The organism is Persicitalea jodogahamensis (assembly GCF_014651615.1).
In the GTDB taxonomy this organism is placed as follows: Bacteria; Bacteroidota; Bacteroidia; order Cytophagales; family Spirosomataceae; genus Persicitalea; species Persicitalea jodogahamensis.
The window spans coordinates 852,971-968,313 of sequence record NZ_BMXF01000002.1 but is presented as its reverse complement, the minus strand read 5'-3'; the positions used below and the strand labels follow the sequence as shown (position 1 = coordinate 968,313).

The window sequence follows — 115,343 nt, the reverse complement described above, 5'->3', positions numbered from 1 at the left end:
CCAGCCCGACAGATAAGTATTGACAAAAGACACCAGCCCCTGCACGACAAGCACTCCAATCATCAGGGCCATCATCAAAGCCAACTGACTGTAATCGCCGTTGGCAATGGGGGTATCGATGGTATACTTGATGAGAAGCGGAAGCAGGGGGGATAGCACCGCGCTCAGCATAATGATGCCGATAAGTCCGAAAAACTGCTTTTTGTAGGGTCCAACGAAGGTGTAAAGCCTTCGCAGAGTAGGAAGGTCAAAAATCTGACCGCTTTTTTGTTCTTGATTCACGCGTAGGTACAGTAAAGGTTTTGAGGGCTAACAAGGAAAAAGCGTGGAAAGTTGGCTTTGGGTTATGAACATTTCTTTTGCAAAGTATTTATGGAGCTTCTTCTTAGCATCGCCCTGGGCATTGGGCTGAGCGCCAGTACGGGTTTTCGCATTTTCGTTCCAGCGCTGCTGGCCAATGTGGCTTGTATGAATGGCTGGATTACACCCGCAGAAAGCTTTGCCTGGCTGGGTACCTGGACCGCTTTCTTTGCGCTGCTGAGTGCAACGGTGGTGGAAATCGGTGCCTACTACATTCCGTTCGTGGACAATCTGCTGGATACTATTGCCGCGCCGCTTTCGGTGGTAGCGGGTACTTTGCTAACTACCTCCTTTGTAGAAATTGATAATCCCGTTTTACAATGGGGTCTGGGCTTGATTGTTGGCGGAGGCACCGCCGGACTCGTGCAGGCGGGTACGAGCCTGTTGAGGGTGGGCTCGACTACCGCCACGGGCGGACTGGGTAATCCTGTATTGTCAACAGTGGAGAATGTTGCTTCGTTTGGCCTCTCGGGGCTGGCTATTTTTCTTCCCGTTCTTTCACTTGTGGCAGTAGCAAGCCTGATATGGTGGCTGTGGAGAAGGGTAAAGCGTTACAGGAAAAGGAGAGCATAATAAATTATAACTCGTCGATATTATCCGGACAGGGCTTGTCAGCAATCGTACAGCCGCTCTTTTTTATTAATAAACAACCAAAAGAATCAGATTCACATGACGCGCTGAATTTTCCCGGAGTGTCGTAGTAAATACACTTCAGGTGGACGATCTCTCCGTTGCCATTTCTCTTTAAAACTTTGATCTCCACTTTTTGAGAAAAAGATTTCAAAGCATCTTGCTCGGCTTTGGTTATTTGTTCATCGGTAAAATCCGGTGTCACCTTGATTTTTTCGGCAGTAAAACCGAAATACAAACCTGAAAATAACACTAGCAATATAACAGCAGGGCTTTTCATAATCAGAGGGATTTGAGTGTTGGAAAGTAAAAGCCGGGAGATTCTCCAATTATAAACTAGTAATAATCAAATATCTACCGAATAGACTTCGAATTCAACGTATTGACAAAAAGTACGTTGCCAATTTTGTTGTATTCCTCGAAAAATTCAATACCACGGTCCGCTTTGATGATGCTTTCGTGAAAGCCGATCAGCGTCAGGTCGGCGTCGATAGAATGCTCGTTGATTAGGTCGGAACGGCGCCGCCCCTCTTCCAGCGGCAGGACTCGGATATTTTTGGCTGAAATGGGCAGCCGGCCCGTTGAAGTGAGATCAATGAGGTTGCGATGTTCCGCTTTCAGGTTTTCTTCCTTAAAAGCTGCAAAGATTTTAATCTCTCCCTGTTCCCACTCCTTGTGGCCCAGAATGATATAGGAAAGCAGAATCATGAGGTTGGCGTTATCGATGTCCTGCCTGCCAATCCAGATGTGGATGTCCTTCCGGTAGCCAAATCCTTTGTCAGAACTACCAAGAATACATAGATCATAGCCGGCCGTTTTTAACACGCTGTAATTATCCACGATGTCGCACAGCCACTCCCGCTCTCCTTTTTTGTATTCGAACAGCATGGTGTTATTTGACTGGCCCGAAATGCCCGGTTGCTGAATGGCCTGCACGATAGCGGCTGTATTGGAAGGAGAAATCAACGTTTCCAAAAAAACATTGGACTTGCTGGCCGACGAAATTTTGATCAGTTTTTTGAGCTTGGTATCAGCCAAAGCCTTTGATTCGGTAGAGAAGTAGGCTTTTTCAAAATGGATGTACGTGCCGAATCCGTAGCGCTCCGACAACCATTTCATCATTTCCAGGGCTGAGTATCGTTCAAAAGTATCCTGCGACAGACACAGTACTGCAGGACGCCAGTCCTCTTCCCGCAGATCTTTATCCGTTTTTTGCAGAAAAACCTGAATCCTGCGACTAAATTGATGAATCACCCCCTGAAAAATACTCGCCATCCCCTTCTTCGCCTGGCTGTTACTCCCGATGTAGAAGTACAGAGCCACCATCATACCGATGGAGGCAATGGCGTACCCCGTGTTGATTTTGAACATCAGAAACACGCACATCATTGCTCCTAACAGTGATAAGAACCATTTGGATTTGAATGAGGGCCGGTAGGAAGGGTCAGCGGCGAAATGCTGCATGAAGGAGATCAGGCACAGCGAGCCATAAGTGACCATAAAAAACATCGAAATTACCTCGGCAACGGCATTCACGTCGCCCACCAGCACAAAGGCCAGGGCAATAAAACTGGTAAAAATGGTGGCATTGCGAGGCTCGTTGTTTTTCTTGCTGCCCCGTCCCAGCCAAAAGTTCACGTAGCGATTGGGAAACACTTTGTCGCCCGCAATAGCCTGAATGGTGCGTGGGGCTACCATAAAGGAACCCAGCGCTGACGAAATAGTCGCAGCGGCTAGGCCAATGGGGATGATTGGTCCCCAAAGGGCAATATCACTCATTACAAGTTGGTTACCGACCAAATCCGTAGGACTTGCCGAGGAGATCAGCTTGTAGGCAATGAATACATAGATGATCATCCCAATAACGGTAGCCGAAAGCGTTCCCAGCGGAATAGAACGCTTGGGATCGCGCAGATCTCCCGACAGGCCGACGCCCGCGGTCATGCCGGTAAAGGCGGGAAAAATGATGGCAAAAACGAAGAAAAATCCGTTTTCAGAGGTAATGTTGGTAAATAGGAACTCATTGCTGTCGAAGGTTTCGGAGTAAGGCGTACTACCCATGAAGAACAGCACGAGTGAAACGGCCAGAATGGCCACGACGACGTACAGCGCCTTCATGCCAAGCGCCGCGCCTTTGGTCACCATCAAAAGAATGAGCAACAACAGCGCTGGAATACTGAACAGGCGATTGTCATAAATGATATAGCCGAACTCCGACTCAATCCATGGTTTCACGGCTTCGAAAGATTCGGCGAAAGCGATCACGTAAAATGCTACGCTGATGGCCTGGGACAGGTATAGCGCTATGCCTATGGCTGCTCCGATATTCAGCCCAAACGACCGGGAAATAATGAAATATTCACCGCCGCCTTCGACCTTCTGGTTGGTGGCGATTTCGGCCAGAGCCATCGCGGTGGGAATCGTAACGAGGTGACCGATGAAAATGATCATAAGCGTCCCCACAAAGCCCACTGAACCCACAGCATAGCCAAAGCGCAGAAACATTACAGCTCCCAGAATGGTAGAAATGGCAGTAAGAAAAACGGGTAGTGTGCCGAAGTTTGGCTTATTAGCGGGCAAGGAGGTATTCATAGTGTAGGGCAAGACTGAATAAAGAACGAATAAATATTCGCGTTCAGTCGTTAAAAACTTTAATTTACGAATAAATTCTGCGACATATTCCCATTGCAGGCTATTTACCCTATTTTTGGCTTATGGTTTCTGTGCGGCGAGGACTTTTGATTTGCTTACTTCTTTGTGGTTGTTTTTTAATTAAAACCAATGCTCAGAAGGTATATACTTACGATTTCAGCGACGGTCTGAAAAGCTACTCCGATAGCGCCCCGGAACTCCATATTCTTGGGACTGAAGGCAAGTACATCGAAGAAGTATTGCCCGAACTAGGCAAGCAGAAGCGAACGGTGTATCAGTTCGAGGCCAATTCGGGTTTGCAGTTCAACAACCAGGAGGGCTTCAACCTGATGAGCGGCTCCTACACCGTGGAGATTTATTTTCGTCTGGACGAACTTGAAAGCTGGAAGCGGGTACTTGACTTCAAGAACCGCAAGTCGGACAATGGCTGCTACATATACGAAGGACGCCTCAATTTCTTCAATTTCGCCACCGGCGAGAAAGCCCCTGTAAAACCCAAAGAATACGTGCACTACGTTTTTTCACGCGACGCCGAGACCCACCTTATCAAGATGTACGTGGATGGCGAATCGAAGGTGGAATTCATTGATCCCGGCGATGAGGCCGTGCTGGGGCAGGAGCAGGTACTCAACTTTTTCCAGGATGATTTGGTCGCAAAGAATGAGGCCAGTCCGGGGGCCGTGGCCCTTATCCGCCTTTACGACCGGGTAATGACGCCCATATTCGTGCAACAGAGCTTTAAGCGGCTGGCCCGGACAATTTCGGAGAAGCCTCGTGTATCACAGCCGCGCGAAGTACCACCTCCCAAACCCGAAGGCAATATGCTGGAAAGGGTCGTGGTGAAAGCAATGCCTGCGGTTGAACCCGTGGAAGTCTCGGGCAAAGTGTTCAATGGTCGTACCCTGGATCGCCTTGCGGACGTGGATGTACTTGTGCGCCGCTCTACCAGCGACTCGATTATCGCCCGTTCCAAAGCCATCGACGGTAGTTATCGGTTCCAGCTGCGACCGCTCGAGACTTACCGGATCACCGCTTTGAGCCCGGGCTTCGAGGCAAAGAGCATCGTGGTGACTCCGCAAGCCGGCGGTGGCGAAACCAAAACGCTCATGAATTTGCGGGAGGAGAATTTTGATAAACCAATTTCGACACTGCCTTTTTCCCAAAGCGACTCCAGCCTTACCAGTGAAGCCCGTTCGGCTTTGGATACGCTGACAAATTTCATCAGAGAGCGTACTGATTTAAAATTCAGACTATTGGGCCATACCGATAATGTGGGAGATTTTGATAAAAACATAAGCCTCTCACAGCAGCGGGCAGTAATAGCCCGGGATTATCTGATCGGTAAAGGCATTGACGTTGATCGGGTGGAAACTAAGGGCTACGGACCGACGCGCCCGCTGGCTAGTAATAACTCAGAAGTATCCCGCCGCCAGAACCGGCGGGTAGAAGTATGGGCGGAACCTGTAAAAAGATAGAGCCACTCCAATTGGAGTGGCTCTATGCTGACTATTCCTAAACCCTTAACCTTTATTATCTTTCAGTACTTCAGTACTTTTTATTTTAGATGGCTGACTTTACATCGGCCGGAGCCACGTAAAGCGGCGTTTCAATTGCTTTTGGTGTCAGACTGTCAAGGTCAAAATTCCAGATAACCTGAATATTGTTGACCGTCTTGGTCAGATTGCGAGACCACTGTTCGGCTTTCTCGTCTTTCTGACGGTTGAGTTTTTTGGCCAGTGTCTTTGCAGCAACCGTAAAGGCTTGTTGGTCTGCAACGGACGAACTGAGTAGCTTAGACGGTGACTGACTGTATGTGGTCACAATTTTTTCTACTGTTTTCCACTCATCCTTCTTGCTAAACCGTGTCAGGTTCTCCTGAATGTACGACGAAAACTGGACTTCGGTTCCTTTGTGCAACAATTGTGCCTTGGCGCTGGTATCAGCATTCGTATTGTATGAGAAACTATCAACTGGACTTGCGCTGAGTATTACTCCCAATACTCCGGCAAAGATAAAACTAATTTTTGAACTATTCATTGTTTTGTGCTATTTTTATTTTCATGTTGTGAACGCACAAAGGTCCTTGTATAGTTCGATATTACCAAATTAGATGTAGGTACATCACAAAATATTATTTGGTATGTTATTTCTCATCTAGCCCTCAAAACCTAATTTTTGACTTGTTTTAGTTAAAATCCCAAATAACATAAAATTATCTTCTGAATTATGGCCTATTTGATACTGTCTTCAAAAAATGCAAAATTCTTTATATAGTACAATCATTGGTTGAATATATTCATGGTTTGTTGTAGCCCCAAAGTGCAAAAAGACAAAACCATATCGCCCGCCCGATCCAGAATCGCCGGAAGTTCGTCCATTTCGGGATTGGAAAACGGGGCAAGGACGTAGTCTACCTGCCGTCCACGTGGGAAATCGTTACCTACTCCAAAACGGAGGCGCGGATACTGTGCGGTCCCCAGTACCTCCTCGATGTTGCGTAATCCGTTGTGTCCACCGTGCGATCCCTTAGGCTTAAGTCGCAGTGTACCGAAGTCAAGTTGCAGTTCATCTACCACAACCAGTACGTTTTCAACCGGAATTTTGTGAGCATCCATGTAATAGCGGATCGCTTTACCACTCAGATTCATGTAAGTGGTCGGCTTGATAAAATGGATGTGCCGCCCTTTGTGTTTCCATTCGGCTGTGTAGGCGAGCCGCTCGAATGAAAACTTGAAATCATGCTGTGCAGCCAGCCGATCCAATACCATGAATCCAATGTTGTGACGAGTGAGCGCATACTCAGGGCCTATGTTTCCCAGCCCGGCAATAAGGTATTTCATAAAATGTTTCGGAAAGTCGTGGTTAAGACTTTAATTTAGCCACAAACTTAATTGAATTGATAGTTGGTAGTGGATAATGGATAATGAAAAACCCGCATTACCCATTATCCACTATCCGTTATCCACTAAATCAATGTCCCAAAAACGCCTCATTCTCAGCAGCCCTTTGCTTGAAATCATGGTTAGCCGGCTTTGTCAGCAACTAATCGAAAACCACCGCGACTTTTCACGTTCGGTGGTACTCGGACTGCAGCCTCGCGGCATTCATCTGGCCGAGCGCGTGACGGCCGAGTTACGCGAGCGTACAGGTGAAGTGATTCCGTTAGGCTACATCGATGCCAGTTTTTACCGCGACGATTTCCGGCGGCGCGACTCTCCCATCGTCCCCAGTAAAACACAGGTACCGTTTTTGATCGAGAACAAGAATGTGATTCTAATTGACGATGTGGTAGCTACTGGCCGCATGGTGCGCGCTGCCCTCGACGCCATGACCGCCTTTGGCCGTCCCGAATGCGTGGAGTTGCTGGTGCTCATAGACCGACGCTACAACCGCGATTTACCAATTGATCCTGACTATGTAGGCATGAAGGTCAACACCCTTGACAGTCAGCGGGTATTGGTGGAATGGAAAGAGCAGGGCTTTGAGGCCGACCGCATTTGGCTCGTGGATTGAGCTTTTTCTGAGTGGCAAAACATAGTAAAATACAATGACCTCCTCGACCGGTAAATACATCATCGTACTAGGCATGGCCATCGTCTTCATCGGCATTGCGATCTACTTCCTGCATGACAAGCTGCACTGGATCGGGCGACTGCCGGGTGATATCCGTATTGAGAGGGAAAACTCCCGCTTCTATTTTCCCATTACCACCATGATTCTATTCAGCCTTTTGTTGAATGTCATCATTATCTTGATCCGAAAGTTTTTTGGGTAGTTTGGTAACGGCATGCTGCTAATTCGTGATGTCCTGTACAGGGCATTGTTTTATCATTCGCTTTTCCAAAAGGACTTTATTTTTTGCATTCCCCTTTATAGGGTACATCTACTCCATAACCCATAGCATGCGCTGCTATACATTTTGTTGTCGCATCTTCTGTCGCTGCCCTTTTTCGTCAGAATGAGAGCAGCCAGAAAAAAGGAAATGAAAATTCCGATGGTATAAATCATACCGCAAAGTTAGGTTCTGAACTCATTTAAAATTTAATAAATGACCAGTGGTAAAATAATGAGAGATGTCTGATTGCTCAATTCTCTGCCAGACTTACCACACACTAACTTCTGCCCCTTCTCCCTTGTCTTTGTAGTCCATCAGCCCTATTTTGCCGGTAAATTCCAGTAAAGCCCCTCTCCGCCATGAAAAGATTACTCTCCCTATTCCTTTCCTTCTTTGTCATCCTGAGCGTAGTTGAAGGACTTCAAAGTTGTAAGTCTGCAAAAAAATCCCTGAAACGCGGTGATTACGATCAGTCGGTGCTGCTAGCCATACCCAAGGTAGATGACAATGCCAGGTCGTCTTCGGCTGAAATATTGAAAGAGGCCTACCCCCTGGCCGTTCAGCAGCACCAGGATGATTTGCGACGGAACGAAAACTCCTCTGACCCTTTCCGCCACGAACGCGCCGCGGCGACTTACACGAAGCTGAACACCCTCTACAACGCCATTCAGAATTGCGCCGCCTGCGCCCGCCTGGTCACGGCACGAAGCTACTTCGACCAGGAGCGCAATGCCCGCGACATGGCCGCCTCCGCCCGCTACGAAGCCGGGCAAAGCGCTCTTAGTAAAGGCGGACGCGAAAACGCACGAATTGCTTTTGAAAACTTTGAAATAGCCAACGAAATGGTACCCAACTACCAGGGCGCGACGCAAAAGTTGGATGAGGCCTACGAAGCAGCATCTTTCAAGGTAGTTGTGGAGCAGGTGTTGGTGACATCCCGCGCCTACCAGTTGAGCAATGCATATTTTCAGGAGCGCATCAACGAATTTCTGCAAACCAACCGGCGTCTGAACAAGTTTGTGCGTTTTTATACGCCTCAGGAAGCTACGGCTGACCAGGTGAAACCCGATCATGTTGTCACCTTACAGTTCGACGACTTTGTAGTAGGCCAGACGCTCGTGGAAAGGAACACTGAGGAAGTCACCAGCAAGGATAGCGTAAAGACAGGTGAGGTGACCGTAGATGGCAAAAAAGTACCGGTATACGGCAAGGTGAAAGCCAAGTTGAGCCGCAACCGCAAGACGGTCGTATCGCGCGGCCTCCTGGATATGCAGATTCAGGATTTCAACACGAAGAAAATCGTATTTCAGGACAAATTTCCGGGCGAGTACACCTGGGTTTCGGAATGGGGTAGCTACAACGGCGATGAGCGCGCGCTCGATGCGGCTCAACTACGTATGACTAAATCGCGCGAAACCAATCCGCCGCAGCCACAAGACCTTTTCGTGGAGTTCAGCAAGCCCATTTATAACCGACTGACGAGTAAGCTTCGGAGCTTTTATGAAAAGTATTAAGACTGGCGGTCGGCTTTCGGCGGTCGGCCGCCACAGGACACCCCGATCGACTTTGAGATGCGATTCGCTACTGGGGATTTTCGGATCAGTACTTGATTTTGCCAAACTGCCGACGATGATTTCAATGCCAAAAAGTCGGTAGCCGATAGCTAATTCGCTGCGGTACTTTTGGCTTCCTGATTCCGCAGGTAAAAATTAAAGAAATCGTCCAGCTGCTCGATGGGCATCTTGCGGGCAATGATCTTTTTGTTTTTATCCAAAACGTAAATCGTGGGCGTTGTATAGACATCGTATTCCGTGCGAAAGTCGTGTTTATACGTATAATCAAAGCCGTTCGACAGTTCCTCGAGCTTGTAGTCCTTAATGAACTTCTTCCAGTCTTCGGGGCTTTGGTCGGTTGCAATGGTCAGCACCTTGGCTCCTTTCGCCTTATTGGTGTCATAAAACTCCTTCAACTTCGGGGCTGCGTCCTTACAATGGCCACAGGTGGGGGAGTAAAAGAACAGAACCGTGTAATCTGCCTTGATGCCATGAATACTGACCGGCTTTTTGTCGGGATCCGACAGCGTCAGGTTAGGAATGACCTGATTCACCAACAGGGGCTTCATGCTGGCAACCCGCTCACCAATGCGCTTTACGGCATCTTCCGATACCTCCATTTGACCAGAGAGGTAGTATTTTTCGGCCATATGAACGAAAACCCCCTCGGTTCCCACCACTTTGGGATTTTCGTATTCACTCGTAATGTAGTAGACGATCTGCGATTTCAGCTCTTTGTTTCCCGCTTTAGCGGCTTTCTGAATCAGCGCGTCGGCGTCTTTATTGACCGAGTCGGGGACCTGCACGATCAGCTCTTTTACGTAGCGCTCCAACTTGGGCTGCAGAAACGGCGTCCGTAACAGGCGCTCGTCGGCGAAGTCGAAATTATCCCAGAAATGATTTTTGTAGTAGTTAAAAACCCACACCGAATCTTTACGACCATTGGCCAGCAGAGGCGCAGGCGGAACTTCGGGTTCCATCGTCACCTTGAAAAGCTTAGCAGTGAAAGTGTCGGCGTGATCCTCAAAGAACTTCTTCTGGTAGTCGGTAAATTTCTGCTGCAGATCATTGAGCTTCTTATTGACCAATGCAGCACTCACTTGGTCAGATTTTAGCTTTTTTTCAAGATTAAGCGCATTGCTTTCTTCCATGATTTTGCCAAGCTCCTGTTGGTATTCATAGAATATTTGGTTTTCCTCAGAACCTTTAACAACCATGCTTTTTACAATGCTGCTGGTGTCGGTTTGCAAGGAAAAATCAGTTTCCTTACCGGAATACACCAGTTGCACGAGCTTTTGCTGGCCCGGGAGCAGGATGAGGTACAAGCCACCCGGCAGGTTTTCTTTTCCTTCGAACACCATGAGCCCGTTGGCATCAGAGCGAGCCGTGTCTTTGGCTATGAACTGCTGACCATTGTACTTGTAGTGTCCAAGAATGGCCGTCGTATCCTGTAGTCCTTTTAGGTTGGCTTCGATCCGGTAGCCCTGCGCTATGGCCGACTCTCCGGAAAAGAAAGTCAACAGCACTGCGCCCATCACTGCTAATAGTCCTTTTTTCATACTTTTATCCTTTCGGTCAATCTTGTTTTTGGCAAATCTACTTTCAAAACGATACAAACCTTCCCCTCGTACCCGAATGTTCTTCTTTCTGTCCAAGACTATTGATTTCATCCTAATGCCCGTAGGCATTCTGTTTTTCCTGCTGGTTTATGCCTACCTGACCAAAAACCGAACCAACTCCCGCCGCACCATCCTTTTCGTCCTGCTTTCATTCTTTGTCCTTTGCAATACATACCTGGTCACCAAGGCTTTCCAATGGTGGGAATATCCACCCAAGGACCTCACCGAAGTACCACCGGGCTACGAGGTGGGCGTCGTCCTGACGGGGGGGATGGTTCGCATGGCCAATGCGAGTATCGACCATCCAGGCCTGGGCAAACACGCCGATCGGCTTCTGCAGGCTTTTCTGCTGTACAAAGCAGGTAAAATAAAAAAAATTCTCATCAGCGGCGGCGGTACTCAAGCAGTGATGATCAAGCGCGACGACGGTTATCAGTCAGCCCTGCTCCTGAAGAAGTGGGGCATACCGGAGAATGACATTATTCTGGAAAACAAGTCACTAAATACCAGACAAAATGCCCTTTTCTCCGCAGAGGTGCTGCAAAGTCGGTTTCCTGATGGAAAGTACCTGCTTATTACCTCCTCATTCCACTTGCGGCGGGCTGTTGGCTGCTTTACCAAAGTCGGGCTGAAAGTTGACACCTTCCCTACCGATATCTACGGCATCGAACTGCTGCCCCGCCTGCGCGACATCATCCGGCCCGACCCCGAGGTATTCGGTTACGCTCACCTGCTATGGCGCGAATGGGTCGGGTACGTTACTTATAGGATGATGGGATACTGTTAGATACTCAATATCTTCACCATCCTGAGCATATCTTCGTTGATGGGCTTAGGTAGCCGGATCGTGTCTTCAAAAGGCGTGTATACCAGATCGTCATTGATGATTCCAGCCATCACGTTTTTCTGTCCGGCCATTAAGCCTTCCAAAGCGCCGAGTCCCAAGCGGCTCGCCAGGATGCGGTCGCGGGCCGAAGGCGAACCGCCGCGCTGAATGTGCCCGAGCGTCGTAACCCTGATATCTACATCCACATTGACCTGCGCCTTGATTTTATTGGCTATTTCGGTGGCGTTCCCCTCTTCTTCGCCCTCGGAAACCACCACAATGGATGAAGATTTGGAGCGACTCCAGCCCTGCCGAAGGGTGTCCACAACGGTTGAGAGCGGCGTAAGTACTTCCGGGACCATCACAACCTCAGCCCCACCTGCTATGCCTGACTGGATGGCGATGTAGCCCGAGTCGCGGCCCATCACTTCAATAAAAAACACCCGGTCGTGTGAGCTTGCCGTATCCCGGATTCGGTCGATGGCATCCAAAGCGGTATTGACTGCGGTATCAAATCCTATGGTGTAATCGGTGCCGTAAAGATCATTATCGATTGTGCCGGGTGCCCCTACCGTAGGGATTCCGAACTCCCGCTCAAAAATCATGGCTCCGGTGAATGTACCGTTCCCACCAATTGCCACCAGACCTTCTATGCCATTTTCCACGAGCGCCTTGTGGGCTTTCTCCCGGCCTTCAATGGTCATAAACTCCTTACTGCGGGCAGATTTGAGGATAGTACCCCCTCGTTGAACTATATTACTGACTGAGTGCGAAGACATTTCGTACATATCTCCGGCAATCATGCCACTATATCCTTTTCTTATGCCAAAAACTTCAATTCCGTGGTAAACGGCTCCCCGTACGACGGCCCTGATGCACGCGTTCATGCCAGGTGCGTCGCCACCGGAGGTAAATACTGCAATTCTTTTCATGTAGGTTGATCGGGTTGTTGCTATTGTATGATGTGTGTGAGGAGTGGTGAAAAATTCTTCACTTTCGATCGAAAGCCGCAAATTTATTGGGTAATTTATATAAATGGCTCAAGAATTAAGCCTTTTCAGATTAAAAAGTTCAACGGCCGTTCCGCCGATGGTAGTTCAAACATACACCATTCCTTCTATATTTGTGGACAGTTAATCAAAATTTAACGTACCCAGTTAGCTTTGGCAGCCGCTTGGTGGCTGTCCGGCAGAATCCAATAATCGATGAAAAAAACCTTCACCTGGCAGCGTATCTGGCCGCATCTGGCAGTCATTGTTGGCTTTGCCATTTTATCCCTGAGCTACTCCTCTCCCGTTCTGAATGGCAAGCGCCTGAATCAATATGACGACGTGCAGGCGAGCGGTGCAGCCCGCGAAGTTTTTGAATACGAGAAAAAAACGGGTGAATGGTCTTCGTGGACCAACAGCATGTTCGGGGGGATGCCCACCTATCTGATTGCCGGCAATTATCCTACCAGTATTTCCACGACTCTGGGCCGTCTGGCCAATCAAATACTTCCGGCCCCAGCCAATTACTTCCTGATTACGATGGTTTCCGCCTACCTGCTTTTACTGGTGTTGGGAGCCAATTTGTGGCTGGCGGCTTTTGGGGCCATTGCCTACGCATTCGGCTCTTACCTTACTACGAGTCTGGAAGCGGGCCACGTCTCCAAAATTCTGGCGCTTGCCTACGCACCGGGTGTCATCGCAGGCGTATTGTTGGCTTTCCGCAAAAACTGGCTGGTCGGGTCGGCGGTCATGGCACTATTTCTGGGACTTGAACTCTACGCCAACCATATACAGATCACCTACTACCTGGGCATTGGCTTAGTCGTCCTGGTAGTTTTGGAAAGTGTCTCCTACTTTAAAGCTGGGCGCATTCCGCAGCTGGTACTTATACTGGCGGGCTTAGGAATCGGCGGGCTCGTAGCACTGGGTACACACTCTACCCGCCTTTGGAATGCCTACGACTACACGAAGGAAACCATTCGCGGGAAGTCGGAACTCAGTCCGTTAGCAGAAACGAATGCTGCGGCATCCCCCGAGCAGGATGGTCTGGACAAAGAATATGCCTTTCAATACAGCTACGGTGTCGTCGAAACGCTCACACTACTTATTCCGAACCTCTACGGTGGCCCTTCACAAGGCGCGCTCGACAGCAAATCCGAAACCTACAAAATCCTGGTGAACCGTGGCGTAGACGCGGCCAATGCGGCCAACTTTGTGCAGGCACTGCCGCTATATTGGGGAACGCAGTACAGCACGGGGGGGCCAGCTTATGCAGGGGCCATTGTTTTCTTTCTCTTTATTCTGGGGTTATTTATTGTCAAAGGCCCAATAAAATGGTGGGTAGCGGGGGTAACAGTCCTTTACATCGTATGGGCGTGGGGAAAAAACTTTGCGGGGCTCAACTACCTGTTTTTCGACTATTTCCCGATGTTTAACAAGTTCCGGGCGGTCACGATGGTGTTGTCACTGGCGCACTTGCTCATTATTGTGCTGGCGGTAGCTGCCCTGAGGAATATTGTGCAACGCAAGTACACTTTTGAGGAAATTTCCCGGCCATTCCTCATTACCCTGGGGCTGACGGCGGGGCTTTGCCTGGTTCTGGCGGTCATGCCCACTTTGTTTTTTAGTTTTCGCGGAGAAAACGACCCACAGTTTGTCGAGAGTCTGGCGCAAAGCAGTCAGAATCCGGCATTTGCGCAGGATATTATGAATGCAATTGTGCAGGACCGCGCCGGCATGATGCGGGGCGACGCTCTGCGCTCTGCGCTCTTCATTCTCCTGGCCGCCGGACTAATCTGGCTCTGGATGAAAGAAAAAATTAAAGCCGCCGTGCTATATCCGTCCCTGCTGCTATTGGTCATCATCGATATGTTCGGCATCAGCAAGCGCTACCTCAACAACGACGACTTCGTGAGTAAACAGGCTGCGCAGGCTCAGCTTTCGCCTTCGCCCGCCGACCAGCAAATCCTGCAAGACCCCGACCCTAACTACCGGGTACTTGATGTGGTACGTAACACATTCAACAACGCCGAGGCCTCGTATTTTCACAAATCCATCGGTGGTTATCACGGAGCCAAGTTGCGCCGCTATCAGGAACTCATTGAGCGGCAGATCGCCAAGGCGAACCCCAACCCCGGTATCCTGAATATGCTTAACACCAAGTACATTCTTACGCGCGACCAGCAAGGCAACCCCGCCGTACAGCAGAATCCTGACGCCCTGGGCCATGCCTGGTTCGTAGACGATTACAAGATCGTCCCTGACGCCGACGCCGAGATGAGTGCTTTGGATACCATTCAACCGCGTCGTACTGCGGTTGTGGACAAGCGTTTCGCCACAGCGTTGGAAGGACTGACTATCCGGCCTGACAGCGCCAACGCCATTACACTCACCAGCTACAAACCAAATGAACTGGTGTACGAAAGCAACGCCAAGGGCGAGCAACTGGCCGTTTTTTCTGAAATTTATTATAACGTCCGCGATGATTGGAAAGTAACCATTGACGATCAACCCGCACCACTCCTTCGGGCCAACTACGTTCTCCGAGCCCTGCGTGTCCCGGCGGGCAAGCACACGATCACGTTCAAATTTGATCCGGTTTCAGTTAGTTCAGGGCGGACAATCGATCTGATCAGTTCGATTTTATTGGTTGCATTGTTTATCGGGGCGGTTTTCGTTACGGTAAGGAAGGATGGGTAAAGGCCTGTGTCGCGCTTTCTGTTGCGCTGAGTGCTGCCTCTATTTTTTCGTATCCCCTTCCCTTGCCGGGACATAATACAGCACCAGGTTCATCATCTCGCTCGTAGAATCCCAACCGTACGTCACCTCACGGGCGGGTTGGTTGGGATTCTCGGGATTTTGCGAGGTATTGTCATAGGTGGCTTCGGCAATAATGGTAGAGCCCCTGGGCAAGTGCAGCAGTTCTCTGAACTGGTAGGTCATCTGCCAGTTGTAGTCCCATTCATCTATTTTCACGAGCGGAATCAGCTCTCCGCCCGCAGTAATCGCAAATGCCCGGAATGTCTTGCCCAGGAAGTGCATATGGGGAAGAACAGAAATCAGCGAAACATCCTGTTGCGTGGGACCATAGCTCATATAAAAAGTCGGCTTAGTTTCGGCAGGAAGTACAAAAGGCTGATTCGTTATGTCGCTCTCGGTTAATGTCAACGTGCGTACCTCCCGCTCTACGGAAGCGGAATCCGTGAGGTAGAAGCGGACGCCCGATCGGTCCTGCTCGTCAATGGAAGACGGCGCATAGTGCATATTCAGCAACAGGTCGGTACCTGCGCGTATGCGCTTGGCCGTACCGCGTGGAAAGTCGATGCGGTCATTTCCCGGTACCCAGCCGTAAAGAAATTGTTCTTCTAACGGCGTTTTCTGAAATTCAGCTACCCGTGGATCGGCTTCGGCCATGCCGTCGATCCCACGCATGGTACGGGTGGTATCAGTCATCAGACGACTGTGATGCAACACTTTACGGTTCCCCACCTTAAACTCGATAGCTTTGACATAAACGTCTTTTTCAAGATGAGTCGGGAGATTAAAATACCTGAAATCTTCCTTTCCAGTACCTTTTACCTCATAAGAATTAGCCATATCGAATTCCAGCCAAGAAGTACCGACCAGTGTGGGTTCCAATTTGCCGGCCCGCTTCTCTGCTATCGATTTTTTTGAAACTTTCCCTGGCTTGGCTCCCTGCTTAACCCATTCCCCAATGGTGTTTATCTCTTCCGCGGTCAGTCCACGTTCGTTGGCATAGCGCTGGAAGCTGAGGTCGGCGCGGAAGGGTGGCATGTAGCGGCTGTCAGTTACCTTGGCGATGAACTTGGCGCGTTTGGCTACGTTTTCATAAGTCGTGAGCGGAAAAGGTCCAATTCCGCCCACATGATGACATTCGACGCAGTTGTTTTGCAGGATAGGTGCCACATCAGCGTAGTAAGTGATTTTCTTTTGGGAAAAACACCAAGATGAAATCAGCAAGAAAATTCCGAGTAAACGCAAATTCATAGCCGGGCTTTCGAGTCAGATTTTGTTTCCAATAAAAATACAAAAAAGAGCGAGCCTTATGGCCCGCTCTTGCAAAATGTGCGATAGTGAAGAGCAACCAGCGGCTAGCGCACTCTGGTTACGATACGACAGTTGGCACCCACGAATTCTTCGCAAACAGAAGGACTCCAGCTTTTGTACACCAGGCCATTCTCACCGTATAGTTTCCAGGTGACTTCGATATCGTCGCCCGTAACCGCGATGACCCGGTTACGGAATGGAATGTCACGGTCGCCCAAAAAGGGAGATGCGGTGGTTCTTTTGGGGTTAGAGGTAAAAACACTTACCTCGCCCTTGCCATCCCCGTAATCGAACTTCGAGTCTTTCAGTAGATCATACACTTTCGAAGCATCGACCGTAAAATTGTTCGACTCATACATGCCTGCCGGGGTGATGGTGGTGAGTAATTTGCCCTCGCCACCATGCTTGGCAACAACCTTGTTACCGTCCTTGTCCACGTAGTTTTCGGCCAACTTTACATAAAGTTCGATCTTGTTGACCACTACCTTTTTGTCAAATGAGGACCAGGAAATGGTAGCTGGAACGCTTGTGAAGCCGGGCTTCACGGTCAGAAAATCGGTTCCCAGTTTCTGGGTCTGGCCCTTTGTCAGATCGAAGGGATCTTTCTGAGGCTTTCCGCCCACCAGGAAGGTACCGAAACCATTGGCATTCCCTTCGGGAGTCAGGTTGGGGCTCAGGTCAGGATCTTCGCAGGACATCATCACGCCTACGCCCAACAGGAGCGAAAGCGCAGCTATTCTGTTTAATTTTTTCATAATTTATGTGTTAAAAAAGTCTTTTGTCTCGATTAAAACTTGAACTTCAGCATGTCCCAGAAAATGGCGCCCGCCGGGCTGTCAAAAGCAGGAACGGCGTTACCCTGTGGCGCATTCTGATTCAGAGAGGTCTCCTGCTGGGGCTGTGGCAGCCGCAGTGGGAAATTGCGAATACGTTGGATCGGGATCTGTAAGTCATTAGGGTAACCCGTACGGCGGAAAGCATTATAAATTTCGTAGCCGTTGCCCAAATTCGAGAACCAGGCCTGTTTCAAGGCCACGTTAAGTTTTTGGCTGGCGTTGGGCGCCTCATCAAATTTATCAAGGTACAGCTTGACGTACTTGTCAATGGCAGCCGCAGTGGGAGCAACGGCAGCGGGGTCTGAAGCCATGCCGAGAGCCACAACTTTGGCAATCTGCTCACGCATTGCTTTCTCGAAAGCGGCTTTCGCATCCCCTGCAACACCCAGCATCAGGATCGCCTCGATTTGGTAGTACTTTGTCATCCAGCTGGTAATGATGGGCTGAATTCCGTCACCTGCAAATCGAGCACCCGTCCCCCCCGTCTTGGAGGCAGTTGGCACATCGTAGGAACCAGCCGCAGGATACGCACCCGGCGAGAGTCTAAAGTCCACATCGGCCGGAACCCCAGAAATATCACCCCGGTCACGACCGAAGAAACCAGCCAGGTAGGCGCGGTCAGCCGCTGTGAATGTTTTGCCCTTATCAGTATAAAGTGTTTTGATAACTTGCGGGTTTGCTATCAGATAGGCGTAAGTACAACCCGCAATCTGCGAACAAGGAATCGTGGAAGCATCGGTGGGATCCTCAGGGTTGAAAATCTTACTCGTTTGCCGTTTAAAATAAAACGGCGTACGGGGATCATCGTCGCGCAACATTTCCACAACAGGCTGGTGCAGGAAATACGTGAAGGCGCTATTGGACGCTACGTAAGCATTCCGATACCAGGGGTGACGTCCATCGGGGGCCGCGATTTTATTGTATTTGAATACAAAGTCATCTGCGGCAGAGGTGATGTAATCGCCCTCGTCCAAGATGGCCTTGATCTGCGCTGTCTTAGCGGCAGGATCGACTAAACGGGAGTTGATCAACAACCGAAGTTTCACCGTTTTGGCCAATTTGCGCCAGCGCGTGACGTTGCCAGCATAAAAAAGGTCACCGTTCAGAGATACCGAAGTTGGCTTGGCCAGATTAACTACGGCATTATCACACAACTTAATCAGATCGGTGTAGATGGCCTGATCATCGTCGAACTTCGGGTTGATAATCGATGCTTCATATCCGCCTGCAAAAGCTTCGGAGTAGGGTACATCGCCAAACATATCCACGAAGTTGCCGAAGAAATAGGCTTTCATCACCTGAGCCACGCCCAGATAATTCGTAACCTGGTCCCGCTCGGCACTCACAATCATTTCTTCCAGATCCTTCATGGGTCCGGAATAGAAACTATTCCAGGTTCCATTGTAAGAAGTGAAAGTCAGATCGTAGGTATCTCCACTCGCCAACCAGCCCATGAAACCGTGGGTATTATTGTTGAGTGCTTCAAAATAGCCCACAGCCCCAAGCTGTGCAGAAGGCAGCAGCAGCGCGTAATCGGCGCTGGTAGGGTTATTGGGGTCGGTATTGACGTCCAGATCGAAGAGGCTGCAACTGCCCAAGGACACAAGCAGTCCCAGAGTCAGCAGCCATTTGTATGTATTTTTAAGTATGTTCATTTTTCTTAAAATCAGATTTTGATTATTAGAACTGGTTTCCTTAGAACGTCAGTACCAGGTTAGCACCCAAGCGACGCGTGGTGGGTTGAGCACCCAGATCAAAGCCCTGTACATTGGAATCCGGGAAGGAGGCCAGCGTCTCGGGGTCGAAGTTAAGACCGGGCAACATGTTTGGTGCTTTCCACAGCAGATTGCGCCCCGATACAGTAAAGCGGGCACTACCGAAGGGTAGTTTGCTCAGGAAACGCTTAGGCACGGCATAGCCAACCGATACTTCACGCAGACGGATCGTCGTGGCGTCGTAAATGTTAACCTCATCCTGACCATACGCCCCGAATCCGTTGGAGAAGTGGTAGTCGAAGGAAGTGATCCCCGTAGTGTTTTTGATCGTTTGTCCATCCGCACCCAAAATCGGCTTATAATCGGTTGGGCTACCATAAACACCGGGAATCACACGCAGACCTTCGCGGTCAATGGAGTTAGCCAACTGGCCGCGCAGTAGTAGTGAAGCTGCGGTAGATGACCAAATGTCGCCCCCCTGACGCCAGTCGATTAATGCGTTTACCGTAAATCCTTTCCACGAGAACGTGTTTGTCCAGCCCAGGGTAAAGTCGGGGTTGGGGTTACCGATGATGTCCGCCGAAGGCAGGGCAAAAGGCAGCCCCGTCAGCTCATTGATCAGCAGGTTCCCCTCATCATCACGCGCATTCTGAGTACCATAAATCTGGCCGTAAGGCTGCCCCGTACGGTGAATGGTGCCCAACGCCGTAAGACCCGTGCCGCCCAGGAAAATTTCCCCCTGCGGCCCAGCATCCGTTACAGTAGATCTGATTCGGGTGAAAGCGAAATAGCTGGTCCAGCGAAAGCCGTTGCTTAGCTCTACAGGAACCAGATTGAGCCCGACTTCCCATCCTTTGTTATTGATGCTGCCCGCGTTCACAACCTTGAAATCGTAGCCCGAAGAGGAGGGGATTCGCTGCGAAACGATTTGATCCTTAGCGTCGGAATTAAAGAAAGTCAAATCCAGGCCAACGCGGTTTTTGAAGAGTTGAACCTCCACGCCTGCCTCAAATTCACTCTTGAACTCAGGACGAAGTTCAGCATTGTTGAGCGTATTGCTGGCCGTAGCGTTGTAGACGATCTGGCCGTTGGCGGCGCGATAGGCAATGCCCAGCGGATAGACGTTCTGGATACGATAAGGATCGGTATCTGATCCTACTTTACCGTAGGCGGCGCGTACCTTAAGTAAGTCCACCATAGCGGGCATTTTCAGCGCGTCTGAGATTACCAGAGAGAAAGTAGCTGCCGGATAAAAGTAGGTGCGATTATTCACGGGCAACGTTGACGACCAGTCCTTGCGGCCCGTCAAACCCACAAAAATATAATTCTTGAAGCCCAGTTGCATATCAGCATACACGCCATACAGTCGACGCAATGAACGCGAATCTTCGGCAGCTATCTGGGTTGCCGTGGCGTCCAGATTATTCAGCCCCCGCGATATGATATCCGTTCCGGTCAATACCTGCCGGGTGCGGGTACGCTGGTTGGCATTACCGCCCATCAGCAAACGAAAGGAAAAATCTTCAGAAAAATCCTTATTAATCGTTACGATGGCGTTGTAGTCCTGCTCGGTAAAGCCTAGGTTATCACGACGAACAAATCCCAGCGGTGCAGAAACCCCACCTTTGGCCTGATAGCGTTGGCGGGCATCGGTATAGGTGTTAATACCACCTTTGACCAGCACGCTAATCCAGGGAGCAATGTCATAATTCAGAGCCATGTTTCCATAGGCTCGGTTCACAGTGCTGGTCGAACGATTGTATTTTACAGACCAGAGCGGATTGTCCAAAGGACGATAGAACAGGTTTGCGCCAGTCTGTGGATTTTCGAACGGATATTCGTTCAGGTTGAAGTTACGTGGCAGGTAGAACAAGCGTCCGAAGATAGAGCCCTCGTTACCAAACCCACCGTAGTCGGTATAAAATCCGGCCCCCAGTGGAGGATTGTCGGTGGTTGTGTTCACGTAGTTGACGTTGCCACTCACCGTAATACCATTGGCCAGCAATGCATTACCGCCAAAACTAATGTTGGTACGGGAGCTTTCCTGCGTAGGTACAATACCTTTGTTTGTCATACGGGAGACAGTAGCATTCAAACTAGTCTTGTCGCCTGTCGAGCTGATATTCAGCCCGTTCTCAATAAGGCTACCCTTACGAAAGAAGCCACCTACAATGTCGTGAGGCACTAATGGAACAGCTACGCCGTTGCCGTATTCGTCACAAAGATCAGGATAGATAGCACACAAATTACTGTTATTAATACGTAGCGGGTGTGCTGCGAAACCGGCTGGATACGGCTTTCCGGCGTTAGGCCCGGCGGCATAAAAGGAAACGTCCTTCGTGTAGCGCGTCCGGCCACCGTATACTTCCTGGTTAATTTTGTCAACCTCGGCAGGAAAGGGCGAACCCCAGTTACCAATAAAGCCACCATTGTAGTTCTGGTTAGAACCCTGCATATAAACATCCTGGTAGTCAGGCAAAGCCGAAATAGATTCCTGGTTGTAGGAGGAATTCAATGTGATTTCCATTCCCTTGCGTGCTTTCTTGCTGCCCGCCTTGGTGGTAATCAGAATTACCCCGTTTACGGCCCGCGATCCGTAAAGTGCCGCTGCGGCAGCGCCTTTAAGTACCGATACTGACTCGATATTGTTAGGGTCGATGTCATAGGCCCGGTTGGAGGCACCCGTGTTGGAAGCGAAGCTGCCCGAACCACCGGCGTTTACCGAGTTGTCGAACGGAATACCGTCCACCACGAAAAGTGGCTGAGTAGAGCCCGTCAAAGAGTTGAAGCCACGAATGTTGATTTTTGTGGCCTGGCCGGGTGCTCCACCACCGCCAGTGACGTTGACGCCAGGCATCTTAGCCGATAGGGCGCGCAGTGGATCCGGCTCGGAGCGTTGTGCCATTTCGTCGCCATCCAGACCTGACACGGCATAGCCCAACCCTTTCTTTTCGCGCTGAATACCAATGGCCGTTACAACCACTTCCTGTAGGTTTTTGGTATCGGAAGCTAATTGCACATTCAATACGGAACGGTTTCCGACAACAATTTCCTGGGTGACAGTTCCGACAAAACTATAAACCAGTGTAGCATTAGACGAAGGCACATTGATGGAATAACTACCATCGGCATCGGTGTTAGTACCCGTATTGCTGCCTTTCACAACCACGGATACGCCGGGAAGTCCACTGCCGTCCTCGGCGGCAGTTATCTTACCCGTCACTTTTCTGTCTTGGGCGAACGAAGCCACCCAAGTCGAGCACACCAATACGAGGCTCAAAAGTAAATTTTTCCTCATTTACGAAATAGTTTAGGTTAAAAAATGGTAATTGTTAATGCAAATGTAGCAGTTGGAATACACAAACCAAATACTCAATAACAAATTATTTTGCCGAATATTTCATAATACACTATGCTATTCGGTAGAATATTCTTTGGAATTAAAGTGCTTTTCGTAAGTTACAAATTATTATTGTACCTTCTCATAGCTCACAAGCATAGTTTTTCTTGACATTCTCTTATTTTTTTAAGAATATCCTTTGATAAGACAACAGTATGGCTGCCGTGTATTTTTTATTGGAAATGTGCAAAAGCCGAAATCAGACGATCGCAAAAAATCAAAGAAAGGAGATTGTGGAAAAGAGATCAGGGCAATGCCAGCGCAGAGGCATCCCTAAGTACCTGACGGGCATAGCGGTAGCCCGAAACGAATAGTTCACGCGCTTTTCGAAGATCGTACACGCTATAATCACCAAGTTGCGGCGCTTCAAGCAGTAAGTTGCACTTTTCGAAACGCTCCTTTGTCTTGGCGTGAACAGCCAAAATGAGGCTGCGATATACCACTTCACGGGTATTGCGGGGCGGATGCTGTAATTTGAATGGATTACAATGTATGCCGATTATATAGTCGACCACTCCTTCCAGTGGCTCCACAGGCATGTTGCTCAGAACACCCCCATCCACCAGATGCCGCCCTTGGTATTCCATTGGGGCAAACAGCCCCGGCAGGCAACTCGACGCCAATACAGGACGCGCCAGTTCACCTTCACGGAAGTAGACTGTCTCGCCGGCAAAGATATCGGTCGCCGATACGATGAGAGGTATTTTTAAAGACTCGAACGTGTTTTCGGGAATGTATTTCCGGTATATCTCTTCCAGGCGATCCATCCGCAGCAGGCCGCTACCCGCAAAGGTGGGACGAACGTATCGAACAAAGCTGGTGCTGATGATCATTTCCAGGATTTCGTCGGGTGCATACCCGTAGGCCAGCAGCCCCCCCGTAATAGCCCCGGCGCTGGTACCACTGATAATATCAGGCCGAATGCCCTGTTCGTGCAATGCCTTCACTGCGCCCAGGTGCGAAATCCCCCGTGCGCCCCCTCCGGATAATACGAGCCCTATTTTCATAGCGGTATGTAGTTGCCTATTGGCCGATTAGTAGTAAAGTCTGGCAGCCAAATCTGAGCAATGGATATAAAAACCAACGGATACTAAACGAGGTTATGGGTCGATTGGTTATGATTGACCCGCAACTCAGCCATCCAATGCACGATGTATTTAGGATTTAAACATTTAATAAAAAATCTTCGAGCGCTCCCCTTTCCTTGATTCTGATGCCCTTCTCGTTTTTTTCTAAAATGGCTGCTTCGTATACGGGATCGTGTTCAAATATCAGAATCGCATTTTCGTCTAGTGCCCGGTTTAGTACCCGATCTTTTTCCTCCATCGTGAGCAGGGGCCTCACATCGTAAGCCATCACCCAGGGCAAGGGCACGTGCGCCGTAGATGGTATCAAATCAGCGGCGTAGATGAGCGTTTTCTCCTTATAATGAATAACGGGTAGCATCATTTGCTCCGTGTGGCCCTTTACTTTTATAAAGTCAATATGGAGAAAAGGCGAGCTATCCTCAATAAATTTTAATTGCCCCGATTCCTGAATGGGTAGAATATTTTCTTTCAAAAAAGAAGCCCTCTCGCGCGGATTGGGATCCAATGCCCATTGCCAATGATCCGCCTCAGACCAGTACGTGGCATTCGGAAAAGTGAGCTTCAACTGTTCGTCGCGTCGCACCACGGCCCCGCCCACGTGGTCGAAGTGAAGGTGCGTGAGGATCACATCCGTCACGTCTTCTGGCCGGAAGCCCGCTTCTCCGATGGATTTCGGAAGCGTTGCGTAGCCGTGCGGCTCGTAATAACTGAAAAACTTCTCACTCTGCTTGTCGCCCATGCCCGTATCGATCAGGATCAACCGGTCGCCGTCCTCGATTAACAGGCATCGCATGGCCCAGGTGCAAAGGTTGTTGGCATCGGCGGAATGCTGCTTCTGCCAAAGTACCTTTGGCACAACGCCGAACATGGCCCCGCCGTCGAGTTTAAAAAGACCGGTGTTTATTACGTGTATTTTCAAAATAGTTCGGAGTTGGGGTTTCTAGTTCGACAATAGCTTACTTGTCCTTTCTTTGCTTCAGAATACAGTTGTTAATATAGGCAACTGCTTCGCTAAAAAAGTATAATCCGTTAATCTAATCTTTCTTCTTTCAGTAAATAAGCAATTTCACAAAATCGCCATTCAATCTTTCAACGCCAAAAAATACTAGTTGTTCCCCATGCAGAAACGCACGCACCTACTTTTCGCACTCCTTTTCCTCGCTGCAATAGAAATTCACGCCCAAACTACCCCTGTTTCTTACGTCAACACGCTGATCGGTACCGAACCTGCCTCGGCGGGCAGCGCCCAGCGGCACAGCACCAGCGGTGGAGAGTTGAAGGGGCAAACCATGCCTGCTGTCAGCACGCCGTACGCCATGACGCAGTGGACACCCCAGACTCAGGCGACCGAAACCAAATGCGTAGCCCCTTACTATTTTAAAGACACCAAAATACAGGGCTTTCGGGGAACGCACTGGCTCAACGGTTCCTGCGTGCAGGATTACGGCTCGGCTACCATCATGGCCATATCGGGCGACCTGAAAACCCGCCCCCAGCAGCGGGCTTCGCGATTTAGCCACGACCAGGAAACCGCAACTCCTTCCTACTACTCCGTAGATTTGGTTGATCATAATATTAAAGCCGAAATGACTTCCACGGCCCGTTGCGGGCTGCTAAGGTTCAACTTCCAGAGCAGCGACGACCACACGATTCTGCTGGAACCTAACAGCGACGAAGGGGAAGGATTCGTGGAAATCTTGCCGGAAAAGGGCGAAATCGTGGGCTACAACCCAGTGCACCGCATTTACCAGGGGTCGGGTGAATCCGCGGGATTCAGCGGGTACTTTGTTGTGCAGTTCGACGTTCCCTTCGACAAGTACGGTACCTGGCGCGACGATGCCGTGAATGCCAACACCAACGCAGCCATCGGTAGCCAAAAGCGTGGCGAGAGCTTGGGTGCGTATGTGTCTTTTGGTAATAAGATCCAATCCGTGACCGTACGGGTTGGTACTTCTTTTACCAGCCTGGAAGCGGCCCGCCAAAATCTGGAAGCTGAAATTCCTGATTTTGATTTTGAAAAAACCAGAAAGCAGAACGAAGCCATCTGGAACCACGAGTTGGGCAAAATGGCTGCGCAAGGTACTAACGAAGAAAAAACCCTTTTTTATAGTGCGCTTTACCGCAGCAAACTCTCGCCCCGGCTTTTCTCCGACGCAGACGGTAGTTACCCGTCGTTCGCTGGCGGGACGCCCATTCGCAAAACCAATGGTACGGACTATTACTGTGATTTCAGCCTCTGGGACACTTTCCGCAGCGCCATGCCGCTACACATTCTGCTGGAACCAAAAAAAGCCGCTGATATGATGCAATCGCTGACTGTCAAGGCCGAGCAAGGCGGCTGGATGCCGATTTTTCCCTGTTGGAATAGCTATACCGCCGCCATGGTTGGCGACCATGTACTTAGTACCATGGCCGATGCCTACGCCAAAGGCGTACGAAATTTCGATGTCGAAACGGCATACAAGTACTTGCGAAAAAACGCCTTTGAGCCAAATACCGACCCGAAGAGTTACGCCGCCGGACAAGGCCGCCGGGCGTTGGACAGCTACTTAAAGTACGGCTATGTACCCCTCGAAGACAGCGTGTGGCAGGCCTTTCACAAGCGCGAACAAACGTCCCGTACGTTGGAGTATGCTTACGACGATTTCTGTCTATCTACTTTGGCGCAATCACTCGGCCAAACAAGCGACGCAGCGCTGCTCAGGAAAAGAGCGTTGAATTACAAGAATGTCATCGACCCCGGCACGGGCTACGCGCGTGGCCGCCATGCTGATGGCCGCTGGAGTGCCAACTTCGATCCTTTTGTGAACCGCGCCAGCTTCATTACCGAAGGTTCGCCGGCGCAGTACACCTTTTTTGTGCCACAAGACGTGGCCGGACTTATGCAGCACGTGGGCGGGCGCCAGGCTTTTATCAATAAACTGGATACGCTCTTCCAGCAGAATTATTACTGGCACGGTAACGAGCCCAATCACCAGATTGCCTACCTCTACCCTTACGCGGGTGAAGCCTGGAAAACGCAGCAGCAGATTCGTAAGATAATCCGGGAAGAGTATGGTCTTACACCTAACGGACTGAGTGGTAACGAGGATGGCGGACAGATGTCGGCGTGGCTGGTATTCAGCATGGCGGGGCTGTATCCGGTCTGTCCTGGTACTCCTTACTATGTGTTGGGCAGTCCGGCATTTACCGAAATGGCCCTTAATCTCGATAACGGTAAGTCTTTTAAGATTATCGCAAAAAACAACTCCCGCGACACGCCTTACATCCAGTCGGCGAAGCTGAACGGTAAGACTTTCACGAAAACCTACCTCAGCCATGAGCAGCTCACGACGGGTGGCGAACTGGTTTTGGTTATGGGAAGAACGCCGAATAAGAAATGGGGCACGGGGAAAGACGATATGCCGCCATCCTTATAGGGGCCAACTCATGTTGTCCGCCTTACTGGACGATAAGCTTTCGGGAGTATTCCGAACGCGTAGTTTGTAATTTGACTACATAGTGCGTTCGCTGGACACGGCGCAAATCCAGTACCAGTTTGTTGCTTTCCAGCAACTGCACAGGTACGGTTTGAACCCGACCCGAAAGGTCCACCAGTTCTATATTTTTCAACTCCTCTCCCACCGGCCACACCAGGCGGGCTTCGGTCGTGGCGGGATTGGGGTAGAGCGCGACTAGTTCAGAGAGGGGTTCTGCGGCGGTAATGGTTTCGCGGAAGATGGGGACCACTTCGTAGTCGCCCCCCAACATGACGCGGCGCACCGTGGCTTCGTCGACCTCAAACCAGTCACGCAGTAGGCTGGCGTACACCTGCCGAAAATCGTGCTCGATCGCGATGTTATTTTTGACCAGGTTATTCAAATCGGGGCTATTGCCGATGAACTGGGTCTTGATACCGTGCCCGAACACGAACTGCGGGGAGGCCCAGCCGTGGTCCGTGCCCGCGCTGCCATTGGAGTAGGCGCGGCGGCCAAACTCCGAAAACGTCATCCCTACCACACGGTTGTCGAGCTTACTGGTTTTAAGATCATCCAGAAACGCCTTGGTGGCTTCGCCCAACTGCGTGAGCAGATTGTTGTGCAGGATCAGTTGGTTTGCGTGGGTATCAAATCCGCCAAGGGTTACGTAATATACCTTGGTGCGCAAACCACCCTTGATCAGCCGGGAGACTACTTTGAGTTGATCAGCCAGTCGATTCCCCGCCGGGTAGTTAGCCCCGGTACTTCCTTTGGTCGCGGCAGCTTTGAGCTGGTCGGCGTAGGCTACCGACAGCGTTTGCTGGCTGCGGACAAAGTCCACGTAATCGCTGGCCAGGGCGTTGAGGTTGGCGGAAGATGGCGCGGCGGGTTTCTCCCCAATGAGCCGGGCGAAGGTATCGACGTCCTGAATCGCCAATGCCACCGACTGCTTCGGCCCCAGCAAAGCCGTGGAGGCTACGGCACTGATCTGAATTGCCAAAGGGTCCGGCATCTGAGCATTGGGATAGCCTTCGGGATAGCCCGCGTAGCGCTCTTCCAGGTACCGCCCCAGCCAACCCGAAGTGGTATCGTTGGGGGTACTATCGCCCTTGAACCAAATGTCGTTGGCCTGGAAGTGTGAGAAGCTTGGGTTTTCGTAGCCTACGTTCTCGATGATCGACAATCGGCCATCATTATACAGGTCCTGAAACCCTTTGAGCGAAGGGTGCAGTCCGGCCTGCTCACGGTAGCGGAGTTTCAGCACCTTAGCCTCTTCAATAGCGATGTTGGCCCTGATTTTTTGGTACATCCCCATTTGGTCCAACGGAATAACGGTATTCAGACCGTCGTTCCCACCGTTGAGTTGGATAACTACCAACACGCGGTCACTGGCGTCAGCGGTGGTGCCGAGGGCATTGAGGAAGGCAGACGAATCCTGACCGAAGGCCCGCGCTCCCAGCCCATTCAGGGTCCAGGGCAGCAGCGCAGTGAGCGACGAGGTTTTTAAGAATGAGCGACGTTTCATTTCTTTAATGGATAATGGAATTTTGACAATAGACAATTAACCCTATCGCTTAAAAACCAATTGCTTATTAAATATTTTATAAATAAATAGGAGCAGGAAATTTTAAGGGTTCTTGATCAACACATTGTCAATTATCCCTTATCCGTTTTCCATTAATTAAGCTGATATTCAGCCAGGCGAAGCATGTATGTCACAAACGGATTGAGGCGATTGCGGGCATCGTCTTCCAGGCCTTTGTCCTTGTATTTATTCCAAATTTCGGTCCACTCGTAGCGCGGAATTCCGTCCAGCAGAGCGTCGTCGACCAGGTTGTCGAGTTGGGCCTGTGTGGGTTCCACGGCCATGAGTAGCCCCCACATTTCGCGGACAAGTACCATCGGGTCACCGGGATTGCTACCAAAGGAAGTAACCCAGCTCAAAGTATCCACTTGCACACCGAATTGACGGGCCCCTTTTACCAAAACGTCCGTAAGGTCGCCCCGCAGACCCAATGTGGTGCCACTGATCCAGATTTTGTAATATCCTGTATCATAATACGGCCGCCAGCCGAAAACCGTCGGCTGCTCAAGTACCTCCATTTCCATAAGACGGGTACGATTCAGCAGGTTGTTGGTGAGGGCATCGTACTTGCCCCGTTCTTTCTCATGGGAGGGTGCCGGATTTTCCAAAGCGATGAAACTACCCATGATAAAATCGAGCGGCGAGCGGAGTTGGCCGCCGCGCAGCGCCGGGTCGAAGAAGTGGTCGCTGGTAAGCATCCGGCGGATGAGCGGCTTGATTTCGCGATCTTTCCGAAAACTGACGGCCATGGGTTCGATGAAATTCTTCTCGACTTCATCGCTGATTTCACCCGTAAAATACCAGCGGTAGAGCTTACGGACGAGGAAGCGGGCCGACTCGGGGTGGGTGAATAGCATATCCACCAACTCGCCCAGCTCCAATGCTCCGCCTTGGTCGCCGGAGCGGCCTTCGATGGTTGTATCCTGGAAATTCTCTGAAAAAACCTTTTTCTCCTGATCGTGAAGATTAGGATTGAAGCGCGACGAAATCACTTCGGTAAAGGCATTCCGGTAGTTTATTGCTTGCCAGCCCGTCAGTACCCGGGCGGCTTCCACCACATCGGACTCGGTGTAATAGCCGCGGCCCAGCGTGAAAAGCTCCATCAGCTCGCGCCCGTAGTTTTCGTTGGGTTTCTCCTTGGTATTTTCGGTGCCATTGAGGTAGCGGAGCATCGCCGGATCCTTAGTGATGTCGATCACGAACGTCCGGAAGTTACCCAGCGCATTCCGACGGATGGTTTCCAGATAGCGGTGCAGAAAGCGCACGTCCTGTATCGTATCGGACTCGATCACAAAATGGTTTTGCCAGAACAACGTGAGTTTTTCAGCAAAGCCGCGCGAAGGGTCCAGCATCAACCCCAACCACCATTTTTTGACTTGCGCCCGTCGTTGATTATCGAGCTGATTGCGCTTTTGCTGTTCAGTCTCGGGTGCGCCCCAGCCCAGATCGTGAAAGGTTTTGCCATCCGAATCGGTGGGTAATGGCGGAGCCGGGGCCTTCGCCAATAAGTCGAAAATTTCGGTAGCTGTTCGTCCCTTGTTCGCCTTTAATTGCGCGGGAGATGGCCCGAAAGAAGCCCGCCGCAGCAGGTGGGCAAGATCCGCCGAAGCGAGGGGTCGGGTATAGGTAGCGGTCCAGGCCATAGTCAACCTTTTGGATTACTTAACGAAATTCTGACGGCTGTTCGGATGGAAAACGCAATGCAAAGTTTAACCGGGTTTTGAAAAAAATTGCCGGACAAAAATTTTGAGTAGAAAAGTACCCAGAAGGCTTATAAAAAAGTAACAACCCTTACGTTCCAATGCCATTGAAACTGCTTTTGCTTCTTACTACCCTTGCCACGACGACTCTGCTTCGTCCTGAGCCCGCCCGCCTGTATCTGATTGGCGATTCTACCGTCAAAACCGGCTCCGGGACTGGTCAGAACGGACAATGGGGTTGGGGCAGTGTGTTGGACAAACACTTTGACACCACCCGTATGAAAATTCATAATCACGCCATCGGCGGAAGGTCGAGCCGTACTTTCGTCAGCGAAGGTCGCTGGGAGACCGTACTTTCTGAGTTGCACCCAGGCGATTTCCTGCTCATCCAGTTTGGGCACAACGATTCGAGTCCGGTAAACGACACCCTCCGGGCCAGGGGCACCATCCGGGGCATTGGCGAAGAAACCGAGGAGATCGATAATCTCATCACCAAAAAACATGAGATCGTACATTCCTATGGTTGGTACTTACGCAAGTACATCGACGAGGCCAAGGCTAAAGGTGCCATTCCCATCGTGTGTTCACCCATCCCCCGCAATCAGTGGGAGCAGGATCGGATTGTGCGTCCCGACGATAGCTACCCGCAGTGGGCACAGACCGTAGCGAAGAGTAAGGGGGCCTTTTTCATTGATCTTTATGAGCTGGTGGCCGCGCAATATGACCAAAGTACCCCCACGCAGGTCAAACAGCAATACTTTACTGCTCTTGATGACACACACACAGCCCTTGCCGGCGCCGAACTCAACGCAAAGATGGTAGTGAAGGGAATAAAGTCGCTGAAGAAATGTGGGTTAAAAAAGTACCTGCGGTAGTGCTCTCAATTTTTTATTAAAAAGGTACCCTTCCTGTTATGAAAAATCGGTCTGTCCAAAGCTACCTTTTCGGAATTATCTGCTTTATGACGGCCTGCACTTCTCCCCAAAACGCTCCCTCCCAGGAAGAGGTACTTTATCAGGTTTCGACGATCGATGCGCTGCTTGCCGGCGACTTCGATGGCGAAGTGACTTACGGCGATGTCCGAAAGCAGGGAGATTTCGGCATCGGAACATTCAATGGTCTCGACGGAGAGATGATCCAACTGGATGGGGAAGTATTCAAGATTCGCTCCGATGGAAATGTCTATCCCGTACCCGACTCCACCCGCACGCCCTTTGCGGCTGTTACATACTTTGAAGCCGACACGGTATTGTCACTCAGCGGCCCACTCAGTTTTGAAGAGCTTTTTGTCTTAATTGACAGCCTGATCTCAACCGAGAATATCTTCTATGCTATCAAGATAACCGGAGAATTCGAGTACGTGAAAGCACGCAGTGTACCCCGTCAATCCAAGCCTTATCAACCCATGATAGAAATTGTAAAAACACAACCAACATTTGAGTTTCAGAACGTTCGGGGCACTTTAATGGGCTTCCGGACACCTCCATTCATGAAGGGCTTAAATGTGCCCGGCTATCACATGCATTTCATTACCGAAGATCGTAAACGGGGTGGACACGTGTTGGCCAGCACCATCGAACAGGCTACCCTATCCATCGATTACACCTCGGCCTTCCATATGGTTCTACCCAATTCCGGTAGTTTCGGCCAAATCGATCTTACACAGGACAAGCAGGCGGAGTTGGAAAAGGTGGAGAAATAAGTAAGGCTTCCTTATTTTTAAATAATAAAACTCCTTTAATTGATTTATACCCAGCCGAATAATGAGGAGAGTTACTAAGCCTGCGGCCCGGCGAAGAGATCGTTCACGCTGATTTCAAAATCCGGTAAAACAGGCTGAGCAGAGCAAAGGTCATCCTCCGTGCAGATTTTAACATTCTTGCGGGAAGTGTAAACATACACTACCTTATTTTCAGGATAAACGTGCCAAACTACCTGTACACCGCACTTGAAGTATTCGACTAGTTTATCTTCGACTTTGATGGCGTCGTCGGTAGGTGAAACGATTTCGATGGCAAAAGCAGGAATAATCTCTTCCTCCGACGAAAGACTGTTGTCGATCTGCTCGCCGCTGAAATAAGCCAGATCGGGACGACGCATTTGAATGCCCGTTAACCATACATCCTGTTCATAGATCAACTCCCCGCCTTGCTGGTAAGCATCCGTACGGGCGAATAACCTGCTGAGCATCCTAAGAATCAGAAGGTGCCTTTGTTTCATACTTTCAAATCTAATGACTTCGCCGTCGTTCCACTCGTATTTATATCCATCATTGGGCTCCCAAATCATAAATTCTTCTATGGTTTGGGGTACTTTCTGAGTATCAATCGATGTTCTCATTGGCTTTCTTCTTGTTTTACCAAATATACTATTTTTCGTCAAGGTATTAAAATTCTGATTTGGTCCAGAACTCTCCTATATAGAATATCCCCCGACGCTTCCGCGCCGGGGGATTTATATTAAATAAAACCTTTACTAATTACCTCAATTCCAGCCCCCGCCCAGTGCCCGGTACACATTTACGGTGGCATTCATCTGCTGCATTTTTGTTTCAATCAGGTCGAAGCGCGATTCAAGCGCATCCCGTTGGGTGAGTAGCACTTCCATGTAGTCGGCGCGGGCCGAGCGAAACAGGTTGTTCGAGATCGTAATCGACTGGTTGAGCGCCTGCACTTCCTGGTACTTCAGGTCGTATGTATTTTGTAGGTTACCAATATTTGAAAGCTGGTTAACCACCTCGATGTAGGCATTTAAAACCGAACGCTCGTAACTGTAAATCGCCTGAATCTGTCGGGCGTTGGCGCTGTAATAGGTAGCTTTGATGGCGTTCTTGTTAACCAGAGGCCCCGCCAGGTCGCCCACCAGAGAGGCCAGCAGCGATTCGGGTAGTTTGGCAAGGTACACGGGATTGAAAGCCCGGATACCCAGTTCGGCATTCAGCCCAAGCGAGGGATAGAAGTTAGCCCGCGCCACTTCCACGTCGATCTTGGCGGCAGTGAGTTCCAGCTCGGCCTGCCGGATGTCGGGGCGGTTCGACAACAGTTGCGTAGGTAGTCCTGCATAGACTGCCTCGGGTACCAGTGTCTCGAAATTATCGCTGCTGCGGGCGACGTGTTGCGGGTAGCGTCCCAGCAGGAAGTTGATTTCGTTTTCCGTTTCCGTAATACGCTGCTGAATACCATATTGCAGGCTTTGGGTATTTAGTACCTGCGCCTGGAATCGCTGAACGGCTAGCTCGGTCACCTTGGCGGCATCTTTCTGCATCCGCACAATTTTCAGAGCGTTGTTTTGGATCTCGATATTGTTTTGCAAAATGGCCAGTTGCGTATCGAGCGACAACAATTCGTAATAAGAAGTGGCGATTTCGGCGACGATGTTGGTAGTCGTGAAATTCCGGCCTTCCTGGGAAGACAAATAACGGATCGCGGCGGCTTTCCTGGCGTTGCGCAATTTATGCCAGATGTCGACCTCCCAGCGGGCATACAGGTTCACCACAAAGTCAGGCAGTGGATCGGGGGTTTCCCGCCCCGGCTTGATATCGGTAGTGGCTTCGGTAGAACCCGGGTGGGTGTAGCGTGCCGCCTTCTCGACGCCCGCCCCGCCGCGCAGCCCCACAAAGGGCCGGTATTCCCCGGCTCTTGCCAGCACTTCATTCTGGGAAATGGCGATTTCCTGCAAAGCGATGTTCAGCTCCTGGTTATTGCCGAGCGCCGTGTCGATCAGAGCAGTCAGGTAGGGGTCGGTGAAATAGTTCCGCCAGCTAACCTGCCCTGAGTTGGTAGAATCCAGCGATCCGTAAAAGCTTGCCGGAACCTCTTTATTAGCCTCTCTGGTGACCAGAGCAGGTGTTTTGCAGGCCGAGACAAAGAGAACTATACCTGCTGCAATCAGGCATGTATTGATGAGTTGTTTATTCATGATTGGTGCTTATTTCAGTAATAGGGAAGGCATCTACCTGGTGAGCCCAGTTTTCGGACAACGGCTCTTCATCCTCTCCTTTAATCATCTTCCGGCCATCGGCCAAATGGGCAAATATGAAGTACAGTCCCGGGATAATGATCACACCGAAAATGGTACCGAATAGCATACCTCCCAGGGCCGAAGCCCCGATAGTACGGTTGCCAATCGCACCTGCGCCCGTGGCGATAATCAGCGGAATCAAACCAGCCACAAAGGCGAATGAAGTCATCAGGATAGGGCGGAAACGAACTTTGGCGCCTTCAATGGCAGCTTCCAGAATCGTGGCACCCTGTTGTCGCTTTTGTACGGCAAACTCTACGATCAGTACGGCATTCTTACCCAACAGACCAATCAGCATGATCAGGCCGATCTGGGCGTAAATGTTATTCTCCAGCCCCATGAGTTTGAGCATTAGAAAAGAGCCGAACACCCCAACCGGCAGGGAGAATACTACCGCCAAAGGAATGATAAAACTTTCGTACTGAGCGGCTAACACGAAGTACACGAACACCAATACGATCAGGAATACATACAGCGATTCATTACCCCGGATCGACTCATCGTAGGAAAGACCTTCGAAGGCGATGTCGTACCCTTTGGGCAGGGTCGTGGCGGCCACTTCGCGGATGGCGGCAATGGCATCCGCCGTGGTGTAGCCCTTGGCGGGTTGTCCCTGAATGGCGGCGGAGTTATAGAGGTTGAAGCGGGTGATCTCGTTGGGGCCCTGTCCTTTTTTGAGCCGCATGAACGACGAGTAAGGCACCATTTCTCCCTCATCATTTTTAACAAACAGATTCAGGATGTCGGAAGGCAATTTCCGGAAACTCGGATCGGACTGCACATAGACTTTGAAGAACTGGTTGAACTTGATGAAGCCCTGCTCGTAGGTACTACCGATCATGATGTTGAGGTTATCCATCGCTTTTCCGATCGATACGCCTTTCTGCATGGCCAGATTATTGTCAAATTCCAGTTCGTACTGCGGGTAGTTGGCAGCGAAGAAGGTGAACATACCCGCCAGTTCCGGACGTGCTTTCAGGTTATCCATGAACTGCTGGTTGATTCGGTCGAACTCGTGGTAGTCGGTATCCGTGTTTTTATCCAGCAGGCGCATGGAAAAACCACCCGAAGTACCAAAGCCCGGAATTGCGGGTGGTTCGAAAAATTCAACGACCGCCCCAAGGTTTCTGGTCTCCTCTTCCAACTCTTCCATGATTTCCTTCACATTCTGATCACGCTCCGACCAGGGCTTCAGGTTGATCAGACAGGTACCCGCGTTGGAACCACGTCCCTCGGTCATAATCTCGTAACCCGCCAGGGACGACACTGATTCTACCCCTTTGATTTCTTCGCAGATCTTCTGAAGCTTCTGAGAAACCTGATTGGTTTTTTCCAGCGTCGAACCCGGAGGAGTCTGGATAATAGCATAGATGGTACTTTGGTCTTCGTTCGGAATAAATCCGGCGGGCAGAATCTGGTTTTCGTAGAATATCCCGGCGCAGAAGGCCAATAGGATCGCAAAAGTTACGACCCGGCGGCTGACGATCATTTTCAACAAGCCCACGTACCATCCGGTCATTTTATCGAATCCGCGGTTGAAGCTGTCGAGTGCTTTGGTCAGCAGATTTTTCTTCCGCTCATGTCCGTGATGGTTTTTCAGCAACATGGCGCACAACACTGGCGTCAGCGTGAGGGCAATCAGGGCCGAAATCACAATCGAACTCGCCATGGTAATGGAGAACTGACGGTAGAAAGTACCCACCGGCCCCGACATAAACGAGATGGGCAGGAACACCGAAACCATTACGGCTGTGATCGCGATGATAGCTCCGCTGATCTCACCAAGTACTTCTTTGACGGCTCTGTAAGGTGATATATTGGGTTTTTCCTCCATCTTGGCGTGCACGGCTTCCACCACCACGATCGCGTCATCCACCACAATACCGATTGCCAGCACCAGAGCAAACAGCGTAATCAGGTTGATGGACAGGCCGAAGAACTGGATGACGAAAAACGCCCCGATGAGTGATACCGGCACCGCCAGGATAGGAATCAGCGTAGAACGCCAGTCGCCCAGGAATACGAAAACTACCAGGGCCACCAGGATAAAGGCGTCCCGCAGCGTGTGGATTACCTGTTCGATGGAAGCGTCGAGGAAGGTCGAAACGTCGTAGCTGATTTTGTAATCCACGCCCGGAGGAAAGGAGGCTTTCATCACTTCCAGCTTTTCTTTCACTTCATCAATAACGTCACTGGCGTTACTCCCGTAGTTTTGCCGAAGCACGATGGCCGCCGAAGCCTTACCGTCCAGGTTGGAATAGATATCGAAGAATTCACTACCCAGCTCAACGTGGGCTATGTCCCTCAGGTGGATGCTTTCTCCTTCGTGATTGGCCCGGACAATGATATCTTCGTATTCTTCGGGTTTGTTATAGCGACCTTTGTAGGTAAGTACATATTCCAGCGACTGGGCGGCAATACCGGAGCTCTGCCCAATCCGGCCCGGTCGGCCAATGATGCTCTGCTCTCCTATGGCATCCATCACTTCTTCTACCGAGATGTTGTAAGCCCGCATGCGGTCGGGATTGAGCCAAACCCGCATGGCATACCGCCGGCTACCCAGAATTTGGGCCCGTGCAATGCCCCTGGTCCGCTGGATTTCGGGGATCATCTTTACGGTAGCGTAGTTGAACAGGAATTTTTCGTCGATGCTTTTATCCTTGGAATACAGGTTGACGTACATCAACATACTGGGCTGAATGGGCGTAATGATTACTCCCTCGCGCTGCACCAGTTCGGGCAGTAGCGGCATGACCTGGTCCACCCGGGTCTTTACCCGGATTACCGCATCATTGGGGTCAGTGCCGGGTTCAAAAATTATCCTGAGAGTAGCTTCACCGGCGCTGGTGGCGTCCGTGGCGATATAGCGCATATCCTGAACGCCGTTGATGGCCTGTTCCAGAGTAATCAGCGTGGACTTAACGAGCACGTCGGCACTGGCACCGGGGTAGGCAATAAAAATATTGACCGTAGTGGGGGCAATATCCGGGAATTGGGAGATTGGTAAACTTCTGATCGCCAGGCCGCCCACGAAGACGATCATAACCGATATCACAATCGCGAATACGGGCCGGCGAATGAATGAACTGAACATATTTTTTGCTCTTTAAGGTTGTGTCTGATTATTCTGCGTACAAATCCAGCTGAGACAGCATTTTGGCTGGCTGCACGAACTTGGGATGGATCTTTTCGTTTTCCCGCACCAGACGCAAACCTTCCAACAGGATCTTATCGTCTCTATTCAGGCCCGACTGCACCACAAAAATGTGCGGCAACTCGGCGGAAATGGTGATTTCCCGCGACTTGATCTTGTTGTCTTTGTCCAATACGTACACGTATTTTTTCTCAAGTACCTCGAAGGTGGCTTTCTGAGGAATGAGCAGGGCATTTTTGTAGGGTACCGTTACCAACACATTACCCGTTTCGCCATGTCGCAGCAGGCCCTTCGGATTGGGGAAGGTGGCCCGGAAGGCGATGTTGCCCGTTTCGTTGTTGAAATCGGCCTCCACGGTCTCCACCTTGCCTACGTAAGGAAACTTCTTGTTGTTGGCCATCATCAGATTTACCTGCTTCATGTTGTCCTGGCTGTCATCCGACTTATAGTCCAGGTACTCCGCCTCGGGTACGTTGAAATACACCCACATCTTGCTGTTGTCCGAGAGGGTAGTTAGCAGGTCACCCTCATCGACCAAACTACCCAACCGCACCTGGAAGTGATCCATGATTCCGTTGAAAGGGGCCCGGATTTCGGTGAAGCCCAGGTGAACATTCGCCAGGGACAGTTCGGCGTTGGCCTTCTGCAGTTTGGCCATCGCCATTGCCAATTCATTCTTCGAGACGATGTTACTGTCGGCCAAAGACTTGGTGTTCCTGTACTCAATTTCGGCGAAGTTGGCCTCGGCTTTGGCTTTCTGCTGCTCGGCCTGGTAGAGCATGGGCATGATCTGAAACATCATCTGGCCCTGCTTGACGTGCTGCCCTTCGTCCACAAATATTTTCTGTAGGTAGCCCCGTTCCTGCGCCCGCAACTCAATATGGCTGATGGCGTGGATCTGACAGACGTACTCTTTGGTAACCAGGGTGTCTTTAATGACTGGGCTGGTCACCAGAAACTCTGTTTTTTCTTCCTTCTTTTCTTCTCCTTTGGTTTCGCAGCCTGTTTGGAAAAACAAGGTGCACAGGGTTACGAATAAGAGTGTTCTTTTCATGATTGATTTTGGTTGTTGTGCTTAAACTTTTTAGAAGAGTTGAAAAAGTCCGGCTTTCTGCCCGAAGCATAGTAGGATTTAAAAAATACGGCGCAAGTATCACCCGGCTCCTTAATCACAAGTTAAAAGCAGATTAAAATCGGGTTAAAATCCTGATTTTGCCGATTTTCCTTCGGTCAGGCAGGCCCAACCATTCCAGGAGTATCCATTTAGTGGATGCCAGTAAATAGCAGAAAATCAATATTCACTTCTGAAGCAGGAGCAGCTCCACAAGATTGGGACCCCGGAAAAGAGAGGACAAAAAATCCCTGGCGTTTGCCAGGGATTTCCAGAAATGTGGGCTTGCCAGAAAACGAACGGGGCGCTTTTCTCCGGGCTCTTGGAGTAGTGAGGGTACTTTATCAAAAAAAAACTCCCGACTCAATGCCGGGAGTTTTCAAAACGTGGGCCCACCAGGGCTCGAACCTGGGACCACCTGATTATGAGTCAGGTGCTCTAACCAACTGAGCTATAGGCCCGACTCTTTACGAGTTTGGAGCGCAAAAATAAGGGTTGCGTTTCTATTCGCCAAGTGGTTTCTTCAATTGTTTAGGCGTTTAGTTGTTTATTTGTAATACCATTCCATTTGTCAGGCGAAGTGCTGCTGCAACTCGCAAATAGCGATTAAGCCTACTTTTACAATGTGTTCTATCTGTTAATCAACCAAGTACCTACTCGATTTTTGCACGATACTTTTGAATAAAAGAAAAATCCTTAACGATCCCGTATATGGTTTCATCACCATTCCGTCGGAACTACTTTTCGATCTGGTAGAGCATCCCTATTTCCAAAGGCTGCGTCGCATTCGGCAATTGGGCATGGCAGATCTGGTGTATCCTGGCGCGCTGCACACCCGCTTCCACCACGCGCTGGGCGCCATGCACCTGATGGGCCTGGCGTTAAAAACGCTGCAGGACAAGGGCCACCTGATTTGGGACGCTGAGTGTGAGGCGGCGCAAGTGGCCATACTACTACATGATATTGGGCACGGGCCGTTCTCGCACGTACTCGAAAAGACGCTCATGACGGGCATTCCGCACGAAGAACTGTCACTGCTGCTCATGAAGGATCTGAATCGCCAGTTCGACGGTCGCCTCGATCTGGCGATTCAAATGTTCGAGGGGACGTACCCAAGGCCTCTTTTCCATCAGCTCATTTCCAGTCAATTGGATATGGATCGGATGGATTACCTCAACCGTGACTGCTTCTACACGGGCGTAGCCGAAGGGACAATCGGCGCAAGCCGGCTCATTAAAATGCTGGATGTATATAAGGATGAACTGGTAGTAGAGGAAAAGGGCCTGCTGAGCATCGAAAACTTCCTCAACGCCCGTCGTCTCATGTATTGGCAAGTTTATTTGCACAAAACTTCTCTCTGCGCCGAAGCGATGCTCAGTCAGGCCATCCGTCGCGCCCGCGACCTCACCGAGCAGGGGGCAGATTTGTACGCCTCGCCCAATCTGGGCTTTTTCCTACGCTACCGCTCCACCCTGGCCGACTTCCGGGAGCGTCCCGAACTACTGCAAACTTTTGTCCGACTGGACGACTACGACATGTGGGGCGCCATAAAAGCCTGGGCGCAGGAAAGTGATCCGGTACTTTCCCGGCTCTGTCAAAGGTTGCTCGACCGGCGTCTTTTCAAGATTCAACTATTGGATGCCCCGCCGACTGAGGAACTGCTGGTTACTTTGCGCGAAGACCTGCGGGCGCAGGGCTTAACCGAGGAACAGCTGTCGTATTTTTTGGTGGAAGGCAAAACTACCAACTCGGCATATGTGACGGGTGAAGATCAGATTCGCATCAAAATGAAAGATGGTCGCGTACTGGACATTACGGAGGCTTCCGAATTGCCGACCATCCACGCCCTTAGCAAGATTGTCCGCAAGTATTACGTAAGTTGGGCTAAAACTGTATCTTTGCGCCCGTAGTCGCACTGCACGGATTTGGGACATAGTCGCTTAGCACCTGTGGCCTTGGTAATGAAGCTTCTTCGCAGCGGTGCTAGTCCAAGTCGTTTTGATTTTCTATGGAGTTTACTGTCGGGCAGATTGCTCAATTATTGAACGGAAAAGTGGTAGGAGACAACACCGCTCTCATTCGTTCGGCCGCCAAAATTGAAGAGGGCAAGCCCGGTTGTATTTCGTTTCTTGCCAATCCCAAATACGAATCATACCTCTACGAGACCGAATCTTCGGCCGTATTGGTCAATCATGATTTTGAGCCGAAAAAAGAAGTTTCGACTGCTCTTATTTACGTTGAAAACGCCTATTCAGGGTTTACACGCCTGTTAGAGGAGTACCAGAGGTTTACCCAGCAAATCAAACGCGGCGTCGAGCAGCCTGCTCACCTCGGTGAGGGAAGCTCTGTCGGCGAGGATGGATACCGGGGGGCTTTTTCTTATGTCGGCAAAAAATGCTCAATCGGTGAGCGTGTCAAAATTTACCCCCACGCTTACATTGGCGATAACGTCACCATTGGCGACGACACGGTAATCCATCCCGGCGTACGCATATACGACAACACGGTCATCGGCAGGCACTGCGTCATTTTCGCCAATACCGTCATCGGCAGCGACGGTTTCGGCTTCGCTCCCCAACCCGACGGCACTTATAAAACCATTCCTCAGCTTGGTAATGTCGTCATCGAGGACCACGTGAGCATCGGCTCAAACACCACCATCGATTGCGCCACAATGGGTTCGACAATTATCCGCTCGGGTGTGAAAATTGACAATCTGGTGCAGATTGCGCATAATGTTGAAGTAGGTAAAAACACGGTTATTGCCGCGCAATCGGGCATCTCAGGCTCCACCAAGATCGGAGAGAAGTGCGTTATAGCCGGTCAGGTAGGCATCGCCGGACACCTTACCCTGGCCAACGGCACCAAAGTGGGAGCACAGGCGGGTGTGGGTAAAAACATTAAGAAAGAGGGACTCGCACTGAGTGGCTCGCCTGCCTACGAACTGAGTGCACACCTGCGCGCCCAGGCGTTGGTGCGGAAATTTCCCGAAATAGAAAAACGAATTCAGTATTTGGAAAAAGAAAAGGCAGGAGCCGGAAAAACAGACCGGGCTGACTAGTTCTTAACCTAATATTTCACAGAGAAAGCCTACCGCTTACAGCCTATAGCTTCTTCCCAGCTAAAATGAACGAAAAACAACAGACCATAAAAAAAGCGGCGTCGGTTTCCGGCGTCGGACTGCACACGGGCGTGTCGGCCACGATGACTTTCCTGCCTGCCCCGGCCAACCATGGCTACAAATTTCAACGCGTGGACCTACCCGGTCAGCCCATTGTGGACGCTGATGTAGACAATGTCGTAGACCTGTCGCGCGGCACCACCATCGAGCAGAATGGCGCCCGCATCAATACCGTAGAGCACACGCTGGCCGCACTGGTCGGTCTGCAAATCGACAACGTTCTCATCCAGCTCGACGGCCCTGAGCCGCCCATTATGGACGGCAGTGCCATCAAGTTTATCAATGCCCTCGAAGACGCTGGTATCGAAGAACAGAATGCATACCGCAATTACTTCGAAGTACCCGAATACGTCCACTACGTCAACGCCGATAAAGACATTGAGATGGCAGCCATGCCACTCACCGATTACCGCCTTACGGTGATGGTGGACTACAATTCCAAGGTCATCAACAGTCAGCACGCTTCGCTGAACGACATGACGCTTTTCAAGGCAGAAATCGCCCCTTGCCGGACGTTCTGCTTTTTGCACGAGTTGGAAGCTCTTTATAACCAAAACCTGATCAAAGGTGGCGACCTGACCAATGCCATTGTCATAGTGGACCGCAAGGTGCAGGACGGTGAACTTGATCAGCTCGCCAAACTACTTGACAAGCCCAAGGTAAGTGTCGACGAGTCGAAGGGAATTCTGAATAATGTCGATCTTCATTTCCCCAACGAAATGGCCCGGCACAAACTATTGGACCTGGTGGGCGACCTGGCCTTGGTGGGGCGTCCCCTCAAAGCCCAGATTCTGGCTGCCCGGCCTGGTCATGCTGCCAATGTAGCTTTGGCCAAGAAAATCAAGAAATTGATGAAAGCCGCCAAGGACGGCATCCCGCAGTACGACCCGAAGAAGGCGCCGATTCTGGACATTAACCAAATCGCCAACCTGCTCCCCCACCGTTATCCGTTCCAGATGATCGATAAGATCATTGCGCTGGACGAGATGAGCGTGGTCGGCACCAAGAATGTAACGATGAACGAGCAGTTTTTCCTCGGTCACTTTCCGGGCAATCCGGTCATGCCGGGCGTAATGCAACTGGAAGCGATGGCGCAGACAGGCGGGATCCTTGTCCTCAGTACGGTACCCGATCCGGAAAACTACTGGCCTTATCTGATCGGAATTGACAATTGTCGCTTCCGGCGCAACGTTGTGCCTGGCGACACCGTAATCTTCAAATGTGAATTCACCTCCCCCATGAAGCGGGGCATCGTCAAAATGAGCGGACGCGGCTATGTGAGCGGACAACTGGTCTGCGAAGCCGATATGATCGCCAGCCTGGTCAAGAAAAAATGATACAACCCCTAGCCTACATTCACTCCGAATCCAAAATCGCCCGTAATGTGGTCGTCGAGCCGTTCGCCATGATCCACAAGGACGTGGAGATTGGTGAAGGCACCTGGGTGGCGTCGCACGCGGTCATCAACGAAGGCGCGCGCATCGGCAAAAATTGCCGTATCTACCCCGGCGCGGTCGTTTCGGCCATTCCGCAGGATTTGAAGTACAACAATGAGTACACGCTTACCTATGTGGGCGACAATACGACCATCCGCGAATACGCCACCATCAGCCGAGGGACCGAGGAACATTGGAAAACCGAGGTTGGCAGCGACTGCCTGATCATGGCGTACGCCCACATCGCCCACGATTGCATTATCGGCAACAGCTGTATTATTGGCAATAACGTACAGATGGCCGGGCACGTCCACGTTGGCGACTGGGCCATTGTGAGCGCGATCAGTGCAGTTCACCAGTTTGTCAAGATCGGCTCACACGCCTTCGTATCCGGAGGATCTCTGGTGCGTAAGGATGTGCCGCCCTTTACCAAAGCCGCCCGGGAACCTATTTCCTACGCGGGTATCAATTCGGTAGGTTTGCGCCGCCGCGGCTACACCAATCAGCAAATCGCCGAGATTCAAACCGTTTACCGGTACATCTATATGAAGGGCCTTAATAACTCCGACGCCCTCAATCAGATCGAACTCGAACTACCCCCTTCCGATGAGCGCGACGAGATTGTGAACTTTATCCGCACCTCCGAACGGGGGATTATGAAGAGTCCACTGCAGTTTGGGGAACATGGAGAGCATGAATAGGTCTTTGATCTGCTGAATTGAGAATATTGAGCTTTCCTTGGCGTCTTGAATAGTTAGCCTGAAAAGCTATATTTGAAGATTGAGTATGCCTTCACCAACCACCCAAAGAAAGCATAATGCTATGACTGTTCAAGAGTTAGAGAATTTGTTGCGGCAGGAAAACATCTTCGAAGAGTTTGATATTCAACGCCTAGGGCTGTTTGGGTCGTTTGCGCGGGGAGAAAGCTACCGTGATATTGACATTCTGCTTGAAAAGCAGATGGATTACAGATTGCGTGAACGACTCAGGACGAAGTTGCAGGACTTACTCGAGACTGAGGTGGACTTGGTGCCTGAGAAATTCGCCGATCCGATCATCCTCTATCGGGCGCAGCAAGACCTGAAATATGTCACGCGATAAGTCTCAGGATTTACTACCACTGCTGGTCATACTCGAATCGCTCGGCAAGATTGAGTTGTACGCAGAGGGATTTTCCGATGCCGATACTTTCTTCAACGATGGCGATCAAGTCAGATTCAATGCCAGTCTATTGCTGCTTCTCAACGTAGGTGAGTATGCTGGTCGGTTATCGGATGAACTAAAAAACCAATCACCAGATCTTCCTTTTCAGGCGATCAGGGGTTTGAGAAATCGAATTGCTCATAACTACACCGGTATCGATTATGAGATGGTTTTCGATATTGTCAAGAATGATGTCCCTTCGATCAAATCAGAACTCATTCAGAAGCTATCCGAGGAAATAGCTAAAGGTACTTACGACCTTGGCGAACTAAGTGCCGCCCGACATAGTACTTTCTACAAGCACGTCGATTTTGAATCCCTTCTTTAATAACACACTTCATTGATGTTGATGACGGCCTGAGTCCATAAAAATGAGTGAGACATTCTTTACAGTCTTATGAACAACAGTAGTTGTTTATTACCCCTCCCCATTCTTTACCAATCGCGAGACTTAGTGGCCATCAATAAGCCGCACGGTCTGCTGGTGCATCGCTCACCGATGGCTCGTGACGCCAGTGAGTTCGCCGTACAGCGGCTAAGGGATCAGCTGGGGCAGCGTGTATGGCCGGTACATCGGCTCGATCGTAAAACGGGAGGAGTACTTCTCTTCGCTCTTCTGGAATCCATGAACTCCGCTATGCAGCAGCAGTTTATGGATGGACATGTCCAGAAAAAGTACCTTGCCATCGTACGTGGCTATACGCCTGATGAGCAAACCATAGATTACGCCCTGAAGCATCCTGATACCGGCGTAGTTCAGGATGCTGTCACGCACCTCAAAACGGAGCATCGCACAGAAATTCCGCTGCCCTTTGGCAAACATGCCACGTCAAGGTATTCGTTAGTCGAACTCACACCTACCACGGGCCGGATGCACCAGCTACGCAAGCACATGGCCCACATTCTTCATCCCATCATCGGCGACCGCCCGCATGGCTGCAACAAGCAGAATAAGCTTTTTCTGGAACAATTCGATATGAACACCATGTTGCTGCACGCGCAGCAACTGACGTTTACGCATCCCGAAACCACGGAAGAAATCACAGTTACAGCTCCCGTTCAGGCGGAGTTTTCGCGGATGGCCGAGGTATTGTTCGGATCAACCACTGAAAAAATATAGGGCTGAGAAGCCAGGGTACCTATACCAATCACTTCCGGGTATTGGCCTTTTGATATTTTAAACCGGCAGTCTGCACAATCTGTCGGGCAGGTATGGAATCCAGCTTCTATATTTAGCAGATTCGATGTCTGCATTTCAAAATCTTAAATCCAACAATGAAAAAACCTGCACTCCTTGCTTTCACCCTATTGGTATTGGTTGCCTGCGGCGGAAATCAAGCCAGCTCTACGGAATCCCCGGCTGAAACTACTGCTACAGCCTTAATTTTTGAGGATTCACAGCAATCCCCATTCAAATTTACGGGAAAAGCCCCCTGCGATTTTCTTGATACCCAAACTGTGGCTGCTGGCCTGGGTGTTTCGGAAAGCAGTATTACGGTTAAGCCGGATCGGGACAAGGACGACCATAAGGTCTGCCGCTACGAAATAAAGGACGGTCCTGGTGCCATGTCGGTACTGACGGTAAGTATAAATTTTAATAAAAACAAAGAAAAAACGCCCAAGAAGCTGAGCAATCGACTCAACGAGGCGCTGACTAACGGCCTGCCTATGATGGGGTACAAGGATCAGGTCCAGGCTTTCAAAGAAATAAAAGGTCTGGGAACCCAGACCGCCTACTCCGGTAATATGCCCAATGATAAAAACCTGCTGACCCGGCTTGATGATGACTACCTCATAAGCCTGCAGTACAATAAGTACCTGCCGGGCCAGGACATCGGCGATTTCGAGCAAAAGCTCAAAGCACTTATGGTCAAGATCCTTGAATAATACTGGCCCTGCTTACTAGTGAATGAGCCGCTGAAAAGCGCATTGCGCGGGCAGCGTGTCAGCTCTACGCTTCTTTGTTAATCCAGGTAGAGGCCGTCGCAAACCAAACTACGGTTGCGCCCAGTAAGGCGATGTTCATCTGGCTTTGCGTCAACACATCAGCGAAGAAAAGGATGGGCGAGAGCAGTACTGCAAGCAGACACAGATAAGAGATAACTTTGATAATGCTCATATTTTCTTCTGCAAAAATTTACTAAAAACAAGGTACAGTGCCCCGCAGGAAAGCCAGGCAGGTAGGGTCAGAAAGGAAAGGAACACACCACCGAAGGCCGAGATGGAATAGAATATCGCCATGCTGATCCCCCATGCCAGCAGAACCGCAAGGTTGAAATTGATCCCTGCTTTTTCCGCGTAGTTCTGCACAATGCCTGCTGATCCGGCAAAGTAATGGTCGAAAACGATGATGGCACCGACGGGAGCCAGAATAAATCCATAGACCGCCACAAAGTCGAGCAGTTGCATGGCAAAGGCGGGAAATAGCCCGGCGACGGTTGCCACCGCTCCCGCGATCATGGTCACCCGGGCCGTCGAGAGTTTTGGGGCAATGGCCTGGAAAGCCAGACCGGCGCGGTAGATGGTGGGATTAGCCGTGGTCCAGCCTGCGACAACCACACAAATAAGTCCGGCGATACCAACGGCCTGGTAGGCCATCGGACCGGGAGCTACGGGCGGCGCTTGTCCGGCCGCCAGCATAGCCTGGGCATCGCCCGTCCGGATGTACAATGCGTAAAGCAGGCAGGCACAAATCCAGGCCAGGTAATGCCCCACGTACATGCCGGCCGCGGTGGTCCAGCCCGAACTGGCTTTTTTCGCGTAGCGAAACACCGACAAGTCAGACATGCCGATGTGCATGGCCGCATTGCAGAACCACGACCACAATACCACATGCCAGAAGGTGTACTTGATCTGGCCGGGAAACGGCTCGCGTCCTTCCCCGAAAATATTCCAGAAATCAGCAAAAGAAGCTACGCCCAATCCTTTCAAAGCGACCACGCCGCAAGCCAGGAAAATAAGCACCATCCAGGGGGAGGCGATGTTGGCAAATTTCGATACGGTATCGTAGCCCCGCGCCGCAATAATTGAAATAACGGCTCCGATTGCCAGCACGACCACAATCCAGGTAATACCGTTGGGCATGGTGTCGGTCAGTTTGGGCATTTCCATGTCGAACGGAATACCCACCGCCGTGGCCGACACGGTAATCATGGCCCCGGCCAGGAAACAGAACAGAATACCATTGGCCAGATTGTAGGCCGTCACCAGCCGCCTGCCGCAGATTTTTTCCAGCTGATAATACAGCGTCAATCGCACGTCCGTTGCGACTGCGGCGGTGATGTACCGCCAGCTCAGGACAGCCAGCAGGTTGCCCAGAAACAGCCCGACCAACAGATCGAAGGCGCTGACGCCTGCCGTCAGAAAAAGGGGGCCGATCACAAATTCGGTACCGGCAGCGTGTTCTCCGGCATACATTCCCAGGAAGCTTTTCCAGCCTTTCCAGGCGGAGGAGGGTACGGGTTCGCGTTCGTATTCGTGAACTTCGGCGGGGATGACGGGGGCTTCGGGCGGCATTATTTTGAGGAGGAAAGGATAATGGGTTGATGATTCAGGGTCAAAAGGCAATGGCCATACGCCACTTGTCTTGAACACTTGACGAATAAAGACACATTTTCACCCCAATCCTACTCATCCATTTCTAAACTATCTCTTTCCCCAGTTCTTTTAAATCAAGGCCGCCGAAAGTGCCTGAACTCATCATGAGCAAGTTGGTATTCTGCCAATTTTGGGCTTTCAGGAAATCTTGCAGAGCGGTGGGGTCGGTAAAAATATTCAGATCGCTGCGCTTGAAGGCGGTGCGGATATCTTCTTCCGAAAGAGGTTCGAGCCGCTTGTGTTCGACCGTTTCGGGGCTATAGAAAACTACGGCTACGTCAGCGGCGTCCATTTTGCGTCGGTACTGGTTCAGAAACGTCTTGTTCAGGCTGCTGAACGTGTGCAGTTCGGTGCAGGCAATAAGGCGGCGCTTTGGGAATTGTTCCTTTACGGCCAGGGTAGTGGCTTCCACCTTGGAAGGCGCATGAGCAAAGTCGCGGTAGGCGTTGGTCGTCGGGCCTTTGGCCAACAATTCCAGCCGCTTGGCAGCCCCTTTGAAGGTCTGGATGGCACGATAAAACTCCTCATCGGTGATGCCCAGCCGCTCACAGACAGCCTGCGCACCGCTGATATTCTTCATGTTATGTTCGCCAAACACGTACAGCGGTATATTCCCCTGAGTTTTGGTAATCAGAAAGGTCTGGCCGTTCGTGAATTTATGGGGGTGGGCCTCGTAAGGAATTTTGGTCACGTCGGGACGTTCCTTTTGCCCGATAATGTCGAGCATGTTATCGGTTTCGTCAAACGCGATGACACCCGCTTTGGGCAGGGAATCAGCCAGCATTTCAAACTGCTTCACGTACGATTCCCAGGTTGGGTACACGTTGAAGTGATCCCAGGCGATGCCACTCACCAGCAACAAATGGGGGTTGTAGTGCAGGAACTTGGGCGTGGGGTCCTCGGGCGAAGTAAAGTACTCATCTCCTTCGATGACGATCACCGGCGCGTCGGCATCCAGGCGCACCATGGTATCGAAGCCTTCCACCTGCGCACCGACCAGGTAGTTGAAGGTGCGTTTGCTTTGCTGCAGTACGTGCAGGATCATGGAGGTGATGGTCGTTTTGCCATGACTACCCGCAACGACCACCCGCTGCTTGTCGGTACTTTGGCCCGCTATGAACTCTGGATAAGAACACACATCCAGTCCCAGTTCCCGCGCCCGGCGTAGTTCGGGATTATCATTGCGGGCGTGCATGCCCAGAATGACGGTATCGATATCTTCTGTGATTTTTTCGGGAAACCAGCCCATGGCAGCGGGCAACAGCCCTGCCTGATCGAGTCGGCTGCGGGAAGGTTCGTAGATTTCGTCGTCGGACCCGGTAATCTCGTTGCCCTGACGAAGTAGTTCGAGGGCCAGGTTGTGCATCACGCTTCCGCCGATGGATATAAAGTGGATTTTTTCTTTGCTCATTCTATCATTAATTTTTCGCCGCCGAAATTAGGGAGTTTTTTTATCAATTCCCCGCTGCCGCCTCATCCAGCATCACCAGTATCTTCTCATCCTTCTGCACCAGACTGGCCGGAAAATCTTCCGAAACCTCCCCTTCCAGGGCCCGCTTCATCACGGGAGCCTTTGCTTCGCCGCTGGCCATGACGATGAGTTCTCTGGCTTCCAGAAAATGACGGAGCCCGAGGGTGATGCCTTCGGTGAGTGGGGTTTGTTTCGTGAAGTACTTTTGCCCGACTTCAGCCGTCATGGGGTCGAGGGCACTTACATGGGCATAGCAATCAAAGGGGGTGCCGGGCTCATTAAGCGCAAGGTGGCCGTTCATGCCCACGCCCAGCACGACCAGATCGAAGCCCCCCAATTCCTTGATTTTCTGATTGACCCGCTCGCATTCGCCGGGCAAATCCCCACTTTTGGCATCAAAGGCGATGATTTGCTCTGGCTGAAAGCCCAGCGGGTTCAGCAGTTCCTTATCAATCCAATAGCGACAGCTTCCTTCGTCCTGACCATCCATGTCCAGCCACTCGTCTAGCAGCACGAAGGTGCAGCGGGAAAAATCTATCTCCCCGATTTCGTGCTGATTGACCAAAATCTCGAACAACCTCAACGGAGTATTGCCGGAGGGAAGGCAAATCACCGCGTCGGGCTTGTCCTGCACTACCTTTGCCACGCGCTCGGCGACGGCCTGGGAAAGAGTCTCGTGGTTTTTGTGGATTAGGAGCATTATACCTTTGTTCGTTCAATTTAAACTGTTTGGGATCTGGATCAACCTTCCCTTCCTCCTTTATTCGTACAATAAGTACTTCTCCCGCTTCTCCTTGAATTCTTCCAACTCCGGCGTAAAGGCCGCCCTGATTTCGGCTTCCGACTTCCCGGCGACCATCATCTTGCGAATCATGTCCGTGCCGGCGAGCTTGTCGAAAAAATCGGCGCTGGTGAAGAACTTCGATTTGTCAGGAGTTTTGTTATAAAAATCGAGGACGTATTTTAACGTAAAGCCCTCTTGCCGGGTATCGACATCCCGTAAATCCAGGCCGTAGCAAACTTTTCCTTTGTTGGGCGGATTTTGTGCGCCGGGCTTGTCCACGGGTGTAAACTCATACGGACCATACACTTTGTTGGGCGCGCCGATCACCTGAAACTGGGTGTCGGTGCCCCGTCCGACGCTCACGATGGTCGGCTCGAAAAGACAAATGGATGGGTAAAGTCGAATGGATTGCAGATTGGGCAGGTTAGGCGAGGGTTTTACAGGTAGTTCGTACACCATGCGGTGGTTGTAGCCTGTGCAGGGCACCACGGTCAGGTCGCAACTTTTTTTGCCTTCCAGCCAGCCTTCGCCGTTAATCATCAGCGCCAGTTCAGCGGAAGTGAGGCCGTGGACAACGGGTACCGGATTCATGCCCACGAAGGATTTGAATTTTGGGTCAAGTACCGGGCCGTCTACGTAGTCGCCGTTGGGGTTGGGACGATCAAGAATTATGCAGGGCTTGCCGTTTTCGGCGCAGGCCTCCATGACGTAGTGCATCGTGCTGGGGTAGGTATAGTAGCGCACGCCGACATCCTGAATGTCAAAAATCACGACATCGATGTCCTTCAATTGCTCCGCCGAAGGCTTTTTGTTTTTGCCGTAGAGCGACACAATGGGTAGTCCGGTTTGGGCGTCTTTACCGTCCTTGATCGTGGCCCCGGCATCGGCCTGGCCCCGGAAGCCGTGTTCGGGTGCAAAAATGGTCTGGATGTTGACGCCCAGCGCCAGCAGGCTGTCGGCCAGATGCGTTCCGTTGGAGAAAAGCGTCGTATGGTTCACGACCAGGCCGACGCGCTTGCCCGTGAGCAGCGGCACCCATTCGCCTGTGCGGTCGATGCCCAGTTTCAGATCATCCGTTTTGATTTCCTGGCTGGTTGTTTCGCTTGATGCGGGGGTATCATTTTGTGGCGTATTTCCACAGGTACTTAGCATGAATGCCAGCAGTACCGAAAGAACATGGTTCATGGGAACGGTTTTTCGTTAGATTTGCAAATTACGACATAAACCCAAAAATCTCTGCCCGCCTTGCGCTTTCCCGCTTTCATCGCCGACCGCATCCGCCACAATGCCGTGGGTACTTTCTCGGCCACGGTGACCCGCATCGGTATTGCGAGCATCGCCGTGAGCACCGCCGTGGGGATCCTGGCCTTCGCGGTACTTTTCGGCTTTAAGGCAGTGATCCAGGAGAAAGTTTTCCTGTTTGGGGCGCACCTGCGGGTCAATTCGCTGACGCTTAATAACAGCTACGAAGAGGCCCCGATGCCGCTGAAAACCACGCTTTCGGAGGACCTCTCCACCATGCCCGAAGTAGCGCACTGGCAGGCCGTGGCCCACAAATCGGGTATTCTTAAAACACCCGATGAACTGAAAGGGGTGGTACTGAAAGGCGTCGGCCGGGACTACGACTGGAAATTATTCGAGGAAAGTCTGGTCGAAGGCCGGCTGATTCAATACCCCGACAGCGGCTACGCGCAGGAAATTATTCTAAGCCAGAAAATCGCCCACCAACTCCGCCTCAAAGCGGGCGACGACGTGCTGATGTACTTCGTGCAGGACCCGCCCCGCGCCCGCAAGCTGAATGTGGTCGGCATCTACGAGACTGACATGGAGGAATTCGACAATACGTTGATCGTCGGCGATTTGGCCCTGATCCAGCGACTAAACGACTGGGGGCCAGACACGGTGGGCACGTACGAAATCTACCTCAAAGACTTCTCCCAGATCGACGCCTCGGCGGAGAAGATTTTCAACTACATGGACCCGGATATGTTTCTGCAGAAAGTCACGGAAACGTTCCGGCCCGTTTTCGAGTGGCTGTTAATGTTGGATCGCAACACAGCGGTGTTCATGACCCTGATTCTGTTTGTAGCCAGTTTTAACATGATTTCCATTTTGCTGGTGATGATCATGGAACGCACGCCGCTGGTTGGCCTGCTCAAAACGCTGGGCAGTCCTGATCGCCAGATCCGGGCCATTTTTGTGCGGGTCGGGGTGTACATCGTCCTGCGGGGTTTGCTGATTGGCAATGTTGCGGGGCTGTTTCTGGCGTGGCTGCAGTGGCAGTTCCACATTATCCCCCTCGACCAGGTGAATTATTTTATGGATACCGTGCCGATTGTTTTTGATTGGGGGACGGTACTTCTCATCAATCTCCTGACCTTGTTGCTGGTGGGGCTGGTATTGCTGATCCCAACTTACGTAATCACGCGTATTCAGCCGATTAAGGCTTTATTATTTAAGAAATGAGGAGGAGAGGAAGAAAGGAGGAAGGATAAAAGGAATGCTTGCGCAAGCCTCCCTCCTCCTTTCCTCCCTTCTCCCTTTCTCCTCTAAAAATATGGAACTCAAAAAATCCCTCACCCCTACCCTGCTCTGGGGCCTCGGCGTTGGCTATGTCATTTCCGGGATGTACTTCGGATGGAATCTGGGTTTGCAGGAAGGCGGCACGCTGGGCATGGCCGTCGCCACGGGCCTGGTCATCGCCATGTACCTGGGCTTCACGCTGAGTTACGCGGAGCTGGCCTGCGCCATTCCGAAAGCGGGCGGGGCATTTGACTACGCCAGCCGGGCCATCGGTGAGCGGGGTGGATTTCTGGCGGGTATGGCGCAAAACATCGAGTTTTTGTTCGCTCCCCCGGCCATTGCCGCGGGCATCGGGGCCTACGTTGCGCTGTTCGTGCCGTCGGTGCCGCCGCTGGCAATTGCGGTGGGGGTGTATATTTTGTTTACGGTCCTCAATATACTGGGCACCAACATTGCCGCTACTTTTGAATTACTGGTGACGGTGGTAGCCGTGGTGGGCCTGGTACTTTTTGCCAGCATCACCTTACCCAATTTTTCGAGGAAAGCCTTCACGGCTAATGCTCTGCCCAACGGCTGGGGCGGCGTTTTCGCGGCTATTCCCTTTGCCATCTGGTTTTTTCTGGGCATCGAGGGACTGGCCAATGTGGCCGAAGAAAGCCTCAACCCGCAGCGCGATCTTACGCGCGGCTTCCTGCTCGCCATGGCGACGCTGGTGGTACTTTGCGCTTTTACTTTCGTATCGGCGGTAGGTGTGTCGGGCTGGGAAGGGGTAGTTTTCGACGAGAGCGGACTCGCCTCCGACTCGCCGCTGCCGCTGGCGTTGCAGCAGGTCGGCACCGAGAAACACCCGCTGTATAATGTCATCATCGGTTTCGGGATTTTTGGCCTGGTGGCTTCCTTTCACGGGCTGCTGCTGGCCGCCGGACGATCTACCTACGAGTTTTGCCGGCTGGGCAATGGTCCGGCCCTGCTGGGTAAAATTCACGCGAAGTACCGGACACCCGCCAACGCTCTATTGCTCAACATGGGCATCGGATTGGTGGCCCTGCTCACGCAGTCCACCGCCGAAATCATCATTCTCTCGGCCTTCGGGGCGCTGACGATGTATTCCTTTTCGCTTGTATCCTTCATTATTCTGCGAAGAAAAGAGCCCGGTCTGGAACGCCCCTTCCGCACGCCGGGCTACCCGCTGGTGCCCTGGGTTACGCTGGTGATCGCGGTAGTTTCCCTGATTGCTTTGACGATTTACAACCCGGTTTCGGCGCTGCTTTTTGTGGGCGTCATGGGGGGTAGTTATGTCTTGAAAAAACTGCTGGGAGCCTGAGCCGCCAAATCGGGACGCCAAACCGGGCCGTGTGACCGAACAATGAAGCTTTAAGGGCGCAATCTGGCAAACTTTGTGGCTTTGCGGCTTTGTCGCTTTGGGGCTTTTCGTACTTTGCAGCTATAAACACCTCCACGTCCCTCCCCGTATGGCATTAAACTACATCTTCGTCTTTTTCTTTGTCATTGCCTTTGTCATTGCCCTGTTCAAGTTTATTTTCCTGGGCGATACGCTGACCTTCAAACTCGTCGTGGAAGGCATGCTCGACATGGCCGAAGTCGCCGTGATGGACATCGCCCTGCCGCTGGCGGGTGTCATGACGTTCTTTCTGGGTATCCTGAACGTAGGGGAGAAAGCCGGGGCCATCAACGTGCTGGCGCGGATCATCGGACCTTTTTTTCATAAGCTATTTCCCGAAGTACCCCGCGGCCACCCCGCCAACGGCGAGATGATCATGAACTTCGCCGCCAACATGATCGGCCTCGACAACGCCGCTACGCCCTTCGGGTTGAAAGCGATGCAAAGCCTGCAAACCCTTAATCCCGATCCTGACACGGCCTCCAATGCGCAGATTATGTTCCTGGTATTGCATACGTCGGGCTTACAGATTATCCCGCTGAGTATCATTGCCCAACGTGCCATTCTGGGGGCCGAGAGTCCATCCGACGTGTTCATTCCCTGCGTGGTGGGTACTTACGTGACGACGGTGGTCAGTATGCTCATCACGGCTACCTGGCAGCGGCTCAATATCTTCAACCGCACGATCATGTTCGGTCTGGGCGGCCTGACGGCCTTTATCGCCATCGGGCTTTTCTTCCTCTCGCGACTACCCAAGGAGCAGATCGAGACCGTCTCGATCGTCTTTGGCAACTCGGTGCTGCTGCTCATTGTGGCGGGCTTTCTGCTGGGCGGATTATACAAGAAAGTCAATGTGTTCGACTCCTTCATCGAGGGAGCCAAGAGCGGGTTCAGTACTTCGGTGGTGATTATTCCCTACCTCGTCGGGATGCTGGTGGCGATCGCGGCATTCCGGGCCTGCGGGGCGATGGACTACCTCGTGGACAGCCTGAAATTCCTCTTTTCATTCGCCAGTTTCAACACCGAATTCACCGATGCCCTACCCGTGGCGCTCATGAAACCCCTCAGCGGCAGCGGTGCCCGCGCCCTGATGATCGACGCCATGAAGGAATTCGGGCCGGACTCGTTCATCGGCCGCATGGTCTGTATTTTCCAGGGGTCGGCGGATACCACGCTGTACATCGTGGCGCTGTACTTTGGCTCAGTCGGTATCAAAAACACACGCTACGCCATCGTCGCCGGACTCATCGCCGATTTCGTCGGCGTGCTGGCGGGGATTTGGCTGGGGTATATGTTCTTCCATTAAAAGAGCACTTTTTCCTTTCCTGCTTTCCTCCTCAACCTACCGATGCCGGAACCCACCCAAGAAACTTCCATCCGCCCCCAGATCAACGCCTTCGATGTGGCGATGATCGTGATCAGCCTCGTTATTGGCGTGGGGATTTTCCGCACGCCGGCCATCGTGGCGCGACAGGCGGGTTCGCCCGAAATCTTCTTTACGGCCTGGGTCGTGGGCGGACTGGTGAGTTTGCTGGGCGCGTTTGTCTTTGCCGAGATCGGTTCACGGCACCATTTTCCGGGTGGGTTTTATAAGCTCATATCGGAGGCGTTTCATCCGTTATATGCCTTTATGATCAACTGGGCGCTGGTACTTACCTACGGCGCGGGCATGGCGGGCGTGGCATTGCTGGGCTGCGAGTACCTCAACCCGTTGCTTCCCGAAGCCCTGCACAGCCAACGCGGCATTCAGGGATCGGCGGCGGTTACGCTGTTATGTTTTTACGTCATCAATATGCTGGGCATCCGGGCCGGCTCGCGCACCCAGAATCTGCTCAGCGGCTCCAAAATCGTGATGATGGGGGTACTTTGCCTGGGAGTTTTCTACCCGGCGGCTGCCGTCGATCCCGCCGTGGTGGCCGAAGTTCCAGCGACCACGAATTGGTTCACGGCCTTCGGGGCGAGTCTGATTGCGGTGTTTTTCTCCTACGGCGGCTACCAGAACACGCTCAATTTCGGGGCCGACATCAAAGACCCGGTGCGCAATACGCCCAAAGGTATTTTCATCGGGATGTTTACGGTGCTGGGGCTGTACCTGGTCCTCAACTACACCTACTACCGGGCGCTGGGTTTCGAGGGACTGCGCTCATCCAACCTCATCGCTGCCGATCTGGCGCGGGTAGTTTTCGGACCGTGGGGCGAGGTGTTCTTTTCGCTGGCGATTTTCCTTTCGGTGCTGGGGTTTGTGAACGCCATGATGCTCTCGATCCCGCGGGTGTACTACGCCATGGCCGACGACCAGATTCTGCCCCCCATTTTTAAGCGCATCAACGCCCGCACCCAAACCCAGGAGTTTACGCTCACCTTCCTGGCCGCGACCTCCATCGGTTCGCTCTGGTTTCTGGATACCTTCGAGGCCATCGTGAACTACGTGATGTCCATCGACAGCATCGCCATCGCGAGTGCCGCCGCCACGCTGTTTATTTTCCGCCGCCGCGCCGGGAAAGATGATACTCACCGGGGTTTCAAAATCTGGGGCTACCCGTGGTTACCCGCCTTCTTTGTGCTGTTTTTGCTGGTGGTAGCGGCCAATGTGATTATAACCGATCCTTCTTCGGCTTTGATTGGGTGGCTGCTGTTTCTGGGTGGCGCGCCATTGTATTGGGTGCTGCGGGGGAGGAAGTGAGAGTAAATCTGAGTATGATAGTAACTTTTATCAGGCACTTCCACATTCTCAATCCTTCGTTACAGTAGCGTAACATTCTCACTCCACCCATGCAACTCACACCACAAACTCCTTCCAAATCCCTCGACCCGGCTTACAAGCTTCGTCCCGAACGCGAGCAGATCAACCGTTTCAAAGACCGCTTCAAAACCCTGTTTGGCCACATCGACGAGAAAGAAAGTGAGGAGAATGTGAAGGATCATCTCATGGATTTTTTGAAAGAGGTATACTACAAGGATACCTGCGTGGTGGCACCCAAGGGAAAAACCGATTTCGTGATTCACTTGGGCAAGGACGCGACGAGTCCGGCGGGGGTACTTTTCGAGGTGAAGCGCCCAGCCAATCGTAGTGAAATGGTGAGCCGCGAAAACCTGAACACCAAAGCCTTTCACGAGCTATTGCTGTACTACTTTCAGGAGCGAACGCGCGACCGCAACTCCGACCTGCGGCACTGCGTCGTGACCAACGTGTACGAGTGGTTCATTTTCGACGCCGCGCTGATCGACCGCATTTTTTACCGCAATGCGTGGCTCAAAAAAGAATACACCGCTTGGGCCACGGGCCAGAAAGTGAGCCGCAACAACGATCTGTTTTACAACGAAATCGCCAAACCTTTTCTGGAAAAGCTCGAAGAGGAAGTACCCTTTACGTACTTTGACCTGCGTACTTACCAGAAAAACGTCAACGACAAAGACCTCAAAAACGACCGGGCGCTGCTGCCGCTTTACAAGATTCTGTCGCCCACGCACCTGCTCAAACTACCCGCCGCCACCGATAGCAACCGCCTCAATCCGCGCTTTTATACCGAACTACTGCACCTGATCGGGCTGGAAGAAACCAAAGAAGGCAATAAGAAAGTAATCCGGCGTAAGGCCACCGGGCAGCGCGACGAAGGCTCACTGCTGGAAAATACGATTATCGAGCTGGAAACTTCCGGCAAACTCTCGCACCTGACCGACCCCGGACAGTATGGCCGCACCGACGACGAACAGATTTTCAGCGTGGCGCTGGAACTGTGCATTACCTGGATCAACCGGATTTTGTTCCTGAAACTACTGGAATCGCAACTGGTGAAGTACCACCGGGGCGATGGTACCTACGCTTTCCTGAACAGCGCCACCCTGGCCGATTTTGATGAGGTGTACCGGCTGTTTTTCCGGGTGCTGGCCAAGCGCCCGGCGGAGCGGCAGGGTTCCATCCGGCAGAAGTTTGGCCGGGTACCTTACCTCAACTCGTCGCTGTTCGAGATTACGGAACTGGAAGATACGACCCTCAGCATCAACACCCTCGACAGTAGTCTGCGCCTGCCGCTGCTGCGCCAGAGCGTGCTGCGCGACCATCCCGCCTATCGCCACCGTGCCGAACTACCTACCTTGGAGTACCTCTTTGCGTTCCTGGATGCCTACGATTTTGCGTCCGAAAGCGGCGACGACATTCAGGAGAAAAACCGCGCGCTGATCAACGCCAGCGTGCTGGGGCTAATTTTTGAAAAAATTAACGGCTACAAGGATGGCTCGTTCTACACGCCGGGCTTCATCACCGAGTACATGTGTCGCGAAACCATCCGCAAGGCCGTGGTGCAGAAGTTCAATGACGCCTACGGATGGCAGTGCGCCGACTTTGGGGCCTTGCAGGACAAGGACCTCGACCGTACCGAGGCCAACGAACTCATCAATTCCCTGCGCATTTGCGACCCGGCGGTGGGTTCGGGGCATTTTCTGGTGTCGGCGCTCAATGAGTTGATTGCCATCAAAAGTGAGCTCCGCATTTTGCAGGACGACGCGGGCCGTCGGCTTAAAGGGTACCTGATTCGGGTCGTGAACGACGAGCTGGTGGTGCTGGATGAGGAAGACGACGAGCCCTTCACGTATTTTTTGCAAGAAGCCACCGGAAAGCCGACCGCCGAGCGGCAACGGATGCAGCGGGTCCTTTTCCACGAAAAGCAGATACTGATCGAAAACTGCCTGTTCGGGGTGGATATCAATCCCAACTCGGTCAAAATCTGTCGGTTGCGGTTGTGGATCGAGTTGTTGAAAAACGCCTACTACACCGAAGAATCGGAGTCTGCGGAGCTGGAAACGTTGCCCAACATCGACATCAACATCAAGCAGGGCAATAGCTTGTTGAGCAAATTCAGCCTGACCGAAGACCTCAGCGACGTGTTTCGGAAGCAGAAGTTCAGCCTGAGTACCTACAAAAGTACCGTGGCGGCCTACAAAAGTACCGCCGATAAGGACGCCAAGGCCGAGCTGCTGCGCTTTATCCACGACATCAAGGCGCAATTCCGCGAGACGGTCATCAACCGCGACCCGCGCCGCAAGAAACTCTCGGCCAGGCGCGGCGAGCGTATCCTGCTCGATAGCAACGTGGATATTTTCGGCAATCACATTAAAGACCCCAAGCTGGTGGCGGTGGAGAAAAAGCGCCTCGACAAGCTGATCGCGCAAATCGAAAACGAGATCGCCGAGGTGGAAAACAACGCCCTCTACCGGGGTAGTTTCGAGTGGCGGTTCGAGTTTCCCGAAGTACTTGATGAGGACGGAAACTACGTCGGGTTCGATGTGGTGATTGGCAATCCGCCGTATGGGGTCAAATTTGACACTAGCACAAAAAAATATTTAAAGAAGACGTTTGAAACAATTATAGGAAAATACGATTCATACGGATTTTTTGTTGAAAAAGGATTATATATTCTAAAAAATAACGGGATGCTTGGGTATATTATACCTCACACTTGGTTGACAGTAGTTGAAGCATTGAATTTTCGAAAGTTTATTTTGAAAAACACTAAAATTATAGAAATTGATAAACTACCATCAAAAATATTTGACGATGCGATAGTAGAAACGACTAATGTATTTTTACAAAAAATTAATAGTGAAATAACATCCAACAACAATGAAATAATTGTATTTTATTTTGAAAATGAAAGAACATTAGATATATCAAATTTCGACGAAAACTTAAAGAAGATATATAAACAAAAAGACTGGAACTTTTCACCTACATTTAATATCAACGTTTCTCTAAAAGGTTTGGAAGTTTATGAAAAAATGACAAAGGATTTAAAAGTGTTAAGTGATTTTTGTGATTTTTCGGTGGGTATTCAAGCTTACGACAGTCATACCGGCCAAGATCCTAATTTAATTAAAAACAGAGATTATCATTCTGACTATCAGATAAATAAAACTTTTGTCAGAGAATTAAATGGAAAAGATGTATCAAGGTTTGGAATAAAGTGGCCTGAGAATAAATGGGTTTCATACGGAGATTGGCTTGCCCATCCAAGGAGCAAATCATTTTTTGAAAAGCCTAGAATATTAATTCGAGAAATTACTGGCAATGGGATTTATTCCATAATTGGATGTTATACAGAGGATTATTATATTAATTATAAGTCCATCCTTAATATAATCTCAAAAAATAATACATCTGATAGTAAGAACTCTTTGAAATATTACTTAGGACTAATAAATTCTAGATTATACAGCTGGTATTTTAGTAGATACTCAAATAAAGCTGTCACTAAAACATTTCCCAGAATTTCAATTTTCGATTTAAAGAAATTCCCTGTGCTTTCTGAAAATAATTTTACTGAATCACAACAAGAAATAAGGCAGAAAATAATTTTGTTAGTGGAATCTGCAAGTTATAATTTTTCTGAGGGTTTAGAAACCACGGCTCTGGAAGCCGAAATAGACCAACTGGTGTACGCGCTCTACGGCCTGACGGCGGAGGAGATTGCGTTAGTAGAGGGGTAGTTGGGTAGGGAGTTATTCGTAAATATCTTTTCTATGGCCCAAGGTCATGACCTCGACTACAAGTAGCGAGTCAATTATCTCGTAGATTACCCGTTAATTTCCGATTCGGATACGATGTCTAACCCGCGATCTGTGTCCCCACAGACCTTAGCACAACGTTACTCTCAAAGTACCCTAAAACGTAAGAACACCAATCAAGCAAGTACTGAAATTCACGTTGGATGGCCCCCCCAATGAAACTTGGCGATCGATCGGAAAACTACCTTTGTTCATCGGTTCATTTTTATGAAACGAGTACGGATGAGTTCAGGTTTTTGACTCATCAAATGGATCGGTTTCAGAAATTGCGAAAAAGTACCCCTGGGGTGGGTCTGTGGGAATGCATACCACGGTGAAGCGGCTATCTTTGCTGAAAATTGCGGTTGTACCGATTCTTTTCCGAACAATTCCGGGCAAAACCGGCGTTCTCTCATTGACTTGATTGTTGGGTTGTTGCTATACGATTATGAATAAGGTGTTTATCTGTTTGCTGCTTTTGCTCGGTTGCGGTACTTCGGCCCAGGCCCAAAAGGTGAGGCTACTGATTGCCAAGAAAGTGGATTTTGAGGAAATGCCAGAGAAGGAACGCAAGAATATCGACCAGGAAATGAAGGAGAAAATGGACACTTTTCTGGGATTTGGCCTCCGGCTGAGCGTTGACAACGTCGAAGAGACCGTCAAAACGGCGGCGGACAAAGAAAAGAAAAAAAAGGCGGTGCGGTTCCAGATCGGCTTTCAGCTTCACCGCTTCATCAAGACCGACCCGCCCGATAAAGTCTTCAAAATCGGCTGGGAATTCGGAGCCGTGAAATAACCCTGATAGCATAGACCATTTTTTCAAGCCGCCTTGGGATGGAAGAAGGCAGGGCCATAGGGTACTCTCGACCTGACGACGGCGCATAATCCGTGGTCCCACGGGAAGCGCCCGGGAACCAACGCCGATCCATTTGTTTTCGAGTGCACAAACTACCGTTCACTAAGTTTCCCTACCGTTCAATCGAAAGTAGCCGGTATTTTTATGATGTCAGGGCGCACGGGAGTAGTTTGGAACGAACCAAACCACTCAAATGCCATGAAAAAGACCTTAAAATCTGCATTCGTCGTCACTGCCTGTCTCGGAGTTTCCATTGTGCTGGGCTGCTCGGATAAGGACAAAGATGTTTCGCCGGAAACATGCAGCGAGTCCCTCGGCAAGGTTCTTGATTTGCTCACGGACAAGGTCGTGAAGGAGGACAAGAAAAGCTGTGAAGCTTACAAAGCCGGGGTCAGGGACTATCTGAAAAATTGCTCAGCAGAAATATCGAATGGGACAAAGAGGGATTACGAAAGGCAGTTAGACGAACCCTGCCCCAACTGAGTTCTGCTGCCCAGGCCTTTCCAGTGACTTCTCGTCGTGGTCTGTGGAGACACAGGCCACGGATTGGGAGCCTATGTTATGGGAGCCTTCCATGACTGGCAACTTTGACAGACTCGGTATCAAAAACAATGGGTACCTAATCAGGCATGCGATCTATTGCGGAGGTAGTTTCACCCGGACAAGGGGTGGTAGTCATTCATTTGTGGTCTGGCAATCATAAAGGTAGGACTTACCACTCTTTGTCTTTATTTTATGAGAATGCCCCGAATAGCCGCATGAGCGCAACAGGGTTTCATTATTGTGTGTGATTCCTAACAAAAATCAATTCTATGCAAATCCTGATCGCTACTGCTTTCTTGTACCTATTCTCCTTTAATGCATCACCTCCTCCCGATAGCCTGCCGACTGGTATTCGGTTCAACACCGAGACTCTCGTCCGTAAAGGCAACTTTGGCGACAACTGGTGCCAGACCTGGGGGGCTGATAACCATATTTATACCATGCTGGACGACGGGAATGGCTGGTGGGGAAGCGATAAAAAAGTAGAAGGCCACCCGGGTTGGCAAGGGTCGATGATGCTTCAAATCCGGGGCGATGAGAATTTTGAAGCTGAGGATGTCAAACAGATGTCGGGATGGCCTGCAAACCACGTAACCTCTCCGCTCTACGCCTACGGCACGCTATCCGTTGACGGTACCATGTATGTCTGGCTCTGGAAAAGTGAAACCGATACCTGGTACCGGCGTCCGGTGGCCAACCGGCTTTTGTATACCAAAGATTTAGGTAAAACATTTTACCGTTGGGACGGTCAGCTGGAAACGACCGAAACGTTCAACAATCTCGATTCCACGACCTTTTTCTTTTACAAAGAACAACCCAAACGAAAAATCGACCGGGATGCCTACGCCTTCAACTGGATCGAGTTTTGCCAGAACGGGAAAGACAATTCCGAAGCAAAAGATGATTTCATCTATATGTACACTCCCGAGCAGGATGACCCGGCTAAACTAACGGTCATCCGGGTGCACAAAAACAATATACTGGACAAATCGAAGTATGAGTACTTTAAGGAATGGCAGGGCGACAATCCCGTCTGGACCGATTCGATGTCCGATCGGGGCGTTAACTTGAAATATCCAGATGCACCAGCCGGGCAGGAGTGGATGTGGGCCTCGTGGCTACCAAGCGTGGTATATAACAAAGGGTTAGACTCATACATCATGACCAGCTATGGGATTTACGATCCCGGTAAAAAGTATTGGGCAGGCTGGTGCAGCAAGTGCAAATACCCCGCTAGCCTTGGCTTTTGGTACGCTAAGAATCCGTGGGGGCCCTGGAAGCAATTTCACTATACCGAGCATTTTTATGCCGACCGTGAACAGAACCGCACGTACGGCTTTAAATTAAGCCCAAAATGGATCAGCAAAGACGGGAAAAAGATGCAACTCATCTGGTCGGATGCCAGTGATGACCACTCTACCAACTACAAGTGGAATCAGATGGAAATTGAGATTTTGACGGACTAAAGGGGTAGTTTTCAACTGAGGATCCAGAGCTCGCATTACATTCCTCTAATCCGTAGTTTTCCACCGTAGGCAAGTTATGCCTGGTCTTCCGAAGGGAGACCACTGTAATATATTCTATAGGCTAATTTTAACGGCCTTAGCCTCCCCAAGCAAAAATCTTCCGGTCAGATGAATACATCGATAGAATTTGAGAAAAAACTGGCTGCCAAAGAAGCCGTCAAACTGTTGTCCGACGGACAGACCGTAGGGCTGGGGAGCGGGTCGACGGCGGGTTACGCGATCCGGGAGATCGGAAAGCTGGTCAAAAACGGATTGCAGATCAGGGCTATCCCTACCTCCGACCACAGCCGAGATCTGGCGGCCTCCCTGGCCATTCCGCTTGTAGACATCAATAGTGTCGATACCATTGATATAACCATCGACGGTGCCGACGAATTTGACCCTTCCCTCGACCTGATCAAAGGAGGCGGCGGGGCACTGCTCCGCGAAAAAATAGTGGCAGCCATGACCACCGACCTCATCATCATCGTCGATTCTGCAAAAAAGGTGGAGGTACTGGGTGCCTTCAAACTACCGATTGAAGTGATTCCTTTTGCCTCCAGCTTCGTCCTGAGGCGAATAACCAACTTGAATGGTGAAGGGACCGTCAGAATGGCCGGGGCGACAGAGTACCTGACTGATGAAGGCAATTACATCATCGATGCCACCTTCGGCCCCATCAGAGATCCCTCTTCCCTCGCAACGGAATTGAACGGAATCGAAGGATTGGTGGGTCACGGATTATTCGTGCAGATGGCGAGAAAAGTAATCATGGGAGTCGATTCAACCACTAAGACGTTCGAAGCGGATAGTGCAAGGCTGCATGCTGGGAAGAGGCAAGCTTGATCCACGGATTTTTATTTCAGCTTCTCGTTTTTCGCTTTCACCAAATCGTATACTTGTATTCCATTGGCAACCGCGTAGTCAGACAACATGGAATCCGATGTTATCAAAAGCTGACCGTTTTTAGCTTCACCTAAGATTAGCGCGTCGGTCAACCCAAGGTCGTAGAATTCATATCCATCAGTAACGGTCGCGGAAGGAACATACTTTTCCGTGGTTGAGGCTATGAGAGCAGCTATATTGGTTATGTAGCTGTATTTGTAATGTCCTGAGAAGCTATTGAGCAAATTATCGACTTCTGTCCAGACATTGGGGAGAATGACAACTTGACCTAAATCACCTACTACATTTAGTAATTCGAGAAAGTCGTCTTCGTCGTAAAGCGATGTCCTTTTATGATTTTTGAGGAGATTTGGGTCGATAAGCCCCACGATAAGAACGACAAGCGCATTGGAATCGATTATTTTCATCCCGCCATATCATACATGAGGAATTCAGCGACCTGACCATTCTCATCCATAATAACTTTTTTAAAAACTCTCTGATAAGGGGGTTGTTGGGTCAATGGCGAAAATGGGCTTGAGATTTTGTTATTGTTTTCTACGAGATACGAAATAACGATCTCCCAAACTTTCTCATCCTTTCTATAAACGGCCTGTTCTAGCCTGAAATCAGGCTGATCTAATGGCGATAAATCCCTCAACTGAGTTGTTGCGTGATGCAAAAGATCTTTCAGATTCATAGTTTTCATAGCTTTAATTATCGCGTTGGGTCAATACTCTCCACCAAGAATATCCTCAGATCGCCTTGGGCGAATGATCCCATCAAGGGCATCGTAAATATACTGACTAACCCATAATTTTGCTACTGCATCTACCACCTTCCCGTTCCTGCCCCACGCTACTCCACTTCAATCCCCCCACCAAATGAACAGAAAAGAAGCTCTCAAAACCATTTCAGGCAGTCTGCTCCTCACCGGAGCCCAACTACCGGAAACAACGGCTACAGCCACCGATAATGCGTTTCTCAATGATTTCCTGCCCCGCTGGAAAACGGCCCTGTCGTACAGCCTGAAAGTACTTGACAAAATGCCGGCCGAGCTGTATGCGTACCAACCAACGCCCGCACAGATGACCTTCGGCAAGCAGTATACCCACGCGGCCCATTGGAATACATTCTTCATCGGGAGCATCGTCGGGAAGCCCGCCTTGCCTGAGCCCGCCCAACATGACCAGGCGACGGTGAAGGCGTACTACACGCGCTGCCACCAGCACTGCACGGAGATTCTGGAAAATCTGGATGTGAGCCTGCTGGACAAAACGGGCTTCGGTGACAACGACTACTGGAAAAAACACAGCGGGCGCGATTATCTGCTCCGTGCCTTCATGCATATCGCCCACCATAGGGCCGAAACGCTCGTGTACCTGCGTCTCAACGGCATCGAGCCGCCTTTTTTTGAGTTTTGACGGCAACAGATTCGAATTGCCTGCAATCCGGATATGCGGCCCCATCCCTTTTTCATTATAGTTGAGAAAAACGAAAGAGTTATGTCAGCACTAGATTTGAGAGACCTGCTACACAAACAAATCGATTTGCTTGAAGACCCGGACGATATTCATGACCTGTTCCTTACGGTCAACGATTTTTTGGGGCATCGCCACTTGTGGAAAAAAGAAACCCCAGAGTTCATGGAGCAACTCCGGCGCACGGTCGAATCGTTACGTGGCGGGGCAGCAACCATTCCTGATTCTCAAGTTATGCGTGAGGCAAAGGAATGGATTACCAAGTAGAGTAGACGGAAGAAGCCAAAGAAGACTACCGGGCTGTAGCTTCTCATCTGCTGGATCACTATGATTTCAAAGTAGTTGATCGTTTTACGGATAACGTTGCCAGCAAGATGTCGCTGCTTGAAACCACACCGTTCATCGGGCGCAAATTGGAAAATCTTAGTTCGGTACGAAAATTTCCGGTTGAGCCTTACACAATGATTTATTATCTGGTGACGAATAGAAAAGTGATTGTTCTTAACTCACTTGACATAAGACGGTCGATTCCTTGATCGAAGACTCCCTCTGTCCGTCTTCGTATTCAGCCCCGCTACCACCAAACTACAAGGGGCGGTCCACCACGCGCCTATGTTCTCCTGTTTTAGCGACCATAACCTCCTGCTAGATGCCTTCATGCACATCGTCCGTCAGATTTCTGCCCCCGTGCTGTTCTCCTTTATTCCAGTAGTCTGGTTGTTGACCTGCCCATTTCAGAGCAAAGGCATTAGATTGATGCGCCATGTGGCTTACTGACTGGAAAGGGAACAATCCATTTCAATGATCTGCATTACCGATATGAAAAGTTTTGGGTTCATACTGCTGACTGCCGTGTTTTTCTCCGGGGTGACACTGGCGCAGGGTCGGGAAGTACCCCAGGTCAGGAAAGATGTCCCTCTGGATTCAATCGTACTCAGCGATCCGGCTATTCTGGCCGACTCGGCAACCAACCGGTATTACATGACCGGCACCGGTGGCATGCTGTGGAAGAGCAAAGACCTGAAGCTATGGGACGGCCCCTACCCGATCGCCCAGACTGACCCGGACTCCTGGATGGGTCCCCGGCCCATGATCTGGGCGGCGGAAATTCACGCTTACCGGGGCAAGTACTACTACTTTGCGACCTTCACCAACCGCGCCGTCAAGATCGACACCGTCGAGGGCAACGTGATCGAACGCCGGGCCTGTCATGTGCTGGTAAGCGATCGCCCGGATGGACCCTACGTTCCCATGAAAGACCCCACCTATCTGCCCGCCGACATGCCTACCCTCGACGGTACTTTATGGGTTGACCGTGACGGAAAACCCTATATGATCTATTGCTACGAATGGCTGCAGAACCTGAACGGCACCATGGAGAAGATTGAACTTAAGCCCGATCTGAGTGGTACGATCGGCACCGGAGAGGTACTTTTTCGGGCCAGTGATGCGCCGTGGAGCCGTGAAAAAGACAAAGCGGGAAATGACCGTCCCAACAAAGTAACGGATGGCCCCTATCTGTTCCGAACCAAAACCGGGCGGTTGGGCATGATCTGGACCAGCTGGGTGTATGATGTATATACTCAGGGGGTGGCCTATTCGGAGAGTGGTACTTTGGACGGTCCCTGGGTACAGGAGAAAGAGCCCATCTCTCCGCCCAATTTTGGCCACGGCATGCTGTTTCATACACTCGAAGGCAAGCCGCTCATGTCCGTTCACAGTCACAGAAGCATCAACGGCCGCTACCGTCGTATCCCGCATTTGTTCGAGGTGGATCTATCGGGTGACAAACTAGTGGTCGGGAGGCCTTACGCACCTTAGTTTTTCATTGATTAATAATGACTGTCTGACCGTTTTGATAAATTCAAGGACGAAAGCAGGTCATGCCATAGGCCAACGCTTACCGATCAAACTCTGACGTCAGCCTTTCGTCCAGCCCATACAGGTCGGGACGGAAATTGAGCCTTCCCTGGCCATCTTCGAAAGCCGTCAGGTACACGATATAGACCGGTACTTTCTGGTCGAGCTCCACTATTTCCAACTGGCGGTTGTTCATTTTTTCGGTTACTTCCTCCCGGTTGAGCTGCGGCAATATCCAGTCGGCAAACCAGGCGGGGTCGGCGATGCGGATGCACCCGTGACTGAAGGCCCGGCGCGTTTCGTCGAAAAGTTGATCGGAAGGCGTGTCGTGGAGGTAAATCGCGTATTGATTAGGGAACATAAACTTGACCTGGCCCAGGGCGTTCCACGGACCGGGCTTTTGCCGGATGCGGTAGCTGCCCAGGTTGCTCCAGTCCACGCTGCTCCGGCTTACCACCCGAGCGTTGGTACCCCAACCGTCCAGAATCTCCATATGCTTCCGATCCAGGTAGGTGCTGCTCGACCTGATTTGGGGCCAAAGTTCGGCGGAGGCAATGCTATTAGGCACATTCCAGTAGGGCGAGAATTCGACGTGCTCGATCTGGTCCTGGAACACCGGTGTGGCGTTCATGACCTTCCCCACCACCACCGGCATCACTTTAACTTCCTGCCCATCCTCCACGACGTGAAGCCGGTACTCCGGCACGTTCACCATGGCGTACGTAGCGGGCATCGGTCCGGTCGAAATCCAGCGGATACGGTCGAGGTTGAGCATGAGCTGTTTGAGGCGCGCTTCGGCGGAGATATTCATAGTCTGCACCATGCGGTCGGTGATTTCAGCCTGCACGGCCAGGCCATTGCGTTGCTGGTAGCGGTTGACTGCCCCGATCAGGCTGGAATCATAGCGCGCGCTTTGCTGGTTTTGGGTAGATAGAGTATCGAGGTCGTCCGTAGCGGCAAGCCGGCGCCGAATGGCGATGACCCGCTGGCTCGAATCGCCCGGCGCCAGGTTGGGTCCCTCGTCTACGCTGGGCCAGCCGCCTGCCGCCAATAGCTTACGGTACTGCACCAAACGCTGTCGCAACTTGGCGTACTGACCGAAACCGGGTCGAAGCGAGGAGAGCGAACCCTCCACCTGCCCTGCCGCCGCCCGCTTCAACTGAACGGCCAGCGAATCCGGCGTCCGGCCCTTGATGTGCCAGTCCTTCGACAATTGGTCGGGCTTGATTTTTCCGCTGGCCAACAGATCGGCCAGCTTGATGTAGGAGGCCGACAGCAGCAGGTCGAGCCGTGCTCCCGTTTCAGCGGAAGCCCCGCCGTTTTGGGCACTATCCACCAAAGTACGTAATTGTTCGATTGGAAATTTGCTGGAATTCAAGCCTTCGCGGTCAATCTGACTGATCACTTCAATCAGCTTTTGCGAGGTACCGACGCCCCAGGCGGGGCTAAAATTCCTGCTCTTGTAAAAGTCATAGAGTTCAGCCGCTCCTTCCTTATTGTCTATTTCCGGCAAATCTACCGTCAGGGTAGTCGAGTCCACCCACTGTTTCAGAGAATCACCCGCTGCTTTTTGATCGTAGCTGTATGTAGGCTTGGACTCGCTCGGGGTTGGTGAAGGGCTGCTGGTGTCTGTCGTCGTCGTTTTATTCTGGTCACTGGAACAAGCCGCAGTTAGCAGCATTCCGGCAACCAGCGTCATTTGGAAAAGAAGTTTCATAAGTTCGGGGGGATGGTGGGTGAAAGTGCTCTCTGGCTAATGTTAAAAAGATGGTGCCGTTTGGCTGGTACACCCATCCCCCCGTTTTCTGAGCAGCTCAAAAAGTACCCTAGGCGGTTTTGGGTGCACTGAACAGCGCCAGCCACGACCGTCGCGCGAGTCGATACGCCAGTGGCGTCATCAGAATAAAAACAGGCACCAACGTGATGAGAAAGTAGTCGTAATACTCGCTGAGAAAGTAGCTGAACACGAAGAAATACGCCAGCAAAATAGCCGTATAAAGGGCGTAACTCATATACAAAGCTCCCTGGTAAAAACCGGGTTCGGGTACCAGATTCTCGCCACAATGGGGACAGTGCCGATGCATTTTATCAAAATTGCGGGAGAAGGCAGTTTTGGAGATGAAAAAGTCACCCTGTCCGCAGCGCGGACATTTATTGAGTAGGACGGAGCGGAGGCGATTGTTGGTGGACATGGCAGCAAGATTTTTGTTAAGCGGAGAAATGAATTATTTCCTGCTACAAAAATAGGGGTACTTGCCCGCCCCGGCTAAGACGGATTCGCGGTCTGATGGTACAAATCAACGATCTTTTTCATCCGCCTCCGGCAGCCGCTGGGCATGCCGAAATTCCTCCGGAGTCTGGCCGGTGTATTTTCTGAAAAATCGGGTAAAATAGGAGTTGTCGCTGAAATTCAGCGCGTACCCTACCTCCGCCACGTTCAGGTCAAGATTGACCAGCAAGCGTTTCGCTTCCAGCAGAATGCGGTTGCGAATCAGCTCGCCGGCCTGCTTGCCCAGATGCGCCTTACAGAGGGCATTGAGGTGGTTGGACGAAACGGCCAGCAGGTCGGCGTATTCTTTGGGCCGGCGAAGAGTAAGGAAATTCTTTTCAATCAGTTGCTGGTAGTTTTTCAGCATTGTGTAGTGATGGGGCGGTATGGCCTCCGCTTCGCGGGCAATTGCTTGCTGGCCGATCCGCATAAAGAGATCCAGCAGAAGTACCCGCAGCCGATCCAACCGGAAAGGTCCCTTTTCATCAGACAGGCTAAGGAGTTTTTCAAAAGTTGCCACCGCTTCTTCTCCCAAAACTACCGGTAGGTCGACAACCCCATCGACCGCAATGCCCCTGAAAAATGGAAAAATTTCAAGATAATCCGCTCTTAGCAGAAACGACTGGAAAAACGATTCCGAAAAATTGACCACGTAGCCATCCACCTTCCCCATGAAGTCCCAGGCATGTACCTGCCCCGGAATCATGAAGTAAATCTGGTAAGGCTGCAGCGTAAATTTGGTAAAGTCGATCGTATGGCTGCCCTGTCCCTTCGTAAACATAACCAAATGGTAAAACGAATGGCGGTGGGCAAAGTCCAGATTTTTGTGGTGCTGAAGCAGATAATCTCCAAAGGGTCGCACGAGGATTTCCGGCTGCGAAGCTTCGTTCACCCGGCTAAGATCAATGGTTGGGATGGGGGCGTGCTCCATGACCTAAGGACGTTGTGACTGCAACCAGCCCTTTTCCTGAATCAAATCGGCCAATGCTGCTCCTATTTTGGCATGACCGCGGGCATTGATGTGATCATCGATGGTGAAGTAATCTGCCCGGGTTAAAAGAGGGTGTACATTCACGAAGTGAATAGCCTCTTCGGGGTGAATGGCCTGGTAGTCCTGAAACTCTTTGACGATCGGGAAATTATAAACGCCCAGGTCAAACACGACAATGGGTCCCTTATATCGCTCCCGTACCCGCCGGAGATACGGAAAAAAAGCTTTCGCATGTTCAAACTTCGTCGCCTGAGTGTCGGCGACCTGTGGAGTGGAAGCCGGGGCAGAAGGTTGTGCGGCGCTTTGCATACCGGAATTGATCAGCCAGCGGAGGCTCAGAAAAATGCCCTTAAACGGGAAATATGTTCTGTTGATTGTATTTTGTTTCTCTGCCGCCCTGAACTCAAGGCTGTCAATTCCGATATTCTGCTCCATATCCAAATTGGCCACATTCTCCGCCAAATCGTTGTCGCAGTACTGAATAATGAGCAATTTACAGGAGTCTAGGTCTACCTGGTTGAGCAACTTGGTTTCTCGGTGCGTGCCGTAGGATGTAATGGCCGTATTGAGCACCCGGGTACGCAGCCGGTTTTCGAGCACTTCCGAAAATCGGTCCGGCTGCTCCACCCCCCAGCCCATTCCGTGAGAGTCGCCCAGAACCACAATGGACGGATGCTCATGACTGGCTTCATCATCCCGGACGCCAAGCGAATTGGTCCTGACCTCTACGTCAAATTCAGGGTTAGTAAACCGTCCCGTGATGTTTGGCCGAAAGCGATAACCAAGTGAGGTGTCGTAGCGGGATAAAGCCGAATTGAAGTTGGTTGTACTTTTGAAGTACCCGTACTGTCCTCGCACCCAATAGTAGTAGCCGTCAGGCAACGGGCTGTACCGTTGAGAATGAGCCATGTAAACGACGCTGCCCACCAATGCTACCTCGACAAAGATAAAGCCCCCCAGGATCAGGCCAAAGCGGCTGAACCGCTGGCCGGAAACAGACCAGATCATGATGATCAGTCCGATCGGGAACAAGAAAAAATAGAGCGGAAAGATGGTGCGGTGTGCTACAAAAAATTCCTGACGGAAAATTGGTAAACATATTAACAACAATCCAATCAGAAATCGTATTGCACTCATTATCAATAGATATGTTACGGCCTATTTCTTTTAAGTCATAGGAGGAAGAGCATTTTTTAAGGCGAAATTTAGAAATAAATACCCTATTAATTTAATATTTTACCCATATTGTTTTTGACAAAATCCAGATAAAGCATCCACCTTTGGGTGCAATTTCACGCTAATGACCTGATCGAAGGGAGGCCTATGGGGCTTCACCGCCTTGTCCTACCTGTGGTGTTTTCCATTACAGGCTGCATGTGAAAGTCAGCTTTTCTACACCCCGGGACTAGGTCTGAAAGCAAAAAGAGCAAAACGGGGTAGTTTTGCTCTTTTTCTTTAAAAGGAACACGTTTCTGTAAACAGAGCGAGCTTCCATCCGTAGTAAATTTGACCCAAGCTTACGCCACGTTCAGATGCGAGCATTGCGCGAGCACCAGGTCGAGATCCTTCTTCCGTTTGGCCTGACTGTCGTAGTACCAGGTACGGACGATTCGCCCATCCCGTCCGAAAAAGTACAAAAGCCAGAGTTTAGGATTTTTGGGGAAGGGAGGGCTGAGTCTGATTTCCGCCACCATTGACTCCTCGATAGTCAGATTATCGAGCCCTGTCCGCGACTTACTTTTCAATACGCACATACCGGTAGATTTAAGATGATTAGTTGAATTAAATTGTGTTTCAGTTACCTATATGAGCGCAAAAACCTCAAAAGTACTACACAGAATCGCCCAATAGGTTACTTTCATAGACCAATTCCGCCTGAGAGTCGACCAATCGGGAAAGTGAAAATCGAAAGCACTACGTAAAAGAACAGGCCTTGAAGCAGGGTTCATACGGTCAGAAGATCGGGCGATGCCACCCTTGTCCTTATGCGGCCACAAATCCTTAAAAAGCAAGCCTTTATCCCATTTCACAGGCTTACTCCGGCATGTTTTTCGATTTTTGCAGAAACCTCTCCCGACTGTCAATCCAGTGTCCAGCCAGGGGAAAATGATGCCGCTATTCATTTATTTTCAACTCCTGACCGATGAAAAATCTGCTGTTTGCCGCAATCCTATTCATTACCTGTTCGAATTGCTCCGCCCAAAACGGAGATTCCAAAACTATTGATGGTCTCTTTGCGGTCTATGACCAAAAAGAGCTGTTTTTTGTAAATGCATTGGTCAGGCGGGATAGTAAACTGTTGTATCAGGGTTCGGCGGGGTACCAGAATGAGGTTGAGCGGGTAAAAAATCGTCCACAGACTACCTTTCTCATCGGTTCGATCACCAAGACGTACACGGCCACGATAATCATGCAATTGGTGGAGGAGGGCAAAATCAAGCTGGACGAGCCCCTGTCGCATTACTACCCCGCGATTCCCAATGCCGATAAAATCACGCTGACGATGTTGCTTCGCCACCGTTCCGGGCTTTTCAACTATACCAGCAGCCCCACTTTCATGATGGAGGTGAGCAAACCCATTTCCAAAGCGGAGCTTTTGGAACGCTTCAGGTCACTGAAAGTTGATTTTGCGCCTGACACTAAATATGAATACAGCAACACCAATTACATGCTGCTGGGCTTCATCATCGAACAAGTAACCGACGATACGTACGCCAACCAGCTGCAAAAGCGTATTCTGACGAAACTCGGGCTGCAGGACACCCACTACGGGCGGCCCGACGACCGGACTAACTTTGCCAAATCCTATATCTTCAACGGAGAAAAATGGGCACCTACCCAACCTGAATGGAGCATCGACTGGGCTGCCGCTGCCGGGGGCATCGCCACGACGGCCAGCGACCTGGCGCTTTTTTACGAAGGTCTGTTCAACGGCAAACTGGTTTCGGCCGAAAGTTTGGCACAAATGATGAAGTTGAAAGAGGGCTACGGATTTGGCCTAACGGCGGTCCCTTACGGTGCGCGCACATTTTACGGGCATGGCGGTGGTATTGAGAGTTACCGTTCGTTCGCGGGCTACAATCCGGCCGACAAGACACTTTTTGTACAGTTGGTCAACGCGCAGAAACAGTACGACACCAACGATATTTCGATTCAACTCCTGAACGCCGCCTACGGCAATCCCATCAAGTACCCCGATTTGACAGAAAAAGTGGCAGTAGCCGTGGATAAGGACGTACTCCGCAGCTATGAGGGTACTTATGCGGCGCCAGATTTCCCGCTGGAAATCAAAGTGTTTGTTCAGGACGGCAAACTATTCGGGCAAGCCACCGGGCAGGGAGCTTTCCCTCTCACCGCATATTCGGATACGGATTTTGGATTTGAAGTCGCAAAAATCGAAATGAATTTCTTTGAAAAGGACGGCCAAAAGGCATTTCATTTCTCGCAGGGCCCATCCCGCTTTGATTTTGTCAGGAAGCCCTGATTATTCACACAATGACATTCAGTGCAGTATTTGGCCTATGATCCCGGTAAACATCCTGATGCCCGTTTCTATCAGTACTTCCGGAAAATCATAATCATCGTGATGCAGGGCCGGGGTGGTCTTCCCGGCGCCGAGGCCAAAGAGGGCGGATTTGTAGTGGGCGGCGAACCAGCCAAAGTCTTCGCCGAATTTTAAGGGCGTGGGCCTTGTCACCACGGGAAGTCCCCGGACGGCGGCCACATTCCGGATCAGCTGACTGCATTCTGGATCGTTGACCGTCGCTGGAAAATAATCAAACCAGTCGGTCGTATATTCCAGCCGGTGCCGTCGGCAGGCATCGGCGGTGAGGGAAAGTACCTGGTCTTTCAACCGTTTCATGATCACTTCGTTCCAGGTACGCATTGTGTAGTGTAGCGCCCCTGCCCCGGCCGATATTCCGTAGGCTCGTTCGCCCAGCTCGATGCACACGGGCGTAAGCAGGGCAAAGTCCGGATCGGTAGAGTTTGGGTGGTTCAAGCAATCAAACGCCTGGACAAGTTCAGCCACGGCCAGGGCTGGATTGATTCCGTTCTCCGGTTCGGAGGCGTGGGCCTGCCTGCCGTTGAGCCGGATCACTACGCTTTGCACCGTAGCCGTAAATACCTGCTCCGTTAGCACGATAGAATGCATGGCTTCGCCCGGCAGGTTATGCAGAGCGAATATATAGTCCGGCTGCAACCGCCGGAACCGCTCGTCCTGCAAAACGGCCTGCGCACCTTGCCCGTTTTCCTCCGAAGGCTGGAACAACAGGACCACTTCGCCCCGCTGAAAAGATTGCTCCTTCAACCAGAAAATCAGCCCCGCCACGATGGCCATATGTCCATCGTGCCCGCACTTGTGCGAAACCCCGGGGTGCTCTGACCGATAGGAAAAACCGTTTGCTTCGGCAATCGGCAACGCATCCAGCTCACACCGGATGACGATCGTAGGGCCATCGTCAGAAAACCGATACACCGCAGCCACCCCATGACCACCCAATCCACTAATGAGTTCAGTGGGATGATGGGCGTTGATAAACGAGCTGATGCGCTCAGCGGTAGCGTGTTCGGCTCCGGAAAGTTCGGGGTACTTATGGAGTTCTTTTCGGAGCGCGTAAACCGAATCAGGCACCTGCATAGAAATGTACGTTTTGACGCAAATAAACACAACAACCAGCCGGGAACAACACAAATCTATACCTGTATCCGGGAAGCCGACGGCCAAATGCACTTTGCCGGGATAAGAGATTTCTTTTTTTTATACCTTGTCTGCACATTGGTAAAAGTGACGGATCAATTTCTATTGCCCTTTTTGTTCGCCATTCCTAAAATCCCTATGACCCAAGAATACCAAACGCCCAAAGATCGCGCGTACGTCAATACCCTGCTCAATGCTGCTCCTCAGGAATCGGCAGCGTTCATGAATCTGAAACATACAGCCGAACGAGCCGATGGCGTCATTCCTGTTAAGTACCGGGAGCTGATGTCGGTGGCCGTGGCTCTGACCACCCAATGCGCATACTGCATCGAATCGCACATCGAAAATGCCGTCAAGGCCGGAGCCACCCGCGAAGAGATTGCCGAAACTGTGTTCATTGCGGCGGCACTCCGTGCGGGCGGAGCCGTGGGGAACGGGCTGATGGCGATGCGTCTTTTCGAGGAAGCCAGTTCGGCCAAACCGTAATCTTTCCAAACTTCCCATACAGAACTAATGAAGCTACTAATTCTCTTTTGTCTTGCCATCACGTTCGCGGCCAGTAGTGCGGCCGCCCAGGATCAGTACATTTTTCCCAGCGGCGGTGGCCCTTCCAAGCAGTTCATTAAGGAGATCATTGCCCTGACCGGGAAAGAGCGGCCCAAGATTTGCTTTCTGCCCACGGCTTCCGGTGATAGCGAACAGGGCATTATCCGCTGGTACGAGCTGGTGCATGACCTGCCGGTAGAGCCCTCCGTGCAGAAAGTGTGGATTAGCTCTTACAACCAGAAAAAATCCTTCGAAGAAGTACTGCTCAATGTGGACGCCATTGTGGTGGGCGGCGGAAATACGCTCAACATGATCGCCATCTGGAAGGCGCAGGGCATCGACCAGGTACTTAAAAAAGCCCTTAAAAAAGGCATCGTGCTGGCCGGAGGCAGCGCCGGGTCGCTCTGCTGGTTTGACAATGGTACCACGGACTCGCGCCCCTCGGAGTTGAGCGTGGTGGAAGGACTTGGCTTTCTTCCTTTCAGCCATTGTCCGCATTACCATAGCGAAGAGTACCGCCGTCCGCTGTACTTCAAAAATATCGAAAACGGAATCTTCAAGCCGGGTTACGCCATTGACGACAAGGCCGGCATTATCTTCAAAAATGGCAAAGTTTTCAAAGTCGTGTCGGTGAGTGAAACGGATAACGCTTATTTTGTTTCAATGAAAGATGGCAAAGTCGTAGAGGAGAAGCTGGAAGCGACCATCCTCAAATAAGGCACTATTTGAATTAAAAAAATATTCGACAGGAGCAATCTACGATAGAGGCATCTGAGTACAGGAGCAGGTACTTTGTCGGTAAGTCGAGTCATTCACCCTACACGGATTCGTGACCTTAGCTGAGTATGTAAGGAAAAGAAATGGAGTACCAATGGGTAGTTCCCATTCTCTGAGAAACAATTTATCCCGTTCTCTGGGGGCTAAAAATTTCTCAACCTTCTGGAATTACTGGAATCCGATATTTGGCTATTATCTCGGGCAGAAGGTATTCAAACCCAGCAGGCGCTACTTCTTAAAATCAGTATCATTGCTGATCACCTTCTGTTTTTGTGGCTTGCTACACGATCTGGTGACGCTGCTGGTTCGGGGAAGTACCTCTTTTCTTTTCACAATCTGGTTTATATTGATGGGAGCCGGAGTTTTGATCACCCGGCTCCTGAATCATGATTTCAGCGAAAAAAAATGGGTTGTACGGGCGCTGATCAATGCATCAATAATCATCTGCTGTTTTATCCTGAGTACTTGCCTGATCAACCTGTTTGGAACTCTGAACAGCAACGGGGTGAGGTAAAAGAGAAATCAGTCCAAAAACCAGATGGTCACAGGTACCGTCCTTCCCATGATCGGTGCTGACCCTGTCTGCTGAAAAACCTTTACAGACAGGCATTGGGTGAAATGCAAAATCTACTGCCGCCGAATTTCAGGATCTCCAGCCACTTCCAGATTTTCCGCTACCAGCGTCCGCTTGGGCGTTTCCTTCACTTCGGCACTATTGAGCTTGATATCCTTCTGTATCAACTCTTTTCCATCGGATATTTCAAGGGTATAGCGGCCGTCTTCCATTTGGGAAAAATCGAAGCTGCGGCCATATTTATGCATTTGCCTGCCAACGACTTCATCGTGAAGTACATGCCCCTGCTGGTCCAGCAGCCGGACAGATACCGTTTTGCCTGGCTTCTTTTCCAGCAGCAACCGCATCTTCAGCGACTTTTGAATCCGATACATACCTACTTCAAAGGTAGGGCCGGGACTTTTGTCGGGGTGGATGGCACCGGGCTTTGACTTACGCAGTAGTTTACGCAAGGTCGTGTTAGGTAGTTCTTTCAGGTTATGAAAATCTTTCCGGTTTGTCGTCTGGGCTTCGGCCTCCGTAGCAAACAGGAATAGGGTAGTGAATCCGAGAATCAGTATATTTTTCATGAGGTAGGGGTTTAGGAGTAGTGGGTGAGTTGAGCTCAACGATCGAAATGCCCTTCTCACCTCCTCCACCGGAAGGTGAAAAAGGTGAGAAGGATGTGGCAACAAAATTTCAGGATAAATTCCGGGCGGAAGCCGGATGGGGACGGCCGGCCTAGTTGAGGGCAACCAGCGTCCGGGCGGGGGTCTCAACCAGGTCGGTCGTTGTCAGATTGACCGACCGTTTGACCACTTCGTCGCGATTGGTGATTTCGATGGTGTAGCGCCCATCTTTAATCTGCGAGAAGTCGAAGTTGCGGCCATATTTCTCTTGCCGCTTACCAACGACCTCCTCGTGAAGTACCTGCCCCTGCGGATTGAGCAGACGAACCATCACTTTTTCGCCCGCTTTCTTTTCCAGCAGCAGGCGCATCTTCAACGAATCCTTCACCCGGTACATTCCCACCTCGAAGGTATGGGGCTTTCTCTGCTGGTTGTCGACGTTGTTGTCTGAGGCGACTGCAGGGAACATCATCAGGCTGCACAGGGCAACGGCAAGCATTTTCTTTACGTTCTTCATGGCTATTGAAGTTTTGGGTTGTTATGAATGATTTACCCAAAAGAGGGAAGCCATGAGGTTGACGTTGCATCAAAAGGCCCGAACGGAAGATTATCGGGATGAATGGCAAACCCCATATTGCAGTACGGCCGGACTGGCGCACCGGCTGCCGGTCCGACCGCACCACATTTTCTTTACTGCGACCATTCGGTGGGCTCGCGGTCCCAGCGGTGCTGTTTTAGTTTATCTAACAAATCTTTCGACAGCGTTTTCCCGTCGCTGGCTGCCGTGTTTGCTTTGACGTGTGGTAGTTTTCTCATACCCGGGATCGTGGTGGCTACATTGTCGTTGGCCAGGATGAAACGCAAGGCCATTTCGGGCATGGTCATACCATCAGGGATGAGCGGCTTAAGCGCGTCGGCGTGTTCTACGCTGCTGTTCAGGTTTTCGGGGACGAAGTAGGTCGAGCGCCAGTCGTTTTCGGGGAAGGTAGTTTCTTTGGTAAAAGTACCCGTCAGCGTTCCTTCGTCGAAAGGCACGCGGGCGATGATGCCGACATCATGCTTCTTACAGAGCGGGAAGAGATGATCTTCGGGATTCTGGTCAAAGATATTGTAGATCACCTGCACGGCATCGATGAGTCCGGTTTTGATCGTTTCCAGTGAGTTGTCTGGCTCCCAGCGGTTGACACTGATGCCCCAGGCTTTCACCTTGCCCTCCTGCGTGAGTTTCTGAATTGCCTCTTTCCACTCGTCGCGCCCGGCCCAGTGGTCTTCCCAGACGTGAAACTGCATGAGGTCGATGGTTTCGACACCCAGATTGGCCAGGCTCTTTTCGGTATATTCTACGATGTAGTCGGTGGGAAATACCTCGTCCAGCGAGAACTCCGCCCGCGAGGGCCAGGTCCGGTTTTTGGGTGGAATCTTGGTGGCGGCGTATAGTTTTTTGTCAGGATTGCGCTTGATCAACTCGCCCAGAATCTGTTCGCTTTTGCCCTCGGCATACCCCCAGGCGGTGTCGAAAAAATTACAGCCCAGCTCCACGGCGAGGTCAAGGGAAGCATTCACTTCTTCAATATCGGAGCCCGTCCAGCCCGCCAGCCCCCACATGCCGTAGCCTATCTCGCTCACTTTCCAGTCAGTACGGCCAAATCTTCGGTATTCCATCGCTATCTCGGTATTTAAATGAATGTTGAAAGACACAAATTAAAGGAAATATGGCTTGAAAAGCATTTTGAGGAAAATTTCCTATATTTGGTAAAAACCGCAAATCAAAGAATCGGGAAATTATAATCGACAAAATCCACCGCACAATGCCTTTCGGGTCAACAGGTACGAGGCACATTTTTTGCAGATCGACTTTGATACAATGCCGCATCCATTTAATTATATGACAAGATCGGGAAGAGAGAATCTATGATTTGGAAGAAGACACTAAATAGCTTGCTGGCCCTTTCGGTCATCATGGCCTTGATGGGATGGAATGTTAAAGAACCGAAGCCGACACCTTCGGAGCAGCTGGTTGGCTTCTGCCAGCAGTTCGATCGGCTTCAGGTAGATATACGCGAGTGCAACATCAGCCCCGACTCGGCCTCGCGGGCATTTCAGATAGTGATGATGAATATACGGCAGACGATGACCGAACTAGATTCCTGCCGGGGCTCAGGTGGCGCAGGTTTCGTGTACCCGGTGCGTGGCTACCTGCCCAAGTACTCGATCGGCGGGAGAGGACGCGGCTATCGCGCCAAGAATTTTAACCTTTTTGACATGGACGTGCAGGGCAGCCACCCCGCTCATGACCTTTTCATCCGGGATGGCAATCAGGATAACCTCGACGACCGTCTTTGCCAGCCAGTGGATTTGCTTTCGTTCAGCGGAGGAGTCGTACTGGCCACCGACACGACCTGGCAGCCGGGCAGCGAACTGCGCGGTGGCAAGTACATCTGGGTGTATGATCCCTGCCTGAACGGACTTTTTTATTACGCCCATAACAATCAGGTGAATGTACTGCCGGGACAACTAGTCAAAGCGGGTCAAAAGCTGGGTGAAATAGGCCGTACGGGCCTCAATGCTTATAAAGAACGCTCCCCGACGCACGTTCACATGATGTTTCTGCGGCTGGATAGTGCTTATCTTCCCCAGCCCGAGAATCCGCTGACCTGGTTGCAGGAGGCGAAGGTAATGAAGTGGTAATCTGGCTATCGGCTATCGGCTATCGGCTATCGGCTATCGGCTATCGGCTATCGGCAAATTAAAAGAGGGACTATGCATTTTGCATAGTCTCTCTTTTCGTAAAAAGCAGAGCCGATTGCCGGAAGCCCTATACTACCTCCACTTTCACCTTCAGCAAAAACTCATCCATCTCGATCTCCGTCGCCGCGCCGTTCAGGTCGGGTACCAGTTCCAGGCCTACGGCCTGTACTTCCTGACAGATGTACTCGCGCTGAGACGCAACAGCCTCGGTGAGCGTAGCATCATCGTTTTGCAGGGTAATTTGAATCTTATCCGTTACGTCGAAGCCACTGTCTTTGCGCAGATTCTGGATGCGGTTGACGAAGTCGCGGGCGATGCCTTCTTTGCGCAGATCTTCGGTAACGGTGACGTCCAGGGCCACGGTCAGGCCGTCTTCGCTGGCCACGAGCCAGCCGGGTACGTCTTCAGCGGTGATTTCCACTTCGTGCAGCGTAATGAAAGTCGGCGCGTCAGAACTTGCGAGCGCCAGCGGGAATTCATTGTCTCGCTCAAGTACCTTGATGTCTTCCTCGCTCATTTTTGAGATAGCGGCCGCTACTTCCTTCATACGCGGACCGAATTTTGGTCCCAGAGCTTTGAAGTTGGGCTTGATCTTCTTTTTCAAAATCCCGCTGTCGTCGCTTACGAACTCGACAGTTTTGATATTGACTTCTGACAAGATAATCGGTGCGACATTTTCGATTTGGCGGCGCGTTTTTTCACTCAGCACCGGAATAAGGATTTTGGACAACGGCTGCCGCACCTTGATTTTGTGGCCCTTGCGTAATGAGTGCACCAGCGAACTGATATCCTGCGCCAGCTGCATGGACTCTTCCAGATCGAGGTCGATCCAGTCGTATTCCACGGGGTGCCAGTTGGTGAGATGAACCGATTCGTGTTGGAAGGGCGTATTGCCAGCGACCGATTCCTGCCGCGTAGCATCTGTCAGATTCTTATAAAGCCAGTCGCCGAAGAATGGTGCAATGGGCGACATCAACTGCGCCACTGCCGACAGACAATGCTGCAAGGTTTCGTAGGCGGCTTGTTTGTCGGGCGTGAGTTGACCACTGCCCGTGCTACCCGTCCAGAAGCGCCGTCGCGACAACCGTACGTACCAGTTGGACAACTGGTCACAGACAAAATCCTGCACCAATCGCCCGGCCTTCGTGGGGTTGTAGTTTTCAAATTGTTCGCCGACTTCCTTCACCAGCGTATTCAGTTTGGACAAAATCCAACGATCCAGTTCCGGTAGTTTTTCGTGGGGGATCCGGTCAAACTGATTGATCTGATAGCCATCTAGATTGGCGTACAGCGCAAAGAAGTTGTAGGTATTCGATAAAGTACCAAAGAATTTACGTTGGACTTCCCCGATACCGTCGATGTTGAATTTGAGATTATCCCAGGGCTCGGCGTTGGTAATCAGGTACCAGCGCGTGGCGTCCGGTCCGTAAGTAGCCAGGGTTTCGAAAGGATTCACGGCATTGCCCAGGCGTTTGGACATCTTGTTGCCGTTTTTATCCAAAACCAGTCCCGTCGAAACGACGTTCTTAAAGGCCACCGAGTCGAACAGCATGCCGGCGATGGCGTGCAGCGTGAAGAACCAGCCGCGGGTTTGGTCCACACCTTCGCTGATAAAATCGGCGGGAAAGCTCTCATTGAAAATCTCGTGATTCTCGAAGGGATAGTGCCATTGCGCGTAGGGCATTGCGCCCGAGTCGAACCACACATCGATGAGGTCGGCTTCGCGCTGCATGAGTTGCCCTGACTCCGAAATCAGAAAAACCTCGTCCACAAACGGGCGATGCAAATCAAGCTTTTGTTCAAGACTGGCTTGCAGGAAGGCGTCGTTTTTCTGGATATAATCCTCGTAGCCCGTTTTTCCTTCCAGTGTCCATTCGCGCATTTTCCCATTGGCAACCTGACAAAGGTTTACCAATTCCTCGACCGAACCGATACAAACTTCCTCACCCTGCTCGCTGCGCCAGATTGGCAGCGGCGTGCCCCAGTACCGGGAGCGCGACAGGTTCCAGTCCACCAGATTTTCCAGCCAGTTGCCAAAGCGCCCGGTTCCGGTACTTTCGGGTTGCCAGTTGATGGTTTTGTTCAGGGCCACCAGCTTTTCCTTCATGGCCGTAGTGCGGATAAACCAGCTGTCGAGCGGGTAGTACAGCACGGGCTTGTCGGTACGCCAGCAGTGCGGGTAGGGGTGTTCGTATTTTTCGACCTTGAACGCCTTGCCTTCTTCCTTTAACTTTATGGCGATCAGCACGTCCGTTGGTTTGAAATCAGGATCGGCCTGTTCTTCATCGGAATAGTACTCCGGCTTCACGTAGCGCCCGCCAAACTCCCCGATCTCCTGCACAAAACGGCCCTGACGGTCCACGATGGGTACATCCTTGCCGTTTTCGTCCTGCACCATAATCGGTGGAATGCCGTTGGCCTGCGCCACGCGGAAGTCGTCCGCACCAAAAGTCGGCGAAGTATGTACCACGCCCGTGCCGTCTTCGGTCGTAACAAAATCACCCAAAATCACTCGGAATGCAGGGGTCTTGGGTTGGACATAAGGCAGCAGTTGCTCGTACTCGATGCCTTCCAGATCTTTACCTTTGAACTCCGCAAGTACCTGCCAAGGCAATATTTTTTTGTCGCTTTCACCGTAGCCTTCAAAATCACCGTCCCTGCCCTTTTCTGAGAAAAACTGGCTCACCAAATCTTTCGCCAGCACTACACTCACCGGATCGTAGGTGTACGGGTTAAAGGTTTTTACCAGAACATAGTCGATGTTCGCACCGACGGTCAGGGCCGAGTTGGCGGGCAAAGTCCAGGGGGTAGTTGTCCAAGCCAGGATGCGAACATCTTCCTGACTGAAATCTTTGAAAACGGAATGGGTATCGGCGGCCTTGACTTTGAACATCGCGACGATCGTGGTGTCTTTCAGTTCTTTGTAGGTACCGGGCATGTTCAGCTCGTGCGACGAAAGCCCCGTTCCCGCGGCCGGGCTATACGGTTGGATCGTGTAGCCCTTATAGAGCAGTCCCTTGTCGTATAATTTTTTGAGCAGATTCCACAGGCTCTCGATGTAGTTATTCTCGTAGGTGACGTAGGGATCTTCCAGGTCCACCCAGTACCCCATTTTCTCGGTCAGGTCGTTCCATTGGCTGGTGAAACGCATCACCGTTTCGCGGCATTTGGCATTGTACTCCTCGATGCTGATTTTGGTACCGATATCTTCCTTCGTGATGCCCAGTTCTTTCTCCACCTGCAACTCGATGGGAAGACCGTGCGTGTCCCAGCCGCCTTTGCGCTTTACCTGAAAACCGCGCAGGGTTTTGTACCGGCAGAAAATATCCTTGATCGTCCGGGCCATCACGTGGTGGATGCCCGGTGCGCCGTTGGCCGAAGGCGGCCCTTCGTAGAAAGTAAAGGTGGGTTGCCCCTCACGGATAGCGACCGAAGCCTCAAAGGTTTTGTTTTCCTTCCAGAAGTCGAGTACTTCGTCGGCAATCTGTGGGTAACTGAGGTTTTTGTATTCCTGATATTTCATTATTGTTTCAAACAAAGCCACCTGGCGGTTCAAAGTTCACCATTCAGAGCAAAGGCCCGTGGACCTGCATACCCGGAACGCTGAACTAAAAAAGATGGCAAATTTAACGATTTTTAGTACGTCATTCTAAATGCAGCGGATCATCAAAATATCCCCAGCCCATAAGCCGGTCGACGAGCATCGCTATCCGCATGGGAAAAGGCTCCACCCAGATGATTTTGTCGTAGCCCATCGTGTAAAGAAGGGGGTGAATCACGCAAATGAGCGCTACAAAAAACAGAAGCAAGCGTTGTTCGCTAATAGGGACTGTTTTGACCAGTATCAACCCGGAAATAAAGAAAATCGGGAAAGCATAGGACATAGCGCGGTCGATATCGTGAACGAAAACCACGGACGTGATAAGAACCAGCATCCCGATAATGAGGGCCAGCAACAAAAAGCGGCGGCCACAGTACCAGAGTAGCAGGAAAGCCGCACCGATGAGTATCCACATTCCCTCGAAGGCCGTCCAAAGGCTGCTCCCCAAGCCGAAACGGTGGGCATCGGCAAACAGCACGGGCGTTCCCATCGAGGAGTAAGTGTGGTCGGGGAAGTACCGGAGACGGACATAGGTGCGTCCGGCCAGATAGACCGCCCAGCAAACTACCACCAGCCAGGCCGGACTTTTCAAAGTGGCCCTGAAAAACTTACCGATTCCATCGCGCTTGGTGTCGTCCTGCGCCATATATTCTTTGGCAATCCACCACAGGCATACGAACCCTGCGGCCATCAACGACCGCTCGTCTACCAGAAAAGACAACAGTAGGCTAAGCGAAAACAGGACTGGCTGCCGGGTGACAAGACAAACCATCAGAAAAAAACACGCGAAGCCATCGCCGTAGCCAATGACATCTACGAAGCCAAACGACCCCACCAGCAGATTGGCGATCGCGAGGGTAAATAGGGCCGTCTGGATTTTGTCTTTTGAAAAACTGAAATACAGGCTGGCCGAAAGGTAGATGAAGCCTATGCCCAATACCGCCTGAATGATAATAATAAGCACGATATTATGGCCCGTCAGCCAGGATAGGGCGGGAAGAAACCAGCGGAAGATCATGTTCTCGCGCCGGATGTAATAGTCTAATTTGGTCGGATGCAGGAGATCCTGGGCCTGGATTTCTATGAAATCCCAGGCGTCGATCGTGAGGGTATCATTCAGGTGGCCATAAAGCAGCGAGTAAGCCGGAAACGCCAGAAACACCGAAACAGCCACACTTGCGAGGGTCAGTTTCCACAACCAGTTGGGTCCGTCGAGTCGGCGGTCAAGCCATAAGAAGAAAGCGTGGTAGAGGGTACTTAATGACATTTCCTGCGGCGGGTGAATTGACATCCGGGAGTTTTGAAGGGCAAATAAAGGCAAATTTGGGCGTTCGTAAGGGAGAGAATTTCTTTTCCGGTCATAATTTTGCTTGCTTTGCTTTCTTCCAACCTTCATCTGCCAACGTGTCGCAACCATCGCCTTCAACTACCAAAACATTTTGGTCAGCAGCCCAGAGAGCGGGTCTGGATGGTTTCATTCTGGCGCTGATCACGGTAGTTTTTCTGGCGTGGCTTTGGCCGTTTCCGGGTACCGCTTCATCCCCGGTGCCATTGGGCACCATAGCCGGCTACGGGGTGTCCGTCATTTTTTTCTTTTACGGATTGAAACTCAATCTGGGTCAATTGCGCACCGGCCTCAGCAATCCTCGCCTGCACTTGCTGATTCATACCACAACGTTCCTGCTTTTTCCGTTGATAATATTGGCCATCAAGCCTTTATTTCAAAATCCTGATCTGCAAACCCTCTGGCTGGGCATTTTCTTCCTGGCAGCGCTGCCTGGAACGGTATCGTCGGCCGTGGTAATGGTATCATTGGCCGGGGGAAACATTCCTGCCGCCATTTTCAACGCCAGCCTGTCCAGCCTGCTCGGTGTATTCATTACGCCACTGTGGATGGGGCTTCTCATGAATACCACCTCGGCCAGTTTCGACATGGAGGACGTAGTTCTGAAACTGGTCGTACAGGTTTTGGTGCCCGTAGTAGCGGGAATGCTCCTGCATCGGTTTTGGGGGGCATTCGCCGAGAAGTACCGTAAGCAACTGGGAAATTTCGACAAAGGCGTGATACTGCTCATCGTCTACACCAGCTTTTGCGAATCGTTTGACAGCGGGGTATTTTCGCTATTGGGCTGGCAGGAGCTTCTGCTACTCTGGACAGGCATGGTGGTGCTGTTTTTTCTTATTTACGGCATCACAACCTTTGTTGGCAAGCTGTTCAGGTTTAGCCGGGAAGAGCATATCACGGCTTCGTTCTGTGGTTCCAAAAAATCGCTGGTGCAGGGGGCTGTCATGTCGAAAGTACTTTTCGCGGGTCTTCCCAGCGCGGGTATTTTGCTACTGCCCATTTTGTTATACCATGCCTCTCAACTACTCATCGTCAGCTCAATTGCGCAGCGAATGAGTCGGGAAAAGCACTAAGCCGAGAAGATTATCTCTCAGTTCAGGAGTTGAGGCGGTAGTTGTCATTTTGTTCCAAGCCATTTAAAAAATTCAATGCAACTATCAGGTTGGCATTGTCCGTTTTTCATTATTAATTGTTCATTTTAGAAATGCCTGAATCGCTAAGAATCATTTTCATGGGAACGCCTGAGTTTGCCGTTCCCAGCTTGCAAGTACTGGTAGAAAATGGCTGTGAAGTCGTGGCGGTCATTACGGCTCCCGACCGCCCGGCGGGCCGGGGTCAGAGATTGAATGAATCGCCCGTGAAGCAGTATGCCGTAACCCAAAACATTCCGGTACTACAACCGGAGAAACTAAAAAATCCGGAGTTTCTAGAAACGCTGCGCTCGTTTCATGCCGATCTGCAGGTGGTGGTGGCCTTCAGAATGCTCCCTGAACTGGTGTGGAATATGCCGGGGCTGGGTACTTTCAATCTGCACGCCTCCCTGCTGCCCGACTACCGGGGCGCGGCCCCGATCAACTGGGCGATTATGAACGGCGAATCCGAAACGGGGCTGACGACATTTTTTATCGAGAAAGAAATAGATACCGGGAAAATTATTTTTCAGGAAAAAGAACCCATTACCCCCGACGACACGGCGGGCTCGCTGTACGAACGACTGATGGAAAAAGGATCACAACTTGTCCTGCGCACAGTACGTGCCATCGCGGCAGGAAACTACCCGCAGATTCCGCAACCCCCGATGAATAAGGGGAAAGAGGCGCCCAAGCTATTCCGCGAAAACTGTGAGATCGACTGGAATCGTCCGGCCGAAAGCATCCGGGACTTTGTGCGGGGGCTTTCGCCCTACCCGGCAGCCTGGACGACGCTAAACGGCTTGAATTGCAAACTTTTCGAGGTTTCAGTGGTTGAACATGAATTGCCTGATACTGCAACAGAACCCGGAACGTACCGTACCGACCAGAAAACCTTTCTTCATTTTCTCGCCACCGATGCCTGGGTGTCGGTGCAGGAATTACAGTTGGAGGGCAAGCGGCGCATGAAAATCGACGAACTTCTGCGGGGCTACAAGTTTTAACTTCTCAAACCGACGGGGTCGCACGGCCAGGTCAACTACCCTAATAAATAAAAGCATCCGGCAAACGACGATAAAGCCGGGATTTTAATGCTCACCAGGTGAGCAAAAGAAAATGAAAATATCTTTAATTGTGGCCGCTGCCGAAAATGGGGTAATCGGCAAAGAAAATCAACTTCTCTGGCGCCTCCCCGATGACCTGAAACGTTTCAAGCAACTGACGCTTGGCCACCCGATTATCATGGGGCGTAAAACGTACGAGTCCATTGGCAAGCCGTTGCCCGGGCGCACTTCAATCGTCATAACCCGATCGCCTAGCTACAAAGCCGAGGGGGTTTTGGTAGTGAATTCACTGGAATTGGCCATAGAAACCGCCCGCCGGCAGGAATCAGAGGAAGCCTTTGTCATCGGAGGCGGGGAGATTTACCGGGAAGCGCTGGGGAAGAACCTGGCGGAAAAAATTTATTTGACGCGCGTGCTGGCAAACGTGGATGGCGATACTTTCTTTAAAATTCCCGACGAGGATGATTGGACGGTAGAATCCCACACTGAACGCGTGGCAGATGAACGACACGAATATGCCTTTCAATTTGTCGATCTGACACGTAAAGGCACGCTCTGACTTTTCTTTTTTGATTAAAATAGTTAATATTGGTGTAGTAGGACCAAAAAATAAAGTATGAATGCAACTGTACAAGCACACGCTAAAACATTAAAATTACAGCTTACCACCTCCGTTATCGATGACCGCCCGATCTATGTGTCGGGCAATTTTTGTGATTGGATTGGGAATATCGACCAGTTCCAGATGGAGCAAGTCGCGCCTGGCTGCTATGAGTATGCCTTCCCCGCCGACATGGAACTTCCTGAAAATCTGGAATACAAATACACCAAAGGTGGCTGGGACCACGTCGAACTAGACAGTGAGGGAACAGCGCCAATCAACCGATCGGCCAGACCCGGACAAGTGGAAGTCGTGCAGGACTTCGTGCCGCATTGGCGCGAGGAAGGCGTATCACTGAACGACGACCTGATGCCAATTACCGAGCTGTTGTCTGACTCCTACGATATACCGCAACTCGCTACCAACCGGCGGATTCAGGTACTTCTGCCACACAATTACTATGACCAGCCCGAACGCCACTACCCGACGCTCTACCTCACCGACGCGCAGAATCTGTTTGGTGAAGGCTCGTCCTACGGCAACTGGAGCATCGACCGCAAGCTCGCGGTCCTGTCGTCCCGCGAACGGGGCGACGTTATCATTATCGCCATTGATCACGGCGACAAAGAGCGCATTCACGAGTTTTCACCCTATGATACCAAACGTCACGGGAAAGGAAAGGGCCGGGAATTTCTGAAATTCATTACCAGGACATTGAAACCGGAAATAGATACGAAGTACCGCACTCTGCCCGACCGCCTGAACACGGGCATTGGAGGAAGTTCGCTGGGCGGCTTACTGGCAGCTTACGCCGGATTGATGCACCCGCTGGTTTTCAGTAAGTTGATGATTTTTTCACCCTCGCTTTGGCTTTCGCCCCGGATCTATTTCGACGCCATTCACTTCTTTGAGCCCTTCGAAAGCCGGATGTACCTTTACGGGGGTGAGCGGGAGGGAGCCAACATGGTCAAGAACCTCGAATCACTCTACGAAACGTTGGAAAAACAGGGCTACGGCTATGACCGCGTCCACCTCAATCTCCAGATCGATCCCTTCGGCAAACATACCGAAGCCCGCTGGGGCGAGGAATTTCCAAAAGCGTTGGAGTGGCTTTATTATTAATAATAGAATGAGAGAATATTGCTTCCGCCGACTGACGCCTATTCTCTCATTCTATCATTCATTCCAAATTAAAGAATAAACTGACTCAGATCCCGGTTCTGCACCAGTTTCGAGAGTTTATCTTCTACCAGTTCTTTCGTCACGGTCACCAGGGAATCGGGGCCAATGACATCGGGGATGTCGTACATGAAATCGTTGAGAAGCGAACTCATGACTGTCTGCAGGCGGCGGGCACCGATGTTTTCTACCTCACTGTTCACGTCGAAGGCAATCTTGGCGATTTCACGAATGGCATCTTCTTCAAATTCCAAAGCTACGCCTTCTGTTTCCATCATTGCCACATACTGCTTGGTAAGCGCATTTTTGGGCGTCCTCAGGATCTGGTAAAAATCATCCTGCGTGAGGCTTTGCAACTCCACCCGAATCGGAAAACGACCCTGTAATTCCGGAATGAGATCCGAAGGTTTGGCAACGTGGAATGCTCCGGCAGCAATGAACAGAATGTGGTCCGTATTGACAATGCCGTGCTTGGTATTGACAGCGCTGCCTTCCACGATCGGCAGCAGATCGCGCTGAACGCCCTCGCGACTGACATCAGGACCGCCGCCCCCACCCGAACGACTGGTAGCTACCTTGTCGATTTCGTCGATAAAGATGATACCCAGATTCTCCGCTTTTTGGATGGCTTCGGACTTTACCTCGTCCATGTCGATCAGCTTGGAGGCTTCTTCTTCCAGCAAAAGTACCTTGGCTTCGGCCACGGTCACCTTGCGCTTTTTGCCTTTACTCGGCATCATATTCCCAATCATTTCCTGAATGTTCATCATGGAAACGTCGTCGATCGCCCCGCCGATCATGCCAACGTTGGGGCCGCCGCTTTGCTGGACTTCAATTTCAATCTTGCGGTCGTCCAGTTCGCCGTTGCGGATTTTCTCCCGGAAACGCTCCCGCGTACGCTGATTAAGCTCCTGGTCGCTGTCGGGCATGGCGTTGGAATTTGCATTGCCGTTTTCGAACCCCACACCTGAGTTACCCGGCGAGTGCATCGGCGGAATCAATATGTCCAGGATGGCATCCTCAACCAGTTGCTCGGCCCGGATTTTGACTTCCTCTTTCTTTTGAGCCTTTACCATCCCAACGGATTGTTCCACCAGATCGCGCACCATGCTTTCCACGTCACGACCTACATACCCTACTTCGGTGAACTTGGAGGCCTCCACCTTCACAAAAGGCGCGTCGGCGATCTTGGCCAGCCGCCGGGCAATCTCTGTCTTGCCGACGCCCGTCGCGCCAATCATCAATATATTGTTGGGAATAATTTCATTCTGCATATCCTCGGGGCTGTTCATCCGCCGCCAGCGGTTGCGCAGGGCTATGGCCACGTTGCGCTTGGCGTCGTGCTGCCCGATGATGTATTGATCCAGTTCGGCCACAATCTGCCGGGGGGTGAGTTTCTCTAAGTGTTCAGTCATTTTTTAACTATCGGCGTTCGGCCTCTGGCCAACGGTTTTCATTCAGGTGATACAAAAGGAGAGTAGCGATACTCGCTTTCCTTGATTTATTTCTTGTCTTTACAGAAGAAAGGCCAAGCAAAAGGGTAGACAATTCAAAACAACCATACCCACCTCAAAATCCCGTCATTTTTGCAGACTGACATTCATTCCAAAGGTACTTACCCCTAGTCCGGTCAGAAGTTGCGAGCGTCCGTAGCTGAATTCAAAACGTTTGATTTTCAACCATCCGCCAAACGAAATACCTGACAGGCCTACCCTTTCCTGCAATTGTAGTTCCTGCCTGACCAGATGATCATACCCCACCATCAGCCTACATTTCGGGTGAATCAAAATCTCCGCGCCTACCGTTAGGTGACGCAGCAGCTTTTCGGGAACAGGGATTTTCCGTGGTACCCGGTTGCCGTTGTTATCAAAATCAAAAAACAGGGCTGGATCATTATAAACCTGATCAAAGGCGTTGAGGTGATGCGCCGTCAACGAAAAACGAAGCGGCATGTACTCAGGCTTGAAAGTCACGCCCACCCGCACGTCGAAGGGCAGCGGGGGGGCGTCATGGCCCGCATAGTTTTGCCGCAGAACACCCAGGTTTTTGACCACAAATCCGGCAGTCAGATCGCGCCTGGGATGCTTGAACACAGCGCCCCAATCCAGGGCCAGCCCCCAAAGCCGGTAGCTTTCAAGCGACGAGCCTACCATTTTCAGGGAGCCGCCAATGGTGATGTTCTGAATGGTGTTTCCGTAACCTACCGACAGGGCGTAATCCGACGCCCGGAACTCACCGATGGGATTACCCAAGTCGTCGGTTTGAGTGAGTGTGCCGTAGTCAAGGTACTGGAGTCCCCCACCCCAAACCCCTTTTATTTTTTTGAACGCTTGGGTGTAGGCTACATTCACCAGCCGCGTATCGGCAAGGTAAGGCATGATTGACAGCGCGAGATTTTTAGATTTGGCGCTATCCAGTAGGGCGGGATTCTGAATGAAAAGCGTAGCCTCCGAACCAGATAGAGTGAAATGACGCGATCCCAGCGCGGCCTGCCGGGCATCGGCGGGCATTTGCAGGAATCCAAGGCCGGTGCGCCCACCCGTCGGCTGGGCAACGCATGTTGTGCCAAGTACCCCCGACAAGAGCCAAAACATTATTCGGCATCTCCGGCACTTGCCTGACCCTGCTCTTGCAATCCTATATCGTTTCCGTAAATTGCCCGTAATACTGTTTTCGAGGTTGTAAAAGTAAAAGTACGATTGAAATAAGGAATATGAAAACGCCCGCCGCGACGATGAAAGGAACCGAAGTTTTAGAGAGAAAGAATGCCGAAGCCCTGCTGGGTGGTGGCGAAAAGCGGATCGACTCGCAACACAGCAAAGGAAAACTCACCGCCCGCGAGCGCGTCGAGTTGCTAATGGACGAAGGTTCGTTTGAAGAAATTGGCAAATTTGTCACACATCGCGCCAAAGATTTTGGCCTCGACAAAGAACATTACCTTGGCGATGGCGTGATAACGGGCTACGGTACCGTAGCTGGGCGGCTGACCTATGTCTTTGCGCAGGATTTCACCGTTTTTGGCGGTTCCCTGTCCGAAACCCACGCCGAAAAAATCATCAAAATCATGGATATGGCCATGAAGAACGGCGCGCCGGTGGTAGGTCTTAATGACTCGGGCGGGGCCAGGATTCAGGAGGGCGTAGTGTCGCTGGCGGGCTATGCTGATATTTTTTATAAAAACACCCTGGCCTCGGGCGTTATCCCCCAGATTTCGGCCGTAATGGGCCCTTGCGCAGGTGGGGCGGTGTACTCTCCGGCGATCACCGACTTTATCATGATGGTCGAAAACACCAGCTATATGTTTGTGACGGGGCCAAACGTGGTCAAGACTGTCACCCATGAGGAGGTTACTTCTGAAGAACTTGGCGGTGCCATGACCCATGCCACCAAATCGGGCGTGACGCATTTTGTGGCAGCCAATGAGGTGCAGTGCATCGAGTACCTGAAGAAGTTGCTTAGCTATATTCCGCAAAATTGTGAGGACGAGGCGCCGCATCTTCCCTATGAAATTACTGACGAGACCCGCCCCGTCCTGGACGACATCATTCCGGAAAATCCCAATCAGCCCTACGACATTCGCGAGGTAATCGAGGAAATAGCCGATGCGGGCAGCTTCTTTGAAGTCCACAAGTACTTTGCCGAGAACATTGTGGTGGGCTTTGCCAGGTTGGCGGGAAGGAGCATCGGCATTGTGGCAAATCAACCCGCCGTTCTGGCCGGAGTTTTAGATATCAACGCCAGCCAGAAAGCGGCTCGGTTTGTAAGGTTTTGCGACAGCTTCAATATCCCGCTACTGGTGCTGGAAGATGTCCCCGGTTTTCTGCCCGGCACCGACCAGGAGTGGAACGCCATCATCACCAACGGAGCCAAACTGCTTTATGCTTTTTGCGAAGCCACTGTGCCGCGCATCACGGTCATTACCCGTAAGGCCTACGGGGGCGCCTATGACGTGATGAATTCCAAGCACATTGGCGCTGACATGAACTACGCCTGGCCTACGGCCGAAATCGCGGTAATGGGCGCGAGCGGTGCGGCGGAGATTATTTTCAAAAAGGAAATCGCCGAAGCTGATGACCCGGCAGCGAAACTGCAGGAAAAAGTGGAGGAATACACCCAAAAATTTGCAAACCCCTACCGCGCTGCCCAGCGCGGCTACGTAGATGAGGTTATCTATCCTGCTCAGACACGCGAAAAACTCATTCGTGCTTTTGCTATGCTGGAAAACAAAGTGGACGTGCTGCCGAAGAAAAAGCATGGGAACATTCCGCTGTAGGGCGACAAAGTCGAAATGGGTTAAAAGGTCAAACGGTTAATGGTCAAACGACGTTCTACGGGTTTTCTCTCACACAGAGGATATCCGCGTATCTTTAACCGTCTGACCATTAACCATTCCCCCTTAGTTCTGCCCCTTAATGATTTCCACAAACCTTTGCAATTCTTCGTAGCGTTTTTCGTCGGATTCAGGGTACTTCATGTCCATTTTCTTCAGCTCTTCGGCGATGATTTGGCCAACAATCAGGCGCATGTTTTTCTTGTCATCGGCAGGAATGACGTACCAGGGGGCTGTCTCGGTACCGGTGGCATTGATGGCTTCTTCGTACGCTTGTTGGTAGTCGTCCCAAAACTCGCGCTCCTTTACGTCACCTTCCTCGAACTTCCAGTTCTTTTCCGGGTCGTCGATCCGGTCGATAAGACGTTCAGCTTGTTCTTTTTTTGAAACATTCAGAAAAAACTTGACGACCCGAATGCCATTATTATAGAGGTAGTTTTCCGAGTTCTTGATGTCCTGGTAGCGCTGTTCCCACAGGTTGTACATATTTTCCGTGAGTTCGTGGGGAAGCCGCTGCACATTGGTTACGATCTCGGCATGTACTTTCACAACCAACACCTCTTCGTAGTAGCTGCGGTTGAAGACCGTGATGCTACCCCGCTGGGGAAGCAACAACGACGTGCGCCACATGAAGTCATGCTGGAGTTCATTCTCGCTGGGGCGCTTGAACGAATGCACCCTTACTCCGATGGGGTTTACCCCCGCAAATACCCGTTTCAAAGTACCGTCTTTGCCTGCCGCGTCCATCGCCTGAAAAATCACCAGCAACCCATAACGGTTGTGGGCATACATCATGCTTTGAAGGTCATCGAGCTCGTCGGCATTGTCGGCAAGGATTTCCTTGTAATCGTCCTTGTCTTTATAAATGTCAGAAATCTTGGTTTCCAGTTCTTTGATCTTGAATTCTCTGCTTCCGTCGTAGCGGAAGTCGTCAGGATTTACTTTCATTAAAATTTGTGAGTTTAAGAGTGCATGAGTTTGGGGACTTGTGGCGGGCGGCCTGAAATTTCAAACCGCGCGGGCGTCCCCATTATCAATCTTTTTTCAAAAATGCCACCAACTTTGCGAACGCCCGCGCGCGGTGGCTTTGTCGGCTTTTCTCCGCCATCGTCATCTCAGCGAAGGTTCGGGATTGATTTTCCGGCACGAACACCGGATCATAGCCGAAGCCGTGGGTACCGCGCTTCTCCCCAATAATCGTGCCCTGAACAATTCCTTCGAACTGGTGGTATTCCCCATTCAGCACCAGCGTTATGACCGTCAGGAAGCGGGCATCGGCGGGTAAGGGTACTTTTCTTTCGGCCAGCCGATCCCAGACGCGCCGGGTATTGTCGTCGGCATCGCGTTGTGGCCCGGCGTAGTGCGCGGAATGCACACCCGGCTCACCGTTAAGCGCCGCAATTTCCAGCCCCGTATCGTCAGCGAAGGTATTCACTCCAAACTTCTCCCAGACGAATTCGGCTTTCTGCCGGGAATTGCCGGCGATGGTCGGCTGTTCTTCCGGAATCTCTTCGTGACAGCCGATGTCGGCAAGGGTTTTCAGTTGGAAATCATCGCCCAGAAGGGCTTGTATTTCGGCTAGCTTGTTAGCGTTGTTGGTAGCGAAGCAGAGCGTCATCGATAAATCTGAGTACGGGGAAAGTGGTTTCTGCAAAATACGAAAAAACTTTTGCCCTCTGAAAACCCTACCTTTGCACAGCCCGGCCAAGTGCCCAAGAACAGGCAGCTCTTTCTGATTGAAAAGTAAGCCCCATACCACCCATGACGTTCGAACTCACCAAAGAATATCTCGATCACATAGAGGACCTGATCGATAGCCAGGATTCGGCGACGCTAAAAGCCGAGATGGAGGATATGTACCCCGCCGATGTGACGGGCATCCTTTATGAGTTAGACTCCGAACAGGCAAAGTACCTTGTCAGCCTGCTTGACACCAAAATCGGCGCAGAAATTCTGGCGGCGCTCGACACGGACGAACGCCGGGATTTCCTGAAAAGCTTCACTTCTGCCGAAATCGCTTTGTACGTCAATGAGGTAGATTCCGACGACGCGGTGGATTTGCTCAACGAGCAGCCGATCAAAGTACGGGAAGAAGTTATCGCCTTGCTCGAAGACCGCGAGCAGGCGCGGTTCATCCTGGATTTGCTTCACTACGATGAAGACGTAGCGGGCGGTCTCATGCAGAAGGAGTTAGTGAAAGCCAACGTCAACTGGAACATGAACCAATGCATCGAGGAACTTCGGCTGCAGGCTGAGGACGTCGAAAAGGTGTATGCAGTTTACGTCGTAGACGACAACAACCGCCTTTTGGGTACTTTATCTCTAAAACGCATTGTGCTGGCGCATAAGAATACCAAGGTCGAGAGCATTTATAATCAAGACATCATATACGTCGAAACCTACCGTCCCGCCGAGGAAGTCGCCGAACTCATGCAACGCTATGACCTTGACGTGATCCCCGTCGTGAATGTACAGGGAAGGCTTCTAGGCCGCATCACCATTGACGACGTGGTGGACGTCATTACCGAGCAGGCCAGTTCGGATGCCCTGGCGATGGCCGGGGTTACGGGCGATGTCGAGGAAGACGACACGGTCTGGGAACAAACCAAGGCTCGTTTGCCGTGGCTACTGGTGGGCATGATGGGCGGTATTTTGGCCGCCAAGTTCATCGGCTTTTTCGAGGGTGATCTGAAAGTCGTCCCGGCGATGGCCGCTTTTATCCCGATCATTGGCTCCACGGGCGGCAACGTCGGCATTCAGACCTCATCCATTATTCTGCAAAGCCTGGCCGATAGAACGGGCCTCGACACGGGCGTGTGGGAGCGGCTGCTCCGGATGTTTGGTGTAGCCTTCATCAACGGCATCATCATCAGCCTGATCGTGTTTGGCTTTAATCTACTGATCGGCAATGAACTACAACTGGCCATAGTCGTTTCTTCGGCGCTACTTTCCGTCGTCTTCCTGGCGTCGTTCATGGGTACTGTCACGCCAATAGTACTAGATAAGCTGGGCATCAACCCGGCGGTCGCCTCCGGCCCATTCATTACTACGGCCAACGATCTGATCGGCTACGGCGTGTACTTTGGCCTGGCGCATGTGTTGTTGGGATTGTAATAGAGTTCAAAGTTTATGAGTTCAAGAGTTTATAAGTTATTCCGGCAGTGACTTTTCACGTCAGCATCTCATAATCTTTGAACTCATAAACTTATCAACTCCTTTCACGCCGCTTTCTTGGGCCCTTCCTCTACCTTATAAGCCACAATTTCCGTAATCTTTACTACCTGGTTTTCCTTGTTCTGGTACTCGCGGTAGTTGAGCTTGCCTTCGACCTGAATGAACTTGCCTTTGCTGAGCATCTGCTCGCACTGCTGCGCCACTTTGCCCCAGGCCACCACGTTGTGCCAGGCCGTATTGGTCACTTCTTCCTGATTGCGGTTAGTATAGGTCTCGTTGGTGGCCAGGCTGAATGTCGCCTTTTTGCCATTCTCGAATTCTATTACGTTCACATCGCGCCCTACGTTTCCGATCAATTTTACTGAATTCATAGTTTTATTTGTTTGTGCGAACCCGGCCTTTGCTGACATTGCCGCTCGACCAGATATCGCGGTGAGAAAAGATTCCGATTCACCCGAACCGATGGGACAAAGGTGGGAGGTTGGCAGAATCCTACACGGTTCTTAAATATTTATAATCGGATAAAAATATTTGTAGTCGTTTGCAAATGACTTATCTTTGAAAACCCCAAGCCCTCAATCCAATGTTATAATCTCACTTTTAACCTTTTATGAAGTATTTATTCCTTATTGCCGGACCATTATGGCTCCTGCTGACCAGTTGCTCTAAATCCGAAGAAAAAAAGGAAACCCAAACATCCGGCAACCCAATAGCCGAAGGTTGGTACGCCGATCCCGAAGGGGTAGTTTTCGGCGATGAGTACTGGATATACCCTACCTACTCCGCTGAATACGAGAAGCAGTTGCACTTCGACGCCTTTTCGTCCAAAGACCTGGTCACCTGGCAAAAGCATCCCAATATCCTGGACACGGCGGCCATCAAATGGGCGCGGCAAGCCATGTGGGCCCCCGCCGCCATTGAAAAGGACGGGAAGTACTACCTCTTTTTTGCGGCCAATGATGTACAACGCCCCAGCCGACCGGGCTGGGACGAGAACAATACAATCAACCATTTTGGCGGTATCGGGGTAGCCGTGGCGGATGCACCCGGCGGGCCATTCAAAGACTACCTGGGCAAGCCGCTGATCGACGATTTTTACAACGACGCACAACCCATCGACCAGTTCGTTTTTGAAGACACCGACGGCACCCATTACATTTTTTACGGAGGATGGGGCCATTGCAATCTGGGTGTACTGAATGACGATTTCACCGGCTTCAAGCCCTGGGACGACGGCAAGCTATTCCACGAAATTACGCCCGAAGGCTACGTAGAAGGGCCGTTCATGTTCCTGCGCAACGGTACTTACTACCTCATGTGGTCGGAAGGTGGCTGGACCAACGATACCTACAAAGTGGCCTATGCCACGGCGGAGAAAGCGACTGGCCCGTACAACCGCATTGGTACCATTCTGGAATCAGACAAAGCAGTAGCGACCGGAGCGGGCCACAATTCGGTCATTCATACGCCCGGCACCGACGACTGGTACATGGTGTATCACCGCCGCCCGATCCCCAACGAAGGCCGCGACCACCGCGTGACCTGCATCGATCGTCTGGAATTCAACGAGGACGGTACGATAAAGCCTGTGAAGATGACGTTTGAGGGCGTAGCGGCGAATGCAATAAAAGCAAACCGATAGTTTTCAGAATTATTTTGAAGCAAATCTAAATTTCAAAGAATGAAAACAGTTGCTAAGAGCTCGAAAGTAATGATTCTCAAAAACATCAAAGAAGCGGTTCTGGAAATGGATCCGCAAGCAGAAGTCATTCTATTTGGCTCACGTGCGCGGGGTGATGCAAGGGAAGATTCCGATTGGGATGTGCTGGTTTTGGTGCCCAGCGCGGTCGATTATAAGGTAGAGCAAAAATTTAGGCACCGACTTTTCGACCTGGAATTAGAGCTCGAACAAGCAATATCGACTTTTGTTTTTTCTAAATATGATTGGGAAAATAAGCACAGAATCACGCCATTCTACGAAAGCGTCGAATCAGAAGGAATTGAATTATGACACCGGAAGAGAGATTTCAGTACGTCAGATACCGGCTGGAAAAATCAGAGGAAACTTTTGAGGTAGCCCAGCTACTGGTAGTAAACTCTAAATGGAATTCGGCAATAAATCGATTGTACTATGCAGCATACTACGCGATAAGTGCGCTACTCTTCCAATCAGGCTTATCGACAAAAACCCATACAGGCGTCAAAACAAGCTTCTTCCTGCAATATATAAAGACCGATAAAATCAGTGTCGAGCTGGGTAAGGTGTACTCCGACCTATTTGATTCTAGGCAAAAGGGTGATTATGGCGATATATGGGATTTTACAGAAGAAGAAGTGTCAGCGATAATTGAGCCAACAAGAGAATTAATTGAAGCTGTCCGAAGAGAAATTGAAAAGCAACGGGATTTATGAAAACTTGCCTAGAATGTGACCAGCCTTTCTCGGGCCGGGCGGATAAGAAATTCTGTTCGGATATGTGCCGCAATGCCTATAACAACAAACTGAATTCGGATCAGTACAACGTAGTCAGGAACACCAATAACCAACTGCGTCGCAACCGCCGTATCCTGGAAGAGATTTGCCCCGAAGACAAGAATAAGACCACGCGAAGTACCCTCATGGCAAAAGGCTTTGATTTCAACCTGATGACCAGCCAGCGCGTCACCCAGAAAGGCAGTGTTTACTATTTCGTCTATGACTACGGCTATCTGGAATTAGATAATGACTTTTTTTTAATAGTGAAAGATAATCGTACGAATCCATGATTGCCGTAATTCAACGCGTAAATGGCGCATCAGTAACCATCGAGGGTACTGTGAAAGGACAGATAGGCGTCGGTTTTCTGGTTCTGCTCGGTATTACGGCTTCCGACTCATCGGAGGATTTGGAATGGCTGGGCAGAAAAATAGTGCAGATGCGGATCTTCGGCGACGCCGAAGGAAAAATGAACCTTAACTTGAAAAGTGTGGATGGGAATATCCTCCTCATCAGCCAATTCACCCTTCACGCCAGCACCAAAAAGGGCAACCGTCCCTCGTTTATTGAGGCTGCCCGCCCCGAAATCGCCATTCCTCTCTACGAACAAATGATTGAGTTCCTGAGTAGTGAACTCGGTAAACCCATTCAGACGGGTGAATTCGGGGCCGACATGAAAGTAAATCTCACCAACGACGGCCCCGTGACCATCATCGTCGACTCAAAAAACAGGGCGTAACTGTCGGCTAAAAACTTCTCTTTTCCTGCTTCAAAAATATGACTCTCCAACAAGCTCAGGCCCAGGTTGATACCTGGATTAAAGAATATGGTGTCCGGTACTTTTCCGAACTGACCAACATGACTATCCTGACCGAAGAAGTCGGTGAATTGGCCCGCATCATGGCCCGCACTTATGGCGACCAGTCATTCAAAAAATCGGATTTGGGCAAAGACCTTGGCGACGAGATGGCCGATGTACTTTGGGTGTTGATCTGTCTGGCCAATCAAACCGGCGTGGACTTGACCGAGGCTTTTGAAAAAAATATGGCAAAAAAAACTGAACGTGATCAGGATCGGCACAAGCAGAACCCGAAGCTGTAGACACCTGGAATGGATTTTGCTGAGTCCTGAAGCTGTTTTGATATACGAATATCCCATTACGAATGAACCAATTTACCATTGACCTCTGGAAAGTACTGCACAGCTATTACCTCGGATTTGTAAAGTTACTGCCCCGGCTGGCCCTGGCCGTCGTACTATTCCTGCTATTTCTGTTTATTGCCCGGCAAGTGCGCCGCTGGCTGCTGCCCAAGATATTGAGGAACTCAGAAGACAGCCTGCTTACCGGTTTTCTGGGCGACATGGGCTATTGGATTGTGTTGATTTTAGGCATTTCCGTTGCGCTGGGTGCCCTCGGATTTGACGGAGCCGTCACGAAAATCCTGGCGGGTGCCGGACTCTCGGCTTTTATTCTGGGATTTGCGCTTAAAGACATTGGTGAAAATTTTCTGGCGGGTATTCTGCTGGCCTTCAAGCGCCCGTTTCATATCGGTGACCTCGTCGAGACCCAAGGGGTAAAGGGCCGGATCATCGATATGACACTGCGCGAAACAATCATTAAGACCCTGGACGGAAAGGATGTTTTCGTTCCCAACGCCGGGATTTTGAACAACCCACTTTACAACTACTCGGTCGATGATTTTCTGCGGCTGGAATTCAGCGTGGATCTGGACAACCGGGAGGATTATAAAAAGGCGATCCCGCTCATTGAAAATGCCCTGAAAGAAACCGAAGGGGTACTGCACGAAAGCCATCAACATGAAGCCGTGGCGAGCGTCGAGGAAACCAAGTCGAACGCTCTTTGCATGAAGGTGAGTTTCTGGATCAAGAGCCCCGAAGCCGAGAAAGAATCACCCACGATCAAGTCGCGGGCCATTCAGAACGTACTGCACGCTCTGAAGCAACACGGCTTTTCGTATGCTCCGCAGAAAGCGGGAAGCGGAGACAGTTGATCCACTCAGAGAAGCTTATTGGCAGTTGTAAGTGAATGCATGAACCTGAGTTCCGGCGGGACTGCCATCTGGTGAAAAGAGCGATATGCTGGCCTTGGTCGGGAAGTCACTTTCATTGTATTCGTAGTTTACCAGTCCGTTCTGCACGGGCCGCAGACTGGCTTCGTAAAATTTGAAACTACCCGGATTCTGCTTGCTTACTCCCTGACTGGTGACAAGGTTCACCAATTCGGCGGGACGAGTGTCGGCGTACACGTTGTACTTACCATCGAAGTTGCCGTACTCGGCGGCCAAGACTTCGGGGCTAATCTGAGGGATATGGACAAACCACTTGGTCAGATTACCATTATCGTCATATTCGTAGCGCAGGGAATTTTCCTGCCATTTATATTTGGTGATAAATCCTTTATCGTTGTACTCCAACGCATATGTTTCCAGGATTTTGGGCCCGGAATTGAGTACCTGGTATTTCCTGACCGTATCGAGTCGGCCAACACCCGAGTAGCTGAGACTATACTGCAAGTTGCCGTATGGTGGCAACAGATTGGTTTCTCGTATTACTTTTACTGTTCCGTCTGATTCATACTCAAAAGTAAAACGCTTTTCCGTCTGATTTGAGGCACTGGTTACGTATTGTGTAATGCTGAACAGGCGCATGTTCTGATCGTACTCAAAGATGCGATACGGTTTGCCATTAATAGTTTCAGTGGCGACTTTACAGCCTTTTTCCTGCGGAGAAGGTGAATCTCCACCATCAGAATTACTCTTTTTGCAACCGACCAGAGCGGCCAACATGAAGCATACGAGGAGTAGTTTGCGTTGCATTTTGATTCTGTTTTTTTTACGGGATACAGCAAATACGCACAAAAACAATGCCGAAAATAAAAAAAGAACCCGGTACGATGGCCGGGTTCTCTCTATTATTCATCAGGTAAACCTCGTCAATCTGTGAGGCAAATCTTACATCTCCAGAAGCATCCGGGCCGGGTCTTCCAGCAATTGTTTCACCCTGACAAGGAAACTTACCGAATCCTTACCATCGATCAGCCGGTGGTCGTAAGAAAGAGCCACGTACATAATCGGGCGAATCACTACTTGTCCGTTCAAAGCCACAGGGCGCTCAACAATGTTGTGCATGCCTAATATAGCCGACTGCGGAGCATTGATGATAGGCGTCGAGAGCATCGAGCCGAAGATCCCTCCATTGGTAATCGTGAAAGTACCTCCGGTCATTTCATCAATCCCCAGCTTGCCATCGCGGGCACGGGTGGCCAGGCGGACGATCTCCTTTTCTATACCCGCAAACGACAGTTTCTCAGCGTTGCGAATTACGGGTACCACCAGCCCTCTGGGTGAAGATACGGCGATGGACACGTCGCAGAAATCATTATAAACGACGTCATCACCGTCCATATAGGCGTTCACGACCGGAAAATCCTGCAAAGCGGTGCAGATGGCCTTGGTGAAGAAGGACATAAAGCCGAGGCCGACTTCGTGCTTCTCCTTGAACTTATCCTTGTATTGAGACCGCAAATCCATGATCGGCTTCATGTCCACCTCATTAAAGGTAGTTAGCATGGCCGTTTCGTTTTTCACGGCTACCAGGCGGCGGGCGATCGTGCGGCGGAGCGACGAGGTTTTCTCACGTCGTTGCCCGCGATCATCGGACGCAGCCTGCGGCGATTTCGCCGGTGCTGAAGCGGCCGGAGCTTTAGGCGCGGGAGCGGCTTGGGGCGCCGGTGCCTTTCCGTTCGATTTCTGAGCATTGAGGGCGTCTTCTTTCGTAATCCGACCGCCTGCTCCGGAGCCTTTCACTTCGCTGGGATCAATCCCTTTCTCGGCCAGAATCTTGGCGGCGACGGGCGATGTATGGGCAGAGGTACCGCTGAATTCCTCGGCTTCTGATTGGTGAACCGTGGGTACTTCGGCCTCGCCGGGTTGAGTGGAGGCATTGGCAACGCTTGCATCAGACGCAGGAGCACCACTTCCCACCTCAATGCGGCAGATCACCGCGCCTATTTCAAGTGTGTCGCCTTCGGCAGCCACAATGCGCAATGTTCCAGCCGACTCGGCGGGTAGTTCAAAGGTTGCTTTGTCCGATTCCAGCTCACAGATGATCTCATCCAGTTCTACCTGGGCACCATCCTTTTTATTCCATGAGGCAATGGTCACTTCCGTGATCGATTCGCCAACCGTCGGGACGGTCATCTCTATGACCTTCGGCGCCACGCCCGAAGTTTTTGACTGGGCTGCACCGTCGGTTTCCGCTTTTTCTGATTTCGCAACGGGCGTATCCATTTCAGGTTCTGGCTTTGGCTCTTCCTTGGGTGCCGAGTCATTGGAAGTAGCGCCATTGGATGCCCCGCTGGTGTCTATTACGGCAATGAGGTCACCGATTGCCAGCGTGTCGCCTTCCTGGGCTTTGATGTGCAGCACTCCGTCGCTTTCAGCGGTAAGTTCGAAAGTTGCCTTATCGGAGTCCAGTCCGCATATCACTTCGTCCATCTTGACCGCATCCCCTTCGTTTTTGAACCAGGTGCCGATAGTCACTTCGGAAATAGACTCGCCCACGGGCGGTACTTTTATCTGTAATTCTGCCATTTTTTTTCAATTGTGAATGAATGAATCTGGAATCAGTGAATAACTCTTTGCCTGAAAGTCCTATTCACCAATTCCGGCATTCCGACATTCCGACATTCAAAATTATTTATTGAAAAGCCCTACGAATGATTTCTTCCTGTTCCTGTTTGTGGATTTTGGCGAAGCCTGTAGAAGGCGATGCACTCGGGCGACGGGCAATCACTTCCAGCGGTTGCTCGGGGTACATGCGCAGCATGAACGTCCAACCACCCATGTTGAAAGGCTCCTCCTGCACCCAATATACTTTTGCTTTCTTGTATTTTGCGATATGAGCATCCAGTTGCTTTTTAGGGAAAGGATGCATCTGCTCCATCCGTATAATGGCCACGTCGTCACGATTGTCGGCCTGCTGTTTTTCTAAAAGCTCATAATAGAGCTTACCTGTCACCAGCAGTACTTTCTTCACTTTTTTGGGATCTGCGTAGTCATCTCCAATAGTTTCTTGGAAACGCCCTTTCACCAGTTCGTCCAGTGGCGAGATGCAGAGCGGATGCCGCAGCATCGACTTGGGAGACATCACGATCAGCGGCTTACGGAAGGGCAAAGCCAACTGCCGCCGCATCATATGGAACAAGTTGGCAGGCGTGGTGACGTTGGTAATGATAATGTTATTGTCTGCAGCCAGCTGAAGGAAACGTTCAGGACGGGCATTGGAGTGCTCCGGACCCTGACCTTCGTAGCCGTGCGGCAGCAGCATTACAAGTCCCGTCCAGCGGTCCCACTTGGTTTCGCTGGATGAAATGAACTGGTCAATCATCACCTGCGCACCATTGACGAAGTCGCCGAACTGCGCTTCCCAAATCACCAGAGCGCCAGGGTTAGCCATCGCATAGCCAAACTCAAAGCCCAGCACGCCGTACTCAGAAAGCAGGGAATTGTAAATCATAAACCGCCCCTGCTTTTCCTGAATGTGGTTCAGATTATTGTAAGCCTCATTGGTTTCGGCATCGTGCAGGACGGCATGTCGATGCGAGAAAGTTCCTCGTTGAACATCCTGACCACTGACACGCACGATCTTGTCTTCTGCCACGACGGAGCCGTAAGCCAGGAGTTCGGCGGTGGCCCAGTTGACACTCTTGTCTTCAAAAATCATCTGGTGGCGATCTTTGAGTAGTTTATCGATCTGCTTGAGCGTCTGAAAACCTTCGGGAATAGTCGTGATGGCCTTTCCAATTTTTTCCAGCGTTTCCAGCGGCACTCCCGTGTTGGGCGATTTCTCAAAATCCTCAGGGGTGGATTTGCGTAGGCTCCGCCATTCAAGTTCCAGTTTGGGCATGGCATAGGGCAGCACTTTTTGCTTTACCATTTCCAGGCGTTCCTGCAGCAGAGCCTTGAACTCCTTGTCCATTGTGGCGGCGAGTTCGGCGTCCACGTCACCGCGCTCTACCAATTTCTTCTGATAAATTTCACGGGGATTTTGGTGATTTTCAATGTGCTTATACAGGACGGGCTGCGTGAACTTCGGCTCATCCGACTCATTATGGCCATGGCGGCGGTAGCACACCATGTCAATGAAAATATCTTTGTTAAATTTCTGACGGTACTCCACCGCCAGATGCATGCAGTATACCACCGACTCGGGATCATCGCCGTTTACGTGCAGTACGGGAGCATCCACGATCTTGGCCACATCAGTACAGTATATGCTGGAACGGGCATCTTCGAAATCGGTCGTGAAACCTACCTGGTTGTTGATGACGAAGTGAATCGTTCCTCCCGTGTAATAGCCGTCGAGTCCCGACATCTGCGTGACTTCGTACACGATACCCTGACCCGCCACGGCGGCGTCGCCGTGGATCAGTACGGGCAGCACGCGGTCGTAATCACTATTATACATACCATCAGCGCGGGCGCGTATAAAGCCTTCCACCACCGGGTTCACCGCTTCGAGGTGCGAGGGGTTGGGAGCCAGCTTGAGGTACATTTCGTGGCCGCTCGGGGTCTTGATCTGAGACGAAAATCCCATATGGTACTTCACGTCCCCATCCCCCCAGACCTGGTCGGGGAGGTTTCCTTCGAACTCGTTGAAAACCTGCTCGTAGGTTTTGCGCATGGTGTTGACCAGCACGTTCAGCCGCCCCCGGTGGGCCATGCCGATCATTACTTCCTTCACGCCCATCTCTCCGGCCTTATTAATCATGGCGTCGAGCGCAGGAATCGTTGTTTCGCCCCCTTCAAGCGAGAAGCGCTTCTGACCGATGTACTTGGTATGAAGAAAGTTTTCGAAAACGACCGCTTCATTGAGTTTGGAAAGAATATGCTTTTTCTCCTCGATGGAGAACTCCATATTCAGGGCTTCTTTCTCAATCTTGTCCCGCAACCAGTTCTTCTGCTCACGATCGCGAATGTACAGGTACTCGAAGCCAATATCGCTGGTGTATATCTTTTTCAGGGCATTCACGATGTCCCGCAAAGTAGCTGGTTTGCCAAAAACTTCTGTTCCGGCTTCAAACACCGTGTCGAGATCGGATTCTTCCAGCTTAAAATCGGCAAGCTCCAACAGCGGACCGCGATTTTTGCGTTCCCGAATCGGGTTAGTGGTAGCTACCAGGTGACCGCGCGAACGATAGCCCCGAATGAGGTGAACCACCTCCATTTCCTTCTGAATACGGACATCACTCGCTACACCTGACTTGCTTGAGGCCACGCCATTGGAAGTCGCCGATGCGACACCGTTTGAAGCAGCGGTCCCGTTCTGAGGATATTTTTTGGAGAAATCGAAGCCTTCAAAAAATCTGGCCCAACTTTCTTCAACCGAAGTGGGGTCTTGTTGGTAAGATTTGTAAAGTTCCTCGATGTAAGAGGGTTCGGAATTGGCTATATAAGAGTAATTATCCATGCGCGATCGGTGCTTTTTCAATTGGCTTGCAAAGTTAAGCGATGTAATCCAAAGAAGGTAGAAAAATAACCTTTTTCAAGTTTTAACCCAATTCAGGTGACATTCTTGGCCAATCAGTTGAGGTGGAATTTGGTGGGATTGGGAATAAACTTGAGCATAAGTTCATGGATGGTCAGCGGGTTATTGTTTACTCCCACAATGGTACTTTCGATTGCCCGTGAGTTGAAGATATAGCCCAGACGCACATTTTTGCCCAACTGCGCTTCCCCTGAAAGCTGTATGTAGTTGACCGAAGCCATGCGGTAAAATCCTCCAAAGCCAATTTTCTCGTCGTACCAGGCCCGCGCACCCACATCCACACGCAGCGGCAGTCCTTTTTCCTGTACAATGAGCAGGCTGGGTATGACCTGCATTTTCTCGCCCGCGTCGAAAGTAGCTCCGGCGGTGACAAATAATGGCTGACGGTAGGTTAAAAGCGATTGCCTGCCGCTGCCGAAGTTCTGCGACAGGAGCTCCGGTTTGGAAACCCCTACATAAAACTGGTCGGCATAGCGCACCCACACCCCGGCTCCCAGACTACCCAGCACACCATTGGTGGAAATACCCGAGGCGAAATCATATAGCGGTAATACATTGATGCCGCCCTGCACCCCCAGCGAAATCCGCCAAGACACGGAAGCATCCCAGTGATAAGCTCCCGAACCGTACACGCCCGTAGTGTAGTAGGGCGACAGCCTGTCGTTCAGGGCTTGTAATCCCAGCCCTATTTTTCCGTTGGCTATTGTTCCGTCCATCGCGAAAGTCTGCGTGATGGGAGAATTGGGGATCGTGAACCAGCGCCGTCGCAGCAACACAGTCATGTTGAAGTCCTCGCGAATGCCCGTGAAGGCCGGGTTGATCGCCATCGGGTTCTGGATATACTGCTCGTAAAGTACTTCACGCTGCGCATGGGCAACTGTGGAAAGAGTGAGCAATAGGGCTACTCCTTTACCCAGGAAATTTTTACAGAAGTTGATTTTCATTTTTGGTGGAGTAGTTAGAATTGTAAAGAATAAGATTTCGCACTCTCAGGAAACGCCGCTTGAGCCGCTTTCGGGATTTTGCTTTCCAGTTTTTTTGGGCACGTCCAGGCGTGACAATCTGTGTCTCTGCCCATAGCGGCGCTCACTTTGCGGTTATGCTCCTTTGAAACTCAGGCACCCGACTAAACCCCTAAACAACTCAACACCTACGCAAAACACAAAAAAGGCAAGAGAAAAACTTCCCCTGCCTTTTCAAAACACATGAATGTTACTACTGCAAATTCATGATCCGGATTTCGGTCCGGCGATTTTTCTGGTGTTCCGCTTCGCTGCATTCCCTTCCATCACCACATTCGTTAACGAGTTTGCTCTCGCCATAGCCTTTGGCACTAATGCGCTTACTCTCGATGCCCCTTGACACCAGGTAGTTCCTGGCTTCCTTTGCCCGCTTGTCGGACAGAATTCGGTTATAACGGCTCGTAGCCCGGCTATCGGTATGGGCGCCAAGTTCGATTTTCATGTTGGGGTACTTGCCCATAATCTCAACCACTTTATCCAGCTCATGAGCAGCATCAGAGCGGATCGTAGCCTTGTTGAGGTCATAGTAAATGTTATCGATCCTGACTGATTCTCCTTCGGCAAACATCAGAATACTGAGGTCGGCCGGGCTATCGGGATCATAGTCAACGATCCTCTTGCCAAAAGTACCGTACTCACTGGCGTTTACATCTATCGAATAGTTGTGCCCCGGTACGGCCCTGAACACATACTGTCCGTTATCATCCGTCGTAATTTCCTGAGTTGTGCCATCGGTATCGTCTTTGATCGAAACCTTCACCCCGGAAAGCGGCCTGGTTCCGTTCTGAGCCAACACAAACCCTTTGGCACTGGTAGTTAAATCGGCAGCGCTGGAAGGCTTCTCAGCTCCCACTTTTTTAAGCGGTATTTCCAGCAGGGAAGGCCGCTCATCGTCGAAAGAGGTAGTGGTGAAGCCCAGGGTATTGTTCTGGTAACCCGTTTCGGAGGCTATGAAGATAAATTCGTTCTCCGAAGCCAGACAGATGAACAGGTTGCCCAGACTGTCCGTTTGCAACTGCCGCATTTTGTCAGGGCTGCTCTTGTCCTCAATCTGCACCAGGACGTTGGCCAACGGTGTCTTTGAGTCATCATCGTACACGTTTACGGTCAGGTCGCGGCAGGCATACAACGGCCCTTCGCGGCGGAATCGGTAGATATCGTCGTCGAGAGGTACCCCTTTTCGATTGCTGCTAAAATATCCTTGTGTGCGCTCTGCGTCGGTAATCAGGCCAAAGTCGTCTTTATTTGAATTGATTGGAGCACCCAGATTAATGCTCTTTTTGGCTTTGGCGTAGGATTCCATGGGCGCATAGAAAACATCAAGATCGCCCAGCCCCGGGCGGCCATCCGAGGAGAAGTAAAGGTTGCCGTTCGCATCTACGAAAGGAAACATCTCGTTTCCCTTCGTGTTGATCTCGGGGCCCATATTGATCGGCTCCGACCATATAGCACCCTCCAGTCGGGAGACATAGATGTCGGTGCCGCCCAGTCCGCCGGGACGGTCGGAGACGAAGTACAGTACCGTATTGTCGGGGTTGAGGGCCGGATGTCCGGTGGAAAACTCATCACTGTTGAAGGGTAGTTCCTCGATTTTCGTCCATTCCCCTTTTACAAGTTCCGCCGAGTAAAGTTTCAGTTTATTAATTCCCTCTTCACTTTCCCCGTACTTCCCGTCATTGTAATTGTTCCGGGTGAAAATAACGCGGTTGCCTTCCTTGAAAAAAGAGACCGGACCTTCGTGGTACTTTGAATTGATCGCTTTATTAAACCGCTCCGACTCGGTACGCGGGCTTTCCTCATAGCCCAGATTGCTGTTGTAAGCGCTTCCTGCGTAAAAACCAACCGTGCGGCTGTCATTGGCAGTCAGGGCGGTGTAGGAATCCCGACCCAGTATACTTTTTCGTTTTCTGCCGGACATACCGCTGGAAGCCACGGCTTTCGACCCACCAAGGGAAGATGCCACGGTTTTTCCTTTCAGTTTTTTCAGATTATCAAGGTAGTACAGATCCAGGAATGGTGTCTGATCCCAGTTGAATACCCGCCTGATACCATTTGCCTTGGTGCGCCCCGAGACGAAAACGATGCCCTCCTTATAGTACATGGGGCTGAAATCAGCATCGGAGGTATTGAGGTCGAGCCGGTCAACTTTATAGGAGCCCGCATTTTTGGTAAGCAAAGCAACGTTGGTGTACAGCTTGGCGAAGCCCGGACCATGCAGATCGGAGGCAGTCAGGTTTGTATACTTTTCGTAGGTTTCCTGCGCTTCGTTGTACTTGCCGTTGCTGGCCAGTGCCTCGGCATAATACAAGTAGTTCTCCACATACGGCCCGGCCAAGTCTTCTCCGTTGCCGCTGATAATTTCGCGGAGCACCCGCTCGGCATTTTCGGAATCTTTCAGTTGGCGATAGCAGTAAGCCAGTTTTGACCTAACCGCCAGTTTCTCGCCCTCACCCAGATTATTCCCGTTCATCGCCTCTTCGTACAGTGAAGCCGCCCGCTGGTAAGCCATGGACTTGTACTCCTTGTCAGCCATGCTTATCACTGATTGGCTCACAGCAGTGTGGCTGATCAGTATCGTGCCTAAAATCAGTAGCGTATATGTGAATTTCATACGGGTACTTTTGAAGATTCTGCCAAAAAAAAGGTATATCCCACGCCGACTGCCAAACAGTCGTCCCGGAGAATATACCTTGCTTGACAACCGCTAGGGCGATTGACTCGTGTTGTTAGAAGTAGCGCGGCGTCAGGATTTTACTCTTTCCGTAGCCAAACTCGTACCGTAGCATCAGCTCATGGCTTCCGGAGTTGATGCTGATATTGGACTGCTTCAATCCGTTCAGCATCATGTCGTAAGCGTAGCCCATCCGAAACTGATCAGTGATCTGGATCTCAACCATGCCGACCACAGCATCGCTGATGTAGTTGTTGATGTCGTTGCCGCTACCGCCGCTGTTGTTTAAAGTACTCCATTGGTTATGTCGATAGGAGGTACCGATCGCCACGCGATCGTTCAGCCAGAGATTCAGGTTGCCATCCATGCCCAGCGGTGCTCCATCGGAATATTTCACAAGCAGCGAGGGCTTCAATTTCAGAGTATTCCCCAGACCGATGACGAAACCCGACATCAGGTAAGCGTGGCGCTTCTGCTTGGCCCGGTTGTCCCCGACATTATAATCGCTGAGGTTATTAGCAATCAGCTGCGGTACCGATACACCCAGATAACTCTTGTCGTTGCTGATGAAAACACCCGTTCCGAAGTTGGGGAGGATTTTCGATATGTTCTGGTTAAAAGCCTGGTCTGCTCCCCCACCTCCCGGTGCCAAAACGGCTTCGCTCAGGCTCCAGCGGAAACTCGTGGCTCCTGCCTGCAAACCCAGCGCCAGGGTCGAACGTTCACCCACCTTGATCCGGAAGGCGTAGGAGGCGTAAATGCCCGTTTCGTTCTGCAGGCCGATCTGATCGTTGAAAAGCTGCAGTCCCAATCCTACGCGCTCCTTATTGATGGGAGCATCCAGGGTGAAGGTCATTGTTTTGGGAGCTCCTTCCACGTTGACCCACTGGTTGCGGTAGAGCCCTGTAGCACTCAGCACATCACGGCTTCCGGCGTAGGCCGGGTTGAGCGCCATCATGTTGAACATGTACTGCGAGTACATTTTGTCCTGCTGGGCGAGGACTTCGGTACTGCCGACCGTCAGGGTCAGCAGTACCAGGGCGGTCCATTGCTTGATTTTAGAGATCCGTATCATAATCTTATCTGGTTATGGTCATGTATCTGACGTATTGCTTGCCATCCTCGATCTTCACTACGTAGAAGTACGTTCCATCGGGCAATCCCTGAGCCGTGTTCCCCACGCGGAGGCCGTTGTTGGAGATACCTGTCCAGTCGTTCTTGTAGTCGTCATCCTTGAACACCTGCGTCATCCAGCGGTTGTAAATTTCGAGCGTCACACGCTTTCCGGCCGGTACATTCCGGATCACAAACACATCGTTGATTCCGTCTCCGTTGGGCGAGAACCCTTCTGGAATAAAGAGTTCGGTACCGCCGGGTATTACGAGTGGAGTTCCAAGGTCCTCCAAAGCTTCGGTCGGATCGCCGTTACCGTTCAGATCAGCCAGCACGCCGTTGGTTGACTTGTCCGTCACTGTTTTCTCACCGGATTTAGCCGAGGCGTACACCCAGTTCAGGTAAGGTTCAGTACGGCCGTCGGTTTGCACGTTGATGGTGAAGAGCAGTGTATCGGATGCTCCGGCATTCAGGCGGCTATTCGGGCTGACGAGCAGCTCCATATCGTTGAGGCCGTCGAAACTCTGGTTGATTGCCAATTCACTTATATCGCTTGCAATAGGCGTGCCAACTTTTGTGAATGTGGCACCTGTTTGCGTATTAAATACTTTCGATAGTGAATCGGTGATCTGAACGTTTGTCAGGACACTCGAACCGAAGTTCTTTACAACAACCTGATACGTAATGTTGTAGGTGCCATTGGACTGACGTACGGTGTCTTTTACCGAAAGCGCTACTCCGATGAACGACTCACCCGGGATGTTGTTCAGCACGATAGGCGTCACTTCGCTGTCGTTGGTCGGGTCCATGTCTTCGTCAGGGTCGGGATTGCTGCCGGCCGTAGAACTGTCCGCCACCATGACGTTTTCTGCGCCCATTGCCGATCCCAAGGCCACGTTGTTGAAGGTCGAGGTAGTTGCAGCTGTTACATCCACCCGAACCGTCAGGTAAATATCACGCATCGTTCCGACGGGCAGCGTGCTCAACGAATCAACCAGCAACCCGGTGTTAGCGCCTTCTCCGGTATATGCCGTGTTGACGACGAATCCAGAATCCGCTTCCACTTTGATACTACCGTCGACAATCTTGGCACCATTACCGAATGTCAGCGAAAGGTCGTCGATTACCTGCACCTTGGTCAGATCGTTGCTACCGAGGTTTTTCACCATAATCGTATAGGGTACATCGTACACGCCAGGCGTGATTACAACCGGATCACCCGCTTGCTTGGCCACTCCAATGGAGTTTTCGTGAGCCAACGGTGCAGCCGTGGCGATCAGATCAACTGCTGACTTATTATTGGCCGAATTATAATCTCTCTGATCCAGATTTGCGATTTGGGCCACGTTGGTGATCGTGCCCTCACCGATAACATCTACCAGGCAGGTGAACACCAGGCTGTCATTAGCCGCAATCTTGGGAATCACCCCCTTGATCACGTTGCCATCGATGTCGTAACCCGCGCCAGCTATATACTTCAGGCCTTCGGGCAGGATGTCGATTACCGTGATATTGGTGGCGTCAATCGGCCCATTATTCTTAATCTTGATCGAGTAGGTCGCTTCGCCGCCTTTGGCTACGGTCAATTTGTCCACTGTCTTGATAATTTCAAGATCGGTAGAGTCCGTATCGATAGAGCAGTCGATAATGCCTACTTCCACTTTCGAAGGAGTGCTGAAACAACCTTCGGCAGATTTCTCGAACACATAGTAGGTTCCGGCGCCCACCATGGTAGGCGAGGCGACTACGTCAGAGGTTGGCGAAGTGCCGATCCGGTAGATATAGCTGTTTCCATTGGATGGCTGTCCCATGACGGCTGTCGTCAAATCCACGGTAGTGGATGGGCAGGTATTCCGCTTGTTGGAAACGACTGGCGTCATCATTGGAGCGGTCACGTTCACGATTACTCTGGCTGAGGCCATGGAAGAGCAACCTGCTTCATTCATCAGTGTCACAGAGTAGGTACCGCTCGACTTTACCACAAAGGTATTGTTGGCCGAAGCAGCCCCTCCATTCAACTTATAAGTATAGGCTCCGGAATCCAAGACGTCTGTGGCGGTGATCGTCACCGAGTCGCCCGCACAAATGCTCAGGGTAGTGGCCATGGTGTCGGTCTTGGCTACACCATTGATGGCGATACCAGGCTGAATCTTGATTGATTCCAGCGTAAGCTTCACTTGGTCAGAAGCAGCCACACAATTCCCGTTCGGGCCATCGGGGTCGTTTGTTGTCAAAGTCAGCGTTACTTCGCCGCTTTGCAAATCAGCCAAAGAAGGCGTGTAGGTAGCCGTTAGCAAACCGGGGTTGTCGAAAGTACCCGTTCCGCTGGTCGTCCACATTCCACTCGCTGCTGCTCCCCCAATCGATCCGGCCAGTTTATACGTAGTAGCGGCGCAAATTGTGGCGTCCGCTCCGGCATCCGCCGTGGCAGGGTTGGTTTCGCAAGGCGTCGTATTATCGCAATTAGTGATCGTCACGATGATTACCGAAGCGCCACTGAAGCAGCCGGTCGTCGCTTTCTCAAATACGTAGTACGTTCCGGCACCCACTTTGGCTGGGTCGGCCACTGCGGCAGACTCCGGCGAGCTACCCGTGCGATAGACAAACACGCCTCCTGCGCTCTTCGGTGAGCTGGTCACCCCGGTCGTCAGGTCCACCGTGTTGAACGGACACACATTGGTCAGGTTTTGGGTCAACGGCTTGACGACCTTTTGTCCCACCGTCACAGTCACCGGCGTCGATGGATCACTCTTACAGAATGTCGAGGTGCAGCACTGCGCGGTGAAGGTCGTTGTGGCGGCTGGTGAAATGGTAATGGAGTTGCCAACCAGGCCATTCGACCAGATCACATACCCCTCGCTGCATCCGCTGGCGGTCAGCGTCACCGGGGTGCCGAAGCAGATACTGTTGGTTGAGGCCGATATCGTCGGCGTGCCTGGCTTGCCGACCGAAATCGTAGCCGAAGCCGATGGGCTGCTCTCACAGGTACCC

General features: G+C 51.1%; 97 protein-coding genes, 1 tRNA gene and 1 pseudogene (2 of these 99 running past the window's edge). 49 read left to right on the top strand and 50 right to left on the bottom strand.

Annotated features, from left to right (window positions below; all coding sequences use genetic code 11):
* On the bottom strand, positions 1-282 hold the 5' portion of the coding sequence (locus tag IE117_RS14265) for an ABC transporter ATP-binding protein (RefSeq protein WP_189565102.1). The gene continues 1,479 nt to the left of window position 1, outside the view; 282 of the gene's 1,761 nt are visible here — the first part of the coding sequence; its start codon is at positions 280-282; its stop codon lies beyond the left edge, outside the window.
* Positions 283-372: 90 nt separating this feature from the next.
* Between IE117_RS14265 and IE117_RS14260 the strand changes: the two genes are divergently transcribed.
* Positions 373-933, top strand: coding sequence for a DUF4126 domain-containing protein (locus IE117_RS14260; protein ID WP_189565101.1), 561 nt, complete (start codon positions 373-375; stop codon positions 931-933).
* Positions 934-937: 4 nt separating this feature from the next.
* On the opposite strand, the gene IE117_RS14255 is transcribed toward IE117_RS14260, so the two are convergent.
* Complete coding sequence (locus tag IE117_RS14255; protein WP_189565100.1) at positions 938-1,270, bottom strand: hypothetical protein; 333 nt, start codon at positions 1,268-1,270, stop codon at positions 938-940.
* A 74-nt stretch (positions 1,271-1,344) separates the two neighbouring features.
* Entirely contained in the window at positions 1,345-3,582 is a 2,238-nt protein-coding gene (locus tag IE117_RS14250) for an APC family permease (protein WP_189565099.1), read from the bottom strand.
* A gap of 146 nt (positions 3,583-3,728) precedes the next feature.
* Between IE117_RS14250 and IE117_RS14245 the strand changes: the two genes are divergently transcribed.
* Positions 3,729-5,117, top strand: coding sequence for an OmpA family protein (locus IE117_RS14245; RefSeq protein ID WP_189565098.1), 1,389 nt, complete (start codon positions 3,729-3,731; stop codon positions 5,115-5,117).
* A gap of 85 nt (positions 5,118-5,202) precedes the next feature.
* On the opposite strand, the gene IE117_RS14240 is transcribed toward IE117_RS14245, so the two are convergent.
* The gene (locus IE117_RS14240; RefSeq protein WP_189565097.1) at positions 5,203-5,679 is read right to left on the bottom strand and encodes a hypothetical protein; all 477 of its coding nucleotides are present in this window, start codon (positions 5,677-5,679) and stop codon (positions 5,203-5,205) included.
* Positions 5,680-5,921: 242 nt separating this feature from the next.
* A complete protein-coding gene (pth, locus tag IE117_RS14235) occupies positions 5,922-6,482 on the bottom strand; it encodes an aminoacyl-tRNA hydrolase (RefSeq protein ID WP_189565096.1) in 561 nt (186 codons plus the stop codon).
* Between the two features lie 133 nt (positions 6,483-6,615).
* On the opposite strand from pth, the gene pyrR reads away from it, so the two are divergent.
* The 3 genes from pyrR to IE117_RS14220 all read left to right on the top strand — a co-directional run bounded on the left by pyrR (position 6,616) and on the right by IE117_RS14220 (position 8,991).
* On the top strand, positions 6,616-7,155 hold the full coding sequence (pyrR, locus tag IE117_RS14230) for a bifunctional pyr operon transcriptional regulator/uracil phosphoribosyltransferase PyrR (protein ID WP_189565095.1): 540 nt from the start codon (positions 6,616-6,618) through the stop codon (positions 7,153-7,155).
* Between the two features lie 34 nt (positions 7,156-7,189).
* Positions 7,190-7,417, top strand: a complete 228-nt coding sequence (locus IE117_RS14225; protein WP_189565094.1) for a DUF2905 domain-containing protein — start codon at positions 7,190-7,192, stop codon at positions 7,415-7,417.
* A gap of 419 nt (positions 7,418-7,836) precedes the next feature.
* Positions 7,837-8,991: a hypothetical protein gene (locus IE117_RS14220; RefSeq protein WP_189565093.1), complete on the top strand. Its 1,155-nt coding sequence runs from the start codon at positions 7,837-7,839 to the stop codon at positions 8,989-8,991.
* Between the two features lie 149 nt (positions 8,992-9,140).
* Here IE117_RS14220 and IE117_RS14215 read toward each other — a convergent pair whose 3' ends face one another.
* On the bottom strand, positions 9,141-10,589 hold the full coding sequence (locus tag IE117_RS14215; RefSeq protein WP_189565092.1) for a TlpA family protein disulfide reductase: 1,449 nt from the start codon (positions 10,587-10,589) through the stop codon (positions 9,141-9,143).
* A 76-nt stretch (positions 10,590-10,665) separates the two neighbouring features.
* Here IE117_RS14215 and IE117_RS14210 point away from each other — a divergent pair, with 76 nt between their 5' ends.
* Complete coding sequence (locus IE117_RS14210; RefSeq protein ID WP_189565091.1) at positions 10,666-11,436, top strand: YdcF family protein; 771 nt, start codon at positions 10,666-10,668, stop codon at positions 11,434-11,436.
* On the opposite strand, the gene pfkA is transcribed toward IE117_RS14210, so the two are convergent.
* On the bottom strand, positions 11,433-12,407 hold the full coding sequence (gene pfkA / locus IE117_RS14205) for a 6-phosphofructokinase (protein ID WP_189565090.1): 975 nt from the start codon (positions 12,405-12,407) through the stop codon (positions 11,433-11,435). The two genes, IE117_RS14210 and pfkA, sit on opposite strands and share 4 nt — an antisense overlap.
* A gap of 273 nt (positions 12,408-12,680) precedes the next feature.
* Here pfkA and IE117_RS14200 point away from each other — a divergent pair, with 273 nt between their 5' ends.
* Entirely contained in the window at positions 12,681-15,164 is a 2,484-nt protein-coding gene (locus IE117_RS14200; RefSeq protein WP_189565089.1) for a glycosyltransferase family protein, read from the top strand.
* Between the two features lie 39 nt (positions 15,165-15,203).
* On the opposite strand, the gene IE117_RS14195 is transcribed toward IE117_RS14200, so the two are convergent.
* The 6 genes from IE117_RS14195 to IE117_RS14170 form a co-directional block, all read right to left on the bottom strand.
* Positions 15,204-16,445: a monooxygenase gene (locus IE117_RS14195; protein ID WP_229580879.1), complete on the bottom strand. Its 1,242-nt coding sequence runs from the start codon at positions 16,443-16,445 to the stop codon at positions 15,204-15,206.
* Between the two features lie 131 nt (positions 16,446-16,576).
* Positions 16,577-17,287 carry a hypothetical protein gene (locus tag IE117_RS14190; RefSeq protein WP_189565087.1) on the bottom strand — a complete coding sequence of 237 codons (711 nt, stop codon included), beginning with the start codon at positions 17,285-17,287 and terminating at the stop codon, positions 16,577-16,579.
* A gap of 32 nt (positions 17,288-17,319) precedes the next feature.
* On the bottom strand, positions 17,320-19,023 hold the full coding sequence (locus IE117_RS14185) for a SusD/RagB family nutrient-binding outer membrane lipoprotein (RefSeq protein WP_189565086.1): 1,704 nt from the start codon (positions 19,021-19,023) through the stop codon (positions 17,320-17,322).
* A gap of 40 nt (positions 19,024-19,063) precedes the next feature.
* Complete coding sequence (locus IE117_RS14180) at positions 19,064-22,381, bottom strand: SusC/RagA family TonB-linked outer membrane protein (protein WP_189565085.1); 3,318 nt, start codon at positions 22,379-22,381, stop codon at positions 19,064-19,066.
* Between the two features lie 347 nt (positions 22,382-22,728).
* Positions 22,729-23,490, bottom strand: coding sequence for a patatin-like phospholipase family protein (locus IE117_RS14175; protein WP_189565084.1), 762 nt, complete (start codon positions 23,488-23,490; stop codon positions 22,729-22,731).
* A 157-nt stretch (positions 23,491-23,647) separates the two neighbouring features.
* A complete protein-coding gene (locus IE117_RS14170) occupies positions 23,648-24,490 on the bottom strand; it encodes an MBL fold metallo-hydrolase (RefSeq protein WP_189565083.1) in 843 nt (280 codons plus the stop codon).
* Positions 24,491-24,689: 199 nt separating this feature from the next.
* Between IE117_RS14170 and IE117_RS14165 the strand changes: the two genes are divergently transcribed.
* On the top strand, positions 24,690-26,990 hold the full coding sequence (locus IE117_RS14165) for a GH92 family glycosyl hydrolase (protein ID WP_189565082.1): 2,301 nt from the start codon (positions 24,690-24,692) through the stop codon (positions 26,988-26,990).
* 22 nt (positions 26,991-27,012) lie between these two features.
* Here IE117_RS14165 and IE117_RS14160 read toward each other — a convergent pair whose 3' ends face one another.
* Both IE117_RS14160 and IE117_RS14155 read right to left on the bottom strand, forming a co-directional pair.
* The gene (locus tag IE117_RS14160) at positions 27,013-28,554 is read right to left on the bottom strand and encodes a DUF1501 domain-containing protein (RefSeq protein WP_189565081.1); all 1,542 of its coding nucleotides are present in this window, start codon (positions 28,552-28,554) and stop codon (positions 27,013-27,015) included.
* Positions 28,555-28,706: 152 nt separating this feature from the next.
* Positions 28,707-30,257: a DUF1800 domain-containing protein gene (locus IE117_RS14155; RefSeq protein ID WP_189565080.1), complete on the bottom strand. Its 1,551-nt coding sequence runs from the start codon at positions 30,255-30,257 to the stop codon at positions 28,707-28,709.
* 158 nt (positions 30,258-30,415) lie between these two features.
* Here IE117_RS14155 and IE117_RS14150 point away from each other — a divergent pair, with 158 nt between their 5' ends.
* Together IE117_RS14150 and budA are read left to right on the top strand one after the other, a co-directional pair.
* Positions 30,416-31,189: a rhamnogalacturonan acetylesterase gene (locus tag IE117_RS14150; protein ID WP_189565079.1), complete on the top strand. Its 774-nt coding sequence runs from the start codon at positions 30,416-30,418 to the stop codon at positions 31,187-31,189.
* Between the two features lie 38 nt (positions 31,190-31,227).
* Entirely contained in the window at positions 31,228-32,016 is a 789-nt protein-coding gene (gene budA, locus IE117_RS14145; RefSeq protein ID WP_189565078.1) for an acetolactate decarboxylase, read from the top strand.
* Positions 32,017-32,090: 74 nt separating this feature from the next.
* Here the strand turns inward: budA and IE117_RS14140 are convergent, their stop codons facing one another.
* The 5 genes from IE117_RS14140 to IE117_RS14120 all read right to left on the bottom strand — a co-directional run bounded on the left by IE117_RS14140 (position 32,091) and on the right by IE117_RS14120 (position 39,060).
* A complete protein-coding gene (locus IE117_RS14140; RefSeq protein ID WP_189565077.1) occupies positions 32,091-32,654 on the bottom strand; it encodes a Uma2 family endonuclease in 564 nt (187 codons plus the stop codon).
* A gap of 144 nt (positions 32,655-32,798) precedes the next feature.
* Entirely contained in the window at positions 32,799-34,232 is a 1,434-nt protein-coding gene (locus IE117_RS14135; protein WP_189565076.1) for a TolC family protein, read from the bottom strand.
* Positions 34,225-37,428 carry an efflux RND transporter permease subunit gene (locus tag IE117_RS14130; protein WP_189565075.1) on the bottom strand — a complete coding sequence of 1,068 codons (3,204 nt, stop codon included), beginning with the start codon at positions 37,426-37,428 and terminating at the stop codon, positions 34,225-34,227. Before IE117_RS14130 ends, IE117_RS14135 begins: the two co-directional genes overlap by 8 nt.
* Positions 37,429-37,456: 28 nt before the next feature.
* Positions 37,457-38,542 (bottom strand): efflux RND transporter periplasmic adaptor subunit, encoded by a 1,086-nt coding sequence (locus tag IE117_RS14125; RefSeq protein ID WP_189565074.1) that lies wholly within the window; start codon positions 38,540-38,542, stop codon positions 37,457-37,459.
* 444 nt (positions 38,543-38,986) lie between these two features.
* Positions 38,987-39,060 (bottom strand) — tRNA-Ile (locus IE117_RS14120).
* 216 nt (positions 39,061-39,276) lie between these two features.
* On the opposite strand from IE117_RS14120, the gene IE117_RS14115 reads away from it, so the two are divergent.
* The 8 genes from IE117_RS14115 (at position 39,277) to IE117_RS14080 (ending at position 46,306) form a co-directional block, all read left to right on the top strand.
* Positions 39,277-40,509, top strand: coding sequence for an HD domain-containing protein (locus tag IE117_RS14115; protein ID WP_189565073.1), 1,233 nt, complete (start codon positions 39,277-39,279; stop codon positions 40,507-40,509).
* A gap of 98 nt (positions 40,510-40,607) precedes the next feature.
* Complete coding sequence (gene lpxD / locus IE117_RS14110) at positions 40,608-41,660, top strand: UDP-3-O-(3-hydroxymyristoyl)glucosamine N-acyltransferase (RefSeq protein WP_189565072.1); 1,053 nt, start codon at positions 40,608-40,610, stop codon at positions 41,658-41,660.
* 65 nt (positions 41,661-41,725) lie between these two features.
* On the top strand, positions 41,726-43,117 hold the full coding sequence (locus IE117_RS14105) for a bifunctional UDP-3-O-[3-hydroxymyristoyl] N-acetylglucosamine deacetylase/3-hydroxyacyl-ACP dehydratase (protein ID WP_189565071.1): 1,392 nt from the start codon (positions 41,726-41,728) through the stop codon (positions 43,115-43,117).
* The gene (gene lpxA, locus IE117_RS14100) at positions 43,114-43,917 is read left to right on the top strand and encodes an acyl-ACP--UDP-N-acetylglucosamine O-acyltransferase (protein ID WP_189565070.1); all 804 of its coding nucleotides are present in this window, start codon (positions 43,114-43,116) and stop codon (positions 43,915-43,917) included. Before IE117_RS14105 ends, lpxA begins: the two co-directional genes overlap by 4 nt.
* Positions 43,918-44,038: 121 nt before the next feature.
* The gene (locus tag IE117_RS14095) at positions 44,039-44,317 is read left to right on the top strand and encodes a nucleotidyltransferase family protein (protein ID WP_229580877.1); all 279 of its coding nucleotides are present in this window, start codon (positions 44,039-44,041) and stop codon (positions 44,315-44,317) included.
* Entirely contained in the window at positions 44,304-44,747 is a 444-nt protein-coding gene (locus IE117_RS14090; protein WP_189565068.1) for a HepT-like ribonuclease domain-containing protein, read from the top strand. Before IE117_RS14095 ends, IE117_RS14090 begins: the two co-directional genes overlap by 14 nt.
* Before the next feature lie 69 nt (positions 44,748-44,816).
* Complete coding sequence (locus IE117_RS14085) at positions 44,817-45,539, top strand: pseudouridine synthase (RefSeq protein WP_189565067.1); 723 nt, start codon at positions 44,817-44,819, stop codon at positions 45,537-45,539.
* Between the two features lie 155 nt (positions 45,540-45,694).
* The gene (locus IE117_RS14080) at positions 45,695-46,306 is read left to right on the top strand and encodes a DUF3558 domain-containing protein (RefSeq protein ID WP_189565066.1); all 612 of its coding nucleotides are present in this window, start codon (positions 45,695-45,697) and stop codon (positions 46,304-46,306) included.
* A gap of 64 nt (positions 46,307-46,370) precedes the next feature.
* On the opposite strand, the gene IE117_RS14075 is transcribed toward IE117_RS14080, so the two are convergent.
* From IE117_RS14075 to IE117_RS14055, 5 genes are all read right to left on the bottom strand, one after another.
* Positions 46,371-46,538: a hypothetical protein gene (locus IE117_RS14075; protein WP_189565065.1), complete on the bottom strand. Its 168-nt coding sequence runs from the start codon at positions 46,536-46,538 to the stop codon at positions 46,371-46,373.
* Complete coding sequence (locus IE117_RS14070) at positions 46,535-47,935, bottom strand: purine-cytosine permease family protein (RefSeq protein WP_189565064.1); 1,401 nt, start codon at positions 47,933-47,935, stop codon at positions 46,535-46,537. Before IE117_RS14070 ends, IE117_RS14075 begins: the two co-directional genes overlap by 4 nt.
* Before the next feature lie 124 nt (positions 47,936-48,059).
* Positions 48,060-49,427, bottom strand: a complete 1,368-nt coding sequence (locus IE117_RS14065) for a UDP-N-acetylmuramate--L-alanine ligase (RefSeq protein ID WP_189565063.1) — start codon at positions 49,425-49,427, stop codon at positions 48,060-48,062.
* Positions 49,428-49,470: 43 nt separating this feature from the next.
* Complete coding sequence (locus IE117_RS14060) at positions 49,471-50,187, bottom strand: 6-phosphogluconolactonase (protein WP_189565062.1); 717 nt, start codon at positions 50,185-50,187, stop codon at positions 49,471-49,473.
* Positions 50,188-50,247: 60 nt separating this feature from the next.
* Entirely contained in the window at positions 50,248-51,456 is a 1,209-nt protein-coding gene (locus tag IE117_RS14055; RefSeq protein WP_189565061.1) for an exo-beta-N-acetylmuramidase NamZ family protein, read from the bottom strand.
* A gap of 60 nt (positions 51,457-51,516) precedes the next feature.
* On the opposite strand from IE117_RS14055, the gene IE117_RS14050 reads away from it, so the two are divergent.
* The 9 genes from IE117_RS14050 to rpiA all read left to right on the top strand — a co-directional run bounded on the left by IE117_RS14050 (position 51,517) and on the right by rpiA (position 64,486).
* Positions 51,517-52,737 carry an ABC transporter permease gene (locus tag IE117_RS14050; RefSeq protein WP_189565060.1) on the top strand — a complete coding sequence of 407 codons (1,221 nt, stop codon included), beginning with the start codon at positions 51,517-51,519 and terminating at the stop codon, positions 52,735-52,737.
* Positions 52,738-52,828: 91 nt separating this feature from the next.
* Positions 52,829-54,118: an ethanolamine permease gene (gene eat, locus IE117_RS14045; RefSeq protein WP_189565059.1), complete on the top strand. Its 1,290-nt coding sequence runs from the start codon at positions 52,829-52,831 to the stop codon at positions 54,116-54,118.
* A gap of 148 nt (positions 54,119-54,266) precedes the next feature.
* Complete coding sequence (locus IE117_RS14040; protein ID WP_189565058.1) at positions 54,267-55,502, top strand: spore maturation protein; 1,236 nt, start codon at positions 54,267-54,269, stop codon at positions 55,500-55,502.
* 42 nt (positions 55,503-55,544) lie between these two features.
* The gene (locus IE117_RS14035) at positions 55,545-56,879 is read left to right on the top strand and encodes an APC family permease (protein WP_189565057.1); all 1,335 of its coding nucleotides are present in this window, start codon (positions 55,545-55,547) and stop codon (positions 56,877-56,879) included.
* An 89-nt stretch (positions 56,880-56,968) separates the two neighbouring features.
* Entirely contained in the window at positions 56,969-60,679 is a 3,711-nt protein-coding gene (locus IE117_RS14030) for a type IIG restriction enzyme/methyltransferase (RefSeq protein WP_189565056.1), read from the top strand.
* 505 nt (positions 60,680-61,184) lie between these two features.
* Entirely contained in the window at positions 61,185-61,532 is a 348-nt protein-coding gene (locus IE117_RS14025; RefSeq protein ID WP_189565055.1) for a hypothetical protein, read from the top strand.
* Positions 61,533-61,790: 258 nt separating this feature from the next.
* Positions 61,791-62,075: a hypothetical protein gene (locus IE117_RS14020; protein WP_189565054.1), complete on the top strand. Its 285-nt coding sequence runs from the start codon at positions 61,791-61,793 to the stop codon at positions 62,073-62,075.
* A 329-nt stretch (positions 62,076-62,404) separates the two neighbouring features.
* Positions 62,405-63,601, top strand: a complete 1,197-nt coding sequence (locus IE117_RS14015) for a glycoside hydrolase family 183 protein (RefSeq protein WP_189565053.1) — start codon at positions 62,405-62,407, stop codon at positions 63,599-63,601.
* A 168-nt stretch (positions 63,602-63,769) separates the two neighbouring features.
* Positions 63,770-64,486: a ribose-5-phosphate isomerase RpiA gene (gene rpiA, locus IE117_RS14010; RefSeq protein WP_189565052.1), complete on the top strand. Its 717-nt coding sequence runs from the start codon at positions 63,770-63,772 to the stop codon at positions 64,484-64,486.
* A gap of 11 nt (positions 64,487-64,497) precedes the next feature.
* On the opposite strand, the gene IE117_RS14005 is transcribed toward rpiA, so the two are convergent.
* Positions 64,498-64,953: a PIN domain-containing protein gene (locus tag IE117_RS14005; RefSeq protein WP_189565051.1), complete on the bottom strand. Its 456-nt coding sequence runs from the start codon at positions 64,951-64,953 to the stop codon at positions 64,498-64,500.
* Positions 64,950-65,225, bottom strand: coding sequence for a hypothetical protein (locus IE117_RS14000; RefSeq protein ID WP_189565050.1), 276 nt, complete (start codon positions 65,223-65,225; stop codon positions 64,950-64,952). Before IE117_RS14000 ends, IE117_RS14005 begins: the two co-directional genes overlap by 4 nt.
* A gap of 184 nt (positions 65,226-65,409) precedes the next feature.
* Between IE117_RS14000 and IE117_RS13995 the strand changes: the two genes are divergently transcribed.
* From IE117_RS13995 to IE117_RS13980, 4 genes and pseudogenes are all read left to right on the top strand, one after another.
* Positions 65,410-65,949 (top strand): DinB family protein, encoded by a 540-nt coding sequence (locus IE117_RS13995; protein ID WP_189565049.1) that lies wholly within the window; start codon positions 65,410-65,412, stop codon positions 65,947-65,949.
* 81 nt (positions 65,950-66,030) lie between these two features.
* On the top strand, positions 66,031-66,273 hold the full coding sequence (locus IE117_RS13990) for a hypothetical protein (protein ID WP_189565048.1): 243 nt from the start codon (positions 66,031-66,033) through the stop codon (positions 66,271-66,273).
* A 17-nt stretch (positions 66,274-66,290) separates the two neighbouring features.
* Positions 66,291-66,542: pseudogene (locus IE117_RS26570) on the top strand (type II toxin-antitoxin system RelE/ParE family toxin); the annotation flags it as partial.
* Between the two features lie 265 nt (positions 66,543-66,807).
* Positions 66,808-67,827 carry a glycoside hydrolase family 43 protein gene (locus IE117_RS13980; protein ID WP_229580866.1) on the top strand — a complete coding sequence of 340 codons (1,020 nt, stop codon included), beginning with the start codon at positions 66,808-66,810 and terminating at the stop codon, positions 67,825-67,827.
* A 79-nt stretch (positions 67,828-67,906) separates the two neighbouring features.
* Here IE117_RS13980 and IE117_RS13975 read toward each other — a convergent pair whose 3' ends face one another.
* The 5 genes from IE117_RS13975 to IE117_RS13955 form a co-directional block, all read right to left on the bottom strand.
* Complete coding sequence (locus tag IE117_RS13975) at positions 67,907-69,583, bottom strand: L,D-transpeptidase family protein (protein ID WP_189565047.1); 1,677 nt, start codon at positions 69,581-69,583, stop codon at positions 67,907-67,909.
* A gap of 109 nt (positions 69,584-69,692) precedes the next feature.
* Positions 69,693-70,058, bottom strand: coding sequence for a DUF983 domain-containing protein (locus IE117_RS13970; protein ID WP_189565046.1), 366 nt, complete (start codon positions 70,056-70,058; stop codon positions 69,693-69,695).
* Positions 70,059-70,163: 105 nt separating this feature from the next.
* The gene (locus IE117_RS13965; protein WP_189565045.1) at positions 70,164-71,066 is read right to left on the bottom strand and encodes a helix-turn-helix domain-containing protein; all 903 of its coding nucleotides are present in this window, start codon (positions 71,064-71,066) and stop codon (positions 70,164-70,166) included.
* A 3-nt stretch (positions 71,067-71,069) separates the two neighbouring features.
* Positions 71,070-72,134 (bottom strand): SGNH/GDSL hydrolase family protein, encoded by a 1,065-nt coding sequence (locus tag IE117_RS13960; RefSeq protein WP_229580864.1) that lies wholly within the window; start codon positions 72,132-72,134, stop codon positions 71,070-71,072.
* A gap of 509 nt (positions 72,135-72,643) precedes the next feature.
* Positions 72,644-72,880, bottom strand: coding sequence for a hypothetical protein (locus tag IE117_RS13955; RefSeq protein ID WP_189565043.1), 237 nt, complete (start codon positions 72,878-72,880; stop codon positions 72,644-72,646).
* A gap of 389 nt (positions 72,881-73,269) precedes the next feature.
* Here IE117_RS13955 and IE117_RS13950 point away from each other — a divergent pair, with 389 nt between their 5' ends.
* A complete protein-coding gene (locus IE117_RS13950; protein WP_189565042.1) occupies positions 73,270-74,610 on the top strand; it encodes a serine hydrolase in 1,341 nt (446 codons plus the stop codon).
* An 18-nt stretch (positions 74,611-74,628) separates the two neighbouring features.
* Here the strand turns inward: IE117_RS13950 and IE117_RS13945 are convergent, their stop codons facing one another.
* Positions 74,629-75,765 carry an amidohydrolase gene (locus IE117_RS13945; protein WP_189565041.1) on the bottom strand — a complete coding sequence of 379 codons (1,137 nt, stop codon included), beginning with the start codon at positions 75,763-75,765 and terminating at the stop codon, positions 74,629-74,631.
* A 198-nt stretch (positions 75,766-75,963) separates the two neighbouring features.
* On the opposite strand from IE117_RS13945, the gene IE117_RS13940 reads away from it, so the two are divergent.
* The 3 genes from IE117_RS13940 to IE117_RS26565 all read left to right on the top strand — a co-directional run bounded on the left by IE117_RS13940 (position 75,964) and on the right by IE117_RS26565 (position 77,662).
* Complete coding sequence (locus tag IE117_RS13940; protein ID WP_189565040.1) at positions 75,964-76,311, top strand: carboxymuconolactone decarboxylase family protein; 348 nt, start codon at positions 75,964-75,966, stop codon at positions 76,309-76,311.
* 27 nt (positions 76,312-76,338) lie between these two features.
* Positions 76,339-77,088 carry a Type 1 glutamine amidotransferase-like domain-containing protein gene (locus IE117_RS13935; protein WP_189565039.1) on the top strand — a complete coding sequence of 250 codons (750 nt, stop codon included), beginning with the start codon at positions 76,339-76,341 and terminating at the stop codon, positions 77,086-77,088.
* 154 nt (positions 77,089-77,242) lie between these two features.
* Positions 77,243-77,662: an MBOAT family O-acyltransferase gene (locus IE117_RS26565; protein ID WP_189565038.1), complete on the top strand. Its 420-nt coding sequence runs from the start codon at positions 77,243-77,245 to the stop codon at positions 77,660-77,662.
* Between the two features lie 113 nt (positions 77,663-77,775).
* Here the strand turns inward: IE117_RS26565 and IE117_RS13925 are convergent, their stop codons facing one another.
* The 3 genes from IE117_RS13925 to IE117_RS13915 form a co-directional block, all read right to left on the bottom strand.
* The gene (locus IE117_RS13925) at positions 77,776-78,291 is read right to left on the bottom strand and encodes a hypothetical protein (protein WP_189565037.1); all 516 of its coding nucleotides are present in this window, start codon (positions 78,289-78,291) and stop codon (positions 77,776-77,778) included.
* A 151-nt stretch (positions 78,292-78,442) separates the two neighbouring features.
* On the bottom strand, positions 78,443-78,847 hold the full coding sequence (locus IE117_RS13920) for a T9SS type A sorting domain-containing protein (RefSeq protein WP_189565036.1): 405 nt from the start codon (positions 78,845-78,847) through the stop codon (positions 78,443-78,445).
* A gap of 173 nt (positions 78,848-79,020) precedes the next feature.
* Positions 79,021-79,992 carry an aldo/keto reductase gene (locus tag IE117_RS13915; RefSeq protein ID WP_189565035.1) on the bottom strand — a complete coding sequence of 324 codons (972 nt, stop codon included), beginning with the start codon at positions 79,990-79,992 and terminating at the stop codon, positions 79,021-79,023.
* Positions 79,993-80,241: 249 nt separating this feature from the next.
* Between IE117_RS13915 and IE117_RS13910 the strand changes: the two genes are divergently transcribed.
* Entirely contained in the window at positions 80,242-81,018 is a 777-nt protein-coding gene (locus IE117_RS13910) for a M23 family metallopeptidase (protein WP_229580862.1), read from the top strand.
* Positions 81,019-81,145: 127 nt separating this feature from the next.
* Here the strand turns inward: IE117_RS13910 and ileS are convergent, their stop codons facing one another.
* Positions 81,146-84,601, bottom strand: a complete 3,456-nt coding sequence (gene ileS, locus IE117_RS13905) for an isoleucine--tRNA ligase (RefSeq protein ID WP_189565034.1) — start codon at positions 84,599-84,601, stop codon at positions 81,146-81,148.
* 121 nt (positions 84,602-84,722) lie between these two features.
* Positions 84,723-85,970, bottom strand: a complete 1,248-nt coding sequence (locus IE117_RS13900; protein ID WP_229580860.1) for a hypothetical protein — start codon at positions 85,968-85,970, stop codon at positions 84,723-84,725.
* 113 nt (positions 85,971-86,083) lie between these two features.
* Here IE117_RS13900 and IE117_RS13895 point away from each other — a divergent pair, with 113 nt between their 5' ends.
* The 4 genes from IE117_RS13895 to IE117_RS13880 all read left to right on the top strand — a co-directional run bounded on the left by IE117_RS13895 (position 86,084) and on the right by IE117_RS13880 (position 89,941).
* Positions 86,084-87,097: a bile acid:sodium symporter family protein gene (locus IE117_RS13895; RefSeq protein WP_229580858.1), complete on the top strand. Its 1,014-nt coding sequence runs from the start codon at positions 86,084-86,086 to the stop codon at positions 87,095-87,097.
* 131 nt (positions 87,098-87,228) lie between these two features.
* Complete coding sequence (gene fmt, locus IE117_RS13890; protein WP_229580856.1) at positions 87,229-88,158, top strand: methionyl-tRNA formyltransferase; 930 nt, start codon at positions 87,229-87,231, stop codon at positions 88,156-88,158.
* 112 nt (positions 88,159-88,270) lie between these two features.
* Positions 88,271-88,777: a dihydrofolate reductase gene (locus tag IE117_RS13885; protein ID WP_189565031.1), complete on the top strand. Its 507-nt coding sequence runs from the start codon at positions 88,271-88,273 to the stop codon at positions 88,775-88,777.
* Positions 88,778-88,834: 57 nt separating this feature from the next.
* The gene (locus IE117_RS13880; protein WP_189565030.1) at positions 88,835-89,941 is read left to right on the top strand and encodes an alpha/beta hydrolase; all 1,107 of its coding nucleotides are present in this window, start codon (positions 88,835-88,837) and stop codon (positions 89,939-89,941) included.
* A 68-nt stretch (positions 89,942-90,009) separates the two neighbouring features.
* Here IE117_RS13880 and hslU read toward each other — a convergent pair whose 3' ends face one another.
* Complete coding sequence (hslU, locus tag IE117_RS13875; RefSeq protein WP_189565029.1) at positions 90,010-91,413, bottom strand: ATP-dependent protease ATPase subunit HslU; 1,404 nt, start codon at positions 91,411-91,413, stop codon at positions 90,010-90,012.
* Between the two features lie 165 nt (positions 91,414-91,578).
* Positions 91,579-92,592 (bottom strand): type IX secretion system protein PorQ, encoded by a 1,014-nt coding sequence (gene porQ, locus IE117_RS13870; protein WP_189565028.1) that lies wholly within the window; start codon positions 92,590-92,592, stop codon positions 91,579-91,581.
* A gap of 119 nt (positions 92,593-92,711) precedes the next feature.
* Here porQ and IE117_RS13865 point away from each other — a divergent pair, with 119 nt between their 5' ends.
* Complete coding sequence (locus tag IE117_RS13865) at positions 92,712-94,271, top strand: acyl-CoA carboxylase subunit beta (RefSeq protein ID WP_189565027.1); 1,560 nt, start codon at positions 92,712-92,714, stop codon at positions 94,269-94,271.
* A 123-nt stretch (positions 94,272-94,394) separates the two neighbouring features.
* Here the strand turns inward: IE117_RS13865 and IE117_RS13860 are convergent, their stop codons facing one another.
* Together IE117_RS13860 and rdgB are read right to left on the bottom strand one after the other, a co-directional pair.
* Positions 94,395-95,276: a polyphosphate kinase 2 family protein gene (locus tag IE117_RS13860; protein WP_189565026.1), complete on the bottom strand. Its 882-nt coding sequence runs from the start codon at positions 95,274-95,276 to the stop codon at positions 94,395-94,397.
* Between the two features lie 85 nt (positions 95,277-95,361).
* Complete coding sequence (gene rdgB / locus IE117_RS13855; protein WP_189565025.1) at positions 95,362-95,946, bottom strand: RdgB/HAM1 family non-canonical purine NTP pyrophosphatase; 585 nt, start codon at positions 95,944-95,946, stop codon at positions 95,362-95,364.
* 143 nt (positions 95,947-96,089) lie between these two features.
* Between rdgB and mgtE the strand changes: the two genes are divergently transcribed.
* Positions 96,090-97,442, top strand: a complete 1,353-nt coding sequence (gene mgtE, locus IE117_RS13850) for a magnesium transporter (protein WP_189565024.1) — start codon at positions 96,090-96,092, stop codon at positions 97,440-97,442.
* Between the two features lie 104 nt (positions 97,443-97,546).
* Here the strand turns inward: mgtE and IE117_RS13845 are convergent, their stop codons facing one another.
* A complete protein-coding gene (locus IE117_RS13845; protein WP_189565023.1) occupies positions 97,547-97,873 on the bottom strand; it encodes a single-stranded DNA-binding protein in 327 nt (108 codons plus the stop codon).
* Positions 97,874-98,112: 239 nt separating this feature from the next.
* Here IE117_RS13845 and IE117_RS13840 point away from each other — a divergent pair, with 239 nt between their 5' ends.
* From IE117_RS13840 to IE117_RS13810, 7 genes are all read left to right on the top strand, one after another.
* Positions 98,113-99,144, top strand: a complete 1,032-nt coding sequence (locus tag IE117_RS13840) for a glycoside hydrolase family 43 protein (protein ID WP_189565022.1) — start codon at positions 98,113-98,115, stop codon at positions 99,142-99,144.
* A 39-nt stretch (positions 99,145-99,183) separates the two neighbouring features.
* Positions 99,184-99,513 (top strand): nucleotidyltransferase domain-containing protein, encoded by a 330-nt coding sequence (locus IE117_RS13835; protein ID WP_189565021.1) that lies wholly within the window; start codon positions 99,184-99,186, stop codon positions 99,511-99,513.
* Positions 99,510-99,914: a HEPN domain-containing protein gene (locus IE117_RS13830; protein WP_189565020.1), complete on the top strand. Its 405-nt coding sequence runs from the start codon at positions 99,510-99,512 to the stop codon at positions 99,912-99,914. The genes IE117_RS13835 and IE117_RS13830 overlap by 4 nt, the downstream gene beginning before the upstream one ends.
* Entirely contained in the window at positions 99,911-100,267 is a 357-nt protein-coding gene (locus tag IE117_RS13825; RefSeq protein WP_189565019.1) for a hypothetical protein, read from the top strand. Before IE117_RS13830 ends, IE117_RS13825 begins: the two co-directional genes overlap by 4 nt.
* On the top strand, positions 100,264-100,716 hold the full coding sequence (dtd, locus tag IE117_RS13820) for a D-aminoacyl-tRNA deacylase (protein WP_189565018.1): 453 nt from the start codon (positions 100,264-100,266) through the stop codon (positions 100,714-100,716). Before IE117_RS13825 ends, dtd begins: the two co-directional genes overlap by 4 nt.
* A 38-nt stretch (positions 100,717-100,754) precedes the next feature.
* Positions 100,755-101,078 carry a nucleotide pyrophosphohydrolase gene (locus tag IE117_RS13815; protein ID WP_189565017.1) on the top strand — a complete coding sequence of 108 codons (324 nt, stop codon included), beginning with the start codon at positions 100,755-100,757 and terminating at the stop codon, positions 101,076-101,078.
* Positions 101,079-101,140: 62 nt separating this feature from the next.
* Positions 101,141-101,989 carry a mechanosensitive ion channel family protein gene (locus tag IE117_RS13810; RefSeq protein ID WP_189565016.1) on the top strand — a complete coding sequence of 283 codons (849 nt, stop codon included), beginning with the start codon at positions 101,141-101,143 and terminating at the stop codon, positions 101,987-101,989.
* 15 nt (positions 101,990-102,004) lie between these two features.
* Here the strand turns inward: IE117_RS13810 and IE117_RS13805 are convergent, their stop codons facing one another.
* The 7 genes from IE117_RS13805 to IE117_RS13775 all read right to left on the bottom strand — a co-directional run.
* The gene (locus IE117_RS13805; RefSeq protein WP_189565015.1) at positions 102,005-102,814 is read right to left on the bottom strand and encodes a hypothetical protein; all 810 of its coding nucleotides are present in this window, start codon (positions 102,812-102,814) and stop codon (positions 102,005-102,007) included.
* Between the two features lie 135 nt (positions 102,815-102,949).
* Entirely contained in the window at positions 102,950-104,590 is a 1,641-nt protein-coding gene (gene odhB / locus IE117_RS13800; RefSeq protein WP_189565014.1) for a 2-oxoglutarate dehydrogenase complex dihydrolipoyllysine-residue succinyltransferase, read from the bottom strand.
* Positions 104,591-104,696: 106 nt separating this feature from the next.
* On the bottom strand, positions 104,697-107,468 hold the full coding sequence (locus IE117_RS13795; RefSeq protein ID WP_189565388.1) for a 2-oxoglutarate dehydrogenase E1 component: 2,772 nt from the start codon (positions 107,466-107,468) through the stop codon (positions 104,697-104,699).
* A gap of 113 nt (positions 107,469-107,581) precedes the next feature.
* A complete protein-coding gene (locus tag IE117_RS13790; protein WP_189565013.1) occupies positions 107,582-108,490 on the bottom strand; it encodes a PorP/SprF family type IX secretion system membrane protein in 909 nt (302 codons plus the stop codon).
* Between the two features lie 271 nt (positions 108,491-108,761).
* Positions 108,762-111,179, bottom strand: a complete 2,418-nt coding sequence (locus tag IE117_RS13785) for an OmpA family protein (RefSeq protein ID WP_189565012.1) — start codon at positions 111,177-111,179, stop codon at positions 108,762-108,764.
* Positions 111,180-111,294: 115 nt separating this feature from the next.
* Complete coding sequence (locus IE117_RS13780) at positions 111,295-112,314, bottom strand: PorP/SprF family type IX secretion system membrane protein (protein ID WP_189565011.1); 1,020 nt, start codon at positions 112,312-112,314, stop codon at positions 111,295-111,297.
* Positions 112,315-112,318: 4 nt separating this feature from the next.
* Positions 112,319-115,343, bottom strand: the final stretch of a protein-coding gene (locus tag IE117_RS13775; RefSeq protein WP_189565010.1) for an SdrD B-like domain-containing protein. The gene runs 7,121 nt beyond the window's last position; only the last 3,025 of its 10,146 coding nucleotides appear in the window; its start codon lies beyond the right edge, outside the window; its stop codon occupies positions 112,319-112,321.

What these genes read in the sequence shown, in the direction of transcription:
- IE117_RS14150 (WP_189565079.1), top strand. Translation starts at nt 30,416, where the DNA reads ATGCCATTGAAACTGCTTTTGCTTCTTACTACCCTTGCCACGACGACT.
- IE117_RS14225 (WP_189565094.1), top strand. Translation starts at nt 7,190, where the DNA reads ATGACCTCCTCGACCGGTAAATACATCATCGTACTAGGCATGGCCATC.
- eat (WP_189565059.1), top strand. Translation starts at nt 52,829, where the DNA reads ATGGAACTCAAAAAATCCCTCACCCCTACCCTGCTCTGGGGCCTCGGC.
- IE117_RS14030 (WP_189565056.1), top strand. Translation starts at nt 56,969, where the DNA reads ATGCAACTCACACCACAAACTCCTTCCAAATCCCTCGACCCGGCTTAC.
- IE117_RS14260 (WP_189565101.1), top strand. Translation starts at nt 373, where the DNA reads ATGGAGCTTCTTCTTAGCATCGCCCTGGGCATTGGGCTGAGCGCCAGT.
- IE117_RS14035 (WP_189565057.1), top strand. Translation starts at nt 55,545, where the DNA reads ATGCCGGAACCCACCCAAGAAACTTCCATCCGCCCCCAGATCAACGCC.
- IE117_RS13900 (WP_229580860.1), bottom strand. Translation starts at nt 85,970, where the DNA reads ATGTCAATTCACCCGCCGCAGGAAATGTCATTAAGTACCCTCTACCAC.
- IE117_RS14090 (WP_189565068.1), top strand. Translation starts at nt 44,304, where the DNA reads ATGTCACGCGATAAGTCTCAGGATTTACTACCACTGCTGGTCATACTC.
- IE117_RS14135 (WP_189565076.1), bottom strand. Translation starts at nt 34,232, where the DNA reads ATGAATAAACAACTCATCAATACATGCCTGATTGCAGCAGGTATAGTT.
- IE117_RS14075 (WP_189565065.1), bottom strand. Translation starts at nt 46,538, where the DNA reads ATGAGCATTATCAAAGTTATCTCTTATCTGTGTCTGCTTGCAGTACTG.
- IE117_RS13805 (WP_189565015.1), bottom strand. Translation starts at nt 102,814, where the DNA reads ATGCAACGCAAACTACTCCTCGTATGCTTCATGTTGGCCGCTCTGGTC.
- IE117_RS14095 (WP_229580877.1), top strand. Translation starts at nt 44,039, where the DNA reads ATGACTGTTCAAGAGTTAGAGAATTTGTTGCGGCAGGAAAACATCTTC.
- IE117_RS14155 (WP_189565080.1), bottom strand. Translation starts at nt 30,257, where the DNA reads ATGGCCTGGACCGCTACCTATACCCGACCCCTCGCTTCGGCGGATCTT.
- IE117_RS13785 (WP_189565012.1), bottom strand. Translation starts at nt 111,179, where the DNA reads ATGAAATTCACATATACGCTACTGATTTTAGGCACGATACTGATCAGC.
- IE117_RS13980 (WP_229580866.1), top strand. Translation starts at nt 66,808, where the DNA reads ATGATCTGCATTACCGATATGAAAAGTTTTGGGTTCATACTGCTGACT.
- IE117_RS13830 (WP_189565020.1), top strand. Translation starts at nt 99,510, where the DNA reads ATGACACCGGAAGAGAGATTTCAGTACGTCAGATACCGGCTGGAAAAA.
- IE117_RS13795 (WP_189565388.1), bottom strand. Translation starts at nt 107,468, where the DNA reads ATGGATAATTACTCTTATATAGCCAATTCCGAACCCTCTTACATCGAG.
- IE117_RS13935 (WP_189565039.1), top strand. Translation starts at nt 76,339, where the DNA reads ATGAAGCTACTAATTCTCTTTTGTCTTGCCATCACGTTCGCGGCCAGT.
- IE117_RS14005 (WP_189565051.1), bottom strand. Translation starts at nt 64,953, where the DNA reads ATGAAAATAATCGATTCCAATGCGCTTGTCGTTCTTATCGTGGGGCTT.
- mgtE (WP_189565024.1), top strand. Translation starts at nt 96,090, where the DNA reads ATGACGTTCGAACTCACCAAAGAATATCTCGATCACATAGAGGACCTG.
- IE117_RS13945 (WP_189565041.1), bottom strand. Translation starts at nt 75,765, where the DNA reads ATGCAGGTGCCTGATTCGGTTTACGCGCTCCGAAAAGAACTCCATAAG.
- IE117_RS13955 (WP_189565043.1), bottom strand. Translation starts at nt 72,880, where the DNA reads ATGTGCGTATTGAAAAGTAAGTCGCGGACAGGGCTCGATAATCTGACT.
- IE117_RS14040 (WP_189565058.1), top strand. Translation starts at nt 54,267, where the DNA reads ATGGCATTAAACTACATCTTCGTCTTTTTCTTTGTCATTGCCTTTGTC.
- IE117_RS13835 (WP_189565021.1), top strand. Translation starts at nt 99,184, where the DNA reads ATGAAAACAGTTGCTAAGAGCTCGAAAGTAATGATTCTCAAAAACATC.
- IE117_RS14125 (WP_189565074.1), bottom strand. Translation starts at nt 38,542, where the DNA reads ATGAAAAGAACACTCTTATTCGTAACCCTGTGCACCTTGTTTTTCCAA.
- lpxA (WP_189565070.1), top strand. Translation starts at nt 43,114, where the DNA reads ATGATACAACCCCTAGCCTACATTCACTCCGAATCCAAAATCGCCCGT.
- rdgB (WP_189565025.1), bottom strand. Translation starts at nt 95,946, where the DNA reads ATGACGCTCTGCTTCGCTACCAACAACGCTAACAAGCTAGCCGAAATA.
- IE117_RS13915 (WP_189565035.1), bottom strand. Translation starts at nt 79,992, where the DNA reads ATGGAATACCGAAGATTTGGCCGTACTGACTGGAAAGTGAGCGAGATA.
- lpxD (WP_189565072.1), top strand. Translation starts at nt 40,608, where the DNA reads ATGGAGTTTACTGTCGGGCAGATTGCTCAATTATTGAACGGAAAAGTG.
- IE117_RS13810 (WP_189565016.1), top strand. Translation starts at nt 101,141, where the DNA reads ATGAACCAATTTACCATTGACCTCTGGAAAGTACTGCACAGCTATTAC.
- IE117_RS14055 (WP_189565061.1), bottom strand. Translation starts at nt 51,456, where the DNA reads ATGAACCATGTTCTTTCGGTACTGCTGGCATTCATGCTAAGTACCTGT.
- IE117_RS14175 (WP_189565084.1), bottom strand. Translation starts at nt 23,490, where the DNA reads ATGAAAATAGGGCTCGTATTATCCGGAGGGGGCGCACGGGGGATTTCG.
- IE117_RS14065 (WP_189565063.1), bottom strand. Translation starts at nt 49,427, where the DNA reads ATGAGCAAAGAAAAAATCCACTTTATATCCATCGGCGGAAGCGTGATG.
- IE117_RS14015 (WP_189565053.1), top strand. Translation starts at nt 62,405, where the DNA reads ATGCAAATCCTGATCGCTACTGCTTTCTTGTACCTATTCTCCTTTAAT.
- IE117_RS13815 (WP_189565017.1), top strand. Translation starts at nt 100,755, where the DNA reads ATGACTCTCCAACAAGCTCAGGCCCAGGTTGATACCTGGATTAAAGAA.
- IE117_RS13970 (WP_189565046.1), bottom strand. Translation starts at nt 70,058, where the DNA reads ATGTCCACCAACAATCGCCTCCGCTCCGTCCTACTCAATAAATGTCCG.
- IE117_RS14085 (WP_189565067.1), top strand. Translation starts at nt 44,817, where the DNA reads ATGAACAACAGTAGTTGTTTATTACCCCTCCCCATTCTTTACCAATCG.
- IE117_RS14025 (WP_189565055.1), top strand. Translation starts at nt 61,185, where the DNA reads ATGAATAAGGTGTTTATCTGTTTGCTGCTTTTGCTCGGTTGCGGTACT.
- IE117_RS14250 (WP_189565099.1), bottom strand. Translation starts at nt 3,582, where the DNA reads ATGAATACCTCCTTGCCCGCTAATAAGCCAAACTTCGGCACACTACCC.
- IE117_RS14185 (WP_189565086.1), bottom strand. Translation starts at nt 19,023, where the DNA reads ATGAACATACTTAAAAATACATACAAATGGCTGCTGACTCTGGGACTG.
- IE117_RS14080 (WP_189565066.1), top strand. Translation starts at nt 45,695, where the DNA reads ATGAAAAAACCTGCACTCCTTGCTTTCACCCTATTGGTATTGGTTGCC.
- IE117_RS14240 (WP_189565097.1), bottom strand. Translation starts at nt 5,679, where the DNA reads ATGAATAGTTCAAAAATTAGTTTTATCTTTGCCGGAGTATTGGGAGTA.
- IE117_RS14070 (WP_189565064.1), bottom strand. Translation starts at nt 47,935, where the DNA reads ATGCCGCCCGAAGCCCCCGTCATCCCCGCCGAAGTTCACGAATACGAA.
- IE117_RS14220 (WP_189565093.1), top strand. Translation starts at nt 7,837, where the DNA reads ATGAAAAGATTACTCTCCCTATTCCTTTCCTTCTTTGTCATCCTGAGC.
- IE117_RS14140 (WP_189565077.1), bottom strand. Translation starts at nt 32,654, where the DNA reads ATGAGAACATCGATTGATACTCAGAAAGTACCCCAAACCATAGAAGAA.
- IE117_RS13965 (WP_189565045.1), bottom strand. Translation starts at nt 71,066, where the DNA reads ATGGAGCACGCCCCCATCCCAACCATTGATCTTAGCCGGGTGAACGAA.
- IE117_RS14060 (WP_189565062.1), bottom strand. Translation starts at nt 50,187, where the DNA reads ATGCTCCTAATCCACAAAAACCACGAGACTCTTTCCCAGGCCGTCGCC.
- IE117_RS26565 (WP_189565038.1), top strand. Translation starts at nt 77,243, where the DNA reads ATGGGTAGTTCCCATTCTCTGAGAAACAATTTATCCCGTTCTCTGGGG.
- pth (WP_189565096.1), bottom strand. Translation starts at nt 6,482, where the DNA reads ATGAAATACCTTATTGCCGGGCTGGGAAACATAGGCCCTGAGTATGCG.
- IE117_RS13920 (WP_189565036.1), bottom strand. Translation starts at nt 78,847, where the DNA reads ATGAAGAACGTAAAGAAAATGCTTGCCGTTGCCCTGTGCAGCCTGATG.
- IE117_RS13790 (WP_189565013.1), bottom strand. Translation starts at nt 108,490, where the DNA reads ATGAAAATCAACTTCTGTAAAAATTTCCTGGGTAAAGGAGTAGCCCTA.
- fmt (WP_229580856.1), top strand. Translation starts at nt 87,229, where the DNA reads ATGCCTGAATCGCTAAGAATCATTTTCATGGGAACGCCTGAGTTTGCC.
- odhB (WP_189565014.1), bottom strand. Translation starts at nt 104,590, where the DNA reads ATGGCAGAATTACAGATAAAAGTACCGCCCGTGGGCGAGTCTATTTCC.
- IE117_RS13910 (WP_229580862.1), top strand. Translation starts at nt 80,242, where the DNA reads ATGATTTGGAAGAAGACACTAAATAGCTTGCTGGCCCTTTCGGTCATC.
- IE117_RS13995 (WP_189565049.1), top strand. Translation starts at nt 65,410, where the DNA reads ATGAACAGAAAAGAAGCTCTCAAAACCATTTCAGGCAGTCTGCTCCTC.
- IE117_RS14190 (WP_189565087.1), bottom strand. Translation starts at nt 17,287, where the DNA reads ATGAAAAAATTAAACAGAATAGCTGCGCTTTCGCTCCTGTTGGGCGTA.
- IE117_RS14200 (WP_189565089.1), top strand. Translation starts at nt 12,681, where the DNA reads ATGAAAAAAACCTTCACCTGGCAGCGTATCTGGCCGCATCTGGCAGTC.
- porQ (WP_189565028.1), bottom strand. Translation starts at nt 92,592, where the DNA reads ATGTTTTGGCTCTTGTCGGGGGTACTTGGCACAACATGCGTTGCCCAG.
- IE117_RS13950 (WP_189565042.1), top strand. Translation starts at nt 73,270, where the DNA reads ATGAAAAATCTGCTGTTTGCCGCAATCCTATTCATTACCTGTTCGAAT.
- IE117_RS14215 (WP_189565092.1), bottom strand. Translation starts at nt 10,589, where the DNA reads ATGAAAAAAGGACTATTAGCAGTGATGGGCGCAGTGCTGTTGACTTTC.
- budA (WP_189565078.1), top strand. Translation starts at nt 31,228, where the DNA reads ATGAAAAATCGGTCTGTCCAAAGCTACCTTTTCGGAATTATCTGCTTT.
- IE117_RS13865 (WP_189565027.1), top strand. Translation starts at nt 92,712, where the DNA reads ATGAAAACGCCCGCCGCGACGATGAAAGGAACCGAAGTTTTAGAGAGA.
- IE117_RS14165 (WP_189565082.1), top strand. Translation starts at nt 24,690, where the DNA reads ATGCAGAAACGCACGCACCTACTTTTCGCACTCCTTTTCCTCGCTGCA.
- dtd (WP_189565018.1), top strand. Translation starts at nt 100,264, where the DNA reads ATGATTGCCGTAATTCAACGCGTAAATGGCGCATCAGTAACCATCGAG.
- IE117_RS13880 (WP_189565030.1), top strand. Translation starts at nt 88,835, where the DNA reads ATGAATGCAACTGTACAAGCACACGCTAAAACATTAAAATTACAGCTT.
- IE117_RS13925 (WP_189565037.1), bottom strand. Translation starts at nt 78,291, where the DNA reads ATGAAAAATATACTGATTCTCGGATTCACTACCCTATTCCTGTTTGCT.
- IE117_RS13940 (WP_189565040.1), top strand. Translation starts at nt 75,964, where the DNA reads ATGACCCAAGAATACCAAACGCCCAAAGATCGCGCGTACGTCAATACC.
- IE117_RS14105 (WP_189565071.1), top strand. Translation starts at nt 41,726, where the DNA reads ATGAACGAAAAACAACAGACCATAAAAAAAGCGGCGTCGGTTTCCGGC.
- IE117_RS14020 (WP_189565054.1), top strand. Translation starts at nt 61,791, where the DNA reads ATGAAAAAGACCTTAAAATCTGCATTCGTCGTCACTGCCTGTCTCGGA.
- IE117_RS13825 (WP_189565019.1), top strand. Translation starts at nt 99,911, where the DNA reads ATGAAAACTTGCCTAGAATGTGACCAGCCTTTCTCGGGCCGGGCGGAT.
- IE117_RS13840 (WP_189565022.1), top strand. Translation starts at nt 98,113, where the DNA reads ATGAAGTATTTATTCCTTATTGCCGGACCATTATGGCTCCTGCTGACC.
- IE117_RS14180 (WP_189565085.1), bottom strand. Translation starts at nt 22,381, where the DNA reads ATGAGGAAAAATTTACTTTTGAGCCTCGTATTGGTGTGCTCGACTTGG.
- IE117_RS13885 (WP_189565031.1), top strand. Translation starts at nt 88,271, where the DNA reads ATGAAAATATCTTTAATTGTGGCCGCTGCCGAAAATGGGGTAATCGGC.
- IE117_RS13975 (WP_189565047.1), bottom strand. Translation starts at nt 69,583, where the DNA reads ATGAAACTTCTTTTCCAAATGACGCTGGTTGCCGGAATGCTGCTAACT.
- pfkA (WP_189565090.1), bottom strand. Translation starts at nt 12,407, where the DNA reads ATGAAAAGAATTGCAGTATTTACCTCCGGTGGCGACGCACCTGGCATG.
- IE117_RS13990 (WP_189565048.1), top strand. Translation starts at nt 66,031, where the DNA reads ATGTCAGCACTAGATTTGAGAGACCTGCTACACAAACAAATCGATTTG.
- ileS (WP_189565034.1), bottom strand. Translation starts at nt 84,601, where the DNA reads ATGAAATATCAGGAATACAAAAACCTCAGTTACCCACAGATTGCCGAC.
- IE117_RS14000 (WP_189565050.1), bottom strand. Translation starts at nt 65,225, where the DNA reads ATGAATCTGAAAGATCTTTTGCATCACGCAACAACTCAGTTGAGGGAT.
- IE117_RS13845 (WP_189565023.1), bottom strand. Translation starts at nt 97,873, where the DNA reads ATGAATTCAGTAAAATTGATCGGAAACGTAGGGCGCGATGTGAACGTA.
- rpiA (WP_189565052.1), top strand. Translation starts at nt 63,770, where the DNA reads ATGAATACATCGATAGAATTTGAGAAAAAACTGGCTGCCAAAGAAGCC.
- IE117_RS14255 (WP_189565100.1), bottom strand. Translation starts at nt 1,270, where the DNA reads ATGAAAAGCCCTGCTGTTATATTGCTAGTGTTATTTTCAGGTTTGTAT.
- IE117_RS14210 (WP_189565091.1), top strand. Translation starts at nt 10,666, where the DNA reads ATGTTCTTCTTTCTGTCCAAGACTATTGATTTCATCCTAATGCCCGTA.
- hslU (WP_189565029.1), bottom strand. Translation starts at nt 91,413, where the DNA reads ATGACTGAACACTTAGAGAAACTCACCCCCCGGCAGATTGTGGCCGAA.
- IE117_RS13960 (WP_229580864.1), bottom strand. Translation starts at nt 72,134, where the DNA reads ATGATCTGGTCTGTTTCCGGCCAGCGGTTCAGCCGCTTTGGCCTGATC.
- IE117_RS14160 (WP_189565081.1), bottom strand. Translation starts at nt 28,554, where the DNA reads ATGAAACGTCGCTCATTCTTAAAAACCTCGTCGCTCACTGCGCTGCTG.
- pyrR (WP_189565095.1), top strand. Translation starts at nt 6,616, where the DNA reads ATGTCCCAAAAACGCCTCATTCTCAGCAGCCCTTTGCTTGAAATCATG.
- IE117_RS14130 (WP_189565075.1), bottom strand. Translation starts at nt 37,428, where the DNA reads ATGTTCAGTTCATTCATTCGCCGGCCCGTATTCGCGATTGTGATATCG.
- IE117_RS13780 (WP_189565011.1), bottom strand. Translation starts at nt 112,314, where the DNA reads ATGATACGGATCTCTAAAATCAAGCAATGGACCGCCCTGGTACTGCTG.
- IE117_RS13860 (WP_189565026.1), bottom strand. Translation starts at nt 95,276, where the DNA reads ATGAAAGTAAATCCTGACGACTTCCGCTACGACGGAAGCAGAGAATTC.